The 114,529-nt window shown below is 58.5% G+C and carries 104 protein-coding genes, 4 pseudogenes and 2 riboswitches (2 of these 110 cut by a window edge); of the genes and pseudogenes, 54 read left to right on the top strand and 54 right to left on the bottom strand.

Translation table 11 applies throughout. From position 1 onward, the window contains the following. From B5M06_RS14320 to B5M06_RS14255, 14 genes and pseudogenes are all read left to right on the top strand, one after another. Window positions 1-369 carry the 3' portion of an alpha/beta hydrolase gene (locus tag B5M06_RS14320; RefSeq protein WP_054067063.1) on the top strand. Its footprint begins 525 nt before the window's first position, so 369 of the gene's 894 nt are visible here — the last part of the coding sequence; its start codon lies off the left edge, out of view; its stop codon occupies window positions 367-369. Between the two features lie 139 nt (window positions 370-508). Further along, on the top strand, window positions 509-1,699 hold the full coding sequence (locus B5M06_RS14315; RefSeq protein ID WP_054067064.1) for an ABC transporter substrate-binding protein: 1,191 nt from the start codon (window positions 509-511) through the stop codon (window positions 1,697-1,699). 21 nt (window positions 1,700-1,720) lie between these two features. Next, window positions 1,721-2,059 (top strand): tRNA-binding protein, encoded by a 339-nt coding sequence (locus tag B5M06_RS14310; protein WP_054067065.1) that lies wholly within the window; start codon window positions 1,721-1,723, stop codon window positions 2,057-2,059. 12 nt (window positions 2,060-2,071) lie between these two features. Beyond that, window positions 2,072-2,992 carry a branched-chain amino acid ABC transporter permease gene (locus tag B5M06_RS14305; RefSeq protein WP_077344989.1) on the top strand — a complete coding sequence of 307 codons (921 nt, stop codon included), beginning with the start codon at window positions 2,072-2,074 and terminating at the stop codon, window positions 2,990-2,992. Window positions 2,993-3,061: 69 nt separating this feature from the next. Continuing rightward, window positions 3,062-4,054 (top strand): branched-chain amino acid ABC transporter permease, encoded by a 993-nt coding sequence (locus B5M06_RS14300; RefSeq protein WP_054067070.1) that lies wholly within the window; start codon window positions 3,062-3,064, stop codon window positions 4,052-4,054. Further along, a complete protein-coding gene (locus B5M06_RS14295) occupies window positions 4,051-4,827 on the top strand; it encodes an ABC transporter ATP-binding protein (RefSeq protein ID WP_054067071.1) in 777 nt (258 codons plus the stop codon). The genes B5M06_RS14300 and B5M06_RS14295 overlap by 4 nt, the downstream gene beginning before the upstream one ends. A 17-nt stretch (window positions 4,828-4,844) precedes the next feature. Continuing rightward, window positions 4,845-5,507, top strand: coding sequence for an ABC transporter ATP-binding protein (locus B5M06_RS14290; protein WP_054067072.1), 663 nt, complete (start codon window positions 4,845-4,847; stop codon window positions 5,505-5,507). 2 nt (window positions 5,508-5,509) lie between these two features. Continuing rightward, window positions 5,510-7,207: an ATP-dependent nuclease gene (locus tag B5M06_RS14285; protein WP_080025271.1), complete on the top strand. Its 1,698-nt coding sequence runs from the start codon at window positions 5,510-5,512 to the stop codon at window positions 7,205-7,207. Continuing rightward, a complete protein-coding gene (locus B5M06_RS14280; RefSeq protein WP_054067073.1) occupies window positions 7,204-7,908 on the top strand; it encodes an SDR family oxidoreductase in 705 nt (234 codons plus the stop codon). Before B5M06_RS14285 ends, B5M06_RS14280 begins: the two co-directional genes overlap by 4 nt. A 47-nt stretch (window positions 7,909-7,955) precedes the next feature. Beyond that, window positions 7,956-8,708, top strand: a complete 753-nt coding sequence (locus B5M06_RS14275) for an IclR family transcriptional regulator (RefSeq protein WP_054067074.1) — start codon at window positions 7,956-7,958, stop codon at window positions 8,706-8,708. Between the two features lie 160 nt (window positions 8,709-8,868). After that, window positions 8,869-9,849: a Bug family tripartite tricarboxylate transporter substrate binding protein gene (locus tag B5M06_RS14270; protein ID WP_077393567.1), complete on the top strand. Its 981-nt coding sequence runs from the start codon at window positions 8,869-8,871 to the stop codon at window positions 9,847-9,849. Window positions 9,850-9,862: 13 nt separating this feature from the next. After that, window positions 9,863-10,888 carry an amidohydrolase family protein gene (locus B5M06_RS14265; protein WP_054067075.1) on the top strand — a complete coding sequence of 342 codons (1,026 nt, stop codon included), beginning with the start codon at window positions 9,863-9,865 and terminating at the stop codon, window positions 10,886-10,888. A 15-nt stretch (window positions 10,889-10,903) separates the two neighbouring features. Further along, window positions 10,904-11,542, top strand: a complete 639-nt coding sequence (locus B5M06_RS14260; RefSeq protein ID WP_054067102.1) for an RraA family protein — start codon at window positions 10,904-10,906, stop codon at window positions 11,540-11,542. An 88-nt stretch (window positions 11,543-11,630) separates the two neighbouring features. Further along, window positions 11,631-11,795 (top strand): annotated as a pseudogene (locus tag B5M06_RS14255) (SDR family oxidoreductase); the annotation flags it as partial. A gap of 218 nt (window positions 11,796-12,013) precedes the next feature. On the opposite strand, the gene B5M06_RS14250 reads toward B5M06_RS14255, so the two are convergent. Then, window positions 12,014-13,480 carry an amino acid permease gene (locus B5M06_RS14250; protein ID WP_054067103.1) on the bottom strand — a complete coding sequence of 489 codons (1,467 nt, stop codon included), beginning with the start codon at window positions 13,478-13,480 and terminating at the stop codon, window positions 12,014-12,016. A gap of 304 nt (window positions 13,481-13,784) precedes the next feature. On the opposite strand from B5M06_RS14250, the gene B5M06_RS14245 reads away from it, so the two are divergent. Together B5M06_RS14245 and B5M06_RS14240 are read left to right on the top strand one after the other, a co-directional pair. Continuing rightward, window positions 13,785-14,399 (top strand): fimbrial protein, encoded by a 615-nt coding sequence (locus B5M06_RS14245; protein WP_080025270.1) that lies wholly within the window; start codon window positions 13,785-13,787, stop codon window positions 14,397-14,399. 173 nt (window positions 14,400-14,572) lie between these two features. Continuing rightward, window positions 14,573-15,322, top strand: coding sequence for a hypothetical protein (locus B5M06_RS14240; protein WP_054067104.1), 750 nt, complete (start codon window positions 14,573-14,575; stop codon window positions 15,320-15,322). On the opposite strand, the gene B5M06_RS14235 is transcribed toward B5M06_RS14240, so the two are convergent. The 11 genes from B5M06_RS14235 to B5M06_RS14185 all read right to left on the bottom strand — a co-directional run bounded on the left by B5M06_RS14235 (window position 15,294) and on the right by B5M06_RS14185 (window position 26,190). Beyond that, window positions 15,294-16,385 (bottom strand): NAD(P)/FAD-dependent oxidoreductase, encoded by a 1,092-nt coding sequence (locus B5M06_RS14235; protein ID WP_054067077.1) that lies wholly within the window; start codon window positions 16,383-16,385, stop codon window positions 15,294-15,296. The two genes, B5M06_RS14240 and B5M06_RS14235, sit on opposite strands and share 29 nt — an antisense overlap. A gap of 73 nt (window positions 16,386-16,458) precedes the next feature. Continuing rightward, entirely contained in the window at window positions 16,459-16,788 is a 330-nt protein-coding gene (gene fdxA / locus B5M06_RS14230; protein WP_054067078.1) for a ferredoxin FdxA, read from the bottom strand. Between the two features lie 116 nt (window positions 16,789-16,904). Continuing rightward, window positions 16,905-18,278, bottom strand: coding sequence for a sulfate adenylyltransferase subunit 1 (locus tag B5M06_RS14225; RefSeq protein ID WP_054067079.1), 1,374 nt, complete (start codon window positions 18,276-18,278; stop codon window positions 16,905-16,907). After that, entirely contained in the window at window positions 18,278-19,210 is a 933-nt protein-coding gene (cysD, locus tag B5M06_RS14220) for a sulfate adenylyltransferase subunit CysD (protein WP_054067080.1), read from the bottom strand. The genes B5M06_RS14225 and cysD overlap by 1 nt, the downstream gene beginning before the upstream one ends. Before the next feature lie 64 nt (window positions 19,211-19,274). After that, window positions 19,275-19,898 (bottom strand): phosphoadenosine phosphosulfate reductase domain-containing protein, encoded by a 624-nt coding sequence (locus tag B5M06_RS14215; protein ID WP_054067081.1) that lies wholly within the window; start codon window positions 19,896-19,898, stop codon window positions 19,275-19,277. Next, on the bottom strand, window positions 19,895-20,278 hold the full coding sequence (locus B5M06_RS14210; protein ID WP_054067105.1) for a DUF934 domain-containing protein: 384 nt from the start codon (window positions 20,276-20,278) through the stop codon (window positions 19,895-19,897). Before B5M06_RS14210 ends, B5M06_RS14215 begins: the two co-directional genes overlap by 4 nt. 28 nt (window positions 20,279-20,306) lie before the next feature. Further along, the gene (locus B5M06_RS14205; protein WP_054067106.1) at window positions 20,307-22,094 is read right to left on the bottom strand and encodes a nitrite/sulfite reductase; all 1,788 of its coding nucleotides are present in this window, start codon (window positions 22,092-22,094) and stop codon (window positions 20,307-20,309) included. 203 nt (window positions 22,095-22,297) lie between these two features. Continuing rightward, window positions 22,298-22,663: a hypothetical protein gene (locus B5M06_RS14200; RefSeq protein ID WP_054067082.1), complete on the bottom strand. Its 366-nt coding sequence runs from the start codon at window positions 22,661-22,663 to the stop codon at window positions 22,298-22,300. A 96-nt stretch (window positions 22,664-22,759) separates the two neighbouring features. Then, window positions 22,760-24,538: an FAD-dependent 5-carboxymethylaminomethyl-2-thiouridine(34) oxidoreductase MnmC1 gene (gene mnmC1 / locus B5M06_RS14195; protein ID WP_054067083.1), complete on the bottom strand. Its 1,779-nt coding sequence runs from the start codon at window positions 24,536-24,538 to the stop codon at window positions 22,760-22,762. Window positions 24,539-24,569: 31 nt separating this feature from the next. Continuing rightward, complete coding sequence (locus B5M06_RS14190) at window positions 24,570-25,226, bottom strand: trimeric intracellular cation channel family protein (RefSeq protein WP_417034787.1); 657 nt, start codon at window positions 25,224-25,226, stop codon at window positions 24,570-24,572. 202 nt (window positions 25,227-25,428) lie between these two features. Further along, a riboswitch (glycine riboswitch) is annotated at window positions 25,429-25,526 on the bottom strand. Between the two features lie 391 nt (window positions 25,527-25,917). Further along, window positions 25,918-26,190, bottom strand: coding sequence for an oxidative damage protection protein (locus B5M06_RS14185; protein WP_054067085.1), 273 nt, complete (start codon window positions 26,188-26,190; stop codon window positions 25,918-25,920). Between the two features lie 151 nt (window positions 26,191-26,341). On the opposite strand from B5M06_RS14185, the gene B5M06_RS14180 reads away from it, so the two are divergent. Beyond that, window positions 26,342-27,367 (top strand): sulfate ABC transporter substrate-binding protein, encoded by a 1,026-nt coding sequence (locus B5M06_RS14180; protein WP_054067086.1) that lies wholly within the window; start codon window positions 26,342-26,344, stop codon window positions 27,365-27,367. Window positions 27,368-27,406: 39 nt separating this feature from the next. Further along, window positions 27,407-27,601, top strand: a complete 195-nt coding sequence (locus B5M06_RS17110; RefSeq protein WP_130932729.1) for a hypothetical protein — start codon at window positions 27,407-27,409, stop codon at window positions 27,599-27,601. A gap of 105 nt (window positions 27,602-27,706) precedes the next feature. Here the strand turns inward: B5M06_RS17110 and mmsB are convergent, their stop codons facing one another. The 4 genes from mmsB to B5M06_RS14160 form a co-directional block, all read right to left on the bottom strand. Continuing rightward, window positions 27,707-28,606: a 3-hydroxyisobutyrate dehydrogenase gene (gene mmsB / locus B5M06_RS14175; RefSeq protein WP_054067087.1), complete on the bottom strand. Its 900-nt coding sequence runs from the start codon at window positions 28,604-28,606 to the stop codon at window positions 27,707-27,709. Between the two features lie 115 nt (window positions 28,607-28,721). After that, window positions 28,722-29,888, bottom strand: a complete 1,167-nt coding sequence (locus B5M06_RS14170) for an acyl-CoA dehydrogenase family protein (protein ID WP_054067107.1) — start codon at window positions 29,886-29,888, stop codon at window positions 28,722-28,724. A 168-nt stretch (window positions 29,889-30,056) separates the two neighbouring features. Beyond that, the gene (locus B5M06_RS14165) at window positions 30,057-30,440 is read right to left on the bottom strand and encodes a lysozyme inhibitor LprI family protein (protein WP_080025269.1); all 384 of its coding nucleotides are present in this window, start codon (window positions 30,438-30,440) and stop codon (window positions 30,057-30,059) included. 42 nt (window positions 30,441-30,482) lie between these two features. After that, entirely contained in the window at window positions 30,483-32,006 is a 1,524-nt protein-coding gene (locus B5M06_RS14160; RefSeq protein ID WP_054067089.1) for a CoA-acylating methylmalonate-semialdehyde dehydrogenase, read from the bottom strand. Window positions 32,007-32,128: 122 nt separating this feature from the next. On the opposite strand from B5M06_RS14160, the gene B5M06_RS14155 reads away from it, so the two are divergent. From B5M06_RS14155 to rssA, 6 genes are all read left to right on the top strand, one after another. Beyond that, on the top strand, window positions 32,129-33,025 hold the full coding sequence (locus B5M06_RS14155; RefSeq protein ID WP_054067090.1) for a LysR family transcriptional regulator: 897 nt from the start codon (window positions 32,129-32,131) through the stop codon (window positions 33,023-33,025). Window positions 33,026-33,344: 319 nt separating this feature from the next. Then, window positions 33,345-36,458: a bifunctional diguanylate cyclase/phosphodiesterase gene (locus B5M06_RS14150; RefSeq protein ID WP_054067091.1), complete on the top strand. Its 3,114-nt coding sequence runs from the start codon at window positions 33,345-33,347 to the stop codon at window positions 36,456-36,458. Window positions 36,459-36,642: 184 nt separating this feature from the next. After that, window positions 36,643-40,167 carry a chromosome segregation protein SMC gene (gene smc, locus B5M06_RS14145; RefSeq protein WP_054067092.1) on the top strand — a complete coding sequence of 1,175 codons (3,525 nt, stop codon included), beginning with the start codon at window positions 36,643-36,645 and terminating at the stop codon, window positions 40,165-40,167. A 27-nt stretch (window positions 40,168-40,194) separates the two neighbouring features. Beyond that, the gene (locus B5M06_RS14140; RefSeq protein WP_054067093.1) at window positions 40,195-41,370 is read left to right on the top strand and encodes a cell division protein FtsZ; all 1,176 of its coding nucleotides are present in this window, start codon (window positions 40,195-40,197) and stop codon (window positions 41,368-41,370) included. Window positions 41,371-41,389: 19 nt separating this feature from the next. Beyond that, window positions 41,390-43,492, top strand: coding sequence for an NAD-dependent DNA ligase LigA (gene ligA, locus B5M06_RS14135; protein WP_054067094.1), 2,103 nt, complete (start codon window positions 41,390-41,392; stop codon window positions 43,490-43,492). Next, window positions 43,493-44,416: a patatin-like phospholipase RssA gene (gene rssA / locus B5M06_RS14130; protein ID WP_054067095.1), complete on the top strand. Its 924-nt coding sequence runs from the start codon at window positions 43,493-43,495 to the stop codon at window positions 44,414-44,416. Window positions 44,417-44,525: 109 nt separating this feature from the next. Here the strand turns inward: rssA and B5M06_RS14125 are convergent, their stop codons facing one another. Further along, the gene (locus tag B5M06_RS14125) at window positions 44,526-44,720 is read right to left on the bottom strand and encodes a hypothetical protein (protein ID WP_240183941.1); all 195 of its coding nucleotides are present in this window, start codon (window positions 44,718-44,720) and stop codon (window positions 44,526-44,528) included. Window positions 44,721-44,971: 251 nt separating this feature from the next. Between B5M06_RS14125 and B5M06_RS14120 the strand changes: the two genes are divergently transcribed. Beyond that, complete coding sequence (locus tag B5M06_RS14120; protein WP_054067097.1) at window positions 44,972-47,449, top strand: YgiQ family radical SAM protein; 2,478 nt, start codon at window positions 44,972-44,974, stop codon at window positions 47,447-47,449. Window positions 47,450-47,467: 18 nt separating this feature from the next. Here the strand turns inward: B5M06_RS14120 and B5M06_RS14115 are convergent, their stop codons facing one another. The 5 genes from B5M06_RS14115 to B5M06_RS14095 form a co-directional block, all read right to left on the bottom strand. Continuing rightward, entirely contained in the window at window positions 47,468-49,888 is a 2,421-nt protein-coding gene (locus tag B5M06_RS14115) for a putative bifunctional diguanylate cyclase/phosphodiesterase (protein ID WP_080025267.1), read from the bottom strand. Window positions 49,889-50,284: 396 nt separating this feature from the next. Beyond that, a complete protein-coding gene (locus B5M06_RS14110) occupies window positions 50,285-51,199 on the bottom strand; it encodes a CoA transferase (protein WP_054067098.1) in 915 nt (304 codons plus the stop codon). Window positions 51,200-51,331: 132 nt separating this feature from the next. Further along, entirely contained in the window at window positions 51,332-51,964 is a 633-nt protein-coding gene (gene upp, locus B5M06_RS14105) for a uracil phosphoribosyltransferase (RefSeq protein ID WP_054067099.1), read from the bottom strand. Window positions 51,965-52,187: 223 nt separating this feature from the next. Then, window positions 52,188-53,054 (bottom strand): enoyl-CoA hydratase-related protein, encoded by an 867-nt coding sequence (locus B5M06_RS14100; RefSeq protein ID WP_054067100.1) that lies wholly within the window; start codon window positions 53,052-53,054, stop codon window positions 52,188-52,190. A gap of 70 nt (window positions 53,055-53,124) precedes the next feature. After that, the gene (locus B5M06_RS14095) at window positions 53,125-54,636 is read right to left on the bottom strand and encodes a helicase HerA-like domain-containing protein (RefSeq protein WP_054067108.1); all 1,512 of its coding nucleotides are present in this window, start codon (window positions 54,634-54,636) and stop codon (window positions 53,125-53,127) included. A gap of 81 nt (window positions 54,637-54,717) precedes the next feature. Here B5M06_RS14095 and B5M06_RS14090 point away from each other — a divergent pair, with 81 nt between their 5' ends. The 13 genes from B5M06_RS14090 (at window position 54,718) to B5M06_RS14030 (ending at window position 66,763) form a co-directional block, all read left to right on the top strand. Continuing rightward, window positions 54,718-55,437, top strand: coding sequence for a YebC/PmpR family DNA-binding transcriptional regulator (locus B5M06_RS14090; RefSeq protein ID WP_054067109.1), 720 nt, complete (start codon window positions 54,718-54,720; stop codon window positions 55,435-55,437). After that, a complete protein-coding gene (gene purD, locus B5M06_RS14085; RefSeq protein ID WP_054067110.1) occupies window positions 55,434-56,720 on the top strand; it encodes a phosphoribosylamine--glycine ligase in 1,287 nt (428 codons plus the stop codon). Before B5M06_RS14090 ends, purD begins: the two co-directional genes overlap by 4 nt. A 10-nt stretch (window positions 56,721-56,730) precedes the next feature. After that, window positions 56,731-57,672, top strand: coding sequence for an oxygen-dependent coproporphyrinogen oxidase (hemF, locus tag B5M06_RS14080; protein WP_240183940.1), 942 nt, complete (start codon window positions 56,731-56,733; stop codon window positions 57,670-57,672). Window positions 57,673-57,868: 196 nt separating this feature from the next. After that, window positions 57,869-58,537 (top strand): ribosome silencing factor, encoded by a 669-nt coding sequence (gene rsfS / locus B5M06_RS14075; RefSeq protein WP_054067111.1) that lies wholly within the window; start codon window positions 57,869-57,871, stop codon window positions 58,535-58,537. A 6-nt stretch (window positions 58,538-58,543) separates the two neighbouring features. Beyond that, the gene (gene rlmH, locus B5M06_RS14070; RefSeq protein WP_054067112.1) at window positions 58,544-59,011 is read left to right on the top strand and encodes a 23S rRNA (pseudouridine(1915)-N(3))-methyltransferase RlmH; all 468 of its coding nucleotides are present in this window, start codon (window positions 58,544-58,546) and stop codon (window positions 59,009-59,011) included. A 182-nt stretch (window positions 59,012-59,193) separates the two neighbouring features. Beyond that, entirely contained in the window at window positions 59,194-59,808 is a 615-nt protein-coding gene (locus tag B5M06_RS14065; RefSeq protein ID WP_054067113.1) for a Maf family protein, read from the top strand. Window positions 59,809-59,854: 46 nt separating this feature from the next. Next, complete coding sequence (rng, locus tag B5M06_RS14060) at window positions 59,855-61,342, top strand: ribonuclease G (protein ID WP_054067114.1); 1,488 nt, start codon at window positions 59,855-59,857, stop codon at window positions 61,340-61,342. Between the two features lie 193 nt (window positions 61,343-61,535). Beyond that, on the top strand, window positions 61,536-61,766 hold the full coding sequence (locus B5M06_RS14055) for a hypothetical protein (protein ID WP_054067115.1): 231 nt from the start codon (window positions 61,536-61,538) through the stop codon (window positions 61,764-61,766). Between the two features lie 389 nt (window positions 61,767-62,155). Beyond that, window positions 62,156-62,716, top strand: coding sequence for a carboxymuconolactone decarboxylase family protein (locus tag B5M06_RS14050; protein WP_054067131.1), 561 nt, complete (start codon window positions 62,156-62,158; stop codon window positions 62,714-62,716). Beyond that, entirely contained in the window at window positions 62,713-63,807 is a 1,095-nt protein-coding gene (locus B5M06_RS14045) for an acyl-CoA dehydrogenase family protein (RefSeq protein WP_054067116.1), read from the top strand. The genes B5M06_RS14050 and B5M06_RS14045 overlap by 4 nt, the downstream gene beginning before the upstream one ends. A gap of 8 nt (window positions 63,808-63,815) precedes the next feature. Next, complete coding sequence (locus B5M06_RS14040) at window positions 63,816-64,655, top strand: ABC transporter ATP-binding protein (protein WP_240183939.1); 840 nt, start codon at window positions 63,816-63,818, stop codon at window positions 64,653-64,655. An 87-nt stretch (window positions 64,656-64,742) separates the two neighbouring features. Further along, window positions 64,743-65,984 (top strand): ABC transporter substrate-binding protein, encoded by a 1,242-nt coding sequence (locus B5M06_RS14035; protein WP_054067118.1) that lies wholly within the window; start codon window positions 64,743-64,745, stop codon window positions 65,982-65,984. Next, window positions 65,981-66,763 (top strand): ABC transporter permease, encoded by a 783-nt coding sequence (locus B5M06_RS14030; protein ID WP_054067119.1) that lies wholly within the window; start codon window positions 65,981-65,983, stop codon window positions 66,761-66,763. The genes B5M06_RS14035 and B5M06_RS14030 overlap by 4 nt, the downstream gene beginning before the upstream one ends. Window positions 66,764-66,861: 98 nt before the next feature. On the opposite strand, the gene B5M06_RS14025 is transcribed toward B5M06_RS14030, so the two are convergent. The 7 genes from B5M06_RS14025 to lptF form a co-directional block, all read right to left on the bottom strand. After that, entirely contained in the window at window positions 66,862-68,010 is a 1,149-nt protein-coding gene (locus tag B5M06_RS14025) for a glycerate kinase (RefSeq protein WP_054067120.1), read from the bottom strand. 16 nt (window positions 68,011-68,026) lie between these two features. Then, window positions 68,027-69,361 carry a GntP family permease gene (locus B5M06_RS14020; protein WP_054067121.1) on the bottom strand — a complete coding sequence of 445 codons (1,335 nt, stop codon included), beginning with the start codon at window positions 69,359-69,361 and terminating at the stop codon, window positions 68,027-68,029. Between the two features lie 335 nt (window positions 69,362-69,696). Beyond that, window positions 69,697-70,857, bottom strand: a complete 1,161-nt coding sequence (locus B5M06_RS14015; RefSeq protein ID WP_054067132.1) for a pyridoxal phosphate-dependent aminotransferase — start codon at window positions 70,855-70,857, stop codon at window positions 69,697-69,699. A 45-nt stretch (window positions 70,858-70,902) separates the two neighbouring features. Continuing rightward, a complete protein-coding gene (locus B5M06_RS14010; RefSeq protein ID WP_054067122.1) occupies window positions 70,903-71,844 on the bottom strand; it encodes a CysB family HTH-type transcriptional regulator in 942 nt (313 codons plus the stop codon). Between the two features lie 61 nt (window positions 71,845-71,905). After that, on the bottom strand, window positions 71,906-72,304 hold the full coding sequence (locus B5M06_RS14005; RefSeq protein WP_054067123.1) for a sirohydrochlorin chelatase: 399 nt from the start codon (window positions 72,302-72,304) through the stop codon (window positions 71,906-71,908). Continuing rightward, window positions 72,283-73,413 (bottom strand): LPS export ABC transporter permease LptG, encoded by a 1,131-nt coding sequence (lptG, locus tag B5M06_RS14000; protein ID WP_054067124.1) that lies wholly within the window; start codon window positions 73,411-73,413, stop codon window positions 72,283-72,285. The genes B5M06_RS14005 and lptG overlap by 22 nt, the downstream gene beginning before the upstream one ends. After that, complete coding sequence (gene lptF, locus B5M06_RS13995) at window positions 73,410-74,507, bottom strand: LPS export ABC transporter permease LptF (protein WP_054067125.1); 1,098 nt, start codon at window positions 74,505-74,507, stop codon at window positions 73,410-73,412. The genes lptG and lptF overlap by 4 nt, the downstream gene beginning before the upstream one ends. Window positions 74,508-74,531: 24 nt before the next feature. Here lptF and B5M06_RS13990 point away from each other — a divergent pair, with 24 nt between their 5' ends. The 3 genes from B5M06_RS13990 to B5M06_RS13980 are packed head-to-tail and all read left to right on the top strand — an operon-like array spanning window position 74,532 to window position 77,000. Then, on the top strand, window positions 74,532-76,073 hold the full coding sequence (locus tag B5M06_RS13990) for a leucyl aminopeptidase (protein ID WP_054067133.1): 1,542 nt from the start codon (window positions 74,532-74,534) through the stop codon (window positions 76,071-76,073). A gap of 16 nt (window positions 76,074-76,089) precedes the next feature. Continuing rightward, window positions 76,090-76,533, top strand: a complete 444-nt coding sequence (locus tag B5M06_RS13985) for a DNA polymerase III subunit chi (RefSeq protein WP_054067126.1) — start codon at window positions 76,090-76,092, stop codon at window positions 76,531-76,533. Next, a complete protein-coding gene (locus B5M06_RS13980) occupies window positions 76,530-77,000 on the top strand; it encodes a dihydrolipoyllysine-residue succinyltransferase component of 2-oxoglutarate dehydrogenase complex (RefSeq protein WP_054067127.1) in 471 nt (156 codons plus the stop codon). The genes B5M06_RS13985 and B5M06_RS13980 overlap by 4 nt, the downstream gene beginning before the upstream one ends. A gap of 17 nt (window positions 77,001-77,017) precedes the next feature. On the opposite strand, the gene B5M06_RS13975 is transcribed toward B5M06_RS13980, so the two are convergent. The 4 genes from B5M06_RS13975 to B5M06_RS13960 form a co-directional block, all read right to left on the bottom strand. Then, complete coding sequence (locus B5M06_RS13975) at window positions 77,018-78,022, bottom strand: D-2-hydroxyacid dehydrogenase family protein (protein WP_054067134.1); 1,005 nt, start codon at window positions 78,020-78,022, stop codon at window positions 77,018-77,020. A gap of 371 nt (window positions 78,023-78,393) precedes the next feature. Beyond that, window positions 78,394-79,188 carry an ABC transporter ATP-binding protein gene (locus tag B5M06_RS13970; protein ID WP_054067135.1) on the bottom strand — a complete coding sequence of 265 codons (795 nt, stop codon included), beginning with the start codon at window positions 79,186-79,188 and terminating at the stop codon, window positions 78,394-78,396. Window positions 79,189-79,211: 23 nt separating this feature from the next. Then, window positions 79,212-80,096: an ABC transporter permease gene (locus B5M06_RS13965; RefSeq protein WP_054067128.1), complete on the bottom strand. Its 885-nt coding sequence runs from the start codon at window positions 80,094-80,096 to the stop codon at window positions 79,212-79,214. Window positions 80,097-80,172: 76 nt separating this feature from the next. Then, window positions 80,173-81,144: an ABC transporter substrate-binding protein gene (locus tag B5M06_RS13960; protein ID WP_054067129.1), complete on the bottom strand. Its 972-nt coding sequence runs from the start codon at window positions 81,142-81,144 to the stop codon at window positions 80,173-80,175. Window positions 81,145-81,678: 534 nt separating this feature from the next. Here B5M06_RS13960 and B5M06_RS13955 point away from each other — a divergent pair. The 7 genes and pseudogenes from B5M06_RS13955 (at window position 81,679) to B5M06_RS13930 (ending at window position 87,821) form a co-directional block, all read left to right on the top strand. Next, the gene (locus tag B5M06_RS13955) at window positions 81,679-82,224 is read left to right on the top strand and encodes a fimbrial protein (protein ID WP_205245585.1); all 546 of its coding nucleotides are present in this window, start codon (window positions 81,679-81,681) and stop codon (window positions 82,222-82,224) included. Window positions 82,225-82,321: 97 nt separating this feature from the next. Continuing rightward, window positions 82,322-83,116, top strand: coding sequence for a fimbrial biogenesis chaperone (locus B5M06_RS13950; protein ID WP_077345095.1), 795 nt, complete (start codon window positions 82,322-82,324; stop codon window positions 83,114-83,116). Further along, a pseudogene (locus tag B5M06_RS17515) lies at window positions 83,100-85,373 on the top strand (fimbria/pilus outer membrane usher protein); the annotation flags it as partial. The gene B5M06_RS13950 and the pseudogene B5M06_RS17515, both read left to right, overlap by 17 nt. 3 nt (window positions 85,374-85,376) lie before the next feature. Next, window positions 85,377-85,547 (top strand): FimD/PapC C-terminal domain-containing protein, encoded by a 171-nt coding sequence (locus B5M06_RS17670; RefSeq protein ID WP_275886670.1) that lies wholly within the window; start codon window positions 85,377-85,379, stop codon window positions 85,545-85,547. A gap of 145 nt (window positions 85,548-85,692) precedes the next feature. Continuing rightward, entirely contained in the window at window positions 85,693-86,460 is a 768-nt protein-coding gene (locus B5M06_RS17255; protein WP_205245370.1) for a fimbrial protein, read from the top strand. Beyond that, on the top strand, window positions 86,453-87,070 hold the full coding sequence (locus tag B5M06_RS17250; RefSeq protein WP_205245369.1) for a fimbrial protein: 618 nt from the start codon (window positions 86,453-86,455) through the stop codon (window positions 87,068-87,070). Before B5M06_RS17255 ends, B5M06_RS17250 begins: the two co-directional genes overlap by 8 nt. Before the next feature lie 10 nt (window positions 87,071-87,080). After that, window positions 87,081-87,821: a fimbrial biogenesis chaperone gene (locus tag B5M06_RS13930; protein ID WP_080025265.1), complete on the top strand. Its 741-nt coding sequence runs from the start codon at window positions 87,081-87,083 to the stop codon at window positions 87,819-87,821. A gap of 93 nt (window positions 87,822-87,914) precedes the next feature. On the opposite strand, the gene B5M06_RS13925 is transcribed toward B5M06_RS13930, so the two are convergent. The 11 genes from B5M06_RS13925 to nrdH form a co-directional block, all read right to left on the bottom strand. Continuing rightward, window positions 87,915-89,615 (bottom strand): electron transfer flavoprotein-ubiquinone oxidoreductase, encoded by a 1,701-nt coding sequence (locus B5M06_RS13925; RefSeq protein ID WP_054066601.1) that lies wholly within the window; start codon window positions 89,613-89,615, stop codon window positions 87,915-87,917. Window positions 89,616-89,921: 306 nt separating this feature from the next. Then, window positions 89,922-90,857: a helix-turn-helix transcriptional regulator gene (locus B5M06_RS13920; protein WP_054066600.1), complete on the bottom strand. Its 936-nt coding sequence runs from the start codon at window positions 90,855-90,857 to the stop codon at window positions 89,922-89,924. 105 nt (window positions 90,858-90,962) lie between these two features. After that, window positions 90,963-91,277, bottom strand: a complete 315-nt coding sequence (locus B5M06_RS13915; protein WP_162781736.1) for a hypothetical protein — start codon at window positions 91,275-91,277, stop codon at window positions 90,963-90,965. 230 nt (window positions 91,278-91,507) lie between these two features. Next, a complete protein-coding gene (locus B5M06_RS13910) occupies window positions 91,508-92,059 on the bottom strand; it encodes a DUF3299 domain-containing protein (RefSeq protein ID WP_054066598.1) in 552 nt (183 codons plus the stop codon). 5 nt (window positions 92,060-92,064) lie between these two features. After that, window positions 92,065-93,336 carry an ABC transporter permease gene (locus tag B5M06_RS13905; RefSeq protein WP_054066597.1) on the bottom strand — a complete coding sequence of 424 codons (1,272 nt, stop codon included), beginning with the start codon at window positions 93,334-93,336 and terminating at the stop codon, window positions 92,065-92,067. Next, a complete protein-coding gene (locus B5M06_RS13900) occupies window positions 93,333-94,049 on the bottom strand; it encodes an ATP-binding cassette domain-containing protein (RefSeq protein WP_054066609.1) in 717 nt (238 codons plus the stop codon). The genes B5M06_RS13905 and B5M06_RS13900 overlap by 4 nt, the downstream gene beginning before the upstream one ends. Window positions 94,050-94,057: 8 nt before the next feature. Further along, complete coding sequence (locus B5M06_RS13895; protein ID WP_240183938.1) at window positions 94,058-94,633, bottom strand: ZrgA family zinc uptake protein; 576 nt, start codon at window positions 94,631-94,633, stop codon at window positions 94,058-94,060. A gap of 183 nt (window positions 94,634-94,816) precedes the next feature. Further along, the gene (nrdF, locus tag B5M06_RS13890) at window positions 94,817-95,776 is read right to left on the bottom strand and encodes a class 1b ribonucleoside-diphosphate reductase subunit beta (protein ID WP_054066596.1); all 960 of its coding nucleotides are present in this window, start codon (window positions 95,774-95,776) and stop codon (window positions 94,817-94,819) included. Window positions 95,777-95,788: 12 nt separating this feature from the next. Next, a complete protein-coding gene (gene nrdE / locus B5M06_RS13885) occupies window positions 95,789-97,921 on the bottom strand; it encodes a class 1b ribonucleoside-diphosphate reductase subunit alpha (protein ID WP_054066595.1) in 2,133 nt (710 codons plus the stop codon). After that, entirely contained in the window at window positions 97,918-98,346 is a 429-nt protein-coding gene (gene nrdI / locus B5M06_RS13880) for a class Ib ribonucleoside-diphosphate reductase assembly flavoprotein NrdI (protein ID WP_054066594.1), read from the bottom strand. Before nrdI ends, nrdE begins: the two co-directional genes overlap by 4 nt. 3 nt (window positions 98,347-98,349) lie before the next feature. Further along, window positions 98,350-98,577, bottom strand: coding sequence for a glutaredoxin-like protein NrdH (gene nrdH / locus B5M06_RS13875; RefSeq protein ID WP_054066607.1), 228 nt, complete (start codon window positions 98,575-98,577; stop codon window positions 98,350-98,352). A gap of 176 nt (window positions 98,578-98,753) precedes the next feature. Next, window positions 98,754-98,988: riboswitch (cobalamin riboswitch) on the bottom strand. A 300-nt stretch (window positions 98,989-99,288) separates the two neighbouring features. Here nrdH and hsdR point away from each other — a divergent pair. The 5 genes from hsdR to B5M06_RS13850 all read left to right on the top strand — a co-directional run bounded on the left by hsdR (window position 99,289) and on the right by B5M06_RS13850 (window position 107,657). Next, entirely contained in the window at window positions 99,289-102,771 is a 3,483-nt protein-coding gene (hsdR, locus tag B5M06_RS13870) for a type I restriction-modification system endonuclease (RefSeq protein ID WP_054066593.1), read from the top strand. 174 nt (window positions 102,772-102,945) lie between these two features. Next, complete coding sequence (locus tag B5M06_RS13865) at window positions 102,946-104,403, top strand: class I SAM-dependent DNA methyltransferase (protein ID WP_054066612.1); 1,458 nt, start codon at window positions 102,946-102,948, stop codon at window positions 104,401-104,403. Next, a complete protein-coding gene (locus B5M06_RS13860; RefSeq protein WP_080025264.1) occupies window positions 104,400-105,776 on the top strand; it encodes a restriction endonuclease subunit S in 1,377 nt (458 codons plus the stop codon). The genes B5M06_RS13865 and B5M06_RS13860 overlap by 4 nt, the downstream gene beginning before the upstream one ends. A gap of 172 nt (window positions 105,777-105,948) precedes the next feature. Further along, a complete protein-coding gene (locus B5M06_RS13855) occupies window positions 105,949-106,713 on the top strand; it encodes a DUF3944 domain-containing protein (RefSeq protein ID WP_054065329.1) in 765 nt (254 codons plus the stop codon). After that, window positions 106,710-107,657, top strand: a complete 948-nt coding sequence (locus tag B5M06_RS13850; protein WP_162777367.1) for a hypothetical protein — start codon at window positions 106,710-106,712, stop codon at window positions 107,655-107,657. Before B5M06_RS13855 ends, B5M06_RS13850 begins: the two co-directional genes overlap by 4 nt. A gap of 142 nt (window positions 107,658-107,799) precedes the next feature. Here B5M06_RS13850 and B5M06_RS17105 read toward each other — a convergent pair whose 3' ends face one another. From B5M06_RS17105 to panD, 5 genes and pseudogenes are all read right to left on the bottom strand, one after another. After that, window positions 107,800-108,102, bottom strand: a complete 303-nt coding sequence (locus tag B5M06_RS17105) for a hypothetical protein (RefSeq protein ID WP_054065328.1) — start codon at window positions 108,100-108,102, stop codon at window positions 107,800-107,802. Further along, window positions 108,078-108,532, bottom strand: a pseudogene (locus tag B5M06_RS13845) (IS5 family transposase); the annotation flags it as partial. The gene B5M06_RS17105 and the pseudogene B5M06_RS13845, both read right to left, overlap by 25 nt. Before the next feature lie 8 nt (window positions 108,533-108,540). Next, the gene (gene panC / locus B5M06_RS13840) at window positions 108,541-109,389 is read right to left on the bottom strand and encodes a pantoate--beta-alanine ligase (protein ID WP_054065326.1); all 849 of its coding nucleotides are present in this window, start codon (window positions 109,387-109,389) and stop codon (window positions 108,541-108,543) included. 33 nt (window positions 109,390-109,422) lie between these two features. Further along, window positions 109,423-110,319, bottom strand: a complete 897-nt coding sequence (gene panB, locus B5M06_RS13835) for a 3-methyl-2-oxobutanoate hydroxymethyltransferase (RefSeq protein ID WP_054065325.1) — start codon at window positions 110,317-110,319, stop codon at window positions 109,423-109,425. 197 nt (window positions 110,320-110,516) lie between these two features. After that, complete coding sequence (gene panD / locus B5M06_RS13830; RefSeq protein WP_054065324.1) at window positions 110,517-110,897, bottom strand: aspartate 1-decarboxylase; 381 nt, start codon at window positions 110,895-110,897, stop codon at window positions 110,517-110,519. Window positions 110,898-111,117: 220 nt separating this feature from the next. Between panD and B5M06_RS13825 the strand changes: the two are divergent. Then, window positions 111,118-111,309: pseudogene (locus B5M06_RS13825) on the top strand (transposase); the annotation flags it as partial. Here B5M06_RS13825 and B5M06_RS13820 read toward each other — a convergent pair. The 5 genes from B5M06_RS13820 to B5M06_RS13800 all read right to left on the bottom strand — a co-directional run. Then, complete coding sequence (locus tag B5M06_RS13820) at window positions 111,276-111,683, bottom strand: transposase (RefSeq protein ID WP_082360161.1); 408 nt, start codon at window positions 111,681-111,683, stop codon at window positions 111,276-111,278. The pseudogene B5M06_RS13825 and the gene B5M06_RS13820 overlap by 34 nt on opposite strands. A gap of 81 nt (window positions 111,684-111,764) precedes the next feature. Beyond that, window positions 111,765-112,118, bottom strand: coding sequence for a DUF2149 domain-containing protein (locus tag B5M06_RS13815; protein WP_054065323.1), 354 nt, complete (start codon window positions 112,116-112,118; stop codon window positions 111,765-111,767). Continuing rightward, the gene (locus tag B5M06_RS13810) at window positions 112,115-112,708 is read right to left on the bottom strand and encodes a MotA/TolQ/ExbB proton channel family protein (RefSeq protein ID WP_054065322.1); all 594 of its coding nucleotides are present in this window, start codon (window positions 112,706-112,708) and stop codon (window positions 112,115-112,117) included. The genes B5M06_RS13815 and B5M06_RS13810 overlap by 4 nt, the downstream gene beginning before the upstream one ends. Before the next feature lie 48 nt (window positions 112,709-112,756). Then, window positions 112,757-113,413, bottom strand: coding sequence for a hypothetical protein (locus B5M06_RS13805; RefSeq protein WP_054065321.1), 657 nt, complete (start codon window positions 113,411-113,413; stop codon window positions 112,757-112,759). Beyond that, window positions 113,410-114,529, bottom strand: the 3' portion of a protein-coding gene (locus B5M06_RS13800) for a cobaltochelatase subunit CobN (protein ID WP_054065320.1). The gene runs 3,695 nt beyond the window's last position; the window shows 1,120 of its 4,815 coding nt (coding positions 3,696-4,815); its start codon lies beyond the right edge, outside the window; the stop codon is at window positions 113,410-113,412. Before B5M06_RS13800 ends, B5M06_RS13805 begins: the two co-directional genes overlap by 4 nt.

Below are 114,529 nucleotides of genomic sequence, written 5' to 3'. Positions count from 1 at the left end.
ACGCCCGCCTCGGCCTTCCCCCTGAGTGGCCTGTTTGACCTGCAGCCGCTGCTGCACACCCACATCAACGGCTGGATGCAGATGGACGACGCTGCCGCCCTGCGCAACAGCCCACGCTTTCTGCTGCCAGACGCAAGCACCCATAGCCAGTGCCAGCTGCGTGTAGCCGTGGGGGAGTTTGAAAGCCGAGAATTTCACCGCCAGTCGCGCGAATATCTGGCGGCCTGGAATGCCCGCCTGCTGCCGGGGCAGTGGGTGGAAGCCCCCGCCACCAACCATTTTGATTTGCCGCTGCAGCTGGCAGATGCGCAGTCCATCGTGCACCAGACGGCACTGCAACTCATGGGTTTGTCAACGCCTGCCCCTTGATGCAACTGTTGTGATTGCACCAATGGCCCCATGCCCGCGCTCCTCAAAAACGGCTGCGCTGTGTAGGCTTGCGGCGATTGATCGCCGTTGCTGCGCCGCAGCATTCATTCCACGATTCTGATATTTGAGACAAAGAGACATGAGCACCATCCACCGCCTGGCCCTGCGCGCCACCGCTGTCGCCGCCTTTGCCGCATCGCTGACCACTGCCGCCTGGGCGCAAGACCCCATTAAGGTGGGCGTGGCGCTCGATATCTCCGGCCCATTTGCGGGACCTGGTGTGGAAATCCGTGATGGCCTGAATCTGGCCGCCAAGCTGCTGGACAACAAGCTGGGCGGCGTGCCCGTGGAATTGATTCAGGCCGACATGGCGGGCAACCCTGAAACCGCGCGCCAGCTGGTGGACCGCTTCGTCAAGCGCGACAAGATTGATTTCTTCACCGGCCCCGTGGGTTCTAACGTGGTGCTGGCCGTGGGCCCCACCTTGTTTAACGCCAAGGTGCCGTTCCTCTCGGCCAACCCCGGCCCCAGCCAGCTGGCGGGCAAGCAGTGCAACCCGTACTTCTTTGGCACCAGCTACCAGAACGACGCCATGCACGAAGCTGCGGGCAAACACGCTGCGGACAAGGGCTACAAGAAAGTCGTCGTGCTCGCGCCCAACTACCCCGCAGGCAAGGATGCCGTCAACGGCTTCAAGCGCGCCTATGCCCAGCCGGTGGCGGATGAGGTGTACACCAAGGTCGGCCAGCTGGACTTTGCGGCAGAAATTGCCCAGCTGCGCGCCGCCAAGCCCGATGCGGTCTACATCTTCCAGCCCGGCGGCATGGGCATCAACTTCATCAAGCAGTTCATGGGCGCGGGTCTGAACAAGGACATGGTGCTCATTTCCTCGCCCTTTACCGCTGACCAGGACATCATCGCCGCCGTGGGCGAGCCCATGGTCGGCATCTACAACGCCTCCAGCTACGCACACGATCTGGACAACGCCGCCAACAAGCAGTTTGTGGCCGAGTTCCAGAAAGCCTATGGCCGCCTGCCCACGCTGTACGCCGCTTTTGCCTATGACGTGGTGATGAACATGGACGCTGCCGTCAAAGCCACGGGCGGCAAGGTGGACGACAAGGCTGCGCTGGCCAAAGCGCTCAAGACCGCCAAGTTTGACTCCGTGCGCGGCAACGTCAGCTACGGCAACAACCAGTTCCTCACCCAGGACTACTACCTGCGCCAGGTGGTCAAGACCGCAGACGGCCAGATCACCAACCAGCTGCAGCCCGGCAAGATCTATACCGCTCACCAAGATAGTTTTTCGGCCCAATGTGCTATGAAATAAGCGCTAGCCGCTATCAAAAATATGGAAACCATTACCTGGGATGACTTTGCCCGCGTCCAGCTGCGCGTAGGCCGCATTGTGGCGGCCGAGGTGTTTGCCCAAGCGCGCAAACCGGCTTACCTGCTGCAGGTGGACTTTGGCCCGGAGCTGGGCATCAAAAAATCCAGCGCGCAGATTACCCACCACTACACGCCCGAGGCGCTGATTGGCAAACAGGTCGTGGCCGTGGTGAACTTTCCCAAAAAGCAGATTGGCCCGGTCATGAGCGAATGCCTGGTCACAGGCTTTCCCGATGCAAACGGCCATGTCGTGCTCTGTGTGCCAGACCAGAACGTGCCTTTGGGCGCGCCATTGTTTTAAGGGCAGGCTGCAATGGATCTGGTTTTTTTACTGGAGCAAACCCTCAACGGCCTGGGCTATGGCCTCATGCTGTTTCTGCTGGCTGCGGGCCTCACGCTGGTGTTCGGCATCATGGACACGCTCAACCTCGCGCACGGCGCGCTGTTTATGGCCGGGGGCTATGTCTCGGCCAGCGTGCATACGCACAGCGGCTCTTTCTTGCTGGCGATTGCGGTGGGCATTGCCGTCACGGTGGCCCTGGCTGCGGTGCTGGAGGCCGTGCTCATTCGCAAGCTCTATGCGCGTGACCACCTGAGCCAGGTACTTGCCACCTTTGGCGTCATCTTGATTGCGGACGATGTGGTCAAAGCCATCTGGGGGCCTTCGCCCATCATGGCGTCCACCCCGGCGGCGCTCTCGGGGCCGGTTCAGCTGTTCGGCTTTCTGCCATATCCCAGCTACCGCCTGCTGATTCTGGCCGCAGGCCTGGCCGCCGCGCTGGCGCTGTACCTGCTGGTCAGCCACACCAAGCTCGGCATGTGGGTGCGCGCGGGCGCGTCCAACCGCCAGATGGCGCAGTGGATGGGTATTCGCGTGAACCGCGTGTTTGCCATCGTCTTTGCCATGGGGGCGGCGCTGGCGGCTTTGGCGGGGGCACTCATGGCCCCCATCAGCGCCGTGCAGGTGGGCATGGGGGAGAGCATTCTCATCCCAGCGCTGGTGGTGATTGTGATCGGCGGCATTGGCTCGGTGCGCGGCGCACTCATTGCCAGTCTGCTCGTGGGCCTTGTTGATACCGCTGGCCGCGCCTTGCTGCCGCCGCTGCTGCGCGAGGTGCTCTCGCCCACGCTGGCGGCGGACATTGGCCCCGCCGTGGCCAGCATTGCCATGTATGTGCTGATGGCGGGTGTGCTGGTGTTCAAACCTTCGGGCCTGTTCCCGGCGCATGGTTAAAAGGGCGGTTTTCTTGTGATGCATTCAAACCCTGTCAATACATACAGCGCTGCGCAGAACCCGCCGCCGATGGCATCCACCGCCCATGCGCGCTGGGTCAGCCACAGTGTGCTGGCTGCGCTGGTGATCGTGCTTGGCGCCTTTCCGTGGGTCGCACCCGCGCTGGGGCTGGATTACTACGTGGACTTTGTGCGCCGCATCCTCATCGTGAGTATTGCGGCGCTGAGTCTGAACTTTCTCATCGGCCGCGCAGGCCTGGTCGCCTTGGGCCATGCCGGTTTTGTGGGCGTGGGGGCCTATGCCGTGGTCGCCATGGTGGAGGGTGGCTACAGCAACGCCTGGCTCATCTGGCTGGTCGCGGCCGTGGCGGGCTTTGTGGTGTCGGGCCTGATCGGGCTGGTGGCCGTGCGCACCAGGGGCGTGTACTTCATCATGATTACGCTGGCCTTTGCGCAGATGCTGTACTACCTGGCCGTGTCGCTGCGCTTCTGGGGTGGGGATGATGGCTACACCATGTACAGCCCCCTGCAACTGTGGGAAGGTGTAGATGCACAAGGCAACTGGCTGTTTAGCCTGGTACTGCTTGCCTTTGCATCACTCTTTTTGGTGCTTTCGCGCATCGAGCGCTCCTACTTTGGCCGCGCGCTGGAAGGCATTCGTGACAACGAAACGCGCATGCAGGCCATGGGCTACCCCACGGTGCGGCTCAAGCTGCTGGCCTTTGCGCTGGCAGGCAGCATTGCCGCCTTGTCGGGCGCACTGCTAGCCACGCAAAACCTGTTTGTCAGCCCCAGCCTGATGCAGTGGAACCAGTCGGCCCTGCTGATTGTGATGGTCGTCATTGGCGGCATTGGCCTGCGCTGGGGCGCGCCGCTGGGCGTGGCCGTGTGGCTGGTGCTGGAAGAACTGCTCAAGCAGCACACGGACTACTGGCACGCCCCCATGGGCCTGCTGCTGGTGGCCGTGGTGTTTCTGGCCCCCAGGGGCTTGGCGGCATTCTTTGCCAAAAAAGACAGCGCAGCTAAAAAGCAGAGCGCCCAGCGCAGTAAGGACGCCGCATGAGCCTGCTTTCTATTCAAAACCTCGTCAAACGCTTTGGCGCGCTCACGGCGACGGACCATGTTTCGCTGGCCGTGGAAAAAGGCGAAATCCACGCCCTGATCGGCCCCAACGGCGCAGGCAAATCCACGCTGGTGCATCTGATCTCGGGCCTGCTGCCTGCCGATGGTGGGTCGCTGAAGCTCGACGGGCAGGAACTCATCCACCTTGCCCCCCACCAGCGCGTGGCAGCGGGCCTGTCGCGCTGCTTTCAAATTACGAGCATTTTTCCGAAGCTGACCGTGGCCGAAAACCTGCTGCTGGCCGTGCAGGCCCACCACAGCAATAGCTTTCGCTGGTTCAAAGTGCGCGACAAGGATGCAGCACTCCAAGCCAAAGCATGGGAGCTGGCGCACCGTGTGCAGCTGGAAGGCCAATGGAATACCGTGGCCGGCACCTTGCCCCACGGCGCGCAGCGCAAGCTCGATGTCGCCTTGGCCATTGCCGCCACACCCAAACTGCTGCTGCTGGACGAGCCCATGGCAGGCATGGGGCCCGCAGAGTCCGAAGAAATGGTGGAGCTGATCCAACAGCTGCGCAAAGACATGGCGATTTTGCTCATCGAGCACGATATGGACGCCGTGTTCCAACTGGCCGACCGCATTACCGTGCTGGTCTATGGCAAGGTGTTTGCACAGGGCACAGCCGCGCAAATCCAGCACGATGCGCGTGTGCAGGCCGTGTATCTGGGCCAAGAGGATGAGTTAGAAGAACAACTAGAAGAGGGCGCGGCATGAGCGGTTCCACGACACCATTGCTCGAAGTGCGCAACATCGAAGCAGGCTATGGCGCCAGTCAGGTGCTATTTGGCGTGAGTTTGACGATTGAACCGCACCAGGTCGTCAGCCTCATGGGCCGCAATGGCATGGGTAAATCCACCACCATCAAATGCATTACCGGCGCTTTGCCCGTGCGCAAGGGGCAGATTTTCTTTGAGGGCAAAGAGATTACGAATCTTCCTGCCGACGAAATTGCCCGCCGAGGCATTGCACTGGTGCCCGAAGGGCGCATGTGTTTTGCCAATTTAACCGTCAAGGAGCACTTGATAGCCTTTGCGCGAAAACCTGATGCAAAGCAAGAGAGTGTTTGGGATTTACCGCGCATCTATGAGCTGTTCCCACGCCTCAAAGAGCGTGAACACCATATGGGCAACCAGCTTTCGGGCGGTGAACAGCAGATGCTGGCGATTGGGCGGGCTTTATCGACGAATCCCAAGTTGCTGATTTTGGATGAGGCGACGGAGGGGTTGGCGCCGGTGGTGAGGGAGGAGATTTGGGAGTGTTTGAATAAATTAAAAAATTTGGGGCATTCAATTTTATTAATTGACAAATACTCTAAGGAAATAAAATCATTTTCTAATTCAATTATTTGTTTGGAAAAGGGTTGTTTGGCTTCTGATATTGAATTTTTTAAATAAAAATGTTCACCTCTGTAAGAATTGAGAAGTTTATGAGGATCAAGGACTCTGGCCTAATCAAGCTAGGTCCTGTAACTCTTCTTGTTGGTGAGAATGGATCAGGGAAGTCATCCATTCTAAAAGGAATTCACTGGGCTATTCGATGTGCTGTTCTCAAAGATGGCAATGACAAAGTAACACTTGAAAGAATGGATTATGTCCCTAGCAGGGATTTTTTATATTTAGGGCACAGTATTAAGCTTAATAGCGAAGCAGCATCTCCAAAAATAAAGATTACATTAGAGTCAAACGGTAAAAATCTTATTATTGATTTAAGTTCAACGAGAAATGATGCAGGCGTCAAGGCTTCTGTAAGAGGTACTTTATCATCGTTGATTAATGCTTCTTCAAGAATAACTTCATATATACCAGGATTGGCAGGGCTTTCAGAGGCAGAATCTTTACTTGCAACCCCTGTTTTGCATAGGAAAGCAGCTTCAGGTGAAGGAGGATCTGTTTTAAGACATATACTTTTAGGTCTGGCAATATCTCAGCAAGGCAATGAAAATATAGATAAGTTTGTTGAGTTGTCTGAATTAAATAATTGGGTTGGCAAAGTTTTTCCTAAAGTTAGATTTTGGGTTAAATTTGATCGGCTTCGAGATGTAAATATCGAGGCAAAATTTTTGACACCTGATATGGTGGTTGCTGGTAAAAAAATTGATCAGCAATGGCGCTCACTTGAGATGGCTGGAACAGGTTTTTTGCAAGTAGTGCAAATTTTTGCCTACCTTTTGCATTTCAAACCAAAACTTCTCTTGATTGATGAGCCGGACTCACACCTACATCCAGGAACTCAAGAGAGACTGATTTCTGCAATAGAGGAAGCTTCAAAAATATTCCCAGAAACGCAATACATAATTGCCACGCATTCCCCAAATCTTGTTAAGTCATCAAGTGCGATATCGGAAGTGCACTGGATTTCTAATGGAGTTAACAAAAATGAAAATGAACAAGTTATTAGAAATAGAATGGGATGGGGAGCCCTTGATAAAGACCTAATGATAATAACTGAAGATGGTAATATTGAATTCATGGATTCAATATTGAATCAATGGCCTGATTTGAAAAGAAAAATTCTAATATGGCCAACGTATGGGTCTGGGTCTTTGCCAAATGGTTCAGCTATAAAGAGGTTAAGAGCATCTCTTGGGATAAAAGTTATTATTCATAGGGACAGAGATTTTTTATCAGATAGGGATAAAAAAGCTTTAGAGAAAAAAATGGGTTACGATTCATGTGAAGTTAACCTATGGATGCCTAAAGGATCTGACATTGAAGCAGCTTTTTGTGACCCTGAACACATTAGTAATGTTTTTGAAATCAGTATAGATGAAGCAAATGAATTAATCAGTGATGCTTTGTTATTGCTAGATAGAGATCAAGTCGAAATAGATTTTAACCGTCTATATACATCTGCTACAGGTGGGATAAACGCTAGTGAGGTTAGCGTCCCATCAATGCGGTGGCGTGATCTTGGTGAGTTTTGTTCAAGAACTGTAAAAGGTAAAGTTTTATTAGAGAAGATTTTAGAATCTGCAAAAAATAAATTTTCCAGTAGTCCCGGAAAACTAAAAGGTTTATCAAAGATAAAAAATCCAACTATTAGCATGAATGAAGACCTCAAGAGAGTTATTGATTTAGAAATTGCTCGTAAATGAATTTAGAGAAAACCGCCATCATCATCGCCGCAGGCTCCGGCATTGGCGCAGCCACTGCCCGCAAACTTGCCGCTGACGGCTACCACGTGGGCTTGCTGTCATCGTCTGGCAAAGCCGAAGCACTGGCCCAGGAGCTGGGCGGCATCGGCGTCACCGGCACCAACCAGAGCCAGGCCGATATCCAGAAACTCGTCGATCTGGTCATGGAACGCTGGGGCCGCGTCGATGTGCTGGTCAACTCCGCAGGCAAAGGCCCGCGCGCGCCGGTGCTGGAGTTGACGGATGCCGACTGGCATGCTGGCATGGATGCCTATTTGCTCAACATCGTGCGCGCGGCGCGCTGTGTGACGCCGATCATGGTGAGCCAAGGGGGAGGTGCGATTGTCAATATCTCCAGCGCTTGGACGTTTGAGCCGGTGGATTTGTTCCCGACGTCTGCCGTGGCGCGTGCGGGGCTGGCGAGCTTTGCCAAGCTGTTTGTGGACGAATACGCCAGGCATGGCGTGCGCATGAACAATGTGCTGCCCGGCTGGATCAACAGCCTGCCCGAAAAAGACGAGCGCCGCGCGGCCGTGCCCATGCAGCGCTATGGCACGGTGGAAGAGATTGCGGCCACGATTGCCTTCTTGGCTTCTGAAGGTGGCGCCTATATCAACGGCCAGAATATTCGGGTCGATGGCGGGCTGATGCGTTCGGTGTAATCGCTTGCAGTTTTTAGCTTCATCTTTCTATAGCGGCAGACATCGCCATGCCTGAGTCCGAGCGTTCTGAACTGCCTGCAGCGTCGGACTCGCATGTCGTGGCGGTGTCCCGCGCTTTGCGTGTGCTCAATGCTTTCTATGGCGACGAAAGCTTTGTGTCCTTGGCAGAGTTGGCACGCCGAACGGGCATGCACAAGCCTACGGTGCTGCGTCTGGCGCGTACCCTGGAGCATGCCCGTTACTTGGTTCGGCGCGAGGATGGTGCCTGGCGCTTAGGCCCCAGTGCGGGTTTGCTGGGCGCACGCTACCAAGCGCAGTTTGATGTGAACACCATCGTTGAACCGTACTTGGTGGAGTTGTCGCAAATGAGTGGTGAGAGTGCCTCGCTCTACGTCTACGAAAACAACGCCCGCAGCTGCTTGCTGCGCTACGAAGGTCCCAGAGCACTTCCCCAGCACGTGCGCTCGGGCGAAGTGCTGCCGCTGGACCGTGGCTCAGCGGGGCGGGTGATTTTGGCAGCGCTGGGGGAGCCCGGTGCCATCTACGACGAGATTCGCCGCCAAGGCTACAGCGTGACGCGTGGTGAGCGCAGCGCTACCTCGGCCAGTGTCGCGGTGGTGGTGTATGGGACACGGCGATCGGTGCTGGGGTCGGTGTCGGTGGCGGGGCCGGCCGACCGCTTGAGCGATGCCCAGCTGCACAGCTACGCCCCGGCCGTGATGCAGGCAGCAGCACAGATTTCGTGGAAGCTGGGTGGCGTGAGTGCCTCTGCGCTGCGTTCGACCTGGCACCCCAACTGAGTGCTGCGGCCTCTTAGCGCTGGTTGCTTGCGCCGCGTTCGTTGTAAGCCTTGCTGGTATCCAACAGCGTTACGCCTAACGTAACGCTGTGTACCTAAGTTGGTGCGCTTACTACCATGCGTTTGCTCCCAACACAGGAGCGCACCATAAGGAGACAAATATGTTGAGCAAACGCACTCTTCTCAAAGCAACGGTGGTCGCATGCGCTGCATGGGGCGTGGCAGGCGGTGCCTGGGCGCAAAGTGATGGGTTCCCCAGCAAAAGCTTGCGTCTGGTGGTTCCTTTTGCCGCGGGCGGTCCGGCCGATGTGGTGGCACGAGAGTTTGCCCAAGACTTGGGTAAAGATCTGGGCCAAACCGTGGTGGTGGAAAACATGGGCGGCGGGGCTGGGGTGCCTGCGATCAATGCCGTATCGCGTGCACCGGCAGATGGCTATACCTTGCTGTTTGCTGCCTCGGGCAATGTCGTGATTCAGCCCTTGCTGACCAAGAACCGTGTGGACATTCTGACCCAACTCAGCCCTGTGGGCATGGTCACTACCAGCCCCCACGTACTGGTTACAACGGGCAAGTTGCCTGCCAAAAACACCAAGGAGCTGATTGAATACGCCCGCGCCAATCCGGGCAGTTTGAACATGGCATCGGCCGGTGTGGGCGGTTTGGCCCATTTGGCTGCTGAGCTATTTATGAAAGAAGCTGGAATTCAGGGGCAGCACTTGGCGTACAAGGGATCGTCGCAGGCCATGACGGACTTGGCCTCGGGCCAGGTGCAAGCCATGTTCAGTAGCCTGCCTTCCATGAAGGGCATGGTCGACAAGGGCTTGATCAACGTGGTGGGTGTGACGGCTGAGTCCAAGTCGCCCACTTACCAGAACTACCCGTTGATCAAAGAAGCCTTGCCGGGGTTTGAGTACGTCACCTGGTACGGTATCTATGGCCCAGCAGGTTTGCCGCAGAACGTGGTGAGCAAACTCAGCCAAGCGCTGCAAAAACTGGGCAGCGATGCCCAGTTTGAAGAACGCCTGCGTGACCAAGGTGTGGATTTACATGTAACCACTGCAGAGGTTCTGGCCGATCGCACCCGCAAAGAAACAGCCCAGTGGGACAAAGTGATCAAAGAAGCGGGCATTCATTTGAACTGAGCAGGCACGTTCCATGATCATCGATTGCCACGGGCATTACACAACCTCACCCGCTGCATTGGCGGAATTTCGCAAACTCCAAAAAGCGCAGTTGCACACGGACCTGCGACCTGTCTTTGACGGCGCCCAGGCCATCAGTGACGAACAGATCCGGGAAAGTCTGGAGAAAAATCAGCTGGCCACACAACGCGCACGGGGCATTGATGTGACGCTGTTCTCGCCAACCGCAGGCGCGATGGAGCACCACGTAGGCGATGTGCAAACCAGCATCAATTGGACGCGGGCGTGCAACGATTTGATTCACCGCGTTTGCAGCTTGTACCCCAAGGAGTTTGTGGGGGTGTGCCAGCTGCCACAGTCGCCGGGGGCAGATTTGTCCTATGCAGTCGATGAACTGGTGCGCTGTGTGCAGGAGCTGGGTTTTGTGGGCTGCAACCTCAACCCAGACCCTTCAGACGGGTATTGGACAGGCCCGCCGCTGACTGATCGCTACTGGTACCCGCTGTATGAAAAACTGGTGGAGCTGGATGTCCCCGCCATGGTGCACGTAAGCTGCTCATGCAATCCCAACTTTCACCACACAGGGGCGCACTATCTGAATGCGGACACCACGGCGTTCATGCAGTTCATTCAGGGGAATCTGTTCGTGGATTTTCCGACGCTGCGCTTTGTGATTCCGCACGGCGGCGGTGCGGTGCCTTACCACTGGGGACGTTACCGGGGCTTGGCCCAGCAATTGGGACGGCCACCGGTAGAGCAGTTGCTGAACAACGTGTTTTTTGACACCTGTGTCTACCACCAGCCGGGTATTGACCTGCTGCTCAGCGTCATACCGGAAGACAACATCTTGTTTGCCTCTGAAACACACGGTGCCGTCAAAGGTGTTGATCCCATGACGGGTTTTCACTACGACCACACCAAACGCTACGTGCAGTCGTCCACGGTGGTGCACGACGCGGTACGGGCCAAGCTCTTCGAGCACAACGCGCGCAAGGTCTATCCACGGCTGGATGCCTTGCTGTGTGCACAAAACCGTTAATTTCAGGAAATGGCTATGACATATTCCCAATTGCTAGAACTCTCAAGCACCTTGCTGGCCGATGTGGGCGCCTGCACCATGCACAGTCGCATACGCAGCCTCACCCCCGGCAAGCAACTGGTAGGCAAAGCGCTGACGGTGCGTGTGGCCCCAGGCGACAACTTGGCCATTCATGCCGCCTTGGCCCGTGCCCAGCGGGGAGATGTGCTGGTGGTAGACGGTGGCGGTTATACCGAGCGAGCCTTGATGGGCGGCATCATGATGACCCAAGCCAAAGCCACGGGGCTTGCAGGGGTGGTAATTGATGGTGCCATGCGCGATGTACAGGAGCTCCAAGCCTTGGGGTTGCCTGCCTTTGCCGTGGCTGTGCATCCGGCTGGGCCTTTTAAAGAGGGGCCTGGCAGTTTGTATGGTGCGATCCAATGCGGCGGTGTCGAGGTCCACCACGGCGATTGGGTGCTGGGCGATGACGATGGTGTGGTTGTTATGACCGAGGCAGCGTTGGCATCTTTGGTCGCAGCTGCAGCCGCGAAAAAGCAGCGCGAGCAAGACCGTATGGATGCTATTGACCGTGGCGATTTGAAGCCCAGCTGGTTGGATGCTGCTCTAGAAACGGCAGATATTGAGATAGTAAAAAAACCTAGGATGTATTGAGATTTGTGTGTGAGCACGAAGCCCTGTGCTGTCTTGACAATCTAGGCGTGCAGCGCGGTGAAGATGTTCATCCGCACAAAGAATGCACAACAGCCTGCCCGAAAAAGATGAGCGCCGCGCGGCCGTGCCCATGCAGCGCTATGGCACGGTGGAAGAGATTGCGGCAACGATTGCTTTCCTTGCCAGCGAAGGCGGGGCGTACATCAACGGCCAGAACATTCGGGTCGATGGTGGACTGATGCGTTCGGTGTAAGCCATTTCAGGCCATTTCGGGCCGTCCAAGAGCAGGTGCTCTCATAGAAAGAGCTGCCAGCGCTGGTGTTTATTGGGTTTCAGGAAGTTTTTTGGCTGAAACCCAGTCATTCCAAGCGCTGACAGCTCTTTTTTTCGGAGTGCAGCAATAACAAAGCCCCAGCAAGTGGGGCTTGGAAGGGCAAGGCCGCGCGGGGGGTGGCCTGTGGCACATCCAGCTTAGTGCGTGCCGCTGATGTCCATGTCCTTGAGCTTCACAAAGCGCGAGCCCTTGGCCAGCTTGTAGCCCCACCAGATGATGAGGAACAGCGGAATGCCGATATAGGTGGCAATGGCGCCAGTCCAGTCAATGGTGTCGGCCAGGAAGGCTTCGTAGTTCTGGCCCAGGGTGATGATCAGGCACAGCACAAAGGCAAACACAGGGCCAATGGGGAACAGCGCAGCGCGGTAGGGCAGCTGGTTGGTGTCAAAGCCCTGCACGATGCAGGCGCGGCGGAAGCGGTAGTGGCTGATGGCAATGCCCAGCCAGGCGATAAAGCCGCACATGCCGGACAGGTTCAGCAGCCAGATGTACACGGCCTCAGGGCTGAACACATTGGTCAGAAAGCACAGGGCCGCGATCACGGTGGTAGCCAGCAGGGCCAGAATGGGCACGCCATTGCTGTTCACATAGGCAAAGATCTTGGGGGCCATGCCTTGCTTGGCCAGCGCATACAGCATGCGGGTAGAGGCGTACATGCCGGAGTTGCCGGCAGACAGCACCGAGGTCAGCACCACGGCATTCATGACAGCGGCCGCACCCAGCAGACCGGCGCGCTCAAACACCAGGGTAAAGGGGCTGACGCTGATGTCGCCCAGGTCGTTGCGCAGCAGCTTGGGGTCGGTATAGGGAATGAGCAGGCCAATGATGAGGATGGCGAACACATAGAACAGCAGAATGCGCCAGAACACCTTGCGCACGGCGCGGGGCACGTTCTTGGCGGGGTTTTCTGACTCACCAGCGGCAATGCCGATCAGCTCTGTACCCTGGAAGGAAAAGCCCACAATCATGGCCACGCCAATGAGGGCTGCAAAGCCACCAGCAAAGGGGGCGTCGCCCGTCGTGAAGTTGGCAATATTGCCCCAGATGCCATCAGGTGCGCCGCCGGTCATGATGCCGAACACCATGAGCAGGCCAATGCCGATGAAGACCAGCACGGTCACGACCTTGATGGCCGCAAACCAGAATTCCGACTCGCCAAAGCCCCGGGCGCTCAGCGCGTTCAGGCCAAACATCAGCGCCAGGAAGATGGCACTCCATAGCAGGCCGTTGACCTCGGGGAACCAGTAGGCCATGACCAGCTGGGCGGCCACCAGGTCCACGGCAATGGTGACGGCCCAGTTGTACCAGTAGTTCCAGCCCAGCGCGAAGCCAAAGCCTTCGTCCACATACTTGGCACCATAGGTGGCAAACGAACCTGAGACGGGCAGGTGCGAGGCCATCTCGCCCAGGCTGGTCATCAGGAAGTACACCATCAGACCGATGACGCAGTAAGCCAGCAGGGCGCCGCCGGGGCCAGCCTGCGAAATGGTGGCACCGGAGGCCACAAAAAGACCTGTACCGATGGAGCCGCCAATGGCGATCATGGACATGTGCCGAGCTTTGAGGCTGCGGCGCAAAGAAGACGCGGTGGAGTCTGCGGACATAAACGAGCGGTTGGGAATCCAGTTCAAAGGTCCGCACAGCCTGCAGGACTGTACGGACCATGCCAAATGCACCGCCAACAAAAAAGCCGCTGTCTCAGCGGCCCTCTAGTGTGGAAGTGCTTGCAGCGGATTCTGGGCGATGGCGGACGTCTTGTCTGGCGATGTCGTTAATGCCCCTACAGTGAGTTTAGAGATCCTAACGGGTGGGGTGGGGGCAGCTGCGCTGCTGAGCGTACAGACCCTGCGCTCTGCGGCACACAGGCCCGGCAGCGCTGACCAGTACATACGAGCGTTTGTCTGACGCATGGAAGCGGTGGCTGCAAGCAGCCAATGGCAGTCCATCCATTTATGGTGCTTGAATCACACCCCGATGGTAATAAACAAGCTTATGAAGAATACAAAAAAATATATGGTGGTATCGGCACTGATGGCCGTATCTTTTCATACTTGCGCCATGGCAAAAGGTGGCACGATTACTTATACAGGGATGATTACCAGTCAGACCTGTACCATTAATGATGGCAGTCCTGATTTTTCCGTGAAATTGCCCACCATCGCTGTGGAAACCCTGATGAAAAGCGGCGAAACCTCAGGGCGCACGCCATTTCGCATCCGTCTGAGCAACTGTGACGAAGATCTGGAAGAGGTGGGCGTCTTCTTTGAGCCTGGCGCCAATACCTCACATAAGAACAATCGCCTGATTAATCTGGGAACTGCACAGAATGTGGAGCTGCAGATTCTCAATGATGATTTGGCGCCGGTAAAACTCAATGAAGGCGTAGATGCGCAGGACGTAAAGTTGGTCCCCGTGAAAAACCGCGGTGCGGTTTTGACATATTTCACACAATATTATGCGGAGGGTACGCCAGATGCGGGCAGTGTGGAAAGTAATACGCAATATACGGTGATCTACCCCTGATGATGGGCTGCGCATGAAACTGACATACAGATTTTTAGCATTATTTGCGTAATAGCCCGAAAAATCGGGGCTGCATGCAGTCCTCTGAGAAAAGTCAAAAAGCGCGCGCGTTGCCGACAATCTATGACAGTTCGCCGCATGCCGCCGCAGATGCCTTTGCTATGCTGCAGCACATGGTTTTGTCTACATCCTGCAAGCCACGCTGGCCACTTCCGTTTTGTGCGGCAGTGGCCGCGCTATTTCTGGCAGGCTGTGCTTCGTCGGTGCAGGCCCCGCACGGGCAGGTCAAGGGCGAGCGCTTTTCCATGCAGGAAATGCTGCAGTCCGATAACAGCCGCCTTGCCACGCTGGCCATGCAGGAGAACCTGAACAGCCTGTGGCTGCTGGCAGAAAAGCTCTACCGCCGCAACCCGCGTGAATGGCGCAAGACGGCGGCCTCACTGGAAGCGGCGGTGGCCTATGTGCGGCTGGCGGTGCTGGAGCAGCAGGGCTGGCACGATCTGGAAGACCAACACGATGTGCAGGCACTCAATACCGCGCTGAGCCCGGACTTTGCCGGAGACCGCGTGGGTGCACTGATTTATGCCTTGGGCAATACGCTGGTGACGGCCCATGGCGGCAAGACGCGTTTTACGCTGGTGGACCGCATTCACCCCCAGCGCGTCTACAACGCAGCGCGCAATGTAGAAATTGCCAACTGGGTGCTCAATACGCGCAGGGGGCCGGGTGGGCAGGTGCTGCTGCTGTCCAACCACATGGGCGCGGCAGACCGCAACCTGAGCTTTGAGCGCGAGATGGGCAAGATCATCGCGCGGCTGGATCTGGTGGCCAGCATGGGCACGGAGCAGGTGCGGCGCTCGGCCATCAGCTTTACGCAAAGCCTGCTGGTAGGGCCTATCCTGCCGTTTTTGCCTGTTCGGTAAAGCTTTGGTGCTGCACACCGAGCCGCTCGTGCAGCTTGGTGCTGGTGGTGGTGTATTGCAGCAGCACAGGCTCGCCCGTCAGATATTCCACAATGGAAAACGCCGCCAGCGTGGCTTCATGGAAGGCGCACAGCAGCAGTTTGCGTTTGCCGGGGTAGGTGTTGATGTCGCCCACGGCATAGATGCCGGGTGCTTCGGTCACAAAAGTGCCGGTATGCACGGGTAGCTGTTTTTTCACCAGCTCCAGACCCCAGTCCGCCACGGGGCCGAGCTTGGGCGAAATGCCCTGGTAGGCCAGCCACTGCTGCACGGGCAGGGTCTGCGTGCTGCCATCGGGCAGGCTCACTTCCACACTTTGCAGGTTTGTACCTGTGGCCTGCAGCGCAAGCGGCTGGGCGGCCAGCACCTGAATGCGGCCAGCGTCCTGCTGTGCCTGCAGTTGATCGAGCAGGGCCTGTGGGGCGTTGAACACGGCGCGGCGGTGCATCAGGGTCACGCTGGCGGGTTGGTAGGCCAGTGCATCGATGGCAGCCTGCACGGCCAGTTCATCACCACCGTGCACCAGTACCTGCTGGCCTTGCAGCGGCAGGCGGCCAAGATCGGCCGGGTGGTAGTGCACGCTGTGGCCCACCAGGGCTTCAATGCCTTCGACCTTGATGGTCTTGGGCACAAAGGAGCCCACGCCTGCCGCAATCACCACGGCCTTGGCCAGCAACTGTGTGCCTGCGGTAGTGCCCAGCAGCCAGCGGCCATCGTCCTGCTGCTGCAGCGTCTGGACCTGTTGGCCCAGATGCAGCGTGGGGGCAAATGGGGCGATCTGCTCACGCAGGCGCTCTACCAGTTCGGCACCGGTGCAGGTCTTGATGCCGGGCAGGTCATAAATGGGCTTGTGCGGATACAGCTCGGCACACTGGCCGCCCAGATGGGGCAAGGCGTCAATCAGATGGACATGCAGGCCCTGCAGCCCGAGCTGGAACACCTGAAACATGCCCGCTGCCCCTGCGCCTATGACGGCGACGTCGGTTGCAATGGCGGCACAAGGGTTCAGGTGTTCGGTGGTCATAGGCGTATCCGGCAATTAAAAAGCCCCATTGCTGGGGCTGTTCAGATCGAAAGTGTCAGATCGAAACGGGGGCTTAACGCTCCAGCAGTTCGAGCTTACCTTCCTTACCGTTCCATTCGTCGGCATCAGGCAGGGAAGCCTTACGCTTGGTAATGCTCTTCCAGCCCTTGGCCACAGCCAGTTCGGCGTTCAGCTTGATGAAGGCCAGCTGATCGGCAGGAACGTCTTCTTCTGCAAAGATGGCGTTGGCTGGGCACTCGGGAATGCAGACTGCGCAGTCAATGCACTCATCGGGGTCAATCACGAGGAAGTTTGGGCCTTCGCGGAAGCAGTCCACGGGGCAAACGTCCACGCAGTCGGTGTATTTGCACTTGATGCAGTTTTCGGTGACGACGTGTGTCATGAGGGATTCTTCTTATGCAGTGGAGTTCAGGTGTAACTCGCAATTCTAGGTTTTTTCTGCCGCCGCGCCATGACGGGCGGCAGATTTATACGTGCAGCGCTCTGGTTTGTCGCAGATCAGCGAACCAGTACGGCTGCGGCGGTGGCGTTGCTGGCAGTGTCCACCAGGATCAAAGACCCCAATGCACGTGCATGTGCAAAGCTGGCTGAGGGAATCGCCTCCTGCAGCAGCAGCTCCACCACGCCAATGGCGTTGGGCTCCAGCTGCGTGGCAGCTTCTTCTTGCAGGGTGTTGATATTCAGACGGTGCACCACACGCTGCGCCTTGGCCTTGACCCAGCGGTGGCCATGCAGCGCCCAGTACACGCGACCGGGCACGAGTGGCTCATTGTCCATCCAGGCAATGGTGGCAGTCAGATTGCGGCTGGCAGGCCAGGCGGGCTGGGCAGCGGGGGTGTCAAAGTCATCGTCTGCCACTTCGGCCTGCACGGGCGCCGCCACAATCCAGTCACCGCGCGAGACATCCACTTCGCGGTCCAGCGTAATGCCTGCGGACAGGCCCGCAGCGACCTCCTTGGGTGCACGCGCATGGTCAATGACCTTGGCAATGGTGGCCAGCTGGCCGCTGGGCAGAATCTGCACCTGCGCGCCCACCTGGGCCTGGCCTGCGGCCACGCGGCCCCAGAACACACGGCGGCCTTCGGTGGTGATGGCGCTGTCGTGAAATTTTTCCACCCACTGCACAGGCAAAGCCAGCGGCAGATCGGCGTCTGCAGGGGTGTTTGGCAGCTGCTCCAGCAGTTGCAAAAGGCTCGGGCCTTCATAGCCTGCCCATCCGGCCTCGCGGTTGACCACGTTGTAGCCCTTGAGCGCCGAGACAGGGATGGTGGCGGTCACAGCGATGCCAGCCTCTTGCGCAAAGCGCTGCAGTGCGCCTTGGATGTTGGCAAAGGCCTGCGCAGGGTCAGCCACGGCATCGAGCTTGTTCACCGCAAACACCAGCGAATGCACGCGAAGCAGGTGCACCAGCAGGCTGTGGCGGCGGGTTTGCGGCAGCAGGGCGAGCTGCGGGTTTTGCCACTCCAGCTTGGTGGCATCCACCAGCACCACGGCAGCGTCGGCGCTGGAAGCAGCTGTCACCATATTGCGGGTGTACTGCTCATGGCCGGGCGCATCGCCAATGATGAACTTGCGCGCATCGGTGTTGAAGTAGCGGTAGGCCACGTCAATGGTGATGCCTTGCTCGCGCTCGGCAGACAGGCCATCGGTCAGCATGGCCAGATCGGTTTCGCCCGACTTGGTCACGCCCGCCAGCTGGTCTTGCAGCACGGCGCGGGTGTCTACCAGCAGGCGGCCAATCAGTGTGGATTTGCCATCGTCCACGGAACCGCAGGTGATAAAGCGCAGGGCAGAGGCATGGTCAGAATATGGCTCAAATTGGCTTGTAGCGCTTGCTGTGCCTGCGCTGGCAGCTATGGTTTGTGTAGTCATCAGAAATACCCGTCTTTCTTGCGCTTTTCCATGGAGGCCTCGCTGGTCTTGTCGTCCATGCGGGTGGCGCCTCGCTCGCTCACTTCAGCAGCCAGCGTTTCGATCACGATGTCTGCCGCAGTGGCGGCCTTGCTCTCGACCGGGCAGGTGCAGGTGATGTCACCCAGGGTGCGGAAGCGCACATCGCGCACGACCACTGCTTCGCCGTCTTTGGGTGGGGTGAGTTCGGTCACAGGCACCAGCAGGCCTTTGCGCTCCACCACGTTGCGCTTGTGGCTGTAGTAGAGGCTGGGCAAAGCGATGTTCTCGCGCTCGATGTACTGCCACACGTCCAGCTCCGTCCAGTTGCTGATGGGGAACACGCGGAAATGCTCACCGGGTGCAATGCGGGTGTTGAACAGCGTCCACAGCTCGGGGCGCTGGGCCTTGGGCTGCCACTGGCCAAAGCTGTCGCGGTGGCTGAAGATGCGTTCCTTGGCGCGGGCCTTTTCCTCATCGCGGCGTGCGCCGCCAATCAGTGCGTCAAAGCGGAATTCCTCAATGGCTTCCAGCAGCGTGACCGACTGGTGCGCATTGCGGGGCTCATCGGGGTGGGCCAGGCGCACCGTGCCACGGGCCATGGAGTCTTCCACGCTGCGCACGATCAGCTCCGCACCCAGCTCCTTGGCGCGAAAGTCGCGGAATGCGGTGACTTCTGGAAAGTTATGGCCCGTGTCGATCATCAGCAGCGGATAGGGCAGGCGGCCACGGCCAAAAGCTTTTTCCGCACAGCGCAGCATGACCAGCGAATCCTTGCCGCCCGAAAACAGCAGGGCGGGGCGTTCAAAGGCGGCTGCCACTTCGCGCAGGATGAAGATGGTTTCTTCTTCCAGCGCATCCAGGTGGCGGTTGCTGAGCTGGCTCAGCACTTGGTTTTCCACACGGGCGTTCATAAATACACTTTCCAACAAAATTGGCCGTTAGCGCCTTTCAGGCAAGCGCTCGTAGCTCACTTTTTTAATGCGCAAGGTGCAAGCCGCATTCGCGCTGCTCTTCGCCCTTGGTCGGATCGACGTAGTCGAAGTTATTGGGCAGGCCGTGCTTTTCGCAGTATTCGTACAAGTCCTTGGACGACCAGTGCAGCAGCGGTGCGATCTTGATGAGGCCATCCGGGTTGATGCTCACGGGCTCCATCTGCGCACGCACGGCGCTGTCCGTGGCACGCAGGGCGGTGAACCAGACTTCAGGCTGGGTCTCGCGCAGTGCGCGGGCAAAAGGCTCGAGCTTCACTTCTTCGGTGAAAGCCGCGTGGCGTGGGTCATCCAGCGCTGGTGTCGGGCCTTCCACGGCCTCGCGGTGGGCACGTGAGCGCAGCGGCAGGTAGATCTTGAGGTTCAGGCCCAGCTGCTGGGTGACGGCGTCGGCAAACTGGTAGGTGGCCGGCGTGTTGTAGCCGTTGTCCATCCAGATCACGGGCACATCGGGCTGTACCTGGCTGACCATGTGCAGGATCACGGCCTCAAACGGGCGAAAGTTGGTCGTGACAATGGCGCGCTTGTTCAGGCCCAGTGCCCAGCGCACCAGACCTTCTGCATCGTGGCCGAGTGCGGCATTGACTTTGGCAAGGTCGAGCTGGCTCATGCCGCCTCCACAAAATGGGGCTTGGGGTTGACGGCGTCGGCCTGATAGAAGCCGCTGAAGCGCTCAAACTGGCGCTGTGCATCAGCCTGGTCTACGCCTTCGCGCAGCACGGCGGTGCTAAAGCCTGTGCGGTACATCTGCACCAGCTGGTCAATCAGCACATCGCCCGTGGCGCGGATGTCACCTGCAAACTTGCGGCGGCGGCGCAGCAGGTAGGCCTGTGTGAAGGCGCGGCCATCGGTAAAGGCGGGAAAGTGCAGGTCAATCTGTGTGACGCCGTCCAGATTCACATCCAGCACATTCACGTCATTGGCAAGCACCAGGATGCCGTTGCCGCTCTCGGCGGGACTCTGGTAGTCGGTATGGGCCAAGATTTTCATCATTCAATCCTTGTTCTTCTCTTGGTATTCAGACGGCTTCTACGGCTTCAGGCGCGGGGTGGCGCGCAGCCTTGCCAGCTTCCTTGAAGGGGTCCAGCCCCACACGGCGAACGGTGTCGATAAAGCGCTCGCCCTGTGTGCGCAGGTCGCGGTAAGTGGTCAAGACGGCTTCGAGCACATCAGGCACTTCGGCTGCAGAGAAGGAGGGGCCAATCACCTTGCCAGCGACGGTGTCGCCCGAGAGCTTGGAGCCGTCCGAGCCGCCCAGCGTGACCTGGTACCACTCCTTGCCGTCCTTATCCACGCCCAGAATGCCGATGTGGCCGCTGTGGTGGTGACCGCAGGAGTTGATGCAGCCGCTGATGTGCAGGTCGATGTCGCCAATGTCGTCCAGCTCGTCCAGATCCTGGTAGCGCTGGGTGATGGCTTCGGCAATTGGCAGGCTGCGGGCATTGGCCAGTGCGCAGAAGTCGCCACCGGGGCAGGCAATCATGTCGGTCAGCAGGGCCACATTGGCGCTGGCCAGTCCCAGCGCGCGTGCGGCTTCGTACAGCGCGGTCAGCTGGCTCACATGCACCCAGGGCAGGACCACGTTCTGGTCGTGGGTGATGCGTGCCTCACCTGCGGAGAACTGGTCCATGAGTTCCGCCAGTGCTTCCAGCTGCAAGGCGGATGCATCACCGGGGGCCTGGCCGGGGCGTTTGAAGGACAGCGTCACGGCGCGCAGCTGCGGATTGCGGTGCTGGTGCACATTGCGTGTCAGCCAGCGGGCAAAAGCGGGCGTCTTGGCGGCGTAATCAATCAGTGCCTGCTCTGCAAGCGATGGGTTGACATCGGCAATCTCTGGCAGGACTGGGTCCACAAAGCAGGCCGCTACGCGGTCAAACTCGGCCTGTGGAATGGTGTGGGGGCCACCGTCCACCTCCAGAATCTGGCGGTACTCTTCTTCCACGGCATCGATATAGGCCTGGCCTTCGGCCTTGACCAGAATCTTGATGCGCGCCTTGTATTTGTTGTCGCGGCGGCCCAGCTCGTTGTACACGCGCACAATGGCTTCGATGTAATTCATGATCTGGTTCCAGGGCAGGAACTCACGAATCACCGTGCCGACGACGGGCGTGCGGCCCATGCCGCCACCGACGAAGACCTTGAAGCCAATCTCACCGGCTTCGTTTTTGATCAGGTGCAGGCCCACGTCATGCCAGCCGGTAGCTGCGCGGTCTTCCTTGGCACCCGAAATGGCAATCTTGAACTTGCGGGGCAGGAAGGCGAACTCTGGGTGCAGGGTGGTCCACTGGCGCAGGATTTCGGCGTAGGGGCGGGGGTCCACGATTTCATCGACGGCAATACCCGCCAGCGCATCGGTGGTGGTGTTGCGAATGCAGTTGCCGCTGGTCTGGATGCCGTGCAGATTGGCTGTGGCCAGCAGCTCCATGACGTCCGCGGCCTTGGACAGTGGAATCCAGTTGAACTGCACATTGGTGCGGGTGGTGAAGTGGGCGCAGTGTGTAGGCAGGAATTTGGTGCCCAGCTTGCCCTGGCCTTCCATGGCCTGCTTGAAGACTTCGGCTTCAGGCTCGTCGTACTCACGGGCCACACGGGCCAGCACGCGGATTTGCTGGCTGTTCACTTCACCGTAGGGAATGGCCACGCGCAGCATGGGTGCGTAGCGCTGCACATACCAGCCGTTTTGCAGGCGCAGCGGACGGAAATCGTCTTCAGAGAGCTTGCCGGTCTGCCAGCGTTCGAGCTGGTCACGGAACTGGGCGGCCCGTTGCTTGAGGAATGCTTTGTCGAATTCTGTGTATTGGTACATGGCGCAGTCGCTGTCGTGGGTAAAGGCATTCAACGGCTGAAGGCCTCACGCTGGCTGCGGACTGTAAGCAAGCTCTTTATGATTTCAAAATATTATTTTGTTTTTGAACTATCTCTTTTTGTTATATAGATCTGCGCAGTTTGCAGCAAACCGGCGCAAAAAAAGCTCCCGAAGGAGCTTGGCGCTTGTGCTAAGTCAATGACTTAAAAAGGCTTGATGGCCATCAGTGCACACAGTGCTACCAGTATCAGCAGCTGCAATGCCAGCAGGCCGCGGCGCAGCGTCAGCTGTTCAACGGCGCTGGTACGCTTCGCGAAACCCGCAGACAGACCGTGCACCACGAACAGAACCAGGCCGATGTAGGGGTACATCATCTGCTGCCAGGGGCCGACAAAGGTCACAGCCAGTCCTGTGAGCGCGGCCAGGCCGCCAAAGATACGGGTGAACACATAGGCCAGTGGGCTGCGTGCTGCAGGCGCTGCCTTCCAGGCCATGAGTACAAAGGCTATCGACGCCAGCAGCGTGAGCACGGCCAGCAGCATGTGAGAGTGTTTGAGAGCGGTATACATGGTCTGAGAAATAAGAAAAACAAAAATGTAGCTTATACCGCAGGAAAATTCAGGGGTTGAGGTACTTTCTATTTTGAAAACAAGGGTTTATATGCGCTAGCAGCTCTCTTTTTTGATACTGCGTGCCAGGCGCTCTGTGCCCAGGTGCTGGGCCAGCTTGTGGTCCAGTGGCAAAGGCTCGCCATGCAGCTGGGCCGCGATGAGTTCGCCACAGAGCACAGACAGGGTCAGGCCTCGTGCGCCCATGGCTGTGCTGGCCCAGAGCCCGGGCGCAGCCTGGCTGACGGGCCCTGCAATGGGCAGGCGGTCATGACTGGCGCAGCGCACACGGCCCCAGGTGGGCTGGCAGTGCTCGTCTCCGGGCGTAAACCAAGGTTGCAACACCGGCGCGCTGCGTGGCAGCAGGGTGGAGAGCTTGTCGTAATTGACGGCATGGGCGGCGTCCTGATCGGCCTGGCTGATGGGCATGGTGTCCACATCGCGCTCAAAGGTAGAGCCCATGACCCAGGCATGGCCACCCTGCATGGGGACATGCGTGACCAGATTGCCATTGCCGTTGACGGGAAAGGGCGGCAGCGCTGTGGCATTGGCAGCTGTGTGCCAGCCCCAGCTGATCTGGCCGCGCAGTGACTGCAGCTCCCACTGCATGCCGTCTGGCAGCAGGGCAGGCGTGGCAGGGCCACAGGCGAGTATGAGCAGATCTGCCTGGGCGATCACCTGAGCGGCATTGTCGAGCGCCTGCCACTGACCGCCTTCGCTGCGAGCCAGGCGGTTCACCTGCGTGTTGCCCTGAAAACGAATCTGAGGATGTGCCAGCTGGGCCTTGACCAGCTGCGCAGGCCGCACCCAGCCCGCCTGTGCATGCCAGCAGGCGATGGTGTCGGCATCCAGCCCTGCGGTCTGTAGCTGCGCTGCGGTGGTGGCATGGCTCCATTGCGCGCCGGGGCCGTTGGCCCAGCTGGCAGGCAGGCCTGTGCCGCCATCGGTGCAGTGCTCGAGCACACCGCTCAGGCCCCAGTCCTGATCTTTTTCGCACAGGTCGCGCAGGCGCTGCAGCGTCAGCCGCACCCCATTGCGTGACAGGCGTGAGAGTACGCTGTCGTCGGGCGAGACATGGGGGCAGAACAAGCCCGCAGGCAGGCCAGATGCACCATCGGCCGGTTCATCCCCTGCGCCGAGCACGGTGACCTGCCAGCCGCGCACGGCCAGGCTGCGCGCGACGGCGCTGCCAGCCAGCCCCGCGCCGATGACCAGTGCTGTGCCCGGCTGAGTGACAGCTTCGTGTTCCCCAGCACTGCGCTTGCGAGGCTCCCAGCGCGGTGCGTAGTGCGCCAGTGGCGGCTCGTGGCCATCTGCGAAGGCAAAGCCAGCAGCTTGCAGTGCCTGCTGCAGTGGCGCTGAAGGCTGACTGAGCTGCAGCACGCTGCCACGCTGGCAGTGGCGCGCCAGGGCTTTGACGCTGTAGGCGTCGGTCAGAAATTCAGGGTGCAGCAGCAGAGCATCGGCTGTGCTGGTCTGCTGGCGCAGCATGGTCTGGGCGTCGCCCACCCACAGCGTCAGCAGCACACGGCCTTGTGCAAAGCTCAGGCGGTGCACGCCGGGCAGCAGCCCGTACAGCTGCTGTGCCAGCTCCCGGGCTTGCGCTGTACATGCTGCAGGGGCTTGCGCGAGCACGGCACCTGCAGCCAGCGGCTGCGCCAGGATGCCGGTGAAATGCAGCAACTGGCTGCGCTGCGCATCGGCCTGCCACGCTGCCCATGCCTGCAGAAAGTGCTGGCCCTGCGCAAAGTCCGTGCTGAGCATGCGCCAGCAGGTGCGGCCTTGCCAGGCAAGCAGGTCAGGGTGAAGAGGGCAGGAGGCAAAAGAGGCAGGCATGAAACGCAGTCAATCAGTGCAGCAACGAGATTTACTCCCAGCGCTGCTGGTAGGAAAACACGGGCAGTCGCCAGCCAAAGCGGATGGCTGCCAGACGCAACGCCAGGCCGCCAGCAAAGCACAGTGCCGTGCTGATGCCCAGCGGCACCTGCAGCCACTGCAGGCCCAGATACAGCAGGCAGACGATCATGGAGACGCTGGCGTACAGCTCACGGCGGAAGACCACGGGCACCTGGTTGCACAGCACATCGCGCAAAATGCCGCCGCTGATGCCGGTAATCATGCCTGCCATGACCACGACCAGCGGGTCATAGCCGAGCTTGATGGCCACATCGCTGCCAATCAGCGAAAAAGCAATCAGGCCCATGGCATCCATGAGCAGGAACAGATGCTTCATGCGCTGCATGTAGCGCGCAATGATGGTGGTCAACAGACCGGCAGACACCACCAGATAGACATAGGCAGGGTGCTGCGTCCAGCCAATGGGGTAGTTGCCCAGCACCATGTCACGGATGGTGCCGCCGCCCAGTGCGGTGACAAAGGCAATCACGACCACGCCAAAAATATCCATATTGCGCCGCCCGGCAGCAAGCGCGCCAGACATGGCTTCGGCGGTGATGGCGATCAGGTAGATGACCAGAATGACGTTCAGCTGGGTGCTGAAGACGGAATGCAGAAAGTCAAGCAAGGTGGACACAGTGACACATGACGGGTGAGTCCACGCGCCAGCAGCCTGCCAGTGGCAAGAGGCTTGTGGGGCATGGAATAAGCCTCTCCCGCTGTCCTTTTACCTGAGAGTTTTTGCGCAACCCCTGTTTCGGCATGGGTGCGCTTGCCCCTTCGGTGAACCGGCTGGTCAGTGCTGACCCCGGCTGCTCTCCAGTCGGCGTATGTGTTCCGTGGTACTTGTGCCTGAGCGATTATGGGAGTTTGCGCCTTCGGCGGAGGCGGGCCGGATAAGGCTGCCTCGCTCTCCCACGGAATCCAAAACTTGTGATTATGGACCGAGTCCAGGCCTTTGCTGTGCGTGCAAGGGCATGCCGCTACAAAAAAGCCCATCCGTTTGGGGATGGGCTTTGGGGCAGGCAGTGCTGCAGGCGCAATTACGCGCTGGGAGGCACGTAGCCTGCCGCTGCATCGGCACCGGCGCCAAAAAAGTGGTTTTGTTCAAACCCCTTCTTGATCGGCTTCATTGCATTACGCCGATGGCGGGACATATCCCGCCGCAGCGTCTGCGCCGCTGCCAAAGAAGTGGTTTTGGTGAAACCACTTCCATTTGGCTTTACTGGGCGCTTGGGGGTACGTAGCCGGCCGCTGCGTCAGCGCCTGCACCAAAGAAGTGGTTTTGTTCAAACCCCTTCTTGATCGGCTTCATTACATTACGCCGATGGCGGGACATATCCCGCCGCAGCGTCTGCGCCGCTGCCAAAGAAGTGGTTTTCCATTTGACGGGCGAGGTACTGGCGGGCACGGGCATCGGCCAGGTTCAGGCGGTTTTCGTTGACCAGCATGGTCTGGTGCTTGAGCCAGTCGGCCCAGGCTTGCTTGCTCACATTTTCAAAAATGCGCTTGCCCAGCTCGCCGGGGTAGGGTGGAAAGTCCAAACCTTCAGCGTCTTGACCCAGTTTGATGCAATGAACAGTACGTGCCATGGGGTTCCTCTATGGATTTCAGATGTTTAGGTAATAAAGAACTGAAATCTTATTGGTTTAAGTTTTGAAATCTTGCTTTCAGAATGCAAGGCGACGAACAAAAAGCACCGCAACGCACCGTTTTGTCACCACATTCCCAAGAAAGCAGAACATGAAAAATCGCCGCAACTTTATCAAGTTTCCTGTTGCCCTCAGCCTTCTGGTGGGCTTCTCCTTGGGCGCAGTGCCATCTTTCGCTGCTGAGCCCGTGACCCTGCTCAATGTCTCCTACGACCCGACCCGTGAGCTGTATGTGGACTACAACAAGGCATTTGCCAAGCACTGGAAGGAAAAAACCGGCCAGGACGTGAGCGTCAAGCAGTCGCACGGCGGCTCGGGCAAACAGGCGCGCTCCATCATTGACGGCATTGACGCCGATGTGGCCACGCTGGCGCTGGCGGGTGATATTGATGCCCTGGTCAAGAACGGCAACCACCTGGCGGCTGACTGGCAACAGAAGCTGCCCCTGAACAGCGCGCCTTACACATCGACGATTGTGTTTCTCGTCAAAAAAGGCAACCCCAAGAACCTGAAAGACTGGGATGACCTGGTCAAGCCCGGCGTGCAGGTGATTACGCCCAACCCCAAGACTTCGGGCGGCGCACGCTGGAACTACCTGGCGGCCTGGGAATTTGCCAAGCGCAAAAACGGTGGCGATGAAGCCAAGGCCAAGGAGTTTGTGAAAAAGCTCTACGAAAACGTGCCCGTGCTGGACACCGGCGCGCGTGGCTCCACCATCACCTTTGTGCAGCGTGGCGTGGGTGATGTGCTGCTGGCCTGGGAGAACGAAGCCTTTCTGGCACTGAAGGAGTTTGGCCCCGAGAAGTTTGAAATCGTGGCACCTTCGATTTCCATTCTGGCCGAGCCTACCGTTGCCGTGGTAGACAAAGTCGTAGACAAGAAGGGCACACGTGAGGTGGCGCAGGCCTATCTGGAGTACCTGTACTCTGAGGAAGGCCAGAAGATTGCAGCGCGCAACTACTACCGCCCGACCAACGACAAGATCAAGGCCGAGTTTGCGCAGCAGTTCCCCCAGCTGGAGCTGTTCACCATTGACCAGGCCTTTGGTGGCTGGGCCAAGGCGGACAAGGCACACTTTGCCGATGGCGGCAGCTTTGACCAGATTTACGTGAAGTAATAAGCAGCCTGCGCTCTCGCTGCTGCAAGGAGGAGGACCATGACACCGACCACCAGACCGTTTGTGCAGGCTGCGCCGTCGCAGCAAGTGTTGCGTGTGCTGCGCACCACCGCCAGGCAGTGGGGCATGTGCATGGTGCTGCCTCTGAGCCGCGCCACGGCACCAGTACAGCAGCCATCAAAAACCGATGCGCCCTGTGCAAGGCACACAGCTTGCGATAAGGCGGCTGCATAGACAGGTCCGAAGCAGGTACATAGCACTTGCAAAAAAAGCCAGCTGGATATGTTCCAGCTGGCTTTTTGCATCTTCTCGCCGGTGGGGCAGCGTAATGGCTTGCGCCTAGGCCCGGGGCTGGAAGGCCTGGATGATGCTGGAAAAGTCCAGCCCACCATTGCCCTTGAGGCTGTGCTGCGCGTAAATGGCACGGGCCAGCCCTCCCAGTGGGGTGCTGGCCTTGACGTGGCTGGCATTTTCCTGGGCCAGCCCCAGGTCCTTGAGCATCAGGTCGGTGCCAAAGCCGCCTGCGTAGCCCTTGCTGGCAGGGGCGTTCTCATGCACGCCGGGGAAGGGGTTGTATTTCTCCAGCGCCCAGTTGCCGCCTGAGCTGCGGCGCATGATTTCGGACAGTACCTTGGGGTCCAGCCCGTTGGCTACGCCCAGGGCAATGGCCTCGCTGGTGCCAATCATCAAAATGCCCAGCAGCATGTTGTTGCAGATCTTGGCCGTCTGGCCTGCGCCCACAGGGCCTGCGTGGAAGATGTTGCCCCCCATTTTTTCCAGATAAGGCCTGGCGCGCTCGAGCTGCGAGGCTGTGCCGCCCACCATGAAGGTCAATGTGCCAGCAATCGCACCGCCAGTGCCACCGGAGACGGGTGCATCCATGAAGTCAATACCTGCTGCATCGGCCGCCTTGGCCACCTTCTGGCTGCTGGCGGCGGCAATGGTGGAGCTGTCAATGACCAGCGTGCCGGGGGCGATATGGGTCAGCAGGCCGGGTGCGCCGTCTTTGCCGAGGAATAGCGCTTCCACATGCGGGCTGGCGGGCAGCATGGTGATGACCACCTTGGCGCCTTCCACGGCATCCTGCGCGCTGACGGCAGCTGTTCCCCCTTCGGCCACGACTTTGGCAATAGCTTCTCTGGACAGGTCAAAGGCGTGCACGTCGTGTCCGGCCTTGGCGAGGTTGATGGCCATGGGCGCACCCATATTGCCCAGGCCAATGAATGCAATCGTTGTCATGCTGTCTCCTTATTAAAAATAGATAGCTGCTTGTGCCTGTATTTATTAGCTTTCAAGATGTTTTATGTCTGAAAACTAGATATTTCAAGCACTGGCAGCTTTTGTTTTGATAGTGTTAGCGCAGGGCCTGTGGCGCATCCGCCTCCAGCATGCGCCGCGCAATGATGAGGCGCATGATCTCGTTCGTGCCTTCCAGAATCTGGTGCACGCGAGCATCACGCAGCAGGCGCTCCAGCGGAAAGTCACGCAGATAGCCATAGCCGCCGTGCAGTTGCAGGGCTTCGTTACAGACCATGAAACCCGCATCGGTGGCAAAGCGCTTGGCCATGGCGCAGTAGGTGGAGGCGTCGCGTGCGCCTGCGTCCAGCTTGCTGGCAGCCAGCCGCACCATCTGGCGCGCGGCGACCAGCTCGGTCGCCATATCGGCCAGCTTGAACTGCAAGGCCTGAAAGCTGGCCAGCTGCTTGCCGAACTGCTTGCGCTCCTGCATGTACTGCTGCGCCTGCGTGAGCGCGCCCTGGGCTGCGCCCACCGAGCAGGTGGCAATATTGATGCGCCCGCCGTCCAGCCCCTTCATGGCAATCTTGAAGCCTTCGCCCTCGCTGCCCAGCAGGTTGTGTGCGGGAATGCGCACCTTGTCGAAATTGATGACGCGCGTGGGCTGGCTGTTCCAGCCCATTTTTTCTTCCTTCTTGCCGTAGCTGATGCCAGGGGCATCCGCAGGCACGGCAAAGGCGCTGATGCCCCTGGCACCGGAGTCGGGCGCACCGGTCCGCGCCATGAGCACCAGCACATCGGTGCTGCCCGCGCCGCTGATAAAGGCCTTGGCACCGTTGATCACGTATGCGTCGCCCACACGCTCGGCACGGGTCTTGAGCGAGGCCGCGTCAGAGCCTGCGCCTGGTTCGGTCAGGCAGTAGCTGGCGAGTTTCTGGCCGCTGGTCAGCAGTGGCCCCCATTCGGCCTTGACCGCATCGCTTGCCCAGGTACCCAGCATCCAGGTGGCCATGTTGTGGATGGTGATAAAGGCCGTGGTGCTGGGGTCCACGGCGGCCATTTCCTCGAACACTAGCGTGGCATCCAGCCGGGGCAGGGCCAGCCCGCCAATGGATTCTGGTGCATACAGCCCGCAAAAGCCCAGCTCCCCAGCCTGTGCAATGGCTTCGCGCGGGAAGATGCCTTGCGCATCCCACTGCGCCGCATGGGGGGCGAGGGCACTTTGCGCAAACTGGCGCGCAGTGTCGGCAAAGGCGCGCTGGTCTTCGCTCAGTTCAAAGTCCATGGTGGTCTCCTTTTTCGCCGCTAACACCACCCTTGATACGTTGTTGCGAAGCCTTGCCGTACGCTTGGTACTGTCTGCGGCTTCGCGCCTCGTCTCAAGCGCAAACCTACGGTTTGCTGGGCGCTGTTAGCGGCTCTTGTTCAGTTTCTCCATGGCTGTTGTACGGCGCTAGCGCTGGGCGGGTGCGCCGTGGTGCAGCCAGTACATCAAATCCTGGCGCCGTTCCTGTGTCAGCTCGCTCAGGCATTCATGCAAGCGCTGTGGCCAGTTAGCCGCTGCTTCATCGGCCGCATGGCGTGCCTTGCAGGTCGCGTGGCGCTGGCGGTTCCAGGCCGACTGCTCCTTGCGCAGCAGCGGCCGCTCGTTGGCAGACAGGGCCCGCATCACATCGCCATAGAGGATGTGGTGCGCGCTGTCGATGGCCTGAAAGCGCTGCACGGCACAGGCGTTGACATGTTCGGCAGCCGCGCTGTCCGGCACGCAGGCCGCACCCGCTTGCGCCCATGCGGCGGCAGGGGCCAGCACAGCCAGCCCGAGAAAGAGAGAAGTCATTCGCATGCCTCCATCATCTCAGAGCGGGCTGTGGCCTGGGGTTTACTTCAGGCTGATGGTGGTGTTCACGCCCTGGCCCGTGGTGCTGTCGTCAAACCAGCGTGCGGTCACGGTCTTGGTCTGGGTGTAGAACAGGATGACCTGCTTGCCGTAAGGGCCCAGATCGCCCAGCTTGGAGGCGCGGCTGCCGCTGAAGGAGAACAGGGGTACAGGCACGGGAATCGGCACATTGATGCCGACCTGGCCCACATCAATGTCTTCCTGGAACTTGCGTGCCGCTGCGCCGGACTGCGTAAAGATGGCAGTGCCGTTGCCGTTGGGGTTGGCGTTGATGAAGGCTATGGCTTCGTCGATGCTGTCAGCTGCGACCAGGCACAGCACGGGGCCAAAGATTTCCTGATCGTAAATGCTCATGCCGGGTTGGACACCGCTGAAGATGGTCGGGCCCACGAAGTTGCCCTTTTCATAGCCGGGCACCTGGGGCCTGCGGCCGTCCAGCTCCAGCTTGGCACCTTCGGCGATGCCACGTTCAATCAGCCCCTCCACGCGGGAAAGCGCCGCGCAGGAGACCAGTGGGCCTACGTCGGTGCCGGGTTCGGTGCCTGCGGACACCTTGAGCGTCTTGGCTTTTTCCACCAGCTCAGGGATCCAGTTCTGGGCTTCGCCGACCAGCACCGCCACGGACACGGCCATGCAGCGCTGGCCCGCCGCACCAAAGGCTGCGCCAGCCAGGGCGTTGAGGGTCTGCTCCTTGTTCGCATCAGGCAGCACAATGGCGTGGTTTTTCGCGCCCATCATGCATTGCACGCGCTTGCCGTTGAGGCTGGCGCGGTTGTAGACATGGGTGCCCACCTTGGTCGAGCCCACAAAGCTGATGGCCTTGATGTCGGGGTGGTCGCAGATAGCGTTGACCACGTCCTCGCCGCCATGCACCACATTGAGCACACCGGGGGGGATGCCAGCTTCCAGTGCCAGCTCGCACAGGCGCATGGTCACCAGTGGATCTTGCTCGGAAGGCTTGAGCACAAAGGTATTGCCCGTGGCAATGGCCATGGGGAACATCCACAGCGGAATCATGGCGGGGAAGTTGAAAGGGGTGATGCCTGCACACACGCCCAGTGGCTGCAGCAGGGTATAGGTGTCCACCCCGTTGGCAACGTTGTTGGCCAGCTCGCCCAGCTGCAGGTTGCCAATGCTGGCTGCGTGCTCTACCACTTCCAGACCACGGAACACATCGCCTTCGGCATCAGGCAGGGTCTTGCCTTGCTCGGCTGTGAGCAGGGCGGCCAGCTCCTTCATGTTTTCACGGATGAGCTGCTGCAGTTTCAGGAAGATGCGGGCGCGGGTGCCAATGGGCGTTTTGCGCCAGGTCTTGAAAGCTTGCTTGGCATTGCTGACGGCCAGATTCACTTCCTCGGGCGTGGCAAAGGGCACGCGGGCCAGCACCTCCTGGGTGGCGGGGTTGACCACATTGCGCCATTGCGTGGTCTTGGACTCTACAAACTCGCCGTTGATCAAGAGTTTGACGCTGGGCGCCAGTACGCCGGCTTGCGCTGCTGCATTCATGCTGTTGTCTCCTTCTCAAGTGTTTTCATGGGTATGGAAGCCATCCTAGATGTGCAAATCTGCTGTAGCAATACGCGTTTACGCACCTTGGCTTTGCATAAATGCACAGGCACACTGCCTGCATGGACTGGGACCATTTGCGTTTTTTTGCAGCGCTGGCGCAGACCGGCACACTGGCCGGGGCTGCACGCGTACTGGGCGTGGAACACACCACAGTGGCGCGGCGCATTCAGGCGCTGGAGCAGCACATGGGCTGCCCGCTGTTTGTGCGTGAGGCCTCGGGCCACAGACTCAATGCAGCCGGGCAGCAGCTTTTACCTGTGGCGCAGGCCATGGAGCAAGCCGTGCGTGGCATGGAGCAGCTGTCCATGCCGCAGGCCAGCGCTGCGGCTGAGGTGGCAGGCATGGTCCGCGTGGGAGTGCCGGAAGGGCTGGGGGTGCAGCTGCTGGCCGCACCTTTGGCCCAGCTGGCCCAGCAGTACCCCAAGCTTTCCATAGACCTGCTGGCCTTGCCCCGGCTGATGCACCTGTCGCGGCGCGAGGCGGACATCGTGATTTCGCTGGAGCGGCCCAAGCGGGGCACGGTGGTGGTGAGCAAGCTGGCGGACTACCACCTGTATCTGTATGGCGAGCGTCAGTACCTGGCACGCAGACCTCTGGTGCGCAGCAGCGAGGATTTGCGCCACCACCAGTTCATTGACTATGTCGATGACTTGCTCTTCACCAAGGAGCTGCAGTTGCTGGCCCAGATTTACAAGCCGCGGCAGTACGTATTTCGTAGCACCAGCATTGCAGCGCAGTACGCAGCTGTGCGTGCAGGGGCAGGGCTGGCAGTGCTGCCTGCATTTCTGGCGGACAAGGACCCGCTGCTGCAGCGCGTGCTGCCAGATACGGCCACTTTCGAGAAAACATTCTGGATGAGCATGCCGCAGGAGTCGCGAACGGTGCCGCGCATCCAGGTGGTGTGGCGCTTTCTGAAAGGCATGGCCAAACCGCTGGAAGAGCGCTTGCAACCGTAGTGCTGATAGCTTGTGCCATATCACCTTGTGCCACGTGTGCCATGCGATGCAGGCGTGGCCATTTCGCCCCCAAAATATGGCCAGCTCATAAGCCCAGCAGAAGCAGAACTCAATCAACTTTGTCTGCGTGATAGCCAAATCGCACTGATTCTCAGGTAATATTTGTTTGCATTTGCAGGCTGCAGGGATGGGGCAGCCGACTCTTTTCTGCTGACCGCCATTTTGATGGCGGCTTCCTGCTTTTATGACGGTAATACGTACAAGACTCAAAAAAACCTGGTTGCTTTGGGCCCCTGCTTCTGTTGTCTTCTGTGCAGGAGTGCTGGCCTCTGCCGGGGTAGTCAATGCATTGCTGGACCGTCAGGATAAGGAGGAGCAAAGCCGCGTCGATCATGAAATTGAGCTGTTTGCAGCTTCTTTGCAGCTGCGCATGACCACCTATGCAGATTTGCTGCGTGGCATGCAGCCGATCTTTGAGATGTCATCGACACACAGATCGCGCCGTGACTTCCTGCAAAAGACGGTGGTGAAGCAACTGCCCTATCGCTACCCGGGCATCGTGTCTCTGTCCGTGTCTTTGCGCATGTTGCCCGATGAATATCTGGAGTATCGCGACAGTCTTGTGGCAGAGCTGGGCGAAGCGGAGCGTGTTTCCATCGAGCAAATGCCCGCCTGGGATCCACAGCGCAAGACCTATAACGTGGTAGATCAGATCTGGCCGGAGCAGGCTGCTTCCAGGCTGGTGGGGTCGGATGCCATCGCACATCCTGCGGCTGAGCTGTACGCCTATAAAAATGCGCCGCGCACAACACCACGCATGTCCGAGCCGCTGCAGTTGCGGCAACTCCCGCACGGCGTGGTGGGAGTGCTGATCTCCGTGCCATTTCAGCGTATGGCAGAAGCTGTGCCAAGACTGGTTGGTACGGTCAATATGGGGGTGCGCCTGGACGCACTGATTGAAGACCTGCAGGAGCAGGGCTTGCTGCGTAATACGGCCATCAGCCTGTCGGACGTGGGCAGCGTATTGCCCGGCAATATGGTTCAGTACGACGAGCAGCCCCTTTATATTTCACAGGAATGGAATGCCATGGCGCCTGGCACACAGGGCGTCAGGTCATTCGATATCCTGGGGCGCAGCTGGCGTCTGGACTATGCGAGCCACCCACAGGTCCTGTCGAGCGCTGAACGCCTGTACCCCTGGGCCGCAGGTGCTCTGGGACTTCTCACAACGCTGCTGCTTGCCAGCATGCTTGCCCTGGCGGCACGCCAGCGTGAGCGTGCGCTGCTCAAAGTGCAGGCCAAGAACAACTTGCTGCGTTATCGCACGGGTCGGTTCAATGCGCTGTTCCATCAGCACGCGATCGGGGTGGCAGAAGTCAATGCCCAGACCGGGCAGTTTCTGCATGTGAACGCACGTTTTTGTGAGATTGCCGGGGAGTTGTCCAGCAGACTGACCCTGAAGGGCCTGCTGGGTATGCTGCAGCCGCAGGACAGGGAGAGCTGCGAGCAGGCACTGGCACAGCTGCGCCATGGCCAGCAGGGGCACCACAGTCAGGTTTTTCAGGTGCTGCGTGCGGATGGCAGCACCGTATGGGCTGAAATGTGGCTGGCTCCCTTGCGCGAGCATGGGCGTGAACTGCCGGGCAGCCATATTGTGCTGTTGCAGGATGTCAGTCAGCGCCATCACATGCAGCAGCAGCTACAGGCGCGTGAAGCCTATTCCAGCGAAATGCTGCGTTACATGCCGGTGGGCTTTGTCGTGGTGGGTGTGGTGGGCAATATTGAGTTCATCAATCACCAGTTTGAGTCCATGACCGGCTGGCAGCAGTCAGACATCCCTGATGAGTCCACCATGTGGCGCAAGCTCTGTGTAGATACGCTGGAGCACGCCAGACTGCTGCAGCGCCTGGCCTCTGTACGCAGCAACGTTGTGGGCAACAGCATGAACATGCTGGCTGCCGAATACCTGCTGCGTGCCAAGGATGGGCGAGAGCTGCCCGTGGAAGTGTCGGGCCGCTTTCTTGATGGCCGCGTGTTGCTGAGCTTTGTAGATGTCAGCCAGCGCAAGGCAGCAGAAGCCCAGATACGCTGGCTGGGCGACTACGACACACTGACGCAGTTGCCCAACCGCCGTCTGCTGCTCGACCGCCTGCATGAGGCACTGGTGCGCAGCAAGAAGGGTGGGGGAAGCAAGGGGGCCTTGCTGCTGCTCGATATTGATAACTTCAAGGCGCTCAATGAAACACTGGGGCATGAGCATGGCGATGCCCTGCTGCGGCTGGTGGCTACTCGCCTGAGTGGCTGCATTGCAGGCCGGCACACCCTGGCCCGTCAGGGCGGGGACGAATTTGCCGTGGTTCTGGAAGATCTGCCCGTGGATCCTCTGGAGGCCGGGCGCAGCACCGAGCAGGTGGGCGGCACCATCCTGGCGGCACTGCGCACCCCCTTTTATCTGAATGAGCAGGATTTCCATGTCACCGTCAGCATGGGGGCGGTGGTCTTCAGCGGACAGAATGACTCGGTGGAAGAACTGCTGAAACGCGCAGAGCTGGCGCTGTATCAGGCCAAGAGCGCCGGGCGCGACAGCCTGCAGTTCTTTGACCCCAGCATGCAGCAGGCCGTCAGTGCGCGGGTGGAGATGGAAAAAGATATCCGCCTGGCTCTGGAGCGGCATGAGTTTGATCTGTTCTATCAGCCACAGGTGTGCAACGGGCAGGTGATGGGCGCGGAGGCACTGCTGCGTTGGCAGCATCCCAGCAAGGGGCTGATATCTCCAGCAGTGTTTGTGCCTGCGGCCGAAGATTCAGGCTTGATACTGCCGCTGGGTGAGTGGGCGCTGTATGCAGCCTGCCGCCAGCTGGCGCGCTGGGCACGGGATCCTGCGCTGTCGCAGATGAGTATGTCGGTCAATGTCAGCCCCCGTCAGTTCTACCAACCCGACTTTGTCGCCCAGGTGCAGCAGGCGCTGGAGGTCACGGGTGCGCGAGCTGAGCGGCTGGAGCTGGAACTCACAGAGGGCATGCTGCTGGAGGATGTGGAAGACACTATCCGCAAGATGGTGCAGCTCAAGGCGCTGGGCGTCAGCTTCTCGCTGGACGACTTTGGTACGGGCTACTCCTCGCTGAGCTATCTCAAGCGCCTGCCGTTGGACAAGCTCAAGATCGACCAAGGCTTTGTGCGCGAGGTGGTCACCAGCAGTAACGATGCGGCCATTGCACGGTCCATCATTGCACTGGGTCACAGTCTGGGTCTGCAGGTCATCGCTGAAGGTGTGGAAACCGAAGCGCAGCGCGCATTTCTGGAAGAAAACGGCTGTAACTTCTGGCAGGGCTACCTGTTCAGTCGCCCGCAGCCCGCGGCTGACTTTGAGGCATGGGCACGCAGCTATAACGCCGAGACCACAAACCTGCAGGCCACATCACTTTGCCCCTGAAATGCAGCCTGCGTCAGCAGTGAAAGGTTACTCCTAAAAACAGAGCTGCTGACGCTGGTTTTATCAGCGATAAACAGGGTTTGTTACAAAGTTTAAGATTCGGTGCTACAGGCATCTGTAACAGGGCGCGGTATTATCACGACTCATACGTTTTGCTTTTGCTTGCTTCCGAGTCTGAATCTCCGTGCGTCTTAATTCCATCAAGCTGTCTGGCTTCAAATCTTTTGCCGAACCTACCAACTTCATGCTGCCTGGGCAGCTGATTGGTGTTGTAGGTCCCAATGGATGCGGCAAGTCCAACATCATGGACGCGGTGCGCTGGGTGCTGGGCGAAAGCAAGGCCTCGGAGCTGCGTGGCGAGAGCATGCAGGACGTGATCTTCAACGGCACCACGCACCGCAAACCCGCCAGCCGCTCCAGTGTGGAACTGGTGTTTGACAATAGCGACCACCGCGCGGGTGGCCAGTGGGGCCAGTTCACGGAAATTGCCGTCAAGCGCGTGCTCACGCGAGATGGCAACAGCTCCTACTTCATCAACAACCAGCCTGTGCGCCGTCGTGACGTGCAGGATGTGTTTCTGGGTACCGGCCTGGGCCCGCGTGCCTACGCCATCATCGGTCAGGGCACGATCAGCCGCATCATCGAGTCACGCCCGGAAGAGCTGCGTCTATTCCTCGAAGAGGCCGCCGGTGTGTCCAAGTACAAGGAACGCCGCCGCGAAACCGAAAACCGTCTGTCTGATACGCGTGAGAACCTCACACGTGTGGAAGACATTCTGCGTGAACTCAACGCCAACCTCGACAAGCTGGAAAAGCAGGCCGAGGTTGCTGCCAGATACAACGAGCTGCAGGCCAGCGTCACCCTCAAGCAGCACCAGCTGTGGTTTCTGAAGAAGCAGGATGCCGAAGGCGATCTGACCAAAATCCGCCAGGAAGGTCTGCAGGCCGTCAACGAGCTGGAAGCCCGCATGGCGGAGATCCGCCACATCGAGGCCGATCTGGAAGCCGTGCGCCAGGCCCACTACGAAGCGGGTGACAAGGTCAATCAGGCGCAGGGCCGTCTGTACGAAGCCACGGCCGAAGTCGGCAAACTCGAAGCCGAAATCCGCTATGTGGTCGAAGGCCGCCAGCGCGTAGAGCAGCGCCTGCAGCAGCTGGCCGAGCAGATCGCCCAGTGGGCGCAGCGCAAGGAAGATGCCGAGGTGGAGCTGGAGCATCTGGCTGAAAACGGCATGGATGCCGAAGAACAGGCAGAAATGCTGGCTGCCCAGCTGGAAGAACAAAGCATGCGCCTGCCTGATCTGGAAGACGCCTTGCGTGCCGCCCAGAACAAGGCCAATGAGCAGCGCCAGCAGGTGGTGCAGGTGCAGCAGCAGATTCAGGTGCTGGCTGCAGAGCAGCGCAGCATCAACGAGCAGACGCGCCAGCACGAAAGTCGGCTGGAGCGCCTGCGCAATGACCGCAATGCACTGGCCACGCCCGATGAGGCACGCCTGCAGCAGGTCTCTGCCCAGTACGAAGATGCGGCCGAGATGGCCGAAATGGCCGAGGCGGCCCTCATGGAACTGCAGGACAGCGTGCCGCAGCTCGACGATGAGCGCCGCCAGCGCCAGCAGGCCCTGAACCAGGAAACTGCACGTCAGGCGGAACTGGCTGCGCGCATGGAAGCGCTCAAGGCGCTGCAGGAAAAGGTCAAGACCGACGGCAAGCTGCAGCCCTGGCTGGCCAAGCATGGACTCGATGGCCTGCAGGGACTATGGACACGCATTGCCGTAGAGCCCGGCTGGGAAAATGCACTGGAAGCAGCGCTGCGCGAGCGCATGGGGGCGCTGGAAATCAGCCGCCTGGACATGGTGCGTGGCTTTCTGGGGGCAGGCGCTAAGGATGCGCCCCCTGCACGGCTGGCGTTCTATTCCAAGCCTGAGGGCAGCCTGAGCCTGAGCAGCAATGGCCTGCCCTTGATGGCAGAGCTGCTGCGTGTGGGGGATGCAGGCCTCAAAGCACTGCTGACCGAATGGCTGGCTGGCTGCTACACCGCACAGTCGCTGGATGAAGCGCTGAGCCATCGCGCTCAGCTCAAGGCTGGCGAAACGATTTATGTGCCCACGGGCCATGCGGTCACGGCCCACAGTGTGAGCTTTTTCGCTCAGGATTCTGAGCAATCTGGTCTGCTGGCACGCGCTCAGGAAATTGAGCACCTGGAAAAAGAACTGCGTGCGCAGGCGTTGATCAGCGAAGAAGCTCGTACAGCGCTGGTGCGTGCCGAGGCGGCTTATGCCGATGCCTCTCAACGCCTGGTGAGCGCACGCCGCGAAGCCAGCGAGGCCAAGCAATCGGCGCATGAGCTGCAGGTGGAAATGCTGCGCCTGACCCAGCAGGCTGAACAGGCGCGTGCACGCACCGCCCAGATTGAGGCTGATGTGGCTGAAGTACAGGCGGCACTGGATGATCTGCAGGAGCGGGCCGTCGCCGCAGAAGCGCGCTTTGAAGAGCTGGACATGCAGCTGGCTGACAGCCAGGAACTGCATGCCCAGCTGGACGAAAAAGTCATTGAAGCCGAGCGCAAGCTGGCAGAAAGCCGTGAGCAGCTGCGTGCGCTGGAGCGCAAGGCGCAGGAAGCGACCTTCAGCCAGCGCAGCATGCAGGCACGACAGGCCGAGCTGCAGCGTACGCTGGAGACCGCAGAGCAGCAAACCAAGGCGCTGCTGGAAGAGCGTGAGCGTGCCTATGCCGAGCAAAGTCGCCTCAACGATGCCGCCGCGCAGGGTGGCCTGCAGGATGCACTGGCACTGAAGATGGAGCGCGAGCAGGCGGTGGCCGCTGCGCGCAGCGAATACGAAGACCTGACCAACAAGCTGCGCGCCAGTGATGAGCGCCGCACGCAGATTGAGCGGGCACTGGAGCCCATGCGTGCGCGCATTACCGAGTTCCAGCTCAAGGAGCAGGCTGCAGCGCTGGGCAGTGCCCAGTATGAGCAGCAGTTGGCAGAAGCTGGCGCTGATCTGGCAGCCGTGGCGCAGTCCATTCTGGAAGGCAACGTCAAGCTCCACGGTCTGCAAAGCGAGATTGACCGTCTGCACCGCGAGATTGCCGCGCTGGGCGCGGTGAACCTGGCGGCGCTGGAAGAGTTGCAGCTGGCGCGTGAGCGCAAGGTGTTTCTGGATGCACAGGTGGCTGACCTGACCGAGGCCATGACCACGCTGGAAAACGCCATCAAGAAGATTGACAACGAAACGCGCGACCTCCTGTCTGCCACCTTCAACACCGTCAATACGCATTTTGGCCGCATGTTCCCTGAGCTCTTCGGGGGCGGGCAGGCCAAGCTCATCATGACGGGCGATGAAATTCTGGATGCAGGGGTGCAGGTGATGGCGCAGCCCCCGGGCAAGAAGAACCAGACCATTCACCTGCTGTCAGGCGGCGAAAAAGCACTGACAGCGATTGCGCTGGTGTTTGCCATCTTCCAGCTCAACCCCGCGCCTTTCTGTCTGCTGGACGAGGTGGACGCACCGCTGGACGATGCCAATACCGAGCGCTACGCCAAACTGGTGGCCAGCATGAGCCGGGGAACCCAGTTCCTGTTCATCAGTCACAACAAGATTGCCATGGAAATGGCGCAACAATTGATTGGCGTCACGATGCAGGAGCAGGGTGTTTCGCGCATTGTGGCTGTGGATATGGAATCGGCCCTATCCATGGCACACGCTTGATTACGAATAACGGGATACAGCAACTCCATGAGTACCCTTCAAATCAGTCTGGCCGTGGTGGGAGTCATCCTGCTGGGGCTGATCGTGGCCTACAACGCCTGGAACTATCGACGTCATGCGCCCAAGCGTCCCCGCCCTGTGGATGGCGACAAGGCGCAACTGGAACCGTCGGCACGCTTTGAACCTGCTCTCGATGGTCTGGACATCACCAGCATGCCGCAACCTGCACCTGCTGCCGTGGATGAACCACTCATGGATGCCGTGCCTGCGCAGGATGTAGCACATGCACCAGAGGCTGCGCCTGCGACCGATGCTCCTGAGACCACAGAAAGCGCTGAACCTGTGCAGGCTGTGCGTGCGGCGCAGCCCTCGGCAGAGCGCAAGCTGGCGCTGGATGTCTTGATTGATGCCATCGCGCCGATTCGTGTGGACCACCCCATCACTGGTGAGGCAGCTTTGCTGGTGCAGCCCACCACACGCCGTGCAGGTAGCAAGCCTTTCCGAATTGAAGGCCTGAACGAAGCCACGCAGGAATGGGAAGCCGTGCGTGCAGGCCAGCGCTATACGGCCTTCCAGGCCGGTGTGCAGCTGGCTAACCGCCTGGGTGCACTCAATGAAATTGAATTTTCCGAGTTTGTGGCCAAGGTGCAGAACTTTGCCGATGCGCTCAACGCCATTGTCGAGCTGCCCGACATGCTGCAGGAAGTGGGCCGCGCGCGTGAACTGGACCAGTTTGCCAGCGAACACGATGCACAGCTGAGCTTTGTGCTGCGCCCACGCCGTGCAGCCTGGAGTCCCGGCTATATCGAGCAGCACGCAGCCAGCCTGGGCTTTGTGACATCGTCCATGCCCGGCCGTCTGCTGCTGCCTTCGGCTTGCGGCGTGCAGCCACCGCTGCTGACGCTGGCTTATGACGCTCAGGCGGCGCAGTCAGACAATCTGGACCAGACCGCCGTGCATGAAGTCTGGCTGAGTCTGGACGTGCCCCAGGTGCCCCGCAGCGAAGAGCCTTTTGCACAGCTGCGCCGTGTGCTGCAGGCACTGTGCGAAAACATGGAAGGCTTTATCTGCGACCAGAACGGCTACCAGCTGTTGCCTCAGGTGTTTGACCCCATCGCTGCCGATCTGCAAAAGCTGTACGACCGTCTGGACCAGCGCGAGCTGTCCGCAGGCTCCATGCTGGCGCGTCGCTTGTTCAATTAAGTGAGCAGCCAACGCAAGCATGAGCGAGACTTTAGATCTGTTTGGCAGTGAAATGCCCGAAAAACCTGCGCCAGCAGCTCCTAAAACAGTAGTTGCCAAAGTGCAGGCATTGCGTGCGCAGCTGCAGCAATGGGCGCATGAATACTATGTGCTCGATGCACCTACGGTGCCAGATGGTGAGTACGACCGTGTCTTCCAGCAATTGCAGGCACTCGAAGGTGCCTACCCAGAGCTGGTCACACCCGACTCTCCCACCCAGCGCGTGATTGGCGCGGTGCTCGATGGCCTGACGCCGGTGCGCCATGTGGTGCCCATGCTGTCGATTCGCACCGAGACGGACAATGAAGCCAGCGGTGCCGAGGCCTTTGATGCGCGCGTGCGCCGCGAGCTGGAGCTGGACGACAGTGCCGCGCCTGTGGAATATGTGGCTGAGCCCAAGTTTGATGGTCTGGCCATGAGCCTGCGCTACGAGCACGGTAAGCTGGTGCATGCCGTCACGCGCGGCGATGGCGAAGTGGGTGAGGACGTGACCCACAACATCCGCACCATTCGTCAGATACCTCTGAGCCTGCCAGCAGATGCGCCCCCGGTGCTGGAAGTGCGCGGTGAGGTCTATATGCGCCGCGCGGACTTTGCCCAGCTCAATGAGCGGCAGGAAGCCGCAGGCGGCAAGCTGTTTGCCAATCCGCGCAATGCGGCTGCGGGCTCGGTGCGCCAGCTGGACTCCAATATCGCCATGCAGCGGCCCCTGTCTTTCTTTGCCTACGGTGTGGGTGAAGTCACGCCGGTGGAGCAGGGCGGCCCCGACTTTGTGACGCACTACGGCATGCTCATGCAGCTCAAGGCCTGGGGCTTTCCCGTGGCGCCGCAGGTGCGCATTGCGCATGGTGCTGCCGAGCTGGTGCAGTTCCATGAATTCATGGGGCAGGAGCGTCCGCAGCTGCCTTATGAAATGGACGGGGTGGTCTACAAGGTCAACAGCCTGGCGCTGCAACGCCAGCTGGGCTTTGTGACGCGTGAACCCCGCTGGGCCGTGGCCCACAAATATCCAGCGGAAGAAATGCCTACCGTGATGGAAGGCATTGATGTGCAAGTGGGCCGCACTGGCAAGCTCACCCCCGTGGCACGCCTGGCGCCTGTGAGTGTTGGCGGTGTGACGGTGACGAACGCCACGCTGCACAACCTGTTTGAAATCCGCAAAAAGGGCGTGCGCGTAGGGGACACCGTGGTCGTGCGCCGTGCGGGTGATGTGATTCCGGAAGTGGTGCGCCGTGTGCCCGGTGAGCGCACTGCCTATGTGCCCAACTTCCGCATGCCTGCCGCTTGCCCGATCTGTGGCTCCGAGGTGGTGCGTGAAAAGGGCGAAGCCAATCACCGTTGCACGGGGGGGCTGTTCTGCGCGGCACAGCGCAAGGAAGCCTTGCTGCACTTCGCAGCACGTCGCGCCATGGACATTGAAGGTCTGGGCGACAAGCTGGTGGACCAGCTGGTGGATGGCAATGTGGTGCGCAGCCTGCCAGACCTGTACCGCCTGCGGCTGGACGATCTGGCATCGCTGGATCGTATGGCAGAAAAGTCCGCCCAGAACGTGCTCGATGCCCTGGAAAAGTCCAAATCCACAACGCTCAACCGCTTCCTGTTTGGCCTGGGCATTCGCCATGTGGGAGAGGCCACAGCCAAGGATCTGGCGCGCCACTTTGGCACGCTGGATGCCATCATGGCGGCCAGCGTGGAGCAGCTGCTGGAAGTGCGCGATGTAGGCCCCGTAGTGGCCGAGAGCATTCATACCTTTTTCGCCCAGCCTCATAACCGTGAGGTGGTGCAGCAGCTGCGCGAGTGCGGCGTGCACTGGGAGGAAGGCGCTCCTGCGGAAAAAGCGCCGCAGATTCTGGCGGGCAAGACCGTGGTGCTGACCGGCACGCTGCCCACCATGGGGCGTGATGAGGCCAAGGAGCTGCTGGAAGCGGCGGGTGCCAAGGTCAGCGGCTCTGTCAGCAAAAAGACCAGCTATGTGGTCGCAGGTGCAGAGGCAGGCAGCAAGCTGACCAAGGCGCAGGAGCTGGGTATCCCCGTGCTGGATGAGGCTGGGATGCTGGCACTGCTTCGCGGCGAGGACGTGTAAATGGCACTGGCACCGCGCATTCCCAAAATTGGTCTTGCGCTGGGCAGTGGCTCTGCCCGTGGCTGGGCGCATCTGGGCGTCATTCAGGCCTTGCAGGATGCGGGGATCAAGCCCGATGTGGTCTGCGGTGCGTCCATTGGTGCGCTGGTTGCCGCCGTCCATGCGGCCGGCGAGCATGAACGCTTTGCCGACTGGGTGCGCAGCCTGAGCATGCGCGATGTCTGGGGCTTCATGGACTTCAATCTCTCAGGCGGCATGCTCAAGGGCGAGAAGCTCATCAACTTCTGGCGCCGCAATTTTGCGGACTTTGTCATTGAAGATTCGCCCACTCCCTTTGCGGCCGTCGCGACAGACCTGCACTCTGGTGCAGAAGTCTGGTTGCGCCATGGCTCGATAGCAGACGCTGTGCGGGCCTCGATTGCCTTGCCAGGCCTGTTTACGCCCGTGGTGCATGAAGGCCGTTTGCTGGTGGATGGAGGGCTGGTCAACCCTGTGCCTGCCTCGCTGGCACGTGCGCTGGGCGCTGACATTGTGATTGCCGTGGACCTGAATGCAGACCTGATGCAGCACGCCATGCGTCGAAACAGCATGGCAGTCCTGGAGGCGGAGCCACAGGAAGCTGCGGCAACGGCGGAAGTGAACTGGATGGGCCGCCTGCAGCAAAGCCTGCCCTGGCGCAAAAGCGATGCCCATGAGGAAGACCGCATGCCCATGCCCTCTTTGCTGGATGTGGCCATGACCAGCATCAACATCATGCAGATGCGTATTACGCGCAGCCGTATGGCGGGAGATCCGCCGGAGCTGGTCATCGCCCCGCGACTGGCGCATCTGGGGCTGCTGGATTTTCACCGGGGGGAAGAGGCCATGGCCGCAGGCTATGCAGCGGCGCAGGCGGCACTCCCCGGGTTGGCGGACTTTGGCTGAAAGGCGCAGCTTTCTAATTAATTGATAGCTGATAGCGCCCGTGAATAAAGGATTTCAGATGCAAAAGTATCTGAAGCCTTTATCTTGCAAGCGATAGCAGCTATGTTTTTTATCTGTGCCTGCGCACCGCACCTGCGCGTCCAGCCTTGCTCCAGTCATAGACATGGACATCAGGTGTGTGGCCGTTCTCCACGGCAGCGACGCCTAGGCCGCCAACCATCTCGCGCATTTCTGAAGAAATGCAGACATGGGCATTGCGTGGATCAGCGCGCAGCTGCTGGCAATCGGCCAAGGCCTGGGACATGGCATGGTCCTCATAGGCGCGGCACTGGGGTTGCCATGAAGGTGTCTGGTCTTCTGGCGCGGTGTTGTGAAGGTGAAAAACCACGATGCTCATGGAAGCAGGCAATAGCAGAGGGAAAACTTCTGTTGTAACGCATGTGGATGAGCCGGGCGTGACACAGCATCGATACACCTACAGCCCTCAATGTTTGAGGCGCGAAAGTAAACTGGCGGGTTGATTTTTCACTGCTGTCTCAGCACAAGCATCTTCCGATGAACGCACCCATTGATGTTTCCTTCTTTCCGCGCGACGCCAAGCCTTTGACGAGCTACCGCCCGTACTGGGCCAAGCGCTTTGGTACGGCGCCATTTTTGCCGATGAGCCGTGCGGAGATGGACCAGCTCGGTTGGGACAGCTGTGACGTGATTCTGGTCACGGGCGATGCCTATGTGGACCACCCCAGCTTTGGCATGGCAGTGATTGGCCGCGTGCTGGAGGCCCAGGGCTTTCGCGTGGGCATCATCGCCCAGCCTGACTGGCAGAGTGCCGAGGCCTTCAAGGTGCTGGGCAAACCCAATCTGTTCTGGGGCGTGACGGCGGGCAATATGGACTCCATGATCAACCGCTATACGGCCGATCGCAAAATCCGCTCCGACGATGCTTACACCCCTGGCGATGTGGGCGGCAAGCGCCCCGACCGCGCCGCCATTGTCTACAGCCAGCGCTGCCGCGAGGCCTACAACGATGTGCCGATCGTGCTGGGCGGCATCGAAGGTTCGCTGCGCCGTATTGCGCACTACGACTACTGGAGCGACAAGGTGCGTCGCTCCATCGTGGTGGACAGCAAGTGCGACATCCTGCTCTACGGCAACGCAGAGCGTGCACTGGTTGAAGTGGCACACCGCATTGCGCGCCGTGAGCCAGTGGAGAGCATCACCGATGTGCGCGGTACCGCCTTTGTGCGCCGCAAGTCGGAAGAGGGCTGGTACGAGGTGGACTCCAGCGAAGTCGATGAACCCGGCCCTATCGATGCGCTCATCAATCCCTATCTGACCACCAGCGAGCAGGCCGCAGCCCAGGGACAGTCCTGTTCCAAGGAAGACGGTGCCCAAGCTGCGACACCCGGCACCGCCTGCGGTACAGCCCCCAATGTGCCAGCTATGCCTGCTGTGCAGGCCGTGCAGTTCGATGCGCTGGCCAATCGTGGCAAGAGCGGCCGCAAGCTGCCTCCCCGCGAAAAGACGGTGCTGCGCCTGCCCAGCTATGAGCAGGTCAAGAGCGACCCCATTCTGTATGCCCACGCCAACCGTGTGCTGCACCTGGAAACCAACCCCGGCAATGCCCGTGCGCTGGTGCAGGCGCATGGCGAGGGCACGGCTGCGCGTGATGTGTGGCTGAACCCGCCTCCCATTCCGCTGACTACGGCTGAGATGGACTATGTGTTTGGCCTGCCTTACGCGCGCGGCCCGCACCCCAGCTACGCGGATGAAAACGGCAGCCACGAAGGCGAGACCAAGATTCCTGCATGGGAGATGATTCGCACCTCGGTGAACATCATGCGTGGCTGCTTTGGTGGCTGCACCTTCTGCTCCATCACCGAGCACGAAGGCCGCATCATCCAGAGCCGCTCGGAAGACTCCATCATTCAGGAGATCGAGGACATTCGCGACAAGGTCAAGGGCTTTACCGGCACGATTTCGGACCTGGGTGGCCCTACGGCCAATATGTATCGCCTGGGCTGCTCCAGCCCTGAGATTGAAAAGCACTGCCGCAAGCCCAGCTGTGTGTTCCCCGGCATCTGCCAGAACCTGCATACCGACCATGGCCCGCTGATCAATATTTACCGCCGTGCGCGCAAGCTGCCTGGCATCAAGAAAATTCTGATTGGCTCCGGTCTGCGCTACGACCTGGCCGTGAAGTCGCCCGAGTACGTGAAGGAGCTGGTGCAGCACCACGTGGGTGGCTATCTGAAGATTGCGCCCGAGCACACCGAGCAGGGACCGTTGTCCAAGATGATGAAGCCTGGCATCGGCAGCTATGACAAGTTCAAACAGATGTTTGAAAAGTACAGCGAAGAGGCCGGCAAGAAGCAGTTCCTGATTCCATACTTCATCGCAGCCCACCCCGGCACCAGCGATGAGGACATGATGAACTTGGCCATCTGGCTCAAGAAGAACGGCTTCCGCGCAGACCAGGTGCAGACCTTCTACCCCAGCCCCATGGCCACAGCGACGGCCATGTACCACTCAGGCCGCAACACTTTGACCAAGGTGCGCCGTGAGATGCGTGATGAGGATGAAGAACGCGTGGACATCGTGCGTGGTGAAAAGCGCCGCCGTCTGCACAAGGCCTTCCTGCGTTACCACGACCCCAACAACTGGCCACTGCTGCGTGAAGCGCTCAAGGCCATGGGCCGTGCGGATCTGATTGGCAATAGCAAGAACCACCTGATCCCCACCTTCCAGCCGCTCACCGATGGCAGCTACCAGAACGCGCGCAAGAAAAACAGCACGCCAGCCAAGTCAGGCAAGGTCGGGCTGGGCTACACCACCAACAAGGATGGCAAGGTTGTGGCGCTGCGCCCCCGCAAGGTCGATGAGATCGCTGCGCGTGAGCCCAAGGAAGATGTGCGCTTTGCACGCAACCAGCCCAAGGCTGGCCAGATGCTGACCCAGCACACGGGCTTGCCTCCACGTGCAGGCGTGAATGCACGCAGCAAGCCTTTTGGCAAAGCCAAGCCCAAGCGCTGAAGCGAACGACTTGCTGAGTTACTGATCCACCGCGCTGTCTGTCTGGACGCGCGGTGGTTTTCTGAAGTAAGCCGCATCAAAAGGCACGGGGCGTGCAATGTGGTAGCCCTGTGCATAGTCCACGCCCATATCCTGCAGTGCCTTGAATGTGGCGTCATCGGCCACAAACTCGGCAATCGTCTTCTTGCCCATGACATGGCCGATATGGTTGATGGAGTCGACCATGGCGCGGTTGCATGGGTTTTGCAGCATGTCCTTGACAAAGCTGCCATCGATCTTGAGGTAGTCCACTGGCAGTTGCTGCAGGTATTTGAAGCTGGCCATGCCGGAGCCGAAATCATCCAGTGAAAAGCGGCAGCCGAGCTTGCGCAGCTCTTCAATCATGGCAATGGCAAGGTCCATGCTGGCAATGGCCGTGGTCTCCGTGATTTCAAAACACAGCTTGTCGGCAGCAATGCCATGTTCCTGAATGTTCTGGCGGATAAATTCCAGCAGTTCGCTATCACCCAGGCCTGAACCAGACAGGTTGATGGAACAGGTGCAGATATCTGCACCTTCCGCCAGGCGCTGCTTGAGCAGTATGAGCGAGTTGCGGACCACCCAGCGGTCGATCTGTGGCATGAGATCGTAGCGCTCGGCAATCGGGATGAACTCGTTCGGAAGAATGAGCTTGTCCGGGCCATCTTGCAGGCGCAGCAGTATTTCAAAGTGTGCACCATGCATGCCGGTAACCGATGGCTGCAGAGGGTAGACGGTCTGTGCCATGAGCGTGAACTTGTCATGCTCAAGGCTGAAGCGCAGCCGCTGTACCCATTCCATGTCCCCCTGGTAACGCTGGAACACACGGTTGAATGGGTTGTCGACAGAGATGCGATTGCGTCCGCTTTCTTTGGCATGCTTGCAGGCACTCTCGGCCATGCGCAGCAGGGTTTGTGCATCCGTAGGGCGCTGTGGATGGATGTGGACCACACCAATGCTGACACCTGTGTGCAGATTGTGCTGGCGCCACGGTACGTGCAGGTTATGAATGAGCATGCGCAGCCGCTCTGCCGTCTGCATGGCTGCATGGGGCTGGCAGTGGTTGAGCATCACTGCAAATTCGTCACCACCAATGCGGGCCAGTACATCGCTTTCACGCACGGCAATGCGCAGCTGCTGACAGACTTCGCGCAGGATTTCATCGCCAGCAGCATGCCCGTAGCTGGCATTGATGATCTTGAAGTGGTCCAGATTAAGGTGCAGCAGCGTGCAATGGTGCTTGCCCAGCGTTTGCTGCAGGTATTTTTCAAAGGCTGCGCGATTGTCCAGACCCGTCAGCATGTCGTGGCTCTGCTGCCAGGCCAGCATCTGCATGTATGCCTGTTCCTGTGAGACATCGTGCAGCACCATGACCGTGCCGGTGCGTTGCTGCGCATCTTCTACAGAGGTGGTGGATATGCGTACGGCGACCTTGTCGCGGTTCTCTCGCTCGATCCAGTGAATCTGGTCTTCTTCAGCCTTGGAGCGGCCCTGTACAGGTGAGGCTTGCTCATGCTGCGCAATGAGGCTGGGGGCAAAGGGGATGATTTCAGCCACAGGATGCCCCAGAAGATGCCCAACAGGTGTGTCCAGCAGACGGGAAGCTGCGGGGTTGGCATAACGGATGCGCTGCTTGGCATCCAAGGTGAGTACACCGTCAGCCAGCGCCGCCAGCGTAATGCTGCTGCGTTGCCGTTCGGCCTCCAGCGTGCTGTGAGCCTTGTGGCTTTCATTGATGGCACGCTGCACGGATAGCAGGTACAGCAGGCTAAGCACCAAGGCAGTTGCCAGATTGATCAGCAGCAAGTGATGGCTGAGCCCCCGGAAGAGATCGCCAAGTACAGCACTGAACTGCTTGGCCAGTGGAATGACGATGCTGTGAATCTGGGAAATTTGCTGCAGCCAGGCGTTGACGGTCTGAGCGTTGGCGACAGTTTTGCCGCTTTGCAGGCGCTGGTGTATGGCTTCACCAAGCTGAGCGAGTTCATTGGCATAGGCATCACCTTGTTGCCAGAGCGTGCGCGCGGGAAGCAGAGCAGGCAGATCCCAGACCAAGGGGAGGGCGTAGAGAACGGTCTGTACATCGTCAGGATGGTTTTCGCCCTTCAGCAATCCTTCACGGATGCTGGATATGTCGTGTGCACCATCATCGAGTGCCTGGCGAGCAGTACTGACGCCAAGAGGTATGGCAATCGCGTTCCTGAAATCTATGAATTCCTGCGGGGCTGCGGTAGTGGCATAGCGCTGCAGATGCATGACGGCAGCATGCATGCCCTTGGCCCAGAGACTCTCGCCACTGACCACAATGCGCACGGCAGAAAGCAGCACTATGCTGGCAATGGCTACCATCAGCTGGATCGCCACCGCGCTGATAAACAGCCAGCGCCGCCATTTGTATGTCTTGTTTTGCGAGTTGGTCAAAACCGTGCTCCCCAGATCAGGGATATGAGGTCTTTGTGTACCCCCTGCAGACGGAGGTTGACAGGCGCCTGATGGTCTGCCTGAAAGTGAGTCAGTTGCGGTGTTGTTGCACTTTGCTGTGTATGTGAGTGTGTGTCAGGACCGCTTGCCTGTACGTTAGATATAAAAGTGCAAACGATTGCCAGGCCTCTCAGGGACAGCACCTGGGTTCACTAATTGCACCCTTGAAGCGTTATTGCGAAGCGACGTTGACTGCCTGCAGCTTTCGCCTGCGGATGGCAGTCTCGGCACCAACGCATTGCTGCAGTCTGACAGGTGGTGTTAGCGGCACTCATTCATGGACAACCCACCATTCACGAAAAGTATGTGGCTTTTGTCCATGTGCTGTTTTCGTAATTATTTGTATCTGTGGGGAATGACATGTAGGGGGATATCGCATTGTGCTGCCATCGATGCTATGGATTCGCAGTTTTGTGCCTGCATGAAAGAGGCAATGGTTGTGTGCATCTCTGGTGCTCGCATGCTGGCTGTACTGCCAGATATGTCTGGCATGCCCAATAGTTTGCACAGCCGCTGCGCGAAATGCGGCTCCAGTGCTGCCAATGCCACCCAGCCATCCTGACAGGCATAGATGCGATAACCGGCATGGGCTCCACCGACATCGCCGTCCGATGTACTCATGCCCCATTGGCAAGGCAGTGACAGCCATTGCGCAGCCTGAGCCAAGCCAGTATCCAGGCAATGTCCGTGTCCGCTTTGTGCGCGCAGCATCAAGCTCCGTAACACTGCTTCACTGGCCATCACTGCACCCGCCATGTCAGCAAACAGACTGGCAGGCATATGACCGTCACGCACAAGACCTGCCTGCGCCTGGTAGGTCAGGTCATGACCAGCGTGTTGAATTTCATCAGGGGCAGTGCTGCCAAAGATGCGCACCATGTTCAGGCGTGGATACTGGCTGTGAAGCTGTGGCCAATCCATTCCCAGTTTGGCGAGGGCACTGGGGCGAAAAGAGGTCAGCAGCACGTCGGTCTGTGCCAGCTGCTCATGAAGCAAAGCTTGCCCAGCCTCGGTTTTGAGGTTGGCCTGCACGATGGTGATGCCATCGTGCAGCTGTGCGTAGGCTGCTGGGCTGTAGATGTGCATGGGGTCTGCACTGGTGTATCCCTCAGGTGCCACGGGCTCCAGCTTGGTGCATTGCGCTCCCATGTCATGACAGCGCAAGAGTGCAGCAGGGCCTGGCAGATTCAGGGCGAGGCTGAGCACGCGAATGCCTTGCAGGGGAAGGATGGTGGGGCTGGTGACTTGCATGCATGCTTTGTAGAGCCTGCGCCTGTCTGTGTCTGCCGCCTAGGTGTCACAGCATTGCGCATTTCGCTGATGGTGATGAAGTCATAAAAAAGGCTTCCCGAAGGAAGCCTTGTTCAGCATGCAGCGTGTGCCTTACTTGGTGCCGAAGATACGGTCACCAGCGTCACCCAGGCCAGGCAGGATGTAACCGTGGCTGTCCAGCTCGCGGTCAATAGCGGCTGTGTAGATGTCCACATCAGGGTGGGCCGCCTGCATGGTCTTGATGCCTTCAGGAGCAGCCAGCAGGCACATGAACTTGATCGTCTTGGGCTGGCTCTTGTCCTTGAGCTGCTGCACGGCGGCGGCTGCGGAGTTGCCGGTTGCCAGCATGGGGTCCACCACGATCACGTCACGTTCGCCCATGTTTTCGGGCATCTTGTAGTAGTACTCGACGGGCTTGAGGGTCTCAGGGTCACGGAACAGGCCGATGTGGCCGATACGCGCGCCGGGCACCACGTTGAGCATGCCGTCCAGGAAACCATTGCCAGCGCGCAGGATGGAAACCAGTGCCAGCTTCTTGCCGTCGATGACCTTGCCGGTCATCTTTTCCATAGGCGTCTCAATTTCGATGTCCTGCAGCGGAAAGTCGCGGGTCAGTTCGTAAGCCATCAGTGTCGACAGCTCGCCCAGCATGCGGCGGAAGCTGTTGGTGCTGGCTTCCTTACGACGCATCAGGGTGAGTTTGTGCTGAACGAGTGGGTGGTCGATGAGGTGGACGGTGCTCATAGTCGGGTGTCTGTATAAAGAAAAATCGCAGCTGGCACAGGGTGCTTGGAGGGTGTAGCTGTACTTTCTTCCCCAAGCACGTGGTGTGCCACTGCATATTACGATGTGCTTGCATTGTGCTGATTTCTGCCCGGCTATGTGGAAGGTCCTTATCTTTTCTGCATGTGAAAGGGTGTTTCTTTGCGCTGGTGCACATTCCACGGGCATTTCGCGCTAGTAAAAATTACGACTGCATCTGTCCGAATGCACGTTGTGGCATCAGTGGCGGGAATGTGCTGCTGCGTTTTTGCTGTGTGGCCTGCACGGATTCCATGACATGGCGGTTGCTCCAGATGCCTGCCTGCAGCCAGCCCATCTGGCGCAGGCTGTCCTGCACGCTGTGGTCACGCGCAAAGTCCAGGGCCTGTTTGCTGCCCCAGATGGCAATCGGCGGCTTTGCGGCAATTTCTTGCGCAGTCTGCATGGCCGCTGCCAGCATGGCTTCCTGCGTATCAAACACGGCATTCACAAAGCCGTGCTGCAGCGCCGCCTGTGCTGGCCAGCGGCGGCCTGTGTAGGCCAGCTCCTTGACCAGGCCCATGGGCAGCAGTTTAGGCAGGCGCTGCAAGCTGCCCAGGTCCGCCACCATGCCGATATTGATTTCCTGCACACAAAAGAAGGCATCCTGCGTGGCATAGCGGATGCAGGCGCAGCAGACCATGTCCAGCGCACCGCCGACACAGCCGCCCTGAATCGCCATGATCACTGGAATGCGCAATTGCTCGATGCGCGTGAAAACCTGCTGCATGTCCCACAGAAACTCAGACAGGGCCGCTCGACCTTCCGGTGACTGGTCCTGTGGCGCAAAGTCTGGGTTGGCAAAGGTCTCCAGTGCCATGCCAGCGCTGAAATGCCTGCCTGTGCTGCTCAATACCAGCGCACGCACATCCCCATGGGTGGAGATGTGGGTGAGGGCAGCATCCAGATCCCGCCAGAAGACGGGAGACATGGAGTTAAGTGTGTCTGGCTGAGAAAGCTGCAGGTGGGCAACATGCGCTTGCACCTGCAGCTGCATGAGGGAAAGCGGAGGGAGGGATGTGGAACTGGTCATGGCGGGCCACTCTAGCCAGTGGCTTCGCCCGCCAGAAGTCGCATATTCCCTGATAGGGCCATGCTTGCGACTATTTCTTGCTGCCCGTCAAACTACCCAGTACGCCGCGCAGAATCTGGCGTCCCAGCTGGTTGACCATATTGCGTGCGGCGGACTTGGCCACGCTTTGCACCAGGCCATCCTTTTTTCCACCACGTGGCCCTGTGGAGCCGAACAGAAACTCGTTCAGACCTCCCATCAGCCCATTGTCAGCCTGGGTGGCTGCTGCCTTGTCGGTGATGCCTCCAGTAGCTGTGGGCGCCTGTGCAGCGCGAGCCAGCAGCACTTCATAGGCAGATTCACGGTCCACGGTTTTCTCATAGATGCCAGCCACCAGCGAGCTGGCCAGCAAACGCTGACGCTGGGTGTCTTCAATTGGACCAATGTGACTGCCAGGGGGGACGACATAGACACGCTGTGTGATGCCGGGACGCCCTTTTTCATCAAGGAAGCTGATCAAGGCCTCACCCACAGCCAGCTCGGTAATGGCAGCTTCTATATCGACGTCAGGGTTGGGACGCATGGTCTGTGCGGTCGCCTTGACGGCCTTCTGGTCCCGGGGCGTGAAGGCACGCAAGGCATGCTGCACGCGGTTACCCAGCTGGGCGAGCACGCTGTCCGGAATATCCATGGGGTTTTGCGTGACAAAGTAGACACCCACGCCCTTGGAGCGCACCAGCCGAACCACCAGTTCAATGCGCTCGATCAGCGCCTTGGGTGCATCGTTGAAGAGCAGGTGTGCTTCGTCAAAGAAAAAGGCGAGCTTGGGTTTTTCGGGGTCTCCAATTTCTGGCAATTGCTCGAAAAGCTCCGAGAGCATCCACAGCAGGAACGTGGAGTACAGGCGTGGCGACTGCATGAGCTTGTCGGCGGCCAGGATGTTGACGATGCCCCGACCTTGGGCGTCGGTCTGCATCAGGTCATCGATGTTGAGCATGGGCTCGCCAAAGAACTGGTCACCCCCCTGCGATTCAATCTGTAGCAGGCCGCGCTGGATGGCTCCCACACTGGCTGCGGAGATGTTGCCGTATTCCGTCGTGAACTGTTTGGCGTTGTCTCCCACGTGCTGCAGCATGGCGCGCAGGTCCTTGAGGTCCAGCAAGAGCAAACCGTTGTCGTCCGCGATTTTGAAAACGATGTTCAGCACCCCCATCTGGGTGTCGTTCAAGCCCAGCATGCGCCCCAGCAGCAGTGGCCCCATGTCGGAAATCGTGGCTCGAACGGGGTGGCCCTGCTGGCCAAAAACATCCCACAGCGTAGCCGGGCATGCGACGGGGTCTGGCTGGGCAATGCCTCGCTCCTGCAAGGAAGCTGCCAGCTTGCTGCCGATATTGCCGCTTTGGCTGATGCCGGTGAGGTCGCCCTTGATGTCGGCCAAAAAGACCGGAACGCCTGCCAAGGAGAAGCTTTCTGCGATTTTTTGCAGGGTCACGGTCTTGCCGGTGCCAGTGGCGCCGGTGATCAGCCCATGGCGGTTGGCCATGCTAGGTAAGATGGAGCAGACTATGTCGCCGCGCTGGGCAATAGGCAATGCTGAGGCCATGTTCGGGTTTCCTCTGTCAAGTGGCGCTGTCAAAAGTAGAATCCGTGCCTAGTAGATTAAATCAAGACCAAAGGATTTCCCGTGGCAGGACATAGCAAATGGGCCAACATCCAGCACCGCAAGGGTCGTCAGGATGAAAAGCGTGGCCGTATCTGGACCCGTATCATTCGTGAAATCATGGTGGCTGCACGCCAGGGCGGCGGCGACCTGAATGCCAATCCCCGTCTGCGCTTGGCAGTTGACAAGGCCAAGGCAGCCAACATGCCCGCCGACAACATCAAGCGCAATATCGACAAGGCGACTGGCAATCTGGAAGGCGTCACTTACGAAGAAATCCGCTACGAGGGCTACGGCATCGGTGGTGCCGCCATCATTGTCGACACCATGACCGACAACCGTGTGCGTACCGTGGCAGAAGTGCGTCATGCCTTCAACAAGCACGGTGGCAATATGGGCACCGAAGGCTCGGTGGCTTTCCAGTTCAAGCACTGTGGTCAGATCATCTTTGCCCCTGGCACCGATGAAGACAAGGTGATGGAAGTGGCTCTGGAAGCCGGTGCTGAGGACGTGATCACAGGTGATGACGGCTCCATTGAAGTGCTGACCGCTCCCAATGAGTTTGAAACCGTCAAAAATGCACTGGAAGCTGCTGGCCTGCAGGCTGAAGTGGCAGAAGTGACCATGCGCCCGGAAAACACCATCGAACTGACTGGTGAAGACGCGGAACGCATGCAGAAGCTGCTGGACGTACTCGAAGATCTGGACGACGTTCAAGACGTCTATCACAACGCTGACTTATGAAAATTCTTGTGATTGGCGGCGGTGGCCGCGAGCACGCACTGGCGTGGAAACTGTCGCAATCGCCCAAGGCAACCAAGGTGTTTGTGGCACCCGGCAATGCGGGCACGGCACTGGCTGGCGGCAAGCTGCAGAACGTAGACATCACGGATGTGGTGGCGCTGCGTGAATGGGCACAGGCGGAAGGCATTGCGCTGACCGTGGTCGGCCCTGAGGCACCTCTGGCTGCTGGTGTGGTGGATGAATTCCGCAACCATGGTCTGAAGATCTTTGGCCCGACCAAGGCTGCAGCGCAGCTGGAGTCTTCCAAGGCTTTCTCCAAGGCCTTCATGCGCCGCCATGGCATTCCTACGGCGGACTATGACACCTTCACTGACCCTGTTGCAGCCCACGCTTTCGTGGACCGTCTGGGTGCTCCTATCGTGATCAAGGCCGATGGCCTGGCCGCAGGCAAGGGTGTGGTTGTTGCCATGACCCTGCAGGAAGCACACGATGCCGTGGACTTCATGCTGGTGGACAACAAGTACGGTGTGCAGCACAACGAAGGTGGCGCACGCGTGGTGATTGAAGAATTCCTCGCAGGCGAGGAAGCCTCTTTCATTGTGCTGTCTGATGGCAAGAATGTGGTGGCCATGGCTACCAGCCAGGACCACAAGCGCCTCAAGGATGGCGACGAAGGTCCCAACACCGGTGGCATGGGTGCGTATTCGCCCGCCCCCGTGGTGACGGCAGACGTACACGCCCGCGCCATGCGCGAAATCATCCTGCCCACCATCCGTGGCATGGAAAAGGACGGCATTCCTTTCACGGGTTTCCTGTATGCCGGTCTGATGATTGATGCCAACGGTCAGCCCAAGACGCTGGAGTTCAACACCCGCATGGGCGATCCTGAAACCCAGCCCATCATGATGCGCCTCAAGAGCGACTTGGTGGATGTGATGCTGGCGGCTGTGGATGGCAAGCTCGATCAGGTAGAGCTGGAGTGGGACCGCCGCACTGCACTGGGCGTGGTCATGGCCGCTGCGGGCTACCCAGAAGCACCTCGCAAGGGTGATGTCATCACCGGCCTGCCTGCAGAAGCCGATGACGCCATGGTCTTCCATGCTGGTACGCAGCTCAATGACGCAGGCCAGCCTGTGACATCGGGTGGCCGTGTACTGTGTGTGACCGTACTGGCTGACAGTGTGCGTCAGGCTCAGCAGCGTGTGTATGACGTCACGCGTGGCATCCATTTCGATGGCATGCAGTTCCGCCGTGACATTGGCTATCGCGCCATCAAGAACTAAGGAGCAGGCCTTGCAAGAATTCACTGCTACCGTGCCGCAGGTGCGTGCGTATCTGCTGGATTTGCAGGCGCGCATCACCCAGGCGCTGGAGGATGTGGAGGCGCAAGCCGGTGAGGGCGCTGCCAAATTTCTGGCAGACCCCTGGCAAAAGGGCGCTCAAGAGCGTCTGCAGGGCGATGGCATCACCAAGATTCTGGAAAATGGACTGGTGTTCGAGCGCGCTGGCTGTGGGTTCTCCCACGTCAAGGGCGCGCAGCTGCCGCCCTCGGCCACGCAGCACCGGCCTGAGCTGGCTGGTGCACCGTTTGAGGCCATGGGTGTTTCGCTGGTGTTTCACCCGCGCAACCCCTATGTGCCCACGGTGCATATGAATGTGCGCATGATCGCAGCCGGCCATGAAGGTCAGCCCAAGACCTGCTGGTTTGGTGGCGGCATGGATTTGACGCCGGTCTACGGTTTTGAAGAAGATGCCGTGCACTTTCACCAGACCTGCAAGAGCGCCCTGGAGCCGTTTGGTGCGGACCTGTACCCGCGCTTTAAAAAGTGGTGCGACGAGTATTTCTACTTGAAGCACCGCAACGAGCAGCGCGGCATTGGCGGCATTTTCTTTGACGACTTCAGCGAGCTGGGTCAGGAGCAGGGCTTTGCCATGCTGCGCTCGGTGGGCGATGCCTTCTTGAAGGCCTACCTGCCCATCGTGGAACGCCGTAAGGCCATGGCCTACGGTGAGCAGCAGGTGGACTTTCAGCGCTACCGCCGTGGTCGCTATGTAGAGTTCAACCTGGTCTGGGACCGTGGCACGCACTTTGGCCTGCAATCGGGTGGGCGCACAGAGTCCATTTTGCTGTCCATGCCCTTGCATGCGAACTGGAGCTACCAGCGTCAGGACGCTGAAGGCACGCCAGAGGCTCGCCTGCTCAGTGAATTCTTGGTACGCCGCGATTGGCTTTGAGCCAGCGCACAGCGCTTGTGCTGCAGGAAAACTATAATTTCCGTAGCTGCCGGCCTCAGATTGCCTGTGGCCGGCATTTCTTTTTTTACAAACACAATAAAAGCCCTGTCTGCGCGGGGCGGCATATGAGGGGCGTTGTTGCTCGCACATGCACCGCGCTATATTTGACCGGAACTTTCCAACCAGACATCGCCTGATGAGCACTTCCACCCAATCGGATTCCGCAGCCAAAAAAGACGTGACCAAACTCCAGCGTGCCATCGTCGATGGCCTGGAAGACGTCAAGGCCCAAGACATTCAGGTGTTCAACACCGAACACCTCTCTCCACTGTTTGAGCGCGTCATCGTTGCAACAGGCTCTTCGAACCGCCAGACCAAGGCACTGGCTGTCAGTGTGCGTGATGCCGTCAAGAAGGCTGGCTTCAAAGTGCCCCGCAACGAAGGTGAAGAAAACGGTGAATGGATCATCGTGGACTGCGGCGCCTGCGTCGTGCACATCATGCAGCCTGTGATTCGCCAGTACTACCGCCTGGAAGAAATCTGGGGCGAAAAGCCTGTGCGCCTGAAGCTCGGCGGTGCCAAGCCCGCCAAGATTTTTGCTTCAGAAGATGCTTCTGAAGAAGGCAAGCCCGCCAAAAAGCCTGCAGCCAAGAAGGCTGTGGCTGCTGTAGATGGCAAGACCGTGGTGAAAAAGGCTGCTGCCAAGAAGTCTGCCGCCACCAAGACCGCAGCTGCCAAGCCTGCTGCAACAAAGACTGCCGCGAAAAAGCCTGCAGCCAAGAAGCCTGCTTCTGCGGTGAAGACTGTGGTGATCAAGCCCACCGCACCCCGCGGCGGTGCCAAGAAGGCTGCAGCCAAGAAGTAATCAAGCATGAAGCTGCTGATTGTGGCCGTAGGCCAGCATGTGCCTGACTGGGCGCAGACGGCTTACGACGATTACGCCAAGCGCTTTCCTCCGGAGCTCAAGGTCGAACTCAAGGCTGTCAAGACCGAGCCCCGTGGCTCCAAGACCGTCGAGACCCTGTACGCTGCGGAGCGCAAGCGCATTGAAGCTGCGATTCCTCGCGGCACACGCATTGTGGTACTGGACGAGCGTGGCACCAACCTGACCACCAAGGCGCTGGCTGCACGGCTGCAAAGCTGGCAGCTCGAAGGCGATGACGTAGCGCTGGTCATTGGCGGCCCAGATGGGCTGGATCCTGCTTTCAAGCAGGCCGCGCATGAAAAGATTCGTCTGTCTGACATGACGCTGCCACATGCCATGGTGCGTGTGCTCCTGATTGAGCAGCTGTACCGTGCGTGGTCCGTGAATGCCGGACACCCTTATCACCGCGAGTAATCGCTGCTGCTGCTTGCATCTACAAGGCCCGTGCTGACCAGCCGGGCCTTTGTTTTGGTGCAGCGCCAGGCACATAAGGTGCTTGCGGATTGCAGTCTGCCTGCGCAACTGATACTATTTTTTTAATAGCTTCTTGCGCTTGACTGATGAGCGCTACAAGCCAATTTACTTGATATTTCTCTATGCCTGAATTTCTCTATCTCGCTTCTCAGAGCCCCCGTCGCAGCCAGCTGCTGCAGCAAATTGGTGTGCGCCATGAAATTCTGGTAGCCAATACCGATGGTGACATCCAGGAAGATGCCGAAGCCATTGAGGTGGTACTGCCGGGCGAAGCGCCGCGCGACTATGTGCAGCGCGTCACAGGCCTGAAGCTGGACGCCGCTGTGGCACGCCTGCAGCGCCGTGGCCTGCCTGTGGCACCGGTGCTGACCTCAGACACCACGGTGGCACTGGGCACAGAAATTCTGGGCAAGCCCGCAGATGCGCAGGACGCCAAAGCCATGCTGCGCAAGATCTCCGGGCAGACGCATGAAGTGCTGACGGCCGTAGCGGTACAGCATGGGGCGCAGCGCCTGCAGACACTGTCTGTATCCAAAGTACGCTTCATGCCCATGACTGAGGCACAGATCGATGCCTATGTCGCTTCGGGCGAGCCTTTTGGCAAGGCCGGTTCCTACGGCGTACAGGGTCTGGCTGCAGCCATGATCGAGCACATGGACGGCAGTTATTCAGGCATCATGGGTTTGCCCGTGTTTGAAACGGCGCAATTGCTGCGTCAAATTGGCTGGAAGCTGTAAGCCACGGTATCGGCAGCACACAACCCCTCAAAAAAACAGACAAGACATGCAGCAAGATATTTTGGTTAACTGGTCACCGCAGGAAACGCGTGTGGCTGTGATAGAGCAGGGCGCTGTGCAGGAACTGCACATCGAACGCACGCTGGAGCGTGGCTTGGTGGGCAATATCTATCTGGGCAAAGTCTCGCGTGTGCTGCCGGGCATGCAGTCGGCCTTTATCGACATTGGCCTGGAGCGTGCCGCCTTCCTGCATGTGGCCGATGTGTGGCAGCGCCATGAAAGCGGCGACGCGCCCATGATCGCGCGCAAGAACGAGCCGCTCAAGCCGATTGAGCACCAGGTGTTTGAAGGTCAGTCCATTGTGGTGCAGGTCATCAAGGACCCCATCGGCACCAAGGGCGCACGTCTGTCCACGCAGATCAGCATTGCAGGTCGCCTGCTGGTGCACCTGCCGCAGGATGAGCACATTGGCGTGTCGCAGAAAATTCCTGCGGAAGAACGCGATGCACTGCGCGCACGCCTGCAAAAGCTGGTGGGCCTGCGCGAAAACGGTGGCGGCGGCGGTTTTATTCTGCGCACCAACGGCGAAGATGCGAGCGATGAAGAACTGGCAGAAGACATTGCCTACCTGCGCAAGACCTGGGCACGTGTGAAGAACGCGGCCATCACGCAGCCACCCATGACCTTGCTGCACCAGGACCTGAACCTGCTGCAGCGTGTGCTGCGCGACCTGGTGGGCGAGCAGACGCAGAGCATTCGCATTGACTCGCGCGAGCAGTTCGACAAGCTCATGGCCTTTGGCAAGGAGTTCATGCCCAGCGCTGCCACCAAGCTGCAGCTGTACAAGGGCGAACGGCCGATTTTTGACCTGTACGCAGTGGACGAAGAAATCGCCAAGGCACTGGGCAAGCGGGTGGATCTGAAGTCTGGCGGCTATCTGATCATTGATCAGACCGAGGCGCTGACGACGATTGACGTGAACACCGGCGGCTTTGTCGGTGCACGCAATTTTGATGACACCATCTTCAAAACCAATCTGGAAGCGGCGCAGGCCATTGCGCGCCAGCTGCGGCTGCGCAATCTGGGGGGCATCATCATCGTGGACTTTATTGACATGGCCCACGAAGAGCATCGTGAGCAGGTGCTCGATGAACTGCGCAAGCAGCTCACACGCGACCGCGTCAAGACGATGGCAGGCACCTTCTCGCAGCTGGGGCTGGTGGAGATGACGCGCAAGCGCACGCGCGAGTCGCTGGCGCACATGCTGTGTGAGCCATGCCCCGTCTGCCAGGGCAAGGGCTCGGTAAAGACCGTGCGCAGCGTGGCCTATGAAATCCTGCGTGAAATCCTGCGTGAAGCACGCCAGTTCAACCCCAAGGAATTCCGTGTGGTGGCGAATCCGGATGTGATTGATCTGCTGCTCGATGAAGAAAGCCAGCATCTGGCGGGCCTGAGTGACTTCATTGGCAAGCCCATCTCTTTGCAGACAGAAGGTGCTCTTTCGCAAGAGCAGTACGACATTGTGTTGATCTAAGCTGCGCCTCCGCATCTGGGTAGCGAACGTATCCCGGAAGGTGGCGGCTGCTGCATGCTCTCATGGGGTGAGAGGAGTATGATCCACGTCAATTTCAACAATGTTTGAAAACATTGAAGCTGCTGCCGCAGCATTTTGAGACCCGCAGCCGCCCGAAGGCCCGGGCTTCGTTACAGCTAGGAAATTTTTCACCATGGATTGGGTACCAGTAGCCTTTATCACGTTCAAGGCGCTTGTGTTCGGCGCGTGCATGTTCTATGCCATCAAGTGGCACTACGAGCAGGGCAAGAAAAAGGGCGAAGATTCGCGCACCTTGCTGCTCACCAGCACCATGGTGGTAGGGGGCTTTGTGGCTGCGGTTGGTCTGGTGATGTACCTGACGTTTTATCTGGCCACCAGCCTGGGTATGGATTTGAGTTTCTGAACAACGCCGACGGCAGACATCTGCTGAACGCACGGACAAAGCGCCCTGGGCCCCAAAGCCCATGGCGCTTTTTTTGCATCTGGAGTTTGCAGCGCAGCCGGTATGCAGCGTTCTGACATTCAAAAAAAGGAGCTGTCAGCGATTAATTGGTAAGCTTTTCAAGGTGATAAGTGTTTGAAATCCTTATAAATTCATCGCTAGCAGCTATGGTTTTCTTTTAAATATACAGCGTATGTGCTCATAGGCTTTGTTTCTAAGATGTTTTGGATATAAAAAACTGAGCAAATATTCGTTGGTAGTCAGAAGGGCGGTTTTCATAATGCGCACAAAGATGCTGCTGTCAGTATGTGCAGCAGCCCTGTTTGAACGATTTGAAAACCACCTTCGCCATGTCCCGACTGCCACTGCTAGACACCACGACCGCCCCTGAAGCCAGCCAGCCTTTTGTGCAAAAGGCACTGGCTAACAACGGCTTTCTCCCCAATCTGATTGGCGTGCTGGCCCATGCGCCGGCAGCGCTGGAAACCTATCTGACCGTGGGCGGCATCAATGCAAAGGCTTCGCTGGGGCTGCCCGAGCGTGAGGTGGTGCAGCTCACCGCTGCCAAGGTGCATGGCTGCGACTTCTGCCTGGCCGGTCACACGGCGGTAGGCACCAAGAAAGCCGGTTTTTCACGTGAAGTGGCACTGCAGCTGCAACAAGGCCTGCCTACAGGCGATGCCCGCCTGGATGCCGTGCAAACCTTTACCCAGGCCGTGATCGCCACACGTGGCGCGGTCAGCGATGAGGCACTGGCAGCCTTCAAGGCCGCAGGCTTTGGCGACCAGCAGGCGCTGGAAGTGGTGCTGGGTGTGAGCCTGGCCACGCTGTGCAACTTTGCCAATAACCTGGCCAAGCCTGCCATCAACCCCGAACTCCAGCCCTTCGCGCCCGGCGTGTTCACGGCATGAGTGCAAGCTATCTGACTCCTGCGCTGCAAAGCTGGCTGCGCACGCATGCTGCGGCTTTGCACGAAAGTGACGCGCAGGGCGATGCGCTGCTGGAGCAACTGGGCCGTGCAGGCCTGTTTGGTATTGCCGTGCCCACAGCCTTGGGCGGCGGCGGACAGGTGCCACACCAGGCTGTGCAAGCCATTGCCGAGGTGGCGGAGCATTCGCTCACAGCGGCCTTTGTGCTGTGGGCGCAGCGCGCCTTTATCGACTATCTGTGCGTGAGCGACAACCATGCCGCCCGCGAGCGCTGGCTGCCCGGCCTGCTTGGCGGCACTCTGGCGGGGGCGACAGGGTTGTCGAACGCCATGAAGTTCCTCTCCCAGCTCGAGCCCTTGCAGGTGCAGGAGCAAAGCGGTGAGGGCGGCGCGCGCCAGGTAACGGGCCGCATGCCGTGGGTAACCAACCTGCGCAGGGCCGGGTTTGTGGTGGCGGCTGCCGTGCAGCCTGCACAAGCAGGAGCGCAGCCCATCATCGTGGCGCTGGAAAGCAGCAGTGCAGGCTTGCGCCGCTCCGACGATCTGGACTTGCTCGGCCTTCGCGGCAGCAATACGGCTGCCATTGCATTGGAGAGCGTGGCAGTACCTGCCTACAGTGTGCTGGCCGAAGAAGGTCTGGGCTTTTTGAAGCGCGCACGCCCCATGTTTTTGAGCCTGCAGTGCGGCATGTCCATAGGCCTGATCCGCGCAGCATTGCGTGCGGCAGAGCAGGTAGGGGCAGCGCGTGAAGTGCTGCAGCCACGCATCACCCGTGCCTGGGAGGTGCTCGAGACCCAATGGCAGCTGCTGCGCGAGGGGCTGGATAGCGGCCAGTTCGTCCAGGATGCGGCGGCGCTGTTCCATATTCGACTGACGCTGGCAGCGCTGGTGCAGGAAGCGATACAGCTGGAGCTGCAGGGCTCGGGCGGGCGCGCCTATCTGCGCAGCCATTTGCCAGACTTTGGCCGTCGCCTGCAGGAATCGGCCTTTGTGCCTGTGGTCACGCCCAGCCTGACCCAGCTGCAAGGCGAGTTGCTGCGCCAGTCCGCACCCGCAACAACGGTGGCTGCATGAACCCGCCCGTGGCTGATTTTGTCAAGCCAGCTGCGGTACCAGTCAGCCAGGCGCCGCTGGCTCTGCAGGCCCGTGGCCTGAGCTATGCCTATGGCACTGGTGCGCCGGTGTTTCAGGGCATTGATCTGGACATTCGCGCCCAGGAAATTGTCTGCCTGCTGGGCGGCTCAGGCTGCGGCAAATCCACCCTGCTGCGCACCCTGGCCGGGCTGCAAGCCCCTGCACAGGGCACGGTGGAGTTTCTGGGCAAGCCCTTGACCGAGCCGCACCCACGGGCTGCCGTAGTGTTTCAGCATGCCAGCCTGCTGCCGTGGCTGAGCGTGCAGGCCAATGTGGCCTTTGGACTGAACTTTGCCAGACAGCCGAAGCTGGATGCTGCGCTGCAGCACCAGCGGGTGGTCCAGGCGATCGAAGCCGTGGGCCTGAAGGGCAAGGAAAAGCTTTACCCCGCACAGCTATCCGGCGGCATGGCCCAGCGCGTAGCACTGGCCCGTGCGCTGGCGCGCGAGCCGCAGCTGCTGCTGGCCGATGAGCCGTTTTCAGCGCTGGATGCCATCACGCGTGCCGAGATGCAAAGCCTGCTGGTGGATGTGGTCCACCGCTGGCATACCGCCGCGCTGCTGGTTACGCACGATATTGACGAAGCCATTCTGGTGGCTGACCGCATTGTGCTGATGGCCCCGCACGACCCACAGCACCCTGAGCGCCAGGGCGGCTGCGTAGTGCGCCAGTGGCAGGTCAATGTTGCGCAGCCCCGATGTGCGCAGATCGCCGCCATGACCGCGCTGCGGCTGGAAATTCTGGCTGCCTTGCAGGCACTGCGCACTGCAGCTGTGCCTGCGCACTGAGTCATTCCCCACGTTTTTCGCAAACCCAACAGGCAGGGCCAGGTCCACAGTCTGTGGCCCTTCTTTCCATTTTTTCGAGGAGATGCAATGCCCCAAGAACGCCAAACATTGAACTACCAGCATATCTGCGCATCATCGAGCTGCGACTGCGGCATCAGCCGTCGCGACTGGCTGCGCATTACCGCCATGACAGGTGCTGCCGCTGCACCGCTGCTGCGTGCCGGTGATGCGGCCGCGCGGGCCAGCAAGGGCGATGATGTGCCCGTGCGCATTGGCTATCTGCCCATTACCGATGCCACGCCGCTGCTGGTGGCCCACAGCCGCCAGCTGTTTGAGGCCGAAGGCCTGCGCACCGAAAAGCCGCGCCTGTTCCGCACCTGGGCGCAGATCATTGAAGCCTTTGTGGCAGGGCAGGTGAACGTGGTGCATCTGCTCTCGCCCACCACCATGTTTGTGCGCTATGGCTCGCAGTACGGTGCCAAGGTCGTGGCATGGAACCATATGAATGGCTCGGCCATTGCGGTGGCCAAGCACATCAACTCGGTCAAAGACCTGGGTGGTCAGCAGGTGGCGATTCCGTTCTGGTATTCCATCCACAACATCGTGCTGCAGCAGCTGCTGCGCGCCAATGGCCTCAAGGCCGTGAGCAAGCCCCGCAGCGGCGCACTGGCCAAGGATGAGGTGAATCTGGTTGTCATGCCGCCCGCAGAGATGGTCTCAGCCCTGGCCAGCAAGTCCGTGGCGGGCTATATCGTGGCTGAGCCCTTTGTGGCTGCGGCTGAGGTCAATGGCGTGGGCAAGGTGCTGCGTTTTGTGGGCGATGTGTGGCAAAACCATGCCTGCTGTCTGCTGACGCTGTCTGAGCGCGACATTGCCGAGCGCCCCGAATGGGCACAGCGCGTGACCAATGCCGTGGTCAAGGCCCAGCTGTGGACACGCAACAACCAGCTGGATACCGCCAAGCTGCTGGCCAGCAGCGGCCCTGGCAAGTACACACCGCACGGCCTGCCTGCGCTGTCCAAGGTGCTGGCAACTTCCGAAATGGCGCAGTACGAGCGCGATGGCGTGATTCAGCACCCCGAGTGGAAGCAGCGCCGCATTGACTTTCAGCCTTATCCCTATGCCTCGTACACTGAAGAACTGGTCAAGGCGCTGCAGAACACCTATGTGGAAGGCAATACGGCCTTCCTTGAAAAACTGGACCCCAGCTTTGTCGCCAGAGATCTGGTCGATGACCGCTTTGTGAAGCAGGCGCTGCAGCAAGTCGGTGGCCTCAAGGCCTTTGGCTATGCCGAAAGCTTTACCCGCCAGGAAGTGATTGCCCCATGAGCCTTAGCCTGAAGGTCTGGGCCGAGCGCTTGCTCTGGCCTGCGATTGGCCTGGGGCTCGCCGTGCTGCTGTGGGCCTGGGGGGCACGTTACCTGTCAGATGTGGATGCCATACGCGAGGCCTTCGGGCCTGCGGCCGGTTTCTCCGCGCTGTGGCGCTTGCTGGCAACGGGCGAGCTATGGACGCACATGGCCCTGAGCCTGCAGCGCATTGGGCTGTCGCTGCTGATTGCCTTGCTGATTGGCGTGCCGCTGGGCATATGCATCGGGCTGTCGCAGTGGTTCAACAAGCTCACGGGTATGTTGTTTCAGTTTCTGCGCATGGTCTCGCCCCTGTCGTGGATGCCACTGGCCGTGATGGCGCTGGGCGTGGGCGAGTCACCCGTGGTGTTCCTGCTGAGCTTTGCGGCCGTCTGGCCCATCATGCTCAACACCGCCACGGGGGTAGCATCGCTGGACAAGCACTGGCTGCAGCTGGCCGCCAGCCTGTCTGCCACGCACTGGGAGCTGGTGACGCGCATCGTGCTGCCGGGGATTGTGCGGCATGTACTCACCGGCTTTCGCCTGGCGCTGGGTATTGGCTGGATTGTGCTGGTGCCCGCCGAAATGCTGGGGGTGTCGGCAGGCATGGGCTATTTCATCCTCGACACACGTGACCGCCTTGCTTATGACGAGCTCATGGCAGGCATTGTGGTGATTGGGTGCCTCGGCTTTGTGCTGGACTGGCTGGCCCGCACAGCCAGCAGCCGCTGGGTAGATGCAGGCGCAAGGAGTGCATAAACCATAGCTGTCAGCGCTTGCTGCATAAGCGCTAGAGGCATATTTGATGCATAAAAAAGGGAGCTTTGAAAGCTCCCTTTGTGTTTTGCCGGACTGGCTCAGTGCTTGCCCAGACCCTGTCCCAAGGCCAGCATGGCAGCAATATTGCGCGCGCTGCTGCGTACATTGAATGCGGCTTCGGCCACGGCTTCCAGGATGTTGCAGGGGCGGCTGAGCACGCTGAAGATGGCGTGAATGCCATGTGCATGCACCACATGGGCGTTGTGCCCCAGGCTGCCAGCAATACCCACCACGGGCACGCCATGCTGGCGTGCAACGGTTGCCACGCCAAACGGGGTTTTGCCAAAAATGGTCTGCTGGTCGATGCGGCCTTCGCCGGTAATCACCAGATCCGCGCCTTGCACGGCTTGGTGCAGGCCCACGGCCTGGGCAATGATTTCGCAGCCGGGGCGCAGCTGGCCTTGGAGCACGGCCAGCATGGCAGCGCCCATGCCGCCAGCAGCACCTGCGCCTGGCACTTGATCTACATCCACGCCCAGATCGCGCTGGATAATGTGGGCAAAGTGATGCAGGCAGGCGTCCAGCTGCTGCACCATGTCTGGCGTTGCGCCTTTTTGCGGGCCAAAGATGGCGGAAGCGCCGCGGGGGCCGGTCAGCGGGTTGTCCACATCGCAGGCCACTTCAATGGTGCATGCGGCCAGACGTTGGTCTATGCCAGAGGCATTCATGCGTGCCAGCTGGGCCAGCGCTGCTCCGCCACGGGTGATGGATTGGCCGTGGGCATCCAGCAGCTGCACGCCCAGCGCCTGCAGCATGCCAGCGCCGCCATCGTTGGTAGCGCTGCCGCCCAGGCCCAGAATCAGGTGGCGTGCACCGGCATCCAGCGCAGCCAGGATGAGTTCCCCTGTGCCGTAGCTGGTCGTGAGCAGTGGGTTGCGCTGCTCGCGTGGCACCAGGGCCAGCCCGCTGGCTGCAGCCATCTCGATCATGGCCATGCGGCCGTCGCCTGACAGCGCATAGAAGGCCTGCACCGGCTGGCCGAGGGGGTCAGTGACCTGCACATCCACCATGCGGCCATTGGTGGCTTCGACCATGGCTTGCACCGTACCTTCGCCGCCATCGGCCATGGGCACTTTGACGTACTGGGCGTCAGGAAAGACTTCCTTGAAGCCCAGTTCAATCTGCGTAGCCACTTCCAGTGCAGACAGGCTTTCCTTGTAGGAGTCGGGAGCGATCACAATTTTCATGACAAGTACCCGTTGCTTACAGCATGAAAGCGCTGGCGGACCAGATGCAGGCAAACGTGACCGTACCCATCACAATGGTCGAGGTGGTAAACACGCGCAGCGACTGCTGCATCTCGATGTTGGAGAACTTGGTCACCACCCAGAAGTAGGAGTCATTGGCGTGCGAGGCCACGATGGAGCCTGCACCAATGGCCAGGACAGCAAACAGACGGCCCATTTCGGAGTCCAGGCCAAAACTGGCCAGGCTGGGGGTGACGATGGCGGCGGTGGTCAGCGCTGCGACCGTGGACGAGCCCTGTGCGGTCTTGAGCAGCGCGGCGATGATGAATGGCACGAGCAGACCGACGGAAGCGCTGCTCAGTGCCTCGCCCAGTGCAGTTCCCACGCCGGTTTCCCTGATCACGGCACCAAACATGCCGCCCGCTGCGGTGATGATGAGGATGGGACCAGCCTTGACAATGGCTTGTTCCAGAACATCTGTAAAGTCGCCTTGTTTGCCACCGTTGCGGCTGAGCAGCCACAGACCACACAGCATGCCTGCCAGCAGGGCAATCACGGGGTTGCCCAGGAAATGCAGATAGACCGCAAAGCCGGTCTTCAGGCCCAGGGTGGTCAGCAAGGTGGAAATAGAGATCAGCACCAGCGGCAGCACCACGGGCAGCAGTGCATGCGAGAAGGGGGGCAGGGGGCGGTCGCTCTGGAGTTCATCCACTTCCATGGCAGCAGGGGCGTAGTCTTGCCCTTTGCTCATGAAGTTGGCCCAGTAGTAGGCAGCCAGCAGACCGGGAATGGCAAAGATGACGCCGGCCAGAATGAACAGCCCGAGGTTGGCGCCCAGCGTATTCGCAGCCGCCAGCGCACCGGGGTGGGTAGGCACAAGGCAGTGCACGGCGTAGAGTGAAGAGCCCAAAATAGCCGCCATCAGCGGCATGGGGGTCCTGGATTTGGCGCTGATACTGCGCGCAATGCCGCTCAGAATGATGTAGCCCGTGTCACAGAAGATGGTCAGGCCCGGAATAAACCCCGTCCAGGCCAGCGCTGGCTTGGCATTGCGCTCACCGGCTTTTTTCAGAATATGGGTGGCAATGCTGAGCGCACCGCCGCTGCGCTCCATGCATACCGCGATGGCGGCGCCAAAAATGATGATGAAGGAAATGCCGCCCAGCGTGTTGCCAAAGCTGGTTTTGAGCAGATCGATGACTTTTTCGACCGGCACATTGGTGGACAGCGCCAGCACAATGGACACGGCAAACAGCGAGCCAAAGACGCTGAATTTGACTTTTGCCGTGAGGTAGACAATGGCCACGATGCTCAGGGCCACAAGAAGTGAAGAGATAGCAATGCTGCTCATAGGTTATTTACCTGATTTTTGGGAAATCTTGCGCAGAGGGCGGCTTGCGTCTTCACGGCAGGTGCGGGCAGGGCGCTGGGCGGTGGCGGCAACCTGATAAGTCATGCACTGTGGGATTGCATGCTTGCCATCAAAAGCTATTATAGGAGCGGGTTCTCCTCTGGCTGAGCGGCTGCTGCCATGAAACCTGCATGAGCATTTGCCTGCATGCAGTTTATTTTTGAGAGCGGCTAGCGCTGATAAATCAAGCATTTGTGACATATAAGTGCCTGAAAACAAGAAAGGGAGCGCGCTAGCAGCTCCCTTTTTGATATCAGCAGTCAGTGCTGCGTGTATTACAGCTTGCGCAGACGCTCAATCGCTGCCTGCAGGGTTGCATCCTGCTTGGCAAAGCAAAAGCGCACGACCTGCTGGTCAAAACCATCGCCATAGAAGGCAGACAGCGGAATGGCAGCCACGCCAATTTCCTTGACCAGCCACTGGCAGAAGTCGGACTCGTTCATGTCTGTCACGCCGGAAATATCTACGCACTGGAAATAGGTGCCAGTGGTGGGCAGGAGCTTCAGGCGCGTGCCGCGCAGCCCTTCGGCAAACAGATCGCGCTTGCGCTGGTAGAAGACGGGCAGGTCCAGATACGGGCTGGGGTCTGCCATATAGCTGGCCAGACCCATCTGCATGGGGGTGTTGACGGTGAACACATTGAACTGGTGCACCTTGCGGAACTCTGCCGTCAGCGCCGCAGGCGCGGCCACGGTGCCCACCTTCCAGCCCGTGACGTGGTAGGTCTTGCCAAAGCTGGACACGATAAAGGCCCGCGCTGCCAGACCGGGAAAGCGCGCCGCGCTTTCGTGCTGGGCACCGTCAAACACCATGTGCTCGTACACCTCATCGCTGATGAGCAGCACATTGGTGGGGGCGAGCAGGTCTTCCAGCTGGCGCATTTCCTCAGCGGTCCAGATGGTGGCACTGGGGTTGTGCGGGGTGTTGATGATGAGCAGGCGCGTTTTGGGCGTGATGGCAGCGGCAATCTTGGCAAAGTCAGGGCGGAACGTACCGGGCGTGAGCGGCACGCGCACGACCACGCCGCCTGCCAGCTCGATGTTGGGTGCGTAGCTGTCGTAGCAAGGGTCCAGCACAATGACCTCATCGCCCGCATGCACGGTCGCCAGAATGGCGGTCAATATGGCTTGCGTGGCGCCTGCCGTGATGGTGATTTCGCTGTTCGCGTCATAGCGTTTGCCATGCAGGGCTTCGATCTTGGCAGCTACGGCTTCACGCAGGGGTGCGGCGCCGGGCATGGGGGGGTACTGGTTGTGACCTGCCTGCATGGCGGCAGTCACTGCATCCAGCAGCTTGGGGTCGCAACCAAAATCCGGGAAGCCCTGGCCCAGATTCACGGCCTGGTGCTCGTTCGCCAGTGCCGACATGACGGAAAAAATCGTGGTGCCTACATGGGGCAGCTTGCTGGGAAAAGTAGGGGTGACAGGTGTAGTCATGGCAAAAAAAGGGATGCCCAAGGCATCCCGTACAAAAGCAGGCAATCAGAGTTCGTAGTCGTTGACGTGACCGCTCATGGCACGCAGGATCAACTCGCGCGAGAGGCGGTCGCTCAGCGTCTCGGCAAACTTGTAGACAAAGTTGCGCAGATAGGCACCGCGCTTGAAGGCGACGCGCGCGACGCTCTGGCCAAACAGGTGGCCCAGTGGGCGCGAGACCAGATCTGGACCGGGGTCATCACGCATGGCCATCTCGGCCACGATGCCGATGCCCAGACCCAGACGCACATAGGTCTTGATCACGTCAGAGTCAATGGCTTCGAGCACGATGTGGGGCTCGATCTTGCGGGTGGCAAAGGCCGCATCTACCTTGCCACGGCCCGTGAAGGAGGGGTGGTAGGTAATCAGCGGTTCATTGGCCAGATCGTCCAGGCCAATGCGGTCCTTGGTAGCCAGGGGGTGGCTGGCGGGGACCACCAGCACGTGCTGCCATTCGTAGCAGGGCAGGGTGACCAGATCCGGGTAGTCCGCCAGTGACTCGGTCGCCATGCCGATTTCTGCCACTTCATCGAGCACCATGCGCGCGACTTCGTGTGGGGTGGCCTGATGCAGGCTGATATTGACCTTGGGGTAGCTGGCGCGCAGCTTGGCCACTGCGTGCGGCAGCACATAGCGCGCCTGCGTGTGGGTGGTGGCAATACTGAGCGTGCCGCTGTCCTGCGCGCTGAACTGCTCGCCAATACGCTTGAGGTTGCCGACCTCACGCATGATGACTTCAATGCTCTTGAGCACGTGCTGGCCGGGCTCTGTGATGCGCTTGAGGCGCTTGCCATGGCGGGCAAAGATGTCAATGCCCAGTTCCTCTTCCAGCTCGATGATGGCTTTGGACACACCAGGCTGCGATGTGTGCAGCGCTTTGGCGGCTTCCGTGAGGTTGAGGTTGCGGCGCGCCGCTTCTTGCACGAATCGGAACTGGTGGAGGTTCATAAGAGGAAGGTTTTAACGATGTTTTGCTTATTATGAGCGAAGCATCTAAAGATTTCCAATCTTATGCAGTGTATTGTGCGGCAATGACTGCCAGCAGTTCGGTAACACGGGGGTCTTCACCCACGGCGGTAGCGATCTCGAACTCCACGGCAGGGTGCTGCTGGCGCAAGCCATCAACCAGCACGGGCAAGTCATTGCGTGCATGGCGCCCTGTGCCCAGGAACATGGGCAGGATGGTGATGTGCGTGCAGCCTTGGGCAATCAGGCCTTGGGCCGCCGTGGCAAGGTCGGGCTCCGTCAGCTCCAGATAGGCACATGCACACAAGGCATGCGGGTAACGTGCCTTGAGGGCCTGAGCTACCGCCTCAATGGGCTGACGCCACAGCGGATCGCGCGAACCATGGGCAAAGAAAATGACGCCCGCCCGGGCGTCTGTGTTCAGCGGCGCAGCACCAGCCATGTGAATGCCCCCAGTGAAAGCAGTGAGTAGATAAAGCCAGGGGCAGCAGCGGTCAGCATGGGTGACCAGTTCTGCAAATTGCCTGCATAGCCAAATACGTTGTTGAGCATGAAGAAGCTGATGCCCGCCATCACGCCACTAAACACATAGGCCGCAATGCCGCCGGAGCGAAAGTGCAGATAGGCAAAGGGCAGGGCCAGCACCACCATGACCAGGCAGCTCAGGGGGTAGAAAACCTTGCGCCAGAACTCGATTTCGTACTTCTGCGTGGACTGGTCATTGGCCTTCAGATGCTGAATGAACTGGAACAGCTCCAGCGTGGGCATGCGGTCAGGCTTGTTGACGGCGGCCATCAGCATGGCGGTCGTAATGCCAGTCTTCCATTGATAGCTGGGCAGCTGCTCACGCGCCATTTCCACAGCGTCTTCAATCTTGGCGGAACCATCCTTGTACGCAAAACGTGTGATGCGCACCTGCTCCAGATTCCACAGGTTGTCTGTTTCTTCGACGTGGCCGTTTTGCGCATGGATTTGCCAGGTGATGCGGCCTTGCGGGTCAAAGTTGAAGATACGGATACCGGTGATGGCACCATCAGCACGCACGGTGCGGACGTTGACGGCCAGAGTGTCGCCATCGTTCTTTTCCTTGAGCCACGCGCCGGTTGCACCCGAGGTAGACACGCGACCCAGGTATTTGGCCTTGACAATCAGGCCCATGCGCTCTGCCGCCGGGGCAATATAGTCACCAACAGCAACAGTCAGCACCACAAAGCAGGCACCGATGGTGAGCATGGTGCGCAGCGCCAGCCAGGGCCCCAGACCGCTGGTCCGCATGATGGTGAATTCCGAGCTCTGGGCAAAGCGGGCCATCACAAAAATACTGCCAATCAGCACGGCAATGGGCAGCAGTTCGTACAGGTGGCTGGGGATGTCCAGCGTCACGGTCAGCAGTGCCATCCAGATGGTGTAGGTCACACCGCCGTAGTTGCGGCCCACGTTGCCCATTTCATCGAGCAGATCGAAGAAAAAGAACATGGCCAGAAAGGCCAGTGCCACAAAGCCCACGGCACTGAAAATATCGCGGTAAATGAGTTTGCGAAGTGTCTTCATGCTGCCACTCCACGGCGCTGAAAGAGATCTTTGAAACGCCAGCGTTTGTGGCGCAGGGTCAGCCCGAACACGGCGATGGCAAGCAGACCGCCATGAATGCCTAGCATGTATGTCAGCAGCGACATGCGGCCAGAAGCCACCCAGCTTTGGCCGATGCTCATGAGGTTGTAATAGACCACAAAGGTCAGCAAGGCCACGAGCAAGCTGCTGCTCTGCCCGGCACGTGGGTTCACGATGGTGATGACAAGCGCCAGGATCAGCAGGTTAAAAGCAGCCAGCGGCAGGCCGGCACGCCAGCCTGCTTCCGCCAGGTTGACGGCCGAGGGATTGCGAATCAGCTCCAGCGTAGACAAGGAGCGTGCGGTGACATAGGGGCGTACGGCACCGCCTTCTTCAAGGCGCAGCTTATAGACATCAAAGCGCGTCAGTTTCGTCTGGCCGGTGGCAGGGTCTGTCTCAAGGCGCTGACCGGCGGTGAGCACGGCATTGCGCGAGCCATCATCGGCTTGCTCGACGTGTGCGGTTTTAGACGAGGTGACGAATTCGCGGCCCTGGCGGCGCTCCACGAGAAAAATATTGTTTGCAGCCTCATCAGAGACGCGGTCTTTGTCAATAAAGATCACGCGAGAGCCATCGGAGGATTCCTGAAACTCACCGGGCGCAATGCGATCAATATCGCTGCGCTGCTCAAACTGCGCGCGCAGCTGCTGAATCTGCTGGTTGCTCCAGGGCCAGACCAGCAAAGAGAGTGCTGCGATCACTGCAATAATCGGCCAGGCAAAACGCAAGATAGGGCGCAGCATGCTGGCCAGTCCCTGACCACTGGAAAACCAGATCGCCATTTCGCTGTCGCGGTACATGCGTGCCAATGTCCCTACCACTGCGACAAACAGGCTCAGTGTCAGAATGGTGGACATCTGTCCAAGCACGGTAAAGCCCATGACCAGCATGACGTCAGAAGGGCTGACGGTGCCTTTGGTGGCTTGGCCCAGGGTGCGGATCAGCATCATGGTCATCACCACGGTGATAAGCACCACCAGAGTGGCTCCGAAGCTGCGTCCCAGCTCCTTGCGTATGGATGAATCGAATAACATTGGCTGCAAAGGAAAATGCTGATTATGAACTTTGAACTGAAGGCTTTGAATCTGTCTGGCGCTGCCGCAGCAAAGTGTGATCTTCTTGTATTGTTGGTGCCTGAGTCCTTCAAGCCTGAACAAGACCCTTTGTCAGCACTGGTGCAAAGTGCCAGCAAGCACGGTGACTGGTCGCAGGCCGCTGACAAATCGCTGCAGCTTTACCAGGCTGCAGGCGTGCAGGCGCGCCGTGTATTGTTGCTGGGTATTGGCGCGGCTTCGGTGCGCGATATCCGCAACGCCATGCAAAGCGCTGCTGCCTGCCTGAAGGCCGACGGTGTCAAGCATGCCCTCGTGTACCTGGCTGCAGTGGAAGATGCCGCCCAGGCCGTACGCACCAGCGTGCAATGCATTGCAGATACCAGCTATGTCTACACCCTGACCAAATCCAAGGTGACAAAGCCTGCCTTGAACAAGGTCACGCTGGGTGTACAGAACAAGGCGGCAGTCAATGCCGAATTTGAGCAGGCTGTGGCAGTCGCTCTGGGCCAGAGCCTGGCGAAAGAGTGGGGTAACCGCCCTGCCAACCATGCCACCCCCACCATGCTGGCGCAGGCGGCCAAGGACCTCGCCAAGCATGCAGCTATCCAGTGCAAGGTACACGGCCCCAAGGACGTGGAAAAGCTGGGCATGGGCGCCTTCATGGCCGTGGCCAAGGGCTCCAAAGAACCTCTGCAGTTGATTGAGCTGAGCTACAGCGGCGCGGCCAAGTCTGAGCCACCTGTGGTGCTGGTTGGCAAGGGCATTACCTTTGATACAGGCGGTATTTCCCTTAAGCCTGCGGCGGCCATGGACGAAATGAAGTTCGACATGTGCGGCGCTGCCAGCGTGCTGGGCGTGTTCCGTGCTTTGGCGGAACTCAAACCGGCCATCAATGTGGTCGGACTGATTCCTGCCTGCGAAAACATGCCCGATGGCGGCGCTGTCAAGCCTGGTGATGTGGTCACCAGCATGAGCGGCCAGACGATTGAAATTCTGAATACCGATGCCGAAGGTCGCCTGGTGCTGTGTGATGCGCTGACCTATGCCGAGCGCTTCAAGCCTGCGGCTGTGGTCGATATCGCTACGCTGACCGGTGCCTGCGTGATTGCATTGGGTGGTGTGCGCTCGGGCATGTATGCCAACCGTGACGATCTGGCGCAGGCACTGCAGCTGGCAGGTGACAAGAGCGATGACCTGTGCTGGCGCATGCCTCTGGATGACGATTACGCAGAAGGCCTGAAGAGCCATTTTGCGGACATGGGCAATGTGGCAGGTCGTGCGGGTGGCTCGATCACCGCCGCCAAGTTCCTGCAGCGCTTTGTGGGCAATATGCCCTGGGCACACTTGGACATCGCCGGTACGGCCTGGAAGGAAGGTGCTGCCAAGGGCGCAACCGGTCGCCCCGTGCCCTTGCTGGTGCAATACCTCGTGGATGCCGTGCAGTCCGCGCCTGCCAAAGCCAAGAAACCAGCTGCTGTGACCAAGGCCAAAACTGCCAGTGCTCCCAAGCGCAAGGCAAGTGCCAAGCCTGTAGTACAGGGCTGAGAGGGACTGAATACGCATGCCCAGCATTGCTTTTCACTTTAATGCGCCAGACAAGCTCGATTACGCGTGCCGCTTCATTCGCAAGGCATTGCGCCATGACGCACGTGTGACTGTGGTCGCTCCCATGGACCGTCTGCGTGCGCTGTCTGGTCGTCTGTGGAAGTTTGCCGGGCATGAGTTTCTGGCCCACGCAGTCTATGGCGATGACGCGCAGTTGTTTGCACTGGCTCCTGTCCATCTGGTTGAGCAAGCCATGCACAGCAGCTACCATGAGGTACTGCTGCACCTGGGTGAATACATGCCCGAAGGTCTGGAGGCCTTTGACCGGGTCGTAGAGGTGGTCTCCAGCTTTGACGAAGAGGACAGGGCACAGGCACGTCAGCGCTGGCGCGCCTATCAGCAGGCAGGCTATCAGATAGAGCGTTTTGATCTGGTACTGAAGGAAGGGCCATCTGCATGACGGCCATGAACCCACCGCGCCAGCCGCCGCGTTTTGTGCCAACCTTGACTGATGTGGTGGAAGTGCCACCTGCTGCACCTTCAGCACAGCCGGAGTCTGAAGCTTCTGCGCCTGCTACACCCGCAGTAGAAGAGGCAGCACGGGAAGTACTGGTCCCAGAGGCAACGCTGTCTGCTGAGGAGGCATTCATACCAGCTTCAGTCGAAGCTCAGGATGCCGCCATCCCTGCGAATGTGCTGGACAGTGCTGAAGCCACAGAGGCTTTACGCACACGCGTCATGGCACGGGTGCAGGCCAATCTGCAGGAGCGGCTGCATGCCACGCTGACAGAAGTCGTGCAGGAGCTGCAGACGCAAACCCTCTACAAGCTGCTGCGTGCAGAAATTGATGCCATGGTGGTCAATGCCGTGCAGGAAGCCGTAACTCAGGAGCTGGAGCAGCTCAGGACCCGCTCACGCCACCCTTGATTCAGGCTGAGGCATCGTCAGCCAGGCAGCACTTGCGGATTCAGAATGTTGCTGGGCTGGCCCTGAACAAAATTCAGAATATTGTCAAAAGCAGCACCAAAGTACAGCTCATAGCTGTCTTGCTCGACATAGCCAATGTGGGGTGTGCAAATACAGTTCTCCATGCGCAGCAAGGCGTGCCCTTGCAAAATGGGCTCGCTCTCGAACACATCTACAGCTGCCAGTCCTGGCCTGCCCAGCTGTAAGGCCGTGACCAGGGCATCTGGTGCGATCAGCTCCGCACGTGCCGTATTGACGAGCAGGGCAGTGGGCTTCATCAGTGCCAGATCCTCGGGCTGCACAGTGTGCTGTGTCTCGGGGTGCAGCCGCAGGTGCAGGCTCAGCACATCGCTTTCGGCAAACAAGGCGGCCTTGCTCGCTGCAGCGCGAAAGCCATCGTTTTCAGCTTGCTGGCGCGAGGTTTCACTGCCCCACACCATGACATTCATGCCGAAAGCACGTCCATAACCTGCTACCAGGCGGCCAATGCGGCCATAACCCCATATGCCCAGCGTGCGGCCATGCAGGACCGTGCCCAGCGAGAAGTTAGCTGGCATGGATGCGGCCTTAAGGCCTGACTGTTGCCAGGCGCCATGCTTGAGGTTGGAGATGTACTGCGGCAGGCGACGCATGGCGGCCATGATCAGGGCCCAGGTCAGCTCAGCAGGCGCTGTCGGCGAACCCACGCCTTCAGCCACGGCAATGCCGTACTCAGTACATGCCTGCACATCCAGGTGCGGCCCTGCCTTGCCAACCTGCGCAATGAGTTTCAGGCGTGGCAGCTTTTGAAGCAGCTGGCGTGTAATCTGGGTGCGTTCCCGTATAAGCACGATGACATCTGCATCTCGCAAGCGCACTGCCAGCTGCCCAACGCCTTTGACTGAATTGGTAAAGACCTTGGTGTTAAAACCATCAAGCCGCGCAGCACACTGCAGCTTGCGCACTGCATCTTGGTAGTCGTCAAGAATGACAATGTTTTGGATGGTGTGGTGTTCGGAAATCACGGGTTGAGCGAGATACGTCTTGGCTGACCTGCGCAGGAAGAACAATTGCGCTGAAACGGGTGACAGCACCCTAACATGACAGGTCACTTTTGCAGAAAGCCTTCAGCCAGGTGCTGTAGTTATTGCACAAACATGGCAGCTTCTGGCCAAGCATGCCTTACCTCTGTCTGTAGCAGACGCTATTGTGATGGAAGGTCTTGCGTGAGCACGGAGCAGGCGTAAGTAACGGTACGCAGTGCAAGAGTTCTCTCCCAAGGCTTGTCAGATGTTGATGCTGCTGATAAACATAAAAATAGCTTCCAGCGCTTACACAGCAAGCGTTGGAAGCTATGATTTTTGGAGTTTCTCAATCAGCTGAGCAGCAGGGCATCATCCGCCAGCTTTTCGCCACGCACTTTTTCAAACATGTGCAACAAGTCCGTGACATCCATTTGGGCGCGCTCTTTACCCGACACATCCAGCACCACCTGCCCTTGATGCAGCATGACAGTGCGCTCGCCCACATCCAGCGCTTGACGCATGGAGTGGGTCACCATCATGGTGGTCAGCTTACTTTCGGCCACGATGCGTTCGGTCAGCTGCAGTACAAAGTCGGCTGTACGGGGGTCCAGCGCTGCCGTGTGCTCATCCAGCAGCAAAATGCGCGAGGGCTGCAGGGCAGCCATGAGCAGGCTGACTGCCTGGCGCTGACCACCTGACAGCAGCCCTATGCGGTCGGTCAGGCGATTTTCCAGACCCAGTCCGAGGATCGCCAGACGCTCGCGGTACAGCTCACGGTGCTCCTTTTTAACGGCCAGTGATAGCCCGCGGGACACCCCTCGGCGATGGGCCAGTGCCATGTTTTCTTCAATGCTCAGATCTTCACAAGTACCTGCCATGGGGTCTTGAAACACACGCGCCACACGGTGTGCTCGGTCCCAGACAGGCTTGTGCGTCATGTCTTCACCCGCGATGGAAATGCTGCCCTTGTCGACAGCCTGGTCACCGGAGATGGTGTTCAGAAAGGTGGATTTACCCGCACCGTTGGAGCCGATGACGGTTACAAACTGACCGTCAGGAATGTCCAGCGACAGACCGCGCAGGGCGCGCGTCTCAATCGGAGTGCCGGGGTTGAAAGTAAGTTCGAGGTTTTTGGCGCTCAACATGATTCTTTTTCCCTTTGCACCCATTAAGACTTGCGGCGAAGCTTGCGCTTGAGTTGTGGAATCACCAGTGCGATGGTCACCAGTACGGCAGTGACCAGGTTCAGGTCCTGCGCTTTCAGGCCGATGAATTCACTGTTGAGCGCTGCGGCGATAAAGAAGCGATAAACGATAGCGCCAATGACTACGGCCAGTGTGGCCCAGACGATTTTGCGCGACGGCAAAATGGACTCACCCACAATCACGGCAGCCAGACCAATCACGATGGTGCCAATGCCCATGGAGATGTCGGAGCCGCCCTGTGTCTGCACAAACATGGCGCCGGCCAGGCCTACCAGGGCATTGGAGATGGCCATGCCCAGCAGCACCATGCCCCCAGTATTGACCCCTTGTGCGCGGGCCATGCGTGCGTTAGAGCCTGTGGCGCGAATGGCAAGGCCGCGTTCGGTGGCAAAGAACCAGTCCAGCAGCAGCTTGGCTGCGATGACGATCAGCAGGAGCAGCAATGGGCGGAAGATGTAGTCGTCCACGCCCTCGGGTTGCAGCATGTTGAAGATCGTAGGGTCATTGATGAGGGGGACGTTCGGGCCGCCCATGATGCGCAGATTCACGGAGTACAGCGCAATCATCATCAGGATCGAAGCCAGCAGATCCATGATCTTGAGCTTGACGTTCAGCCAGCCCGTGATGGTGCCTGCAATAGCGCCTGCGGCAGTCGCTGCCAGTGTTGCCAGCCAGGGGTTAATGCCGGCAGCAATCAGCACTGCGCAGACAGCGCCGCCCAGGGGGAAGCTGCCATCTACGGTCAGATCCGGGAAGCGCAGCAAACGGAAGGAGATGTAAACACCCAGTGCCACCAGGGCGAAGATCAGGCCAATTTCTATGGCGCCGAACAGTGAGAACAGGGACATGAACGGGCAATCGGAAAGCGAATAAGAAAAAAGGCAGGGCCAGTGATTTGGCGCCTGCCTTGCTTGGCGCAGTGAATTACTTCACTACTTCGGCAGCACTCTTGATCAGTGCTTCAGACAGTTCGATTCCCTGTTTCTGTGCCGCAGCAGGATTGACGAACAGTTCCAGCTTGGTGCTGACCTCGGGCTTGATGCTGCCCGGTGCCTCACCCTTCAGAATACGGGCCACCACACGGCCTGTTTGCTCGCCCAGATCGCGGTAATTGATGCCATAGGCTGCTACAGCACCGCGCTTGACGGAGTCAGTGTCTGATGCAACCAGCGGAATCTTTGCGTCCTGGCCGACCTTGACCAGCGCTTCATAGGCAGAGACCACGTTGTTATCGGTAGAGGTGTAGATCACATCGACCTTGCCGACCAGGCTACGAGCTGCGCTACTCACGTCCACGGAGCGAGGGGCTGCTGCTTCCACCAGCGTCATACCCATGGTGGGCAGGAGTTTCTGCAACTCCTTGACGACTACGACGGAGTTGGCTTCACCAGGGTTGTAGACCATGCCCACGCGCTTGGCATCAGGTACTACCTGTTTGACCAGATCCATCTGCTTGTCCAGTGCCAGCAGGTCAGATACACCAGTGACGTTGGTGCCGGAAGCTTCCCAGCTGGGCACCAGCTTGGCGGCGACTGGATCGGTCACGGCGGAGAACACCACAGGCACTGTCTTGGTGGCTGCCACTACAGCTTGTGCAGAAGGCGTGGCAATGGCAACGATGGCATCAGGCTTGTCACCGACAAATTTGCGCGCGATCTGCGCTGCGGTTCCGGTGTTGCCCTGAGCGCTCTGGTATTGCCATTTCAGATTCTTGCCACTTTCATAACCTGCTTCCTTCAGGGCAGCTTGTACGCCATCACGGACAGCATCCAGGGCAGGGTGTTCGACGATGGCCGTTACCGCCACAGACTTTTCCTGCGCGACGGCAGTACCTGTCAGGGATGCAATCGCTAGGACTACGACGGCACCCACAGGTGCCCAAGACTTGATGTTCATTCTTGATATCTCCACCGCTGTTATCCAGCCAAGATGGCTGTTTACTTCACCAAGCAAAGTCTGGGCCAATGACCAGACAAGCCAAACAAGTCTAAGTCAGTCTGTCAGGGCTCTGTACATGGCAAGCCTTGTTTTGTGACAGATTGCCTACGTTGTACAGACTATGTGCATGGCATACAAAAATGTGTAATGCATTTTGCAGACAGCGAAGGGAGCATGCAAGAAAAACTTGTGCTGAACAAGTTTTTTGCAGTTTATGAGCTAGCACTCAGGCTTTGTCGGGATCGAGGTGAAGCCGCAAGAGCGTCCGCCATGGAGTGCCTGTGCGCTGTATGGGACAGCCCAGGCTGGGCATCGAAGATTTTTCATCCATAAACAGGGTGGGATTTGCGATTCGGAATCGTCTTAGTCCGAAAAAGGGGTCCATTTCATAACATTCGTCTGTGCCCAACAAATTGAGTCAAAAAAGCGAATCAGGCTAAGACGAAATTTAGAAGGCGTTTCTAACCTTTAACCATGAATATGGAGCAAAAAATGAACCGTAAAGTAATTCGCATAGGAATGGCCGTCGTTTTGTTGGGTCTGGTTTCCCCCTTCGCCATGGCAAGCACTATTACCTTTGATGGTGAAGTGACCGACCAAACTTGCACTTTCTCAGTAGCCGGTAATACCGACCCTATCGTTTTGCTGCCCAGCGTTGCACAAAGCGATCTGGCAGGTGGCGTTGGCAACACTGCCGGTGAAACCAAGTTCACCATCGAAGTGACAGGCTGCACACCTTCGCAAACCGCAGAAAGCTTTAAGACCGTTTTCTCGGCAGTGGGCCCTGTAACTACCAACGGCAACCTGGATAACACCAGCGCTAACGGTGCAACCGGCGTGTCTCTGCAGCTGTTTGATGACGCAGCCAACCAGGCAATGCCTCTGTCTAACGGCCCTGCCGAAGCCAGCCCATTTACGCTGGAAGCCAACAGCAGCAGCACCTCGGCGACTTACACCGTGCGCTACTACTCTGAATCGACTGCACCTACCGTTGGTCCTGTTTCCGGCGCAGTGATGTATGCAGTGCGCTACGAATAAGCTCGTAAAAGTTATCGTCTTTCGATAAGAGGCGAAAAGTACCACAGCCGGACCTCAGGTTCGGCTGCATAATTTTTTTCATTTTAGGGGGTGTGAAATGTCAGTATTAGCTTTAAACCACTGTGCACGCGGCTTGTCATATGCTTGTTTCAAGATGTACAGGCTGCTGTCTCTGCTGCTACTCCCTTTGCTGTTGCTATTTTTAGTGCTCCCTGCTCAGGCCAGTCTTGTGATCAAGGGGACGCGTGTGATCTATAACGCGGATAGCAAAGGTGCTACCGTAGAAATCTCTAATACCGACGATTTTCCCAATATTATGCAGGCCTGGATTGACACAGATCCGGAGAACAAAAGTCCAGAAAATGCAAAAGCTCCGTTTATTATTACTCCTGCGGTTGCAAGATTAGACCCTAAGTCCAGTCAGACACTGCGCATTATTTATACCGGCGATGAACTGCCTAAAGATCGGGAAAGCGTTTTTTATCTGAATGTTCTGCAGATTCCTGCTCAAAACAGTGCGAATGCATCGGCGAATCAGTTGCAGTTTATGCTGCTTAGTCAGATCAAGCTTTTCTATCGGCCATCCATCTCAAATAGCAGTGCTATTGATACAAAGAATAAACTCAGCTTTTCTGTGAAATCACCCGAAGGGACTGATTGGTCGATTGAAGCCAAAAATGCAGGGGCCTATTATGCATCCCTTAGCAACGCGCAGCTGATTGCTGGCGGCAAGGAAATTCCACTACAAGCAGAAATGCTGGCTCCTTACAGTGAGCAGGTATGGCATCCTGTGAAATCTTCTCCACTTCCTGCAGGCAAGTTGATGCTGAAAACATGGCTGATCAACGATTATGGTGGGCGTGAAGAAGTAACTTATGAAATTGCCCGTTAGCATAATGATGAAAAATAAAACAGTATTTTTTCTGGTGCCGCTTTGTTTTTGGATTGGTTCTGCGTATGCACAAGAAGAATATTTTTTTGATGACTCCTTGCTGAAGGGATGGGGGCTTCGTCAAGATCAAATCGCGCGCTACACCCAAAGCGGGCATTTTGAGCCTGGAACCTATGAAGTAGAAGTCTTTGTCAATGGGAAGCATCGCTCCCGCATTCCTGTTCAATTTTTGGACAACCCAAAGACTGGACGTCTGGAGCCATGTTTTACACCTGAGCAACTGGTCAAGACGCTGAAAAGCAAGTGGGAAGATGAATCCGCTCAAGAGGGTGCTACGCAATGTCTATTGCTGGAACAAGCACTACCAGGTGCCAGCTATGACGCTCAGCTTAACAAGCTTCAGCTGCACTTGAGCATTCCCATGGCATTGCTGTTAACAGAAAGGCTTGATCACGTTGATCCATCCGAATGGGATCCTAGAGAGACAGCTTTTTTTGCTAACTATGATCTGAACTGGTATCAGTCCAAGTACCGCAATGGTTTTGATGGAAGCTCAGACTATGGATTTGCCGGTCTTAACTCTGGCTTCAATATCGGTCTCTGGCGCTTCAGACATCAATCCACCTATAGTTATTCACAATTTGGCGGGCGCTCTAACAACAGATGGAATAATTTGAGGACCTATGTGCAGCGTTCTATTCCGAGCCTGCGCAGTGAACTGACGGTTGGTGAAAGCTTCACGACAGGGCAACTTTTTGGCGGCATGAGCTACCGAGGGGTGAACATTAAGTCAGATCAGCGGATGTTGCCACCCAGTCAGCAATACTACGCTCCAGAAGTGCGATGAACAGCAACTACGACTGCACGGGTGCTTATTCGGCAGCGTGGTCAGATTATTCGTGAACTTACCGTTCCGCCTGGCCCTTTTATTGTTGATGATCTGCAAAGTACTTCATACAGCGGTGACTTGGACGTTGAAATTATTGAAGCAGACGGCAATGTGACACGTTACACCGTGCCCTTCGCGGCCGTCCCGCAGTCTATCCGGCCAGGCCTGTCTCAGTACAGCCTCACACTGGCGCAAGCTTCTCAATATGATGAACCATGGTTTGCTGAAGCAACGTATCAGCGCGGCTTGACCAATAACTTGACGGTCAATCTCGGCAGCAGATTGGCCAAAGACTATGTGTCATTGCTGGCTGGAGGCGTGGTCGCTGGGCGCATGGGGGCTCTGGGTGTGAATTTCACATCCTCCCACGCACGTGTGGAAAATGGAACCCGCAAGAATGGCTGGCGACTGGGTGCTGACTACAGTCAGACATTTGATGGGTCCAATACGACGCTGACGCTGGCCGGTTACCGTTACTCTTCGGCTGGTTATCGTGAGCTAAGCGATGTTCTGGGCATTCGTTACGCTGAAGGTCGTTATGGGAGCTGGAATTCTTATAGTTATCAGCAACGTGCTCAATATTCGCTCATGCTGAACCAGAACCTGGGGCGGTACGGATCGCTGTATTTTTCAGGATCAACCAGTGATTATTATCAGGGGAAGCAGAAAAATACGCAATTCCAGCTGGGTTATACCAATAGCTGGAAGAGTATGAGCTATACGCTTTCATGGTCTTATCACAAGAATGCTTATTACCAGTCTTATTATGAGTTTGCAGGAGCGCCTCAGATTTCCAATGTGCAAAAAGGCAATGTCATCTCTTTGACGGTATCTTTCCCATTGGGTTTTAGTCCGCGTGCGCCATCTTTGACCAGTACTTACACCTCGAGCTCAGGTGAAAACAGAGGCAATACGCTGCAGACTGGAATTACAGGTGCTTTTGGTGAAAACAATGCATATAGCTATGCAATTTCCACTAGCAAGGATAGTGAGCTGGATGGCCTGAACTGGAGTGGTAACCTGCAACGTCAAGGCCCGTATGCATCCATGACACTGGGCTATGGCCAAGCGCAGGACTACCGTCAGTACAACGTCGGGATACGTGGTGGCCTGGTGCTGCACAAAGGGGGGCTGACACTGGGCCCATCGCTGGGTGACACATTTGCGCTGGTGCATGCTGCTGGCGCTGAAGGCGCGCAGATTCACAATGGCCAGATCACCCGCATTAACAGCCGTGGTTATGCCGTCGTTCCTGCATTAAGCCCTTACCGCTATAACACCATTCGAATTGATCCTCAGGATCTTCCTGCATCTACAGAGTTGCTCGAAACTGAAAAACGTGTCGTGCCTTATGCGGGTGCGATTGTGACCATGTCTTTTGCAACCCGGTTTGGACAGGCGCTTCTGATCGAGGCAACTCAGGAATCTGGTCAACCCATCCCCATGGGGGCAGCAGTATCCGCAGCAGACGATCCAGAAATTGGTGTGGTTGGACAAGGCGGTCAAATTTATGCACGTGTTTCTGAAAAAGCGGCAATCTGACAGTGCGCTGGGGTTCTTCGGATGAAGATAGCTGCGTGCTTTCATATGACATCTCTGATGCAGACTGGAATCAGGATCTGGTGCGCCGCAAGGATATTTGCCGACGTGCAGATGCCAAAGTGCAGTAATTCTGACTCATCAATTATTGAACGCATTAAAAGTAAAAAATATGAGAATCACAAAATCATTTTTATGGCCTGTGCTCGCTTTGGTGCTTTGTAGCGCGGCACCTCATGCTTTTGCAAGATGCTACAAGGTCATTGGTACTCAAGATAATCCAGGGGTCACTTCCGGCTATATCAAGCCAAGTGAAGGCGTCGCAGCAAGTTGGGCAGGTGCATGTGACACTTGTAATGGAAATTTGGGAATTCCATCGGTGATTAACTTGAGCAGTGGAGATTTTATTCCGCCCGGAACAATGCTAGCCAGCAGTGTGGCTCCATTTGTTCAATATGGAACGACTGGTGGTTATGACCCAGAGAGGGTTTTTTTTCGCTGTGCACCGGAAGATCCTGTTTATGAAATGTATTCGACGAATGGTGATAACTATTACAGTGGTCACCCAACGCGGGATAAGACAGGGCTGGCACTTGGCCTTGAAGCTGCCTATGAGACAGCATGGGACAATATTCTGCTCAGGCTCACTAATGTGACAACGGGTGAGTATTTTACGGACATCTGGAAAGAAAGACTTTTAACGGATCTTGATACTGATAGTCATGGCTACCGCTTGGTAAAGGCTAAAAATCTATCAACAGTGCGTGCAGAAGTCTATAGTTGGTGGAAATCAAAGTCATTATTATGCAAACACAAGATTAAGCCAGATCTATGCCTATACGCAGCCAAGTGCGTACATTGCGATAAAAGGACCAGGCCTGGCCGCTCCTACAACCGGCAATTCACACGTGAATGACTTTAACGGATGGGCTGGCAACTGGCCAGGTGCGATTGGCATGTACAGGAATGTTACGCTCAAGCGTTATCCAACGTGTGTGGTGCTCAATGCCACTCCTTATGTCTTTCTTCCGTCAGTGAGTCGTAACGACATAGAAAATGGTACGGCGACCAGTGAGGTGCCATTTCAGATCAGCTTTAAATGCCAGAACGCCATGGTCTCTGGAACGGGTAATAATCAAACTGCTTTAGGTATTCTTGCTTCGCCGGGGGCATATGCTGCGGCCCAAAAACTGGGACTGGTTAATGCACAATCAGGTATTTCGCATCTGGTTTCAGACAACTACGGCAGTTCTGGCTATGCGGAAGGGGTAGGGATAAGAATTCTGAGAGACAACAACCCTATCAACCTGCTTTCCAGTGAAAACTCCGCACTTGGAGGAGCCAATGCCAACCAAATGGGCTGGTATCCCATAATTGGAAACAATACGGTGCTGACCGGAAATCGCAATGGCGTTGATTTCTATACTGAAAACTTTCGGGCCAGACTGGAAAAATTACCCCAGGCTGCTGCTGTGACACCAGGACGTGTCCGAGCGACAGCTACGGTCGTTATTCGTGTTCAATAGCAGTTTTCACATGAAAAAAAGCAGCTTTATCTCTTTGCTTTCTCTGGCTTGCATGGCGCTGATGTCTACGGCATTTGCCGGAGTAACGGCAGAGCGCACCAGAGTCATCTTCCCTCAGGACAAGAGAGAAGTATCTTTAATGCTCGCCAACCTGAACACGTACCCAGTTATCACTCAGGTCTGGGTCAATGACGGACAACCAGGAAATACGCCTGAATCTGCCAAGGCACCGGTCATGCCTCTGCCACCTGTTTTCCATATGGACCCGCAGCAGACGCAGACATTGCGCCTGCTGCAGCTCGGTGACAAATTGCCCAGTGACCGCGAGTCGCTGTACTGGCTGAACATTCATGAGGTTCCGCCTACGCAGCAGGGGCCTGAAGGAGAGGACAGCACGCAAGTGACAGTCACCATGCAAACCCAGATGAAGCTGATATTGCGGCCCCCAAAGTTACCCCTGTCTCTGGAACGCACGGCTGCATCTCTGCAATTTCGCATGGATGGCGATCGCATCACTGTCACGAATGAAGGGCCGCACTATATCTCGCTGGCTTATCTGCAGATTGATGCAGGTCTGGCGCCCCTTGATCTTGAAGACGGCACCTTGGCACCTTTTTCGACCAATGAACTTCGCTTGCCTCAACCAGGTTCAGGAGCACAACCTGTACGTGTACGTTATGGCTGGATAGATGACGATGGTGTTGTGCACGATGCATCACGGACGCTGGAGAGCTCAGAGCAAGCACGCTGAAAACTTCGCTTCCAGATGCGTCAGAAAGCTTGACGCCTGACATACGAAGAAAGCCTGCAATGCAGGCTTTCTTTTTGTGAGCTGGGATTGAATTTACATGCCCGAGTAGTTGGGGCCGCCGCCGCCTTCAGGGGTCACCCAGACGATGTTCTGTGTGGGATCCTTGATATCACAAGTCTTGCAGTGCACGCAGTTCTGCGCATTGATCTGCAGACGCTTACCGCCCTGTACTTCATCATCCACAAATTCGTACACGCCAGCAGGGCAGTAGCGCTGCTCAGGGCCAGCGTATTTAGCCAGGTTGACATTCACAGGCACGGACGCATCCTTGAGTGTCAGGTGTGCAGGCTGGTCTTCGCTGTGGTTCGTATTGCTGATGAACACGCTGGACAGGCGATCGAAGGTGATCTTGCCGTCAGGCTTGGGATATTCAATGGGCTGGCACTCTGCAGCAGGCTTCAGATATGCGTGATCTGGCTTATCGCGGTGCAGCGTCCATGGGATATTGCCCTTGAGCAGAAACTGCTCAATGCCATTCATGATGGTGGCAGTAGACAGCCCCTTCTTGAACCAGGTCTTGAAGTTGCGAGCCTTCCACAGCTCGTCGTACAGCCAGCTTTGTTCGAATGAGGTTTCGTAGGCTGTCAGCACGTCGCTCTGACGGCCTGCAACGATGGCGTCATAGGCAGCTTCCGCAGCCAGCATGCCGGTCTTGATGGCGGCGTGGCTGCCCTTGATGCGGGAGGCATTCAGGAAACCTGCATCACAGCCCACCAGTGCGCCACCGGGGAACACAAACTTGGGCAGGCTCAGGATGCCGCCAGCGGTGATGGCACGTGCACCATAGGAAATGCGCTTGGCAGGCTTGATGCCCTGAGATTCATCTCCTTCGAGGTAGTAGCGAATGTTGGGGTGGGTCTTCCAACGCTGCATTTCCTCAAAGGGAGACAGATAGGGGTTGGCGTAATCCAGGCCCGTCACAAAGCCCAGCGTGACCAGATTGTCTTCGAGGTGGTAGAGGAAACCGCCGCCATAGGTCTTGCTGTCCATGGGCCAGCCACCGGTGTGGATCACCATGCCGGGCTTATGGCGGGCAGGGTCAATCTCCCACAGTTCCTTGATACCGATGCCGTAGGCCTGAGGGTCCTTGCCATCGTCAAGCTTGTACTTGGCAATCAGCTGCTTGCCCAGATGGCCGCGTGCGCCTTCGGCAAAGATGGTGTACTTGCCGTGCAACTCCATGCCCAGCTGGAAGTCACCTGTGGGCTCACCATCCTTGCCCACGCCCATGTTGCCGGTAGCAATGCCTTTGACGGAGCCATCTTCGTTGTACAGCACTTCAGCGGCTGCAAAGCCCGGGAAGATTTCTACGCCCAGTGCCTCGGCCTGTTCCGCCAGCCACTTGGTGACAAAGCCCAGACGTACGATGTAGTTGCCTTCGTTGTGGAAACACTGTGGCAGCAACCAGTTCGGGGTGCGCATAGAGCCTTTTTCGCTCAGGAACACCATGGCGTCTTCTGTCACAGGCTGGTTCAGCGGCGCGCCTTTTTCCTTCCAGTCAGGAATCAGCTCGGTCAGTGCGCGAGGATCCATGATGGCGCCAGACAGCGTATGCGCTCCGGGCTCACCGCCTTTTTCCAGTACGACCACCGAGACGTCCTGACCCTTTTCCGCAGCCTGCTGCTTCAGGCGAATGGCTGTGGCCAGGCCGCCGGGGCCACCACCGACGATTACGACGTCGTATTCCATGGCCTCTCGAGGGCCGTATTGCGCCAAGATTTCTTCGTTTGTCATCGGGGATGTCTCTCTGGGGAATATAAAAATCGAAATGAGGTGCTCACGCGCGTCAAATTGCGGCTGATTCTATGCGGGCTTGTATCAACTCCCAAAGAAAACTGGGGTGGCATGCTCTGATTGGGCGAGCAATGCATGTTTTTAGAGACATTGTTGACAAGGCGACAATGCATCAGCATTGCTTGAATCCAGCTATTAAAGTCTCGCATGGCACGGTGCTTTGGCTTCCTTGTAACTCAGCAAGTGCTCTTGCTGGAGCAGGCGGCGATCAGCTGCATCGTTTTTTGCGAGGAGCAAGACAAGGGCTTATGGCCTCTTTGACGCTGATCCCTCTCCCCACTGCTGCAAAGCGCGGCGCAAGCTGGCGACCAGCTCCTGATGCCATGCCACAGGCTGCAAGATGCGCACATGGGGCAGCCAGTAGCGCACCACGGGCAGCAGCTGGTACATATGGTTCACATGGGTGCTGACCAGCAGGGAGCCATCACGGTCCTGTCGCTGCTGCTGGTGAGGCAGCAGCGCACGCCGCAGAAAGTAGTGCGCAACTTCCGGAGCAATACGCAGCAGCACTTCTGTGGTGTCTTCAGTGAACCATACATCCTCTTTGCCATTGATGTATTCCGTGTGTTCACGCTTGGGGGCAAATTGCTGCGTTCTGTCCAGTTGCAACGCCTGGATCAGTGAGATGCTGAAGTTCTTCAGCCGACCGTCCTCTTCGGCAGCCAGATACCAGACACCATTTTGATGAATCAGCTTGTAGGGGTAGACCAGGCGTGCCTTGCTCTTGTAAGCAAAGTGGCAAGGGTGCTTGTGCGTGATCGCAGCCTGCAGTAATGCAAACTCTTGCGCGTAAGCTTGCATGTCCTCATGAGAGACAGGGTGTACCTGTGTCGTTCGCTGTGGCTCGGGCGTGTGCAGCTGTTCCAGCAGATAGGGCAGGCTCCCATCCGGGAAAAGATGCTCTGTGCCTGACAGCCGTGCGTAGGCATAGAGGTGCTTGGCCGGAATATTGCTGCGCACCGCATGCTTGATCTGCCACTGACCATTGGTTGCGCGTTCGATGATGCCCCCCAGACGTTCACTGAGGTCTCGTTCAATCGTGCGCACGTCAACCTGAAACTCTTGGGCAAGCGCGTGTTTGTTAATGGCTTCGCCCTGGTGCAGGCGGGCCAGAATCTGCGACAGACGCTGCGCCAGCTTTTCACCTTTGGACTCAGCGCCTGTCGTATTGAAAAAAGACATGAAAAAACGCCAGGAATCAGAAAATGTAACTATACGTTTTTTTATGTGGGCGTTTGAGCCAACCCGACTGGTGACTTGCTTGGATGCTGCTGGCGGCTGGGGCCATCAGGCAGCGGCATCTTGCAGATTTCTTAAACCCTGAATCAGTCCAAGCATCTGCTGCTGTATTTGCTCAAGACCATGGAGTAAGGCCAGGAAGCCTGTCGTGATGTGCTGCAGTTTGGCTTGCTTGATGCTGGGCACACTCGCTGGCTCCGGATCAGTTGTTTGCCATGTGATGGCAGTACACGACGGCAGCATTTGTATTGCCCGCTGCACCAGCGGGGATGCATTCAGCATGGTCACGCGTTGCAGGATGTCGTTCCTGAATTGCTCGATGCGCCAGATGGCCAGGTGGCCATACACCTCCAGAAACTGCATTTCCAGCGGGTCTTGCAGCTGCAGCGCCTGTATTTGCGAACCAAAGTGGGCGAGTGCCTCGGTGATGTGGAGGCGCAGATCTTGATGTGTACGGCACTCGCGCGCATACAGGGCCTTCAGTTGTGCGATGAGGATGGGTACGACAGTCTCACACATAGTCATGGCGTTGAAACAGAACACACCAGACTGTAGAAACTGCAGGCGACAGGCTGTGTCGCCTTACTCTTGCCTCATTCTTTGTAGGCCTGCACTTTTTCGGCCTGCAGCAAATAGCCGCTCACGCCCATCTCGGAATGCTTGCGGTTCAGACCTAGCCTGCCGCTGACCCACACGGCACTCATGCTCTCAAAACCACGTACCGGCTTGCTGGTCGTGACGTGGATGATCTGGTTGGCAGGCGGTGGCGGCGAATGGATGCAGGCTCCGAAATAAGGCACAAGCAAAAATTCCGACATCCCTTGCCTGTCGCCTTCCAGAGGTACGACATAGCCGGGAATCCGAATGTTTTTGCCTTCCAGCGCTGCCACGGTGGGGGCTTCGTCCCAGACCTTGCGCATTTGCTCGTAGAGCTTGGCTACGCGCGGATCCGTATCAGGCAAATTGGCCAGATCCTGGAGATTGCTGAAGGACTGCATGGGGTCCCAGTCAGCAGGGACCAGTGCTTCCCAGTCCAGCTTTTCGAACGACGCGGCATGCAGCCATGAGGCATTCATGCCCATCAGGGCAGCCGTGGAGCACTGAAACCATCGGCGGCGGGTCAGCAAAGAAGCAGAAGCAGGCATAGGAATCAGACTTTGGGGGACAGGCCATCTGCCAGAGAAAGCCGGTAGGCACGCAAGCCAGGCAGCAGGCTGGCCAGCCATCCTGTCAGTACCAGCCCAGCGAGCAGCAGCATCTGCATGGAGTTCAGCTGACTCCATTGCAGGCGGAGGCCAAAACTCGATTGCAACCAGGGTGCGAATGCCCAGCCGCAGAGGGTGAATGTCAGCAGCCCCAGGGCGCAGCCCAGCACGGTCAGCAACAGGCCTTCGAGTGTCAGCAGTATCAGAATATGGCGCAAGCTGGCGCCAACGGCACGCAGCACGGCCAGCTCCCTGCGGCGTTCATTGAGGCCAGCCAGAATGACCGACATCAGTCCGGCCATGCTGACCAGCGCAACGACACCTGACATCAGCAGCAGAGCCTGTTCGCCCATACCCACAATGCCCCAGAGCTCATCCAGCGCCACACCGGGCAGGATAGACATCAGCGGCTCTGCGGCAAACTGGTTGACCTGACGCTGCACGGAAAACACCGCGGCACGGTTGTGCAAACCTACCAAAGCCGCCGTCACAGACTTGGGCTGCAGGTCGTGCTCACGCGCCGCCTGTGCATTGACCCGCATCTGGGGGAGCGGCGCTCCCGCCACCCAGTCCAAGTGCAGCGCTTCCATCGCCTCCAGACTGATGTGCACGGTACGGTCTACAGGTGTTCCTGTCCGCGCCAGAATGCCGGTGATGGTGAATGGCTTGTCGCTATGGTCGTTGCCCAGTCTGACTTCGCTATTGCCATGCGTCAGAGTGATGCGCTGGCCCAGCTGGTAGCCCAGTCGCTCCGCTACCTCTGCACCAATGACTGCGTCATACAAATCTTCAAAGCGCTGGCCCTGCTGCAGTTGCAGAGACTGCTTATTGCCATAGCGCATGTGGTCGAAGTACGCGGCCGATGTTCCAAGCACGGGAAATCCACGGTGCGAATCTCCCAGAGACAGCGGTACCACCCATGCGACGCCACGCATGGACTGCAGTGCCTGCACACTGCTCCAGCGGATATTGTTAGTAGGGCTGCCTACCCGAAAGACAGCGTACAGCAGCAGCTGTACCGAACCAGTGCGTGCACCCACAATCAGGTCGGTGCCTGAAACCGCCGAGCTGAAGCTGCTGCGCAAGTCTGTGCGCATGCGCTCTACACCCATCAGCATGAAGGTGGAGAGGGCGATGGAGCAGATGGTCAGCAGCAGGGTCGAGCGGCGGTTCCAGGCGCTCAGGGCGGCCAGCTGCATCAGATAGCGAAGCTTCATGCCACCCCCTCGCTGCTGCGCTGTGCTCGGTTCAGTGTGGGTAGTGAGATCTGGCGCGAAAAGCGGCTGGCCATGCGTGGGTCATGGCTGACCATGACGAGGGCCGAACCCGCCTGTGTACATGCCTGCAGCAATACATCCAGAAAAGCATTGCGCCGCTCTTCATCCAGTGCAGAGGTTGGCTCATCGGCAATCACCAGGTCCGGGGTGCCAATCAGGGCTCGGGCAGCCGCCACACGCTGCTGCTGACCAACGGAAAGCTGGTGTGCGGGCTTGTTCCACAGGCTGCTGTCCAGATCCATGTTGCTAAGCCAGGTCTGGGCCGCAGCGTCTACCGAACCTGCCTGCTGCAGGGCAGCCCGCAGGCGCTGCTGTGAAAAGCGGCAAGGCAGTATGGCGTTGTCCAGCGCAGACAGATAGGGCAGCAGGTTGAACTGCTGGAAGATATAGCCTACGTGGTCTACGCGCCACTGGTCTCGTGCCGTAGCGCGCAACTGGTTCCAGGGCGTACCCAGCAGTGCAACATGCCCGGACTGTGGCAGCAGCACCCCTGCCAGCAATGACAGCAAAGTGCTTTTGCCACAGCCACTGGGTCCGTGCAGAAATACGGTGTCGCCACGATCCACGCTCAGTGCAGAAATATCTATGCAGTCTTGTGTTGCACCAGGCCAGGCAAACCGCAGCTGGTCAACTTGGAGTACAGCTTCAGCCATGTGGACCTTCATCGAACCAGACGAAGCCGTGTCTCGCCGCCGTGCAGCTGGCGCTTGAACTGCCCCTGCGGTGCAGCCACTTGCACCGCTACCTGCTCCAGGCGTGGAAACGCACGGAACAGCTGCTGTACATCCAGAAATTGCGCCTTATGGGCATGCGCACAGGAGAAAACCACATACACATCCATGTCCGCATGTTCGTCATGCGCGTGGTCGTGCGCATGGTCTGCATGGTGGTGATCATGCGTGTGATCAGACAGGATGGGGGATTCCACATCCACGCTGTCCAGCGCGCATTGCGCTGCAGGGTCAAGCTGTATCAGCTGCTGCGCTGACTGCAGCGTAGCGAGCAGCTGTTCAAGCTGTTGCTGCTCTGCTTCTGTGCGTGGAGCACGTTCAAAACCCAGAAAAGTGTCCAGTGGGCTGGAAAGTGTGACGGTGATAGCCCGGGCATCTACTGCCACATCCATGTGCATGCGGCCATGCGTATGTGCATGCTGCTGGGCAAGGCTTTCTGAAGGGGAGAGTAACAAGACAGCCAGCATGGCGCTGGCGGGGATGGCAGCTTTCAGATTTCCCAACATAGGCAGTCCGGTTGCAAGTTCCTCGTGGCGCAGGCTGCTTGCTGTTCAGTGCTATACAGAAAGTGAACCGGCCAGCACCATGTTGTGGAGCATAGTGCTGGCCGTGGAGTGCACCTCAGTGTACACAAGGTGCGGGCTGCTGCTGCCGTTCAGCGACTGGCGCCAGACGGCATCTGAAAGACATTAAAAGTCCCAGTCTTCGTCCTCAGTAGCCACTGCCTTGCCAATCACATAGGAAGAGCCCGAGCCAGAGAAGAAGTCATGGTTCTCGTTCGCGCTGGGGCTCAGCGCCGCCATGATGGCGGGGTTCACCTGGCACATGTCCTCGGGGAACATGGGCTCAAAGCCCATATTGCTCAGCGCCTTGTTGGCGTTGTAGTGCATGAAGCGCTTGACGTCTTCGGTCAGGCCCACGGGGTCATACAGCTCGGCGGCGTAGTGGCATTCCAGGTCGTACAGGTCGTACAACATGGCGTAGGCCTCGCCCTTGATGGCTTCCTGCTGGTCTGCAGGCAGCTTGGCAAAGGCCTGCTGGAACTTGTAGCCAATGTAGTAGCCGTGCACCGCCTCGTCACGGATGATCAGCCGAATCAGGTCGGCCGTGTTGGTCAGCTTGCCGCGGCTGCTCCAGTACAGGGGCAGGTAAAAGCCGCTGTAGAACAGGAAGCTTTCCAGACACACCGAGGCAATCTTCTTCTTGAAGGGGTTCTCTTCGGCCTTGTACTCTTCGAGGATCAGCAATGCCTTCTTCTGCAGCCAGGGGTTCTCTTCCGACCAGCGGAAAGCTTCGTCGATTTCCGTGGTTGAGCACAGTGTCGAGAAAATCGACGAATAGCTGCGCGCATGCACCGCTTCCATGAAGGTGAAGTTCGACAGCACGGATTCTTCGTGCGGTGTCACTGCGTCCTGCATCAGCGAAGGTGCGCCCACCTGGTTTTGCACGGTGTCCAGCAGCGTCAGGCCGGTGAACACGCGGATCGTCAGCTGCTGCTCGTTGGGGCGCAGCGTGGCCCACGAGGGGATGTCGTTAGACAGTGGCACCTTCTCAGGCAGCCAGAAGTTGGCCGTGACGCGGTTCCAGATCTCCAGATCCTTGTCGTCTTCAATACGGTTCCAGTTGATGGCTTGGGTCAGCTTGGTCATGACTAATCTTTCTTACAGAGTGCAGGACACGCAGGTCGCATTGACTTCCGTGCCTTCCAGCGCCAGCTGACGCAGGCGGATGTAGTAGATGGTCTTGATGCCCTTCTTCCAGGCATAGATCTGGGCCTTGTTGATGTCGCGCGTGGTGACGGTGTCGGGGAAGAACAGCGTCAGCGACAGGCCCTGGTCCACGTGCTCGGTGGCTGCGGCGTACACGTCGATGATGGCGTTGGGGCCGATCTCATACGCATCGCGGTAATACTCCACGTTGTCGTTCGACAGGAAAGGCGCGGGGTAGTACACGCGGCCAATCTTGCCTTCCTTGCGAATTTCAATGCGCGAGGCGATAGGGTGGATCGACGAGGTGGAGTTGTTGATGTAGCTGATCGAACCTGTGGGCGGAATCGCCTGCAGATTGCGGTTGTACAGGCCGTGCGCCATCACGTCCTTTTTCAGCTGTTCCCAGTCTGCACGGGTAGGCAGCTGCACGCCGGTCTTGGCAAACAGGGCTTTCACCGTTTCAGAGGTGGGCAGCCAGTCGCGGGACACGTACTTGTCAAAGTACTCGCCCGTGGCGTACTTGCTGTCTTCAAAGCCTACAAAGCGCTTTTGCTTTTCCTGGGCCAGCAGGCAGGAGGCACGCAGGCAGTGGAAAGCCACGGCAGCAAAGTAGACACTCGTGAATTCCACCGCCTCAGGGCTGTCGTAGTGAATGCGTTCACGTGCCAGATAGCCGTGCAGGTTCATCTGGCCCAGGCCAATGGCGTGGCTGTCCTCATTGCCCTGGCGCACCGAAGGCACGGAGTTGATGGAGCTCATCTCCGACACGGCAGTCAGCGCTCGGATGGCGGTTTCCACGGCCGCGCCCAGATTGCCGCCGTCCATGGTCGTGGCAATGTTCAGCGAACCCAGGTTGCACGAAATATCGTTGCCAATGTGCTCGTAGTTCAGGTCTTCGCCCAGCACGGACGGTGTATTGACCTGCAGAATCTCCGAGCACAGGTTGGACATGTTGATGCGGCCCGCAATCGGGTTGGCGCGGTTGGCCGTGTCCTCGAACAGAATGTAAGGGTAGCCCGACTCAAACTGGATCTCGGCAATGGTCTGGAAGAACTCACGTGCCTTGATCTTGGTTTTCTTGATGCGGGGGTCGTCCACCATCTCCTTGTAGTGTTCGGTCACGGAGATGTCGGCAAAAGGCTTGCCGTAGACGCGCTCGACGTCATAGGGCGAGAACAGGTACATGTCCTCGTTCTTCTTGGCCAGCTCGAACGTAATGTCCGGAATCACCACGCCCAGCGACAGCGTCTTGATGCGGATCTTCTCGTCCGCGTTTTCACGCTTGGTGTCCAGGAATCGCATGATGTCAGGGTGGTGTGCGTTCAGATACACCGCACCTGCGCCCTGGCGTGCGCCCAACTGGTTGGCATAGGAGAAGCCGTCTTCCAGCAGCTTCATCACGGGAATCACGCCCGAAGACTGGTTCTGGATGCCCTTGATGGGCGCGCCTTGCTCGCGCAGATTGCTCAGCAGCAGGGCCACGCCGCCACCGCGCTTGGACAGCTGCAGGGCAGAGTTGATGCCGCGGCCAATGCTCTCCATGTTGTCTTCCAGACGCAGCAGGAAGCACGACACCAGCTCGCCACGCTGTTTCTTGCCAGCGTTCAGGAAGGTAGGCGTTGCAGGCTGAAAGCGCCCGGCAATGATCTCTTCCATCATGCGCATGGCCAGCTTTTCATCGCCACGGGCCAGCGACAGTGCCGTCATGACGACACGGTCTTCAAAGCGCTCCAGATAGCGCTTGCCGTCACGGGTCTTCAGGGTGTAGGCCGTGTAGTACTTGTAGGCACCCAGGAAGGTAGGGAAGCGGAACTTCTTGGCAAACGCGGCCTTGAAGATCTGTTCAATAAATTCCGGCGAGTACGCATCCAGCACTTCGCCTTCGTAATAGTTTTCAGTGCGCAGATAGTCCAGCTTTTCCTGCAGGCTGTGAAAGAACACCGTGTTCTGGTTCACATGCTGCAGGAAGTACTGGCGCGCGGCCATGCGGTCGGCATCAAACTGGATCTTGCCCTCAGCATCAGGCAAGTTCAGCATGGCATTCAGGGCGTGATAGTCCAGTTCAGTTGGGGTATGCAAGGTCATGGCGATGCTTGGAAAGCAGAAAATTCAAAGTGTTCAGAAAAATGCTGGTCAATGGCCTGCAGGCGCTGCCAGTCTCTGGCCGTGCCGCTCATCTCGATGCGCAGCAGCAGGGGCACGCCACATTTGCGTGCCACAACTTCTGATGCCTGCGCAAACAGGGCCCCAAAGTTGCGGTCGCCACAGCCAACGACTGCGCGCAGCCACTGGCGGCGCTGCGGGTCATTCAGAAAGCGAATCACAGGCTTGGGCACGGCACCTTTGCCGGTGCTGTCGCCAAACGAGGGGGTGACCAGCACGAACGGACCATCTACCGCTGGCATGGGCGCGTCTACCTCCTGCGGAATGCGCAGTGCGGGCAAACCGGCCTGGCGCAACAGCTTCTCGGTATTGCCAGAGCGGGAGGAGTAGTACACCCAGCGGGTCATGGCTCAGGCGATAGCGCCCAAGGCAGCCAGACGGTCGGGGCGAAAGCCGCTCCAGTGCTCATCACCCGTGAACACCACGGGCACCTGGCGGTAGCCCCAGGCTTGCACTTGTGCGGCCGCTTCCGGGGTTTGCGAGACGTCGATGACCTCATAGGCCACGCCCTGGCGATCCAGAGTGCGTGCAGTCATCGAGCACTGGGGGCAATTGGGTTTGGAGTAAAGCGTAATCATGAAGCCGACAAGTCCAGCAAACACAGGCAGGACGTCGGGCTTGCACATCACAAAAGAAAAGTGAGCACGCAAGCCATGCAGGCATGCGCGACAACCACAAAATCTTCAAAAACATATGCATACCACCCAGGCGTCCCCGCCTGTACGGTTGAGGAAATACATGGAGGAACCAGGTCGTTCCATGTGGTTAGTTGGCCGGTATCCAGACTGGTGGGCCTGGGCAGCACGCCTTCCCAAAGGCTTTCAGGCTTCAGTGGCTGTGTGTGCTACCTTGCACCGCGGTTTGACGCAGCGCGCCTCACTTACTGTTGCGGGGGCAGTTCAGGTTGGCACTGTGAAAAAGTGCGCCCTGATTCCCGTTTAACCTTGCTCAAGCACTCGAGCAAGTGCACCAACGGGCTCAATTCTACGGCCGTTAACCGAGCGAAATATTGCGCTGCATGCCGTGCTTGAATGGCAAAAAAATGCTAGGCACTGAGCACCCCGGAGGGTGGCCTTGTGATCTGAGGATGTGCCGCCCAAGAAATCAAAGACTTAGGCCTTCGACCTTGTCGCATGCCGGCATGCAGGTAGTGCGGCTAAAACACAACACACACTGTATGTATGGGCCAAGAACCATGGCAGACCCTAGGGGTATGGGGCGAAGCGCTTTAATTGCAACACCATGTAACAGCGTCATAATGCAGCAGACAAGAAAAAACACACGGAGCAATGCGGGTGAGCAATTTCGAGTTTTTGCAGGCACATTCCAACGCCTTGGCCACACTGGGCGCCACGGCAGAAAAAATCTTTCCTCACGACCCGGTCAGTTGCGTGGCCAAGCTGCGCCTGCTGGCCGAGGCCATTGCCAAAGACATGGCCAACCGGCTCGGCATCCAGTTGCTGCAGCCCACCCAGGCCGAGTTGCTGCGCGCCATCGATGCCCGCCTGGGGCTGGATGCACAGGTGCGGCAAATGTTTCACTTGTTGCGCACCCGTGGCAATGAAGCCGCGCATGAAGTCGATCACCGCATTGGCTACCGCGAAGCGCTGGAAAGCCTCAAAGTCGCGCGTGAAGTGGCCCTGTGGTTTCACCGCACCTTTGGCAAGGACCCACACTTCAAGCCCGGCCCCTTTCAGCTGCCCGATGACCCCAGCCAGAAGCTCTACGCCCTGCAAAAGCAGATAGAAGATCTGCAGCGCAAGCTCAGCAGCACCGAGGCTGCCAGCAGTGACACTGCCGCGATGGCCGAGCTGCTGCGCCAGCAAGCGGAGCAGGAAAAAGCGCTGGCCGAGCAGGCCCAGCAGGAGCGCGATATTTACGAACAGCTGGCCGAAGAAGCCAGCCAGACCATTGCAGCCCTGAAGGCCGAGCTGCACAAAGCCCAGGCACAGGCCGCGCAGCAACAAGCACCAAGCAGCCAGTCCATGCGCAGCTGGAGCGAGCGCTCCCGCAAGGCGGCCAGCCTGGTGCACATGGACGAAGCCAGCACACGCCTGCTCATCGACCAGATGCTGCGCGACGCGGGCTGGGAGGCCGACACCGTCCACCTGACCCACGCCAAAGGCGCACGCCCGCAGCGCGGCAAAAACCAGGCCATTGCCGAGTGGCCCATGCAAGGCATGCAAAGCGCAGACTATGTGCTGTTTGCCGGGCTGGTGCCTGTGGCCGTGGTGGAGGCCAAGCGCCTGAACCAGAACGTGGCAGGCAAGATCAGCCAGGCAGAGCGCTATGCCCGTGCCTTTTTACCGGCCGATGGCGTGCAGGCCGCGTGGCAGCTGGCCCAGCGCGTGCAGCCCTGGGAAGACGGGCAGGGCGCGCACTTCACCATTCCCTTTGCCTACTCCTGCAATGGTCGCCCTTATGTGAAGCAGCATGAAGAAGCCAGCGGCACCTGGTTTCGTGATCTGCGCCACAGCTCCAACCTCGCCAAGCCGCTGCAGAACTTCCACTCGCCCGAAGGGCTGCTGGACATGCTCCAGCGCGACATTGCCAAGGCGCAGGAGGCGCTGGCGGCCGAAGGCCACGCCTACCTTGGCCTGCGCGACTACCAGGTCAAAGCCATCAGCGCCGTAGAAAGCGCGCTGGCGCAGGGCCAATCCAACTGCCTACTGGCCATGGCGACTGGCACGGGCAAGACGCGCACCATCATTGGCTTGATCTACCGCCTGCTCAAGGCGGAGCGCTTCAAGCGCATTCTGTTTCTGGTGGACCGCACGGCGCTGGGTGACCAGGCGCTGGAAGCCTTTGACGACGTGCTGCTGGAGCAAAACCTGCCGCTGTCCAAGCTCTATAACGTGGCCGATCTGGGCGACATGGCGGCGCAGGCCGAAGACCGCGTGCAAGTCGCCACCGTGCAGGCCATGGTCAAGCGCATCTTTGCCAGCGACAACCCGCCGCCCGTGGACCAGTTTGACTGCATCATCGTGGACGAAGCCCACCGTGGCTACACGCTGGACCAGGAAATGACCGAGGGCGAGCTGGAACTGCGTGACCAGGCCCAGTACCTGTCCACCTACCGCCGGGTGCTGGACTACTTTGATGCGGCCAAGGTGGGGCTGACCGCCACCCCCGCCAAGCACACCAGTGATATTTTTGGCAAACCTGTGTATACGTACAGCTACCGCGAAGCCGTAGCCGATGACTGGCTGATCGACCACGAGCCACCCATTCGCTACACCACGCTGCTCACGCAAAACGGCATCCACTTTGACAAGGGCGAAGCCGTGGAAAGCATCAACCTGCACACAGGCGAGGTGGACCAGGCCGAGCTGGAAGACGAGCTGCACTTTGACGTAGCCAGCTTTAACAAAGGCGTGCTCAACGACAACTTCAACCGCGTGATCTGCAACCAGCTGGCCATGGAGCTGGACCCCTTCAGCGACGAAAAGACCATGATCTTCTGTGCCACCGACACCCATGCCGACAAGGTGGTGCGCATGCTGGGCGAGGCGTTCAAGGAGCTGCATGGCGATGCCTACAACCAGGCCACCGTGGTCAAGATCACCGGCAAGAGCGACAAGGTGGACCAGCTGATCCGCCGCTACAAGAACGAGCCATTTCCCAAAGTGGCCGTCACCGTGGACTTGCTCACCACCGGCATTGATGTGCCCGCCATCTGCAATCTGGTGTTCATGCGCCGCGTGCGCTCACGCATTCTGTATGAGCAGATGATTGGCCGCGCCACGCGCCGCTGCGACAGTATCGGCAAAACCGTGTTCCGCATCTATGACCCCGTGGACCTGTACGCCACGCTGCAGGATGTGAACACCATGCAGCCGCTGGTCAAAGACCCCAAAGTCAGCATCGAGCAGCTGCTGGCCGAGCTGGACAACCCCAAATCCTACGAAGCCGCAGGCAGCAGCCCTGAGCGCCGCCATGCCGACGATGTGCTGGACCAGTTGAACCAGAAGCTCATGCGCGTGCTGCGCAAGGCCGAGCACATGGCGCAAAAGAAACCCGCGCTGAAAGCGCAGCTGCAGCAGCTGGAACAAAGCTGGGGCGTGCCACCGGCCAAGCTGCACCAGCACCTGCATGCCGTGGCCAAAAAAGACGGCGTCAAGGCTGCAGCCAACTTCCTCAAAGAAAACACCCGCCTGCTGGCCCAGCTGGGCGAAGTGCAGCAGCTCATGGGCACGGCCTACCAGCCCGTCCTTTCCACCCACCATGACGAGTTGGTGGCCCGCGAACAAAGCTGGGGCCAGTACGCCAAACCGGCAGATTATCTGGACAGCTTTGCCCGCTTTGTGCGCGAGCAGGTCAACCAGTCCGTGGCGCTGTCCGTCGTGGTCAACCGCCCCAAGGACCTCACGCGCGAGCAGCTGCGCGAAGTGCGCCTGCTGCTCGATGGTGCAGGCTACTCGGAAGCCGCGCTCAAGGCCGCGTGGCGCAACCAGAGCAACCAGGACATTGCCGCAGGCATCGTCGCCTACATCCGCCAGGCTGCGCTGGGCGAGGCGCTGCTGCCTTTCGAGGAGCGCGTCAACCGCGCCATGCAGCGCATCTACGCCATGCACAACTGGATGCCTGCGCAGCGCAGCTGGCTGGAGCGCATTGCCAAACAGCTCAAGCACGAAACCGTGGTGGACCAGAACTTTCTGAACGAAGCCTTCCGCCAGCAAGGCGGCATCAAGCAGGTCAACAAGGTGCTGGACGGCAAGCTGGACAGTGTGGTTGCCACACTCTCCGAAGCCCTGTGGCAGAAAGCCGCCTGAATGCCTGCGGTCGCTTGACCCCTTGCCATCCCTTGCTATGCTGCATGGCAAAACTTTTCATATTTCAGAAAAAAGAGCGGCTAGCGCTGGATTTATAAGCATTTCAGGCATAAAACATGCTCAAACCCATATAAATCCAGCGCTGGCAGCTATCAAAACTACAACACACCCTCTATGACCACCTCTGACATCGTCCAGAAACTCTGGAACCTTTGCGACGTGCTGCGTGACGACGGCATCAACTACAGCGACTACGTCACCGAGCTGGTGCTGCTGCTCTTTATCAAGATGGAGCATGAGAATGTGGAGTCCGGCGTCATCACCGCACCGCTGCTGCCCGAATACGCACGCTGGAAAGAACTACACAGGTTGTCAGGCCCGAACCTGATGAATCACTATAAGGAGACGCTGCTCAAGCTCTCGCGCTCGCAGGATCCGCGTCTAGCAGCCATCTATGCCGATGCGCAGACGCGCCTGAAGGAACCGCGCCATCTGGAGCAGCTCATCCGCAGCCTGGACCAGATTGACTGGTTTGACACTGACAAGGATGGCCTGGGCGACCTGTACGAAGGCCTGCTGGAAAAGAACGCCTCCGAAACCAAAAGCGGCGCAGGCCAGTACTTCACACCACGCCCGCTGATTGACGCCATGATCACCGTCATGCGCCCGCAGGTGGGCGAGACCGTGCAGGACCCGGCCGCAGGCACGGCCGGTTTCCTGATTGCCGCAGACCGCGCCATCCGCGCCCAGACGGACGATTTGCTGGAACTGACCGAAGCCCAGCGCGCCTTTCAGATTGTGGATGCCTATGTGGGCATGGAGCTGGTGCCCAACACCCGGCGCCTCGCGCTCATGAACTGCCTGCTGCACGGCATTGAAGGCCGTGGCGAAGGCGCGATTCGTCTGGGCAACACGCTGGGCAGCGCAGGCAGCCAATTGCCCAAGAGCGACATCATCCTCAGCAACCCGCCGTTTGGCACAGCCAAGGGCGGCGGCGGCCCCACACGCGATGACCTGACTTTTGCCACCAGCAACAAGCAGCTGGCCTTTGTGCAGCACATCGTGCGCCACTTGAAGGACGGTGGCCGCGCCGCCGTGGTGCTGCCGGACAATGTGCTGTTTGAAGCCGGCGTGGGCACGGACATTCGCCGCATGCTCATGGACAAATGCCGCCTGCATACCATCCTGCGTCTGCCCACGGGCATTTTTTACGCGCAGGGTGTCAAGACCAATGTGCTGTTCTTTGAAAAAGTGAGCGAATCTGCCACCGGCAGCACGGACAGCGTCTGGGTCTATGACATGCGCGCCAACGCCCCCAAGTTTGGCAAACGCACCCCGCTGACCGAGGCGCACTTTGCCGAATTTATTGCCGCATATGGCCAAGACCCCAATGGCCGCAGCGCACGTACCGATCAAGGCGAGCAGGGCCGCTGGCGCTGCTTTACACGCGAGTGGATTGCCACGGAAAAGCAGGACAGCCTGGATATTGCCTGGCTCAAGGACGATAGCGTGGAAGACGCGGCCGATTTGCCTGAGCCTGCGATGCTGGCGCGTGAAATCACCGATGAACTGAATGCCGCGCTGGAGGAGTTGGAGGGGATTTTGGCGGAGTTGGGGGAGGGTGAGGAATGACAGTAAATATTCCGAATTGGACCTCAGCAAATCTCTCAGATATTTCTTTAGTAGTGCGAGGAATCACATTTCCAGCAAGTGCTAAATTAAATGAATGGTCTATAGATCGAGTTTGTTGCCTTAGAACCAGCAATATTCAAAAGAAACTTGATTTACGAGATGTGTATTTCGTTGATCGTTCATATGTTAAAAGAGAAGAGCAAATAGTTCAGCCAGGTGACATTCTCATGTCTATGGCGAATAGCTATGAACTTGTTGGCAAGGTTGCAAGAGCCGATAACTTAATTTATCCATCAGCATTCGGTGCTTTCTTAGCCGCAGTTAGGTCGACTGATGTAATTAATGGAAGTTATTTGTTTAATTTTCTAAAAAGTAGCGAAGCTCAAAGAAAGTTGCGCGAGGGTTCGAGCCAAACAACAAATATTGCAAATATTTCCGCCAGTACGTTGGGAAAACTGGAAATTCCATTACCACCTCTTGCAGAACAACGCCGCATAGCCGACAAACTCGACACCACACTGGCGCGCGTCGATACCCTGAACGACCGACTGGCGCGCATCACCCCCTTGCTCAAACGCTTTCGCCAGTCTGTGCTGGCTGCTGCGACTTCGGGGAGGTTGACAGAGGATTGGCGATCTACGACAGGTTTTCCTCTTTGGCAAAAAAAGCTGCTATTAGATGTCTGTTTAAAGATAACTGATGGAGAACATATTTCTCCAAGAAAAATTAATGAGGGAATTCCTCTTTTAACGGCGAAAAATGTTTTGGACGGCGATCTAGATTTTTCGGTTAAAGATTTTGTTTCTAGGGAAGATGCTGAGAAATTTTGGTTGCGTTGCAAGCCGCAAATAAATGACATTTTGATATGTAGTAGAGGCACGATTGGAAGATGTGCTTTAGTCAGGGAAGAAATTGATTTTTGTTTAATGGGTACGGTTATTTTAGTAAAACCCGATGCAAATTTAATCATTCCAAAATATCTTTTCCACTATATAGCATCACCACTAATTCAAGAAGTATTAAAAGGTGCCTCTGGAGCAACCGCAGTGAGCGCACTTTATTTGCGAGATATAAAGAAATTAGAATTACTTTTGCCAAGTAGGGAAGAACAAACCGAAATCGTCCGCCGGGTCGAAATCCTGTTTGCCTTTGCCGACCGCCTGGAAGCCCGTCTGCAATCCGCCCAGACCGCGGCCGAGCGCCTGACCCCCGCGCTGCTGGCCAAGGCCTTTCGCGGCGAGCTGGTGCCGCAAGACCCCAGCGACGAACCCGCCACCGAACTCCTGCGCCGCCTGCGCGAGGCGCGTGCTGCTGACACCGCCAGCAAGCCCAAGCGTGGGCGTGCGGCCAAAGCCCCAACCGTTTCCGAATAAGCCCACACCCCGTCACACCCGCTGCCATGCCTGCACCAGACCATCGCAGCGGGCACACCACACACACCACATCCGCTATTCCCATGCGCCAGCCACTTGCCCTTGCCGCAGCTTGCGGCCATGGGCGTGGCGGGTGTTTGCCTTGTTTTGTTGAGAGAGTGAGCAAGCCTGTATGGCAATCAAATACCGCGAAGACCCCGGCCTGAAATTTCTGGCCATGTGCGACAACGATGATGTGTCCAATCTGGCGCAGATTCTGATTCATGACACCGATGGTGAGGTGCGCCGCACCAGCAGCATCCTGACTGACGAGGGCTTTACCAAGCACCTGGACGATCCGCAGAAGTGGGTCAAGAGCTGGCAGGTGGTGGCGGGTGAGCTGCAGCTGTACGGCGGTGACTCGGTGGTCAATCTGTTCCGTGGCACGGGCGTGCTGTATGAGGAAATTCTGTCGGACGTGTGCGAGCGCGTGGGCGTGAAGCTGGGCAGCGAAGAGCAAGAAATCGTGCAAAAGGAAGAAAAGCTCATCGAGTTTCTGGCCGACAAGGCCTGGGACAAGATGGACGAAGCCCAGCGCACAGAGTTTCTGGAAAAGATCAATCTGATCGAGCGCTTCAAGGACGCAAGCGGCCTGTCGCCCGTGCGCCTGGCACTGGCAACGGGTGGCGCTGCTGCCATGCTGCTGTATGAATATGTGGCGGGGGCCATGCTGGCTTCGCTGGGCGCAGGCCTGGCCGCACGCTTTGCGGGACCTATGGCTGCGCAATTCATTGGCACACGTCTGGGTGCAGCTGCTTTTGCCGGGCCTTTTGCCGTGGTGCTGGGCGTGGCGCTGACGGTGCCCATGATCTCTGGCGCGGCCTACCGCGTGACCATGCCAGCGGTGATTCAGATTGCCTATATGCGCAAGAAGTATTTGGAGAGGGACTTGTTTTGATTAATAACTTAACTGACTTGCTCGACAAGGTCTGGATCTTAGATCCCAATAGCATCAAGCCAGAATTGATTGAGGCGCTACAAAAAGGCCAGGCAGCCATCTATGACGGAGTTGCTTACTGGGCCAAGGGTAGCGGGAAGACTGGAGTCATTCAGCATCTCGACTTCATCCAAAGCAAGGCAGAGAACGCCAAGCAGATCATGGAGCAGCTGCAGTCGGTGGCATCGGCCACGCAAAATGTGGCGCAGGCGGTGCAAAGCATGCAAAACGTGCTGATGGCCGCGCAGGTGCTCAGCAGCGTGGTGGTGGTAGGCGCCATCGTGGTGCAGACGCAGTATCTGGGCCGCAAGCTGGATGCGATTCAGGACACGGTCGATGAAATCGCGCAGACCCAGCATGAGCAAAATCTGGTGTTCTACATGGACAAGATTGGCGACTACATGGGCTATGTGGAATACGCACGCAGCCTGCTGGAGGACCGCGCCATGGCCACAGAAATCCGTGAGGTGGCCACCCCCTTGCTGGCGCATCTGGGCAGCAAGCGCAACCACATTGCATCGCTGGTGGACAACATTGCAGGCTATGTAAAGAACAGCGCAGGAGAGCGCAGTGAAAGCAAGCACTTCAAGCTGATGCTGGACTTTATCCATATGCTGGTGGACATCCTGCCCGGCGCCCTGCATGCCGAGCATTTGCTGGCCGCACGCATTGGCAAACCCGCGCTGGCACAGTCGATTCTGTGGAGCGGTGCTCAGAAGTACGAACAGGTGCTGGGCAGCTACCGTGGGCTGATGAACCAGCTCAACCGTGAGATGGTGGCCGGTGCCCTGGGTCAGCAGGGTGAGCGGGTATTCATGGAATACAAGCCCAAGCTGCTGGAGCTGATGCAGTCGCCCGTCAATCAGATGCTGCTGTTCAGGCAACAGGCCAAGATCGCGTTGTAAAGCGCTCGTGGTCTTGCGCTGTAACAGCGCCTCTGCTCAAAACCGCCCTGTGCCTTGGTGCAGCAGGGCGGTTTTTTTTGTGTCTGCCTCTGGTGAGGAGGGTTAAGCCCGCTCGAAAAACCGTCCAATGCAGTGACGATGCTCAAGCCTTGGGCACAACCAGCGCTGACAGCACCTGTCCAGCCTGCGCTTCACGCTCGAGCTGGCCCAGGCGCTGCAGGCTGCTGCGTGCCTGTGCCTCTGGAATACCTGCAAAGGCCAGGCAATCGAGGTACTTGTTGCGCATTTCATCGGCAGACATGGGGTTGTAGGGCTCGCCCTTGGCCTTGTCGACACGTGCCTGCAGCTGCTGGCCGTTCTTGAGTTGCACGGTGATGACGGTCGCGCTGGGGCCGCCCTGTGCACAGACGAGCTGGTCGTCATGCTCCCAAACCCAGCAAACCACCCATGTGTGCGCTCCACGACCCAGCGATGCCTGCCCAGTTTCTCGCTGCTTTCAACACCGCGTCTTGCGATACGGCTGAGGATTCCACGCTTTTTCAGATGAGACCTGCACCGCGGGTAGTCATATCCCTTATCTGCATGAAGCTTGTGGGGCCGCCTGCGAGGGCGGCCTTGCAGCCCTTTGACTGCAGGTATGGCATCCACACACGACTCAAACATCTTGGAGTCATGTCTGTTGGCTGCACTCACAAGGACGACCAATGGGATGCCCTGAGCATCTACGATGATGTGTCGCTTGGAGCCTAACTTGCCTCTATCTGTGGGGTTTGGGCCTGTTTCTTGGCCCCCCGGGGGCTTGGCACCGAAGAGCCATCAATGCTGGCTCGGTTCCAATCAATTGGGTCATGTTCGCGAAGGCGAACCAGCATGGCGTGATTTTCTAGAACTCCAGATTGTCAATCAGCCGTGTGTTGCCTAAACGCGCAGCGCCCAATGCGACCAGGCTGGAAGCTTGAATGTCTGCTGGCGCAGGCGGCAGAAGATCATTGCGACGGCGAACGGTCAGATAATCAGGCTCCCAGCCCAGGGCCGATAGCTGTGCCATGGCCTGCGCTTCCAGCTCGGCCAGCGCAGAAGTGCCCTGCAGAGCCTGTTCGGCGAGCCACTGCAGCTGTGCATACAGTGCACGGGCCTGGTTGCGTTGCTCCGGTTCCAGATAGCCATTGCGTGAGCTCAGCGCCAGTCCGTCTTCAGCGCGCTGGGTATCAACGCCAACAATCTCTATCGGCATGGCAAACTGCTGCACCATGTGGCGGATGACCAATAGTTGCTGGTAGTCCTTTTTGCCAAATACGGCAACGCCCCCCACCGAATGACCAAAAACGCAGTGAAACAGCTTCATGACGACAGTGCTCACGCCGGTAAAGAAGCCTGGACGGAACTGTCCTTCGAGGATGTCGGCCAGTGCAGGATCTGGGTGAACCTTGAATGTCTGGGGTTGAGGGTAGAGGTCAACCTCCTTAGGGGCGAACAGCACATCACAGCCCAGTGAAGCGAGCTTGGCACAATCAGATTCAAACGTGCGTGGATAGCTGTCGAAGTCTTCGTGCGGCAGAAACTGCAGACGATTGACGAAGATGCTGACAACCGTCACGTCTGCAAGTGTTTGCGCATGGCGCACCAAGGAAAGGTGCCCCTCATGCAGATTACCCATGGTCGGGACAAAGCCGGGGCGGCCGCGGCCGGCCAAAGCCTGGCGCAAAGCATCTGTGGTGTGAACGATTTGCATAGGTGAAATATCTCGAAGATGCTGAGCCTGTGTTTACCAAGCGTGCAGAGCGTTGTCGGGAAAGCTGCCTGCTTTGACCGCCTGGACATAGGCTTGCATGGCTCCCTTGATGCTGTCTGCGCCTTCCATGAAGTTGCGCACAAATTTAGGCATCTTGCCCAGATTCATGCCAAGCATGTCATGCAGCACCAGCACCTGGCCTGCAGTTCCGTTGCCTGCGCCAATCCCTATGGTGTGGCAATGCACCAATTCCTGGGTAATGCTGGCTGCCAAGCTTGCAGGAACCATCTCCAGCACCAACATGCTTGCACCAGCCTCCTGCAGCTGCAGTGACTGCTCGCGCAGCAATTGCGCGGCAGACTCGTCTCTGCCTTGAACACGATAGCCGCCCAGAGCGTAAACGGTCTGGGGCGTCAGGCCAAGATGGGCGCAGACGGGCACGCCTCGAGCGGCCAGGAACTCAACGGTTTTGACAGTCCAGCCGCCACCTTCAAGCTTCACCATGTGAGCGCCAGCCTGCATCAAACTGCACGCGTTGCGCATCGCCTGCTCGGGACTTTCTGCATAACTGCCGTAGGGCAGGTCGGCTACCAGCCAGGCGCTACCCTGGCTGCGATGAATGCCTCGAGCGACGCTAGCCGTGTGATAGACCATGTCTTCCATGGTGACACCCACCGTGCTGTGGCGTCCCTGACATACCATGCCCAGAGAGTCTCCGATCAAGATGCAATCTACGCCTGCGGCATCGGCGACTGCTGCAAACGTTGCATCGTAGGCTGTGAGCATGGCGATTTTTTCACCCTGTGCACGCATCTGTGCCAAGCGAGGCAGGCTGACCGGCTTACGCCCAGGCATGGGTGAGGCTGGGGGAATGGTGCCGTAAGGTGTCCCAGAAGAAACGCTGGCCTTGGAGTCCGTCGTATTGCTCATGTCCGTACACTTTCATTCAGAAGTTAACGGCCGCTAACCAATCCCTTGATCCAGCACTGCTCAGTCAGCGCCTTGAGGGTTTGGCTTATTTCTTGAACTGTCAGCGGCTTTCAAGTGCGGAGCCTGCCGTGCTGGCAGGCAAGATCCACAGGGCGCTTATGCCCTGTGCGTAGCTGTCAGGTGTGGGCGACAAAGTCTTAAAGAGACTGTGTAGGAACTTTATGGCGCAGCTCTGTCTGGCGGTTGTTGTCATCCACAAAAACCAGTTGCGGCTGGTGATTGGCGACATCTTTTTCATGAACCTGGGCAAAAGCGGCAATGATGAGCAAATCACCCACCGCAGCACGGCGAGCGGCCGAGCCATTGACCGAAATCATGCCGCTGCCACGTTGCCCCTTGATTGCGTACGTGACAAAACGCTCACCGTTGTCAATGTTCCAGATGTGAATCTGCTCGTTTTCTGCAATATTTGCGGCATCGAGCAAATCCTCATCAATGGCACACGAACCCTCATAGTGCAGCTCGCACTGCGTGGTTTTGACGCGATGAATCTTTGACTTCAAAAGTGTACGAAACATATATCTCCCTGCTTATTTATTTTGGGTAGTCACCAGGCAAGGCTAAATTGAAATGCCGGTGATCTTGAGCGTTTGCGCACAAGGCGCGGATTATGCGGAGTCTGCCCAATGAACTCGGCATCTGCAATGGCGAGTAGCCACTTCGTGTATTGGAACTGCTTTGCCGTGCACCAAATACCAGTTCCTGTCTTTTACAAATCAGGGGCGGGAGCAAGTGAAAAAAGCCAGGATCAGGCCCAAGGTTGAACATGCCCTCAGGGTGATCAAATGCCAATTCGGACACCGCAAGGTCCGCTATTGAGGTTTGCAGAAGAACACCCCGCAGCTACACACCTTATTTGCCTTAGCCAACTTGTGGATGGTTCCTGGGGCGTGTCATCAATTGAGCCATATGGCGATTGCTGCCAGATAAATGCCTCCCAAGAACGCATCTGCAGTTTTGTCGTAGCGTGTTGCAATACAGCGGTACTGCTTCAAGCGTGCAAAGAAGTTCTCGATGAGGTGACGTGCTTTGCATAAGTGTTTGTCGTCCGGGCGTTTTTCTTTGCAGCACCTGCGACTGGGAATAACCACTTGTTTGCCTTGTCGCAAGAGCGGTTCAACGACTCGCTCTTGTGCGTCATAGCCCTTATCGGCTAAGACGGCTGCAGCAGGAATGGATGCGATTAGATGACACACCCTAAGCGCTTGCTGAAAACACCAGAAAACAGGGCTTAAATGCATGGCCTCAAAGGCCAATGCCCGCCAAAAGGCGGGCATTGAAGCTGGCTTGAAGATGAAAACCACCTCTGTTTGGACACATCGGGGGCTACAAGCACACCAGAGCACTATTTGTGCAGAGCTTGCTTAGGGTGTTGTTGGCTCATGTCAGGGAGCTGTCTCATCCGGCACATAGATGATCTCGCCACTTTCCAGCCGGTAGGCCGTACCCACGCGCTGGCCCTGGCGGGCGCTGTTGCCTTCGGCCTGGGCGTCACCGGCCACGTAGCGTGAGACTTTACCGCCTTCGCGGGTGATGATTTCCATGTCTGGCTGGCCGGGGTTTTTCACCACGGTGAAGTCCTTGGCGGTGAGCATGTCGGCAATGCGCAGGTTGGACACCAGCGCAATCATCAGCGCCAGCGCAAATACCAGGGCCACATCGAACAGGTTGATCAGAAAGCCCATGGGGTCCATGTCGTCGCTGTCGCCACCGCGCAGCAGGGAGCGGCGGCGCTTCATGCCTTGTCTCCGCGCAGGCGGGCGCTGACCAGATCCAGCAGCGACAAATCGTCCATGGCCCAGCGCTGGGTGGTCTGGTGCAGCATGAAGCCAATGGCACCAATCACCAGTCCGACCACGGTCGTGGCAAAGGCGACTTCCATCTTGCGCGCCAGCACAGCAATGTCGCCGCCTGCCAGGGCTACCAGTGCGGGGCCCAGCGGAATCAGCGTGCCCATCAGCCCCAGCAGGGGGCCAATGCGTGTCATGGTGCGAAACAGCGCCAGGCGCTGGTCAACAGCCAGTTCAAACTCGGTGACTACGCGCTCATGCCAGACCGGGTCAGCAGGTGCTTTCCGCAGTGCCTGCAGGGCCTGACGCAAGGCGTCTTTGGGGCGAACGCAGGCTTGCTCCAGTGTGTCGAGCAGCTGCGTTGCGGGAATGTCTGCCAGCGTGCCCATGTGATGTCTGCGGCGCAGGCGGTCGCTCCATTGGCCATAAAAGCCGCCCAGTGCCAGCAGGCCGCGCGCCAGCAGGTAGAGGATGGCGACCACCACCGGCACTTGCAGCGCGGTGGAGATCCAGGACAGGGTGTAAATCAACGATTCCATAAAACTTGTGTGTCAGAGAGAGTTGTGTATTCAGAGAGAAAAGCCGCATCAGCGGCGGCGCTGCCACCACCAGCCCACAGCGGCCAGTGCCAGCACCACGCAGGCCGTTGCGGCCAGCCGTTCGCCCCACAGCGGCACCGGATCAACGCTGGGGGGCAGCACCGGACGCGCCAGCCACAAGGCAGCCAGGGCCTGCACACCATGCAGACCCACGCGCAGCACATGGCGCACGCTCATCTCAGGCAAGGCCCAGTGCAGCAGCGCGCTGATGGCAGCCAACACCAGTGCAAAGCTGAGGGCGCACAGCCAGCCCAGCTGCTGGTAGTCCCAGCCATCGACCAGCAGCATCACGCCCACCTGCGCAAAAAACAGCATCAGCATGGCCGAGGGCAGGGGCAGCCAGCTGAGCAAGCGCCACCACCAGTTACTTTGGCCCTGCGCGCCGCATATGGCCTGGCAGCCGTAGAGCAGGGCTTCGGCCAGCATGAGGGCGGCCAGATCCTGGCGGCGCTGCGGGTTGGCCGCCCATTGCAGGATGCTGGCCATGCTGGTGTGGCTGGCCAGATCGCCCGTAGCCAGCAGCAGGGCTACGAGTGCCAGCGGCGCAGCCAGCTGCAGCCAGCGCGGCCACAGGCTGGCCTGTAAGGCGAGCAGCACCCAGCAGCAGACGGCCAGCAGGAGCAGCAAGGTGGCATCGATACTCATGCGCCAACCCCTGCATGGCGGCGGCGCAGCCACCACACCAGTGCGCCCAGTGCCAGCACCACGCCCGTCAGCACAGCCAGCAGAGCACCGCTGGGGCGCAGGCTCAGCGTGGTTTGCTCATCCTTATTGGGCTGCTGCGCCTTATTGGTGGGCTGTGCCTGCGCTGCATCGCTGCTGGCAGCAGGCTGGGCGGGATTGCCCAGGGGGCCATCGTTGGTTTTTTGCAGGACCAGTGCCTTGTCGGTGTTCACGCTGACCCCGGTGTTGGCGGTCTGCAGCGCGTCCTGATAGGCCTGTCGCACGTCCTCATCGCCCAGCTGCTGCGCAATAAAGGTGCGCAGCGCCCGGTTGTCGTTCACAAAGCCGGTGCCACTGGCGCCAAAGCGGCCTACCAGGTCGGCGTGCAGCATGCTCAGCTCCTGCAGGCGTTCATCGCCAGGCAGCCAGTAGCCTTTGCGCGCGGTTTCGAGCATGACGGCGGTCATCTCCTGCAAGGCGTAGGGGTTCACGCGCTCAAAAAATGCCTGCACGCCCAGCTGGTGGCGGTCACGCACATAGGTGTCGTGCAGCGCATCCCACATCTCGGGGGCAAAGGCATCGGTTTTCATGACGTTCCAGCCGTAGAGGTTGCGGGTGATTTCCGCCAGGTTTTCTGCTGCAGAAGCGCCGCCTTGGGTCAGCGACTGGATGTAGGACGGGTTGAGCACCGTGGCGCGTGCCTCCACCGCAATGGCGGCCTTGGTCTCGCGCATGGCGGGGCGGCTGGGGCTGCGGTAGTCGCTGAAGTAGGCGTCCGGCTCCTCGCCGGTGACTTCACGCACGGCCAGATTCAGGCCGCCCATGAACTCATAGACGTGGTCCAGCGAGATCGGCCCCCAGGTGTTGGACTCCAGCGGTTGCACCACCAGCTGCGTGCCCGCCAGTGCGGCTTCAAAGGCACCGGCCTGGAAGTCGCCCCAGATTTCGCCTTCGCCATAGCTTGCGCCCATGTTGGCGATATAGGTCTGGGCCACTTCAGAGCGGTCTTGCCAGCGGTCACCGGCTTCCACCATGTCCATGATGCCGCTGCCGTAGCCGCCATTGACGCCACCGAACACGCGCACATGGGCCAGTTTG

This window comes from Comamonas kerstersii (assembly GCF_002056725.1).
GTDB classification, from domain to species: domain Bacteria; phylum Pseudomonadota; class Gammaproteobacteria; order Burkholderiales; family Burkholderiaceae_C; genus Comamonas; species Comamonas kerstersii.
The sequence above is the reverse complement of the archived record's forward strand: the minus strand, read 5'-3'. Positions and strand labels throughout refer to the sequence as shown.

Coding starts and splice junctions, on each gene's coding strand:
- nrdF (WP_054066596.1), bottom strand. CDS start 95,776: ATGACCAAGCTGACCCAAGCCATCAACTGGAACCGTATTGAAGACGAC.
- B5M06_RS14225 (WP_054067079.1), bottom strand. CDS start 18,278: ATGACTACACAAACCATAGCTGCCAGCGCAGGCACAGCAAGCGCTACA.
- ligA (WP_054067094.1), top strand. CDS start 41,390: ATGAGCGAGACTTTAGATCTGTTTGGCAGTGAAATGCCCGAAAAACCT.
- B5M06_RS14160 (WP_054067089.1), bottom strand. CDS start 32,006: ATGAATGCAGCAGCGCAAGCCGGCGTACTGGCGCCCAGCGTCAAACTC.
- B5M06_RS13855 (WP_054065329.1), top strand. CDS start 105,949: ATGGCAATCAAATACCGCGAAGACCCCGGCCTGAAATTTCTGGCCATG.
- B5M06_RS14260 (WP_054067102.1), top strand. CDS start 10,904: ATGACATATTCCCAATTGCTAGAACTCTCAAGCACCTTGCTGGCCGAT.
- B5M06_RS14315 (WP_054067064.1), top strand. CDS start 509: ATGAGCACCATCCACCGCCTGGCCCTGCGCGCCACCGCTGTCGCCGCC.
- B5M06_RS14155 (WP_054067090.1), top strand. CDS start 32,129: ATGGACTGGGACCATTTGCGTTTTTTTGCAGCGCTGGCGCAGACCGGC.
- B5M06_RS17110 (WP_130932729.1), top strand. CDS start 27,407: ATGACACCGACCACCAGACCGTTTGTGCAGGCTGCGCCGTCGCAGCAA.
- B5M06_RS13925 (WP_054066601.1), bottom strand. CDS start 89,615: ATGACAAACGAAGAAATCTTGGCGCAATACGGCCCTCGAGAGGCCATG.
- panC (WP_054065326.1), bottom strand. CDS start 109,389: ATGCAAATCGTTCACACCACAGATGCTTTGCGCCAGGCTTTGGCCGGC.
- B5M06_RS14165 (WP_080025269.1), bottom strand. CDS start 30,440: ATGACTTCTCTCTTTCTCGGGCTGGCTGTGCTGGCCCCTGCCGCCGCA.
- B5M06_RS14180 (WP_054067086.1), top strand. CDS start 26,342: ATGAAAAATCGCCGCAACTTTATCAAGTTTCCTGTTGCCCTCAGCCTT.
- B5M06_RS14100 (WP_054067100.1), bottom strand. CDS start 53,054: ATGACCAGTTCCACATCCCTCCCTCCGCTTTCCCTCATGCAGCTGCAG.
- fdxA (WP_054067078.1), bottom strand. CDS start 16,788: ATGACACACGTCGTCACCGAAAACTGCATCAAGTGCAAATACACCGAC.
- B5M06_RS14245 (WP_080025270.1), top strand. CDS start 13,785: ATGGAAGCGGTGGCTGCAAGCAGCCAATGGCAGTCCATCCATTTATGG.
- cysD (WP_054067080.1), bottom strand. CDS start 19,210: ATGAACGCCCGTGTGGAAAACCAAGTGCTGAGCCAGCTCAGCAACCGC.
- B5M06_RS14250 (WP_054067103.1), bottom strand. CDS start 13,480: ATGTCCGCAGACTCCACCGCGTCTTCTTTGCGCCGCAGCCTCAAAGCT.
- B5M06_RS14140 (WP_054067093.1), top strand. CDS start 40,195: ATGAGTACCCTTCAAATCAGTCTGGCCGTGGTGGGAGTCATCCTGCTG.
- upp (WP_054067099.1), bottom strand. CDS start 51,964: ATGAGCACCGTCCACCTCATCGACCACCCACTCGTTCAGCACAAACTC.
- B5M06_RS13985 (WP_054067126.1), top strand. CDS start 76,090: ATGCCCAGCATTGCTTTTCACTTTAATGCGCCAGACAAGCTCGATTAC.
- B5M06_RS14185 (WP_054067085.1), bottom strand. CDS start 26,190: ATGGCACGTACTGTTCATTGCATCAAACTGGGTCAAGACGCTGAAGGT.
- B5M06_RS13900 (WP_054066609.1), bottom strand. CDS start 94,049: ATGGCTGAAGCTGTACTCCAAGTTGACCAGCTGCGGTTTGCCTGGCCT.
- B5M06_RS13920 (WP_054066600.1), bottom strand. CDS start 90,857: ATGTCTTTTTTCAATACGACAGGCGCTGAGTCCAAAGGTGAAAAGCTG.
- rsfS (WP_054067111.1), top strand. CDS start 57,869: ATGAGCACTTCCACCCAATCGGATTCCGCAGCCAAAAAAGACGTGACC.
- B5M06_RS14200 (WP_054067082.1), bottom strand. CDS start 22,663: ATGTATACCGCTCTCAAACACTCTCACATGCTGCTGGCCGTGCTCACG.
- B5M06_RS13895 (WP_240183938.1), bottom strand. CDS start 94,633: ATGTTGGGAAATCTGAAAGCTGCCATCCCCGCCAGCGCCATGCTGGCT.
- B5M06_RS14015 (WP_054067132.1), bottom strand. CDS start 70,857: ATGACTACACCTGTCACCCCTACTTTTCCCAGCAAGCTGCCCCATGTA.
- B5M06_RS14095 (WP_054067108.1), bottom strand. CDS start 54,636: ATGGCCTCAGCATTGCCTATTGCCCAGCGCGGCGACATAGTCTGCTCC.
- B5M06_RS13930 (WP_080025265.1), top strand. CDS start 87,081: ATGAAAAAAAGCAGCTTTATCTCTTTGCTTTCTCTGGCTTGCATGGCG.
- nrdE (WP_054066595.1), bottom strand. CDS start 97,921: ATGACCTTGCATACCCCAACTGAACTGGACTATCACGCCCTGAATGCC.
- B5M06_RS13805 (WP_054065321.1), bottom strand. CDS start 113,413: ATGAGTATCGATGCCACCTTGCTGCTCCTGCTGGCCGTCTGCTGCTGG.
- B5M06_RS14305 (WP_077344989.1), top strand. CDS start 2,072: ATGGATCTGGTTTTTTTACTGGAGCAAACCCTCAACGGCCTGGGCTAT.
- B5M06_RS14005 (WP_054067123.1), bottom strand. CDS start 72,304: ATGGCTGGTGCTGCGCCGCTGAACACAGACGCCCGGGCGGGCGTCATT.
- B5M06_RS13815 (WP_054065323.1), bottom strand. CDS start 112,118: ATGAAGCGCCGCCGCTCCCTGCTGCGCGGTGGCGACAGCGACGACATG.
- rssA (WP_054067095.1), top strand. CDS start 43,493: ATGGCACTGGCACCGCGCATTCCCAAAATTGGTCTTGCGCTGGGCAGT.
- B5M06_RS14035 (WP_054067118.1), top strand. CDS start 64,743: ATGCCCCAAGAACGCCAAACATTGAACTACCAGCATATCTGCGCATCA.
- B5M06_RS14020 (WP_054067121.1), bottom strand. CDS start 69,361: ATGAGCAGCATTGCTATCTCTTCACTTCTTGTGGCCCTGAGCATCGTG.
- B5M06_RS13910 (WP_054066598.1), bottom strand. CDS start 92,059: ATGCCTGCTTCTGCTTCTTTGCTGACCCGCCGCCGATGGTTTCAGTGC.
- B5M06_RS14170 (WP_054067107.1), bottom strand. CDS start 29,888: ATGGACTTTGAACTGAGCGAAGACCAGCGCGCCTTTGCCGACACTGCG.
- hsdR (WP_054066593.1), top strand. CDS start 99,289: ATGCGGGTGAGCAATTTCGAGTTTTTGCAGGCACATTCCAACGCCTTG.
- panB (WP_054065325.1), bottom strand. CDS start 110,319: ATGAGCAATACGACGGACTCCAAGGCCAGCGTTTCTTCTGGGACACCT.
- B5M06_RS14280 (WP_054067073.1), top strand. CDS start 7,204: ATGAATTTAGAGAAAACCGCCATCATCATCGCCGCAGGCTCCGGCATT.
- mmsB (WP_054067087.1), bottom strand. CDS start 28,606: ATGACAACGATTGCATTCATTGGCCTGGGCAATATGGGTGCGCCCATG.
- nrdI (WP_054066594.1), bottom strand. CDS start 98,346: ATGACCCGCTGGGTGTACTACTCCTCCCGCTCTGGCAATACCGAGAAG.
- panD (WP_054065324.1), bottom strand. CDS start 110,897: ATGTTTCGTACACTTTTGAAGTCAAAGATTCATCGCGTCAAAACCACG.
- B5M06_RS13955 (WP_205245585.1), top strand. CDS start 81,679: ATGAACCGTAAAGTAATTCGCATAGGAATGGCCGTCGTTTTGTTGGGT.
- B5M06_RS13860 (WP_080025264.1), top strand. CDS start 104,400: ATGACAGTAAATATTCCGAATTGGACCTCAGCAAATCTCTCAGATATT.
- B5M06_RS13905 (WP_054066597.1), bottom strand. CDS start 93,336: ATGAAGCTTCGCTATCTGATGCAGCTGGCCGCCCTGAGCGCCTGGAAC.
- B5M06_RS14050 (WP_054067131.1), top strand. CDS start 62,156: ATGTCCCGACTGCCACTGCTAGACACCACGACCGCCCCTGAAGCCAGC.
- B5M06_RS14010 (WP_054067122.1), bottom strand. CDS start 71,844: ATGAACCTCCACCAGTTCCGATTCGTGCAAGAAGCGGCGCGCCGCAAC.
- B5M06_RS14295 (WP_054067071.1), top strand. CDS start 4,051: ATGAGCCTGCTTTCTATTCAAAACCTCGTCAAACGCTTTGGCGCGCTC.
- B5M06_RS14065 (WP_054067113.1), top strand. CDS start 59,194: ATGCCTGAATTTCTCTATCTCGCTTCTCAGAGCCCCCGTCGCAGCCAG.
- B5M06_RS13950 (WP_077345095.1), top strand. CDS start 82,322: ATGTCAGTATTAGCTTTAAACCACTGTGCACGCGGCTTGTCATATGCT.
- B5M06_RS17670 (WP_275886670.1), top strand. CDS start 85,377: ATGTCTTTTGCAACCCGGTTTGGACAGGCGCTTCTGATCGAGGCAACT.
- B5M06_RS14025 (WP_054067120.1), bottom strand. CDS start 68,010: ATGAAAATTGTGATCGCTCCCGACTCCTACAAGGAAAGCCTGTCTGCA.
- B5M06_RS14275 (WP_054067074.1), top strand. CDS start 7,956: ATGCCTGAGTCCGAGCGTTCTGAACTGCCTGCAGCGTCGGACTCGCAT.
- rlmH (WP_054067112.1), top strand. CDS start 58,544: ATGAAGCTGCTGATTGTGGCCGTAGGCCAGCATGTGCCTGACTGGGCG.
- B5M06_RS14030 (WP_054067119.1), top strand. CDS start 65,981: ATGAGCCTTAGCCTGAAGGTCTGGGCCGAGCGCTTGCTCTGGCCTGCG.
- lptF (WP_054067125.1), bottom strand. CDS start 74,507: ATGTTATTCGATTCATCCATACGCAAGGAGCTGGGACGCAGCTTCGGA.
- nrdH (WP_054066607.1), bottom strand. CDS start 98,577: ATGATTACGCTTTACTCCAAACCCAATTGCCCCCAGTGCTCGATGACT.
- B5M06_RS14240 (WP_054067104.1), top strand. CDS start 14,573: ATGGTTTTGTCTACATCCTGCAAGCCACGCTGGCCACTTCCGTTTTGT.
- B5M06_RS13810 (WP_054065322.1), bottom strand. CDS start 112,708: ATGGAATCGTTGATTTACACCCTGTCCTGGATCTCCACCGCGCTGCAA.
- B5M06_RS14285 (WP_080025271.1), top strand. CDS start 5,510: ATGTTCACCTCTGTAAGAATTGAGAAGTTTATGAGGATCAAGGACTCT.
- B5M06_RS14310 (WP_054067065.1), top strand. CDS start 1,721: ATGGAAACCATTACCTGGGATGACTTTGCCCGCGTCCAGCTGCGCGTA.
- B5M06_RS13970 (WP_054067135.1), bottom strand. CDS start 79,188: ATGTTGAGCGCCAAAAACCTCGAACTTACTTTCAACCCCGGCACTCCG.
- purD (WP_054067110.1), top strand. CDS start 55,434: ATGAAAATTCTTGTGATTGGCGGCGGTGGCCGCGAGCACGCACTGGCG.
- rng (WP_054067114.1), top strand. CDS start 59,855: ATGCAGCAAGATATTTTGGTTAACTGGTCACCGCAGGAAACGCGTGTG.
- B5M06_RS14210 (WP_054067105.1), bottom strand. CDS start 20,278: ATGAAAATCTTGGCCCATACCGACTACCAGAGTCCCGCCGAGAGCGGC.
- mnmC1 (WP_054067083.1), bottom strand. CDS start 24,538: ATGCCTGCCTCTTTTGCCTCCTGCCCTCTTCACCCTGACCTGCTTGCC.
- B5M06_RS14045 (WP_054067116.1), top strand. CDS start 62,713: ATGAGTGCAAGCTATCTGACTCCTGCGCTGCAAAGCTGGCTGCGCACG.
- B5M06_RS13980 (WP_054067127.1), top strand. CDS start 76,530: ATGACGGCCATGAACCCACCGCGCCAGCCGCCGCGTTTTGTGCCAACC.
- B5M06_RS13990 (WP_054067133.1), top strand. CDS start 74,532: ATGAACTTTGAACTGAAGGCTTTGAATCTGTCTGGCGCTGCCGCAGCA.
- B5M06_RS14125 (WP_240183941.1), bottom strand. CDS start 44,720: ATGTCCCAGGCCTTGGCCGATTGCCAGCAGCTGCGCGCTGATCCACGC.
- lptG (WP_054067124.1), bottom strand. CDS start 73,413: ATGAAGACACTTCGCAAACTCATTTACCGCGATATTTTCAGTGCCGTG.
- B5M06_RS14120 (WP_054067097.1), top strand. CDS start 44,972: ATGAACGCACCCATTGATGTTTCCTTCTTTCCGCGCGACGCCAAGCCT.
- B5M06_RS14235 (WP_054067077.1), bottom strand. CDS start 16,385: ATGACCACCGAACACCTGAACCCTTGTGCCGCCATTGCAACCGACGTC.
- B5M06_RS14300 (WP_054067070.1), top strand. CDS start 3,062: ATGGCATCCACCGCCCATGCGCGCTGGGTCAGCCACAGTGTGCTGGCT.
- B5M06_RS14215 (WP_054067081.1), bottom strand. CDS start 19,898: ATGAGCCAGCTCGACCTTGCCAAAGTCAATGCCGCACTCGGCCACGAT.
- B5M06_RS13865 (WP_054066612.1), top strand. CDS start 102,946: ATGACCACCTCTGACATCGTCCAGAAACTCTGGAACCTTTGCGACGTG.
- B5M06_RS14270 (WP_077393567.1), top strand. CDS start 8,869: ATGTTGAGCAAACGCACTCTTCTCAAAGCAACGGTGGTCGCATGCGCT.
- B5M06_RS13960 (WP_054067129.1), bottom strand. CDS start 81,144: ATGAACATCAAGTCTTGGGCACCTGTGGGTGCCGTCGTAGTCCTAGCG.
- B5M06_RS13965 (WP_054067128.1), bottom strand. CDS start 80,096: ATGTCCCTGTTCTCACTGTTCGGCGCCATAGAAATTGGCCTGATCTTC.
- B5M06_RS14110 (WP_054067098.1), bottom strand. CDS start 51,199: ATGCAAGTCACCAGCCCCACCATCCTTCCCCTGCAAGGCATTCGCGTG.
- B5M06_RS14055 (WP_054067115.1), top strand. CDS start 61,536: ATGGATTGGGTACCAGTAGCCTTTATCACGTTCAAGGCGCTTGTGTTC.
- B5M06_RS14205 (WP_054067106.1), bottom strand. CDS start 22,094: ATGTACCAATACACAGAATTCGACAAAGCATTCCTCAAGCAACGGGCC.
- B5M06_RS13915 (WP_162781736.1), bottom strand. CDS start 91,277: ATGCAGTTTCTGGAGGTGTATGGCCACCTGGCCATCTGGCGCATCGAG.
- B5M06_RS14265 (WP_054067075.1), top strand. CDS start 9,863: ATGATCATCGATTGCCACGGGCATTACACAACCTCACCCGCTGCATTG.